A 110,428-nucleotide genomic window follows, 5' to 3' on the forward strand; every position below is an offset into this window, starting at 1 on the left:
TTGGCGCACCTGCTCGCTGAACAGGCGGTAGTAGAAGCTGGCGCCGCGGGGATCAAAACCGCTGAGGAAGTAGATCCGCCGCCGCGGTTGGTCCTGGTCGACAATGGCGAGATCCGCCTGGACGCCGTGCTGGTCTTCCGCCTGCTGCAACGACGGAATCTCCCCAAAGTTATTGCCCTAGCGGCAAGTTTACAGGCGCTGCCAGGGGGAGATCCTGCAGCTTTCGCTGCCCCACCTCCGGTACCCGTGCAGCTGGCCGCCGCCAGCTCCGCCCCCGGCCGGGTGAGCCTGCAGGGCAAACAGGGTCGCTACACCGCCTCAGTGCAGGTGCCGGTGTCGGCCCAGAAGGCCTGGAGCGTGCTCACCAACTACGAGTCGATGGCCGGTGTCATGCCGGACATCCAGCAGGCCAAAGTGGTGAGCCGCTCAGGCCGCAACCTGGAGCTAGCCCAGACCTACCAAGCCCCCTACACCTTCGGCCTGAGCATCAAGGCGCGCCTGCGGGTGCAGGAAACGGCCCCCAGCCAGATGAGCTATCAGCTGATCAGCGGCGACCGCATCAAGGAGCTGCAGGGCACCTGGACGATCACCCCGGTCAAGGGCGGTGTGATCGTGAAACACCAGATCGAGGTGGTGCCAGAGATCCCCGGCTTCCTGATCGGTACGTATTACGACCTCAGTGAAGCCAACCTGCGCCAGTCGATGCAGATCCTCGCCAAGCTGATGCTCAAGGGCTGAGCAGCACCACGGTGCGGCCCGACACCCGGTAGTGGACGCCGCGCCACTCCACCCGCCGGGCCAGGGCCGCCCGCAGGGTGGCCAGCCCATACACCCACTGGGTGAGCGGCAACCAGCGCAGCAGCCGCCAGGCATGGGCGAGATCCGGCCGGGGCAGGCGGCCACCCAGGGGCTGCAGGGCCCGGGCCGCCACCGCTTCGATCAGCAGCAGCAGCGCCACACAGCCAAGCTCGTAACCCAGCAGCGCCGCCAGCAGCAGGCCCCCATCGGCCAGCCGGCCCAGCAGCAGCGCCGCCAGCGCCACCAGCAACGCCACCAGCACCAGCAGGGCGCTGCCCAGGCCATGCAGGGCCACCAGGGGCCAGGCCGGGTGGTGCAGGCGGGCGGTGAGCAGTTGGCGGCTGATCCAACGCCGCAACGACCGCAGGGCGATGCCGTCGTCGCGGTCGAGGGCGATCAACTCCGGCCGGAATTCGTAGCGCCAGCCGCAGCGGGCCAGCGGGGCCGGCAGGGCCGTGTCCTCGCAGAGGCTGGTGGCGAGCACCGCCCGCCAGCCGCTCGGCTCGATCAGGCTGCGGCGCACCGCCAACGAGCCCCCCCAGGGGATGACCAACAGGGTCATCATCACCAGGGCGCCGCTGTTCCAGATCGCCCGCACCAGCCCAGGGCCGCTGCCCTGCTCCGGCGCATACCAACGGTTGCCCGACACCGCCCCGACGCCGTTCTGGCCGCAGCCCGCCGCCAGGGCCGCCAGCCAACCGGGCGCCACCACCGCATCGGCATCCACCAGGGCCACCAGCTCGGTGGCCGCATCCAGCTCGCCGAAGGCCTGGCGCAACGAGGCGCTCTTGAGCGAACCCTGGGCCTGCCGGGCCGCCAGGGGGGTGAGCCGGGCCGCCTGCCAGCGAGCGTGGCCCTCAGCCTCCAGCCGGGCGATCGTGTGCTCGGCCAGGGGCCAGGCCGGATCCTGGCGGGAATCCACCACCACCAGCAGGCGCCAGGGGCCCGGGTAGGTCTGCTCCGCCAGGGCCGCCAGGGCCGCGGGCAGGCTGGGGTCGGCGCCCCGCAGGCACAACACCACCTCGGCCGCCGGTGCTGGCTGGGCCAGGCCGGGGGGCCGCCGCAACCGCCGCCGCACCACCATCGCGAAGGCGAGGGTGAGCAGCAGCTGCAAGCCGAGGGTGGCCAGCAGGGCGCCGGCTAGAAGAGAGGCGATCAAAGCGAGGCGACGCCGGTGATCAGGCTGCGGGCGTAGGGGCCGATCAGTTCCTCGAAGCCCGGGCAGCGCACGCCATGGGCCGCCAGGGACGCCACGGTGGCCAGGCAGCTGGGCCGCGCCCGCACCCCGGCCTTATTGAGCTCGGGGTAGGTGAGCTGCTCGTCGCCCCAGCGCCGCACGAAGAAGGCGCGAATGCCGTGCAGGGGGTTGGCCGGATCAGCATCGATCGCTTCGAGCCAGCGCTCCATCGACACCAGCTCCAGCGGCGCCCCCCGCTCGATCAGGTTGCCAAGCAGATCGGCCAGCAGCATCGGCTGGGGGTGTTGCAAGTGCACGTTGCGGCCCACCGCTTCCGGCGTCCAAGCCAGAGCCGTAACCGCATCGGCCACGTAGTCCACCGGCACCAGATCCAGCTCCCAGGGCAGATCGGGCGCCATGCCCAGAGCTAGGCAACCCCGCAGCAGCCGGTGCAGCAGGTCGTCCTGGTGCCAAGCGCCTGTCTGGGAATGACCCCCAATTAGGGGCGGGCGATACACCGTGACCGGCAACCCGGCAGCCCCAGCGGCCAGAACCCGCCGCTCACTCACCCACTTGGTTTGGGAGTAGCCCACGTGGATGCCACGCCACTCGGCCACGTCGTCGCTTTCCAGTACCGCCCGGTTGCGATAGGCGGCCGCCTCAAAGGCCGCCACGCTGGAGATCAGCTGCACCGGCAGGGGCCCGGCGGCCGCCGGATGCACCGCCAGGTCGAGCACGGTTTGGGTGCCGCCCACATTGGCGGTCTCCAGCTGGCTGTAGGGCGCCATCTGGCTGAGCTGGGCGCCGTTGTGCAGGATTCCACCAATGCCCGCGGCCAGTTCGGCAAAAACCTGGTACGACAAGCCAAAGCGGGGTTGGGCCAGATCACCGGGCACCGCCACCAACCTCTCGCCCCAGCTCTGCTGCCAGAGGCCGTAGTGCTCGAGGTTGGCGCGCACCCGCGCCACACCGCTGGCGGCATCAGCGGCGCGCACCAGGCAGCGCACCTGCAGCCCATCCCAGCGCTGCAGCTGGCCCGCCAGCAGGTAGGCCCCCAGAAAGCCGGAGGCGCCGGTGAGCAGGATCGCCTCGCCGGGGGGCGTTGGCGCCGCTGAGCTGGTGGTAGCTGGGGTGGCGGGCAGGCTCCAGCTGGCAGGCAACTGGGCTTCCTGGCCCAGATCGAGCACCCGATCGGCACTGCCGGCCGGGTCCACCAGGGTTTCCAGCAGCACCGCCGCCAGGGCCTCGATCGTGGGATCCCCCGCCAGCGATTCGAGCTCAAGCTTGACGCCCAGGTCGCGCTGGATGCCGGCTGCCAGTTCCACGGCCATCAGCGAATCGAGGCCGATATGGAACAGCGAATCGCCCGGATCGAGGCTGGAGGCGTCCTCCAGGCCCATCACCGTGGCCAGGCGCTGTTGCAGCAGCTCCACCACCAGGCTGGAGCGTTGCTCGTCGTCGGCCGCGGCCAGCTGGCGGCGCAGGGCCGCTCCCTCCCCTCCCTCCTGGCCGGTGGCGCCGGCATCCAAGAGAGGTTGCAGCACCGCCGCCTGACGACTGCCCAATTGGCCGGCCAGCCGGGGCCAGTCGTTGTGGAGCACCGCCACGCAGCCGGGCCGGCCCCGCTCGAGCAGCAAACCCAGGGCCTCAAAGGCCTGCTGGGGCGGCAGCAAGCCCACCCCGAGGGCCTGGAAGCGCCGCTCCAGGCCCTCGGCCATGCCGGCGCCGGCCCAGGGGCCCCACTGCACCGACAGCAGGGGGAAGCCAGCCTGCCCAGAAACCTGGGGTCCGGCGGCGGCCAGGCCATCGAGGGCCCCATTGGCGATGGCGTAGCTGGTTTGCCCGGGCGAACCCAGCAGGGCCGCCATCGAGGAGAAAGCCACCCCAAACGCCGGCCGACAGCCCGCCAGCTGGCAGGCCTGCTCCAACCGTTGCCACCCGCCCCATTTCGGGCCGATCACCGCCGCCTGCCGCGCGGGGCTCTGCCCCTCCAGCAGACCGTCGTCGAGTTGGCCCGCCGCATGGAACAGGCCCGCCAGGGGCTGGCCCCGCAACACGGCAGCCAGCTGCTCCGGCGAATCAGCCGCCAGGTCGAAAGCCACCGCCACGCAGGTAACGCCCTGGCTGCGCAGCTGCTCCACCAGCTGGGAATCGGGCCGCCGGCCCACCAGCACCAGGGAGCGGGCGCCGCGGGCCGCCAGCCAGCGGCAGAGCTGCTGGCCGATGCCGCCAAAGGCACCGGTCACCAGGTAGGTGGCATCCGGGCCAATCAGCCAGGGAGCCGGCCGCTCGCCCTGGCTGATCACCACCTTGCCCACGTGGCGGGCCTGGGCCATCAGCCGGAAGGCCTCAACGCTGCGTTCGATCGGGAAGGTCTGCATCGGGATCGGCGCGTAGTGGCCGGCTTCGAGGTCGGCCAGCAAGTCCAGCAGCAAGCCCCGCACCAGGGCCGGATCCGCCGCCGCCACCTCCAGCAGGTCGAAGGGCAGGTAGCGGGCATCAGGGCGGCGCTGAACCGCCTCCTGGCGGCTCCAGATCTCGATCTTGCCGAGCTCCACAAAGCGACCGCCTTCGACCAGGGCATCAAAACTCGCGTCTACCCAGTCGCCCTTGAGGCTGTTGAGCACCACATCCACGCCGCGGCCGCCGGTGGCATCCAGCACCTGATCGCGGAAGTCGAGGCTGCGGGAATCGAACACCGCCTCCACCCCCTGGGCCAGCAAGCCAGCCTGCTTGGCCGCACTGGCGGTGGCCAACACCCAAGCACCACAGCGTAGGGCCACCTGCAGGGCCGCCTGGCCCACGCCGCCCGCGGCCGCGTGGATCAGCACGGTTTCCCCCGGGCGCAGCTGGGCCAGGTTCTGCAGGCCGTAGATGGCGGTGAGGAAGGCGGTGCTGACGCTCGCCCCGAGGGCCGGATCAAGGGTCGCTGGCAGCGGCACGCACAGTGCAGCGCGGCAGACCACGTGGCTGGCCAGGCTGCCCACCGCCAGGGCCGCCAGCAACCGCTGACCCACCAGGGCCGGATCCACACCAGCACCCACCGCCACCACCCGGCCCACACATTCGCCGCCATAGGGCATGCGGGCGCCGGCATCCATGCCCAGCTGACGGCTGTAGCCCGCCAGCAACCCCAGGGCATTCAAGACATCGCGGAAGTTGAGGCCCGTGGCCTCCACCGCCAGCTCCAGTTCCCCCGCACCGGGGGGCTGGCGCCTAAGGGGCAGCGGCCGCAAGGTTTCCAGGCTGCCCAGGGAGCCGCTCTCCAGCCGGAATGGCCGATCCGCCAGGGGTTGCAGCCGCTGCACCCAGGCCCGGCCGTCACGCCAGGCCAGCAGGGGCTCCCGCTCGCCCAGGCCCAGCAGGGCGGGCCAATCGGCCGGAGCCGGCGGGTCCCCATCGGCGAGATGCAACACCGTCCAGCCCAGGGCTGGCTGCTCCAGGGCCGCCGAGCGGGCGAAGCCTGCCAGGCCCGAGGCCAAAGCCCCACCGCCCTCGAGCACCAGCCACACCGGCCGGGCCGCAGCTGCGGCCAGCTGCTGGGCCTGCAGCAGCAACTCGGCTGCCAGTGCCTCCAAGCTGACGCCGTCCTGGCCGAGGTCGGGCCAAAGCAGCAGCGGTTCGGGGCCGGCATCCGGCGACAACTCCAAAAGTGGCGCCTCCAGCGGTGGCGCCTCCTGCCAGTGGCTGGCCAGCAGCCAATCCTGGGGACCCGCCTCGAGATCCTCGGCCGGCAGCGGGAACAACCACTCCAGCGCCTGGCGCGGCAACCGCCGCAGGCGGAACCCGCGGATCCAACCCAGGGGCGCAGCGCCATCGTGCAGCAGCAGATCGGCCCGCACAAAGGCGGGTTCCTCACTGGGCTGGAGCCGCACCTGGCAGTGCAGCCGATCGGGCAGGGGCAAGGCCGCCAGCCACAGGGCGTCCAGCCCCACCGGCAACAACAGCTGCCCCTGCCGCACCGCGGGATCGAGCAGCACCGCCACCGCCTGGAAACAGCTGTCGATCAGGCCCCGGTCGAGGCCGCCGACCGGCCGCTCCAGCACAGCCCAGGCCTGGTCCTCAGCCACCTGCAGCTGGCTCAGGCCCCGGTAGCTGGGGCCATAGGCCAAGCCCGCCGCGGCCAGGGAGTCGTAGAGGCCAGCCAGATCCACCGGCGTGGCCGTTGCTGGCGAGGGCGCCACATCCAGGGGCGCGTCCGCGGCGGATGCACCCCCCACCGCCACCTCGCCATGGCCCAGCCAGGGGGCCACCGCCGGGCTGTCGGGGCGGCTGTGGAAGCTGATGCTGCTGGCTCGCCAGTGGCACTGCAGGCGCTGATCAGCCGGCTCGCCAACCAACTTCAGCGGTTGGTCGAGCTGCAAGGGCCCGAGCGCCAACGGCTCACCCGCCTGCTTCAGCAGGCCCAGTGCCGCCGTGATGAAGCCCGCCGCCGGAAACACGGCCTGGCCGCGGATGCGGTGATCACCGAGGTCGCTGCCCGCAGTGCGCAACAGGGCCTGATATACGGCCCCATCCCCGGGGAGGTCGAGCCGCACCATGGGCTCGGATTGGGGGGACGTGGGCGTAGCTACCGGGCTGGCGGAGGCAGTTAAAGCGGCAGTCACGGGGGCCGTGATGCCCAGGTGGTCGAGCCAGAAGCTGGCGGGGGCAGCGGCCTCGCCCTGGCGACTCCACCAGTAGCGCTGCTTCTCGAAGGGATAGCCCGGCAGGGTGACCCGCCGGTAGGGGAAGGGGCGGTGGAAGCCCTGCCAGTCGACCGTGAAGCCACTGCGCCAGAGCCCCCCAAGGCTGGTGAAGATCGCGTCCCAATCCGACTGACCGGGCACCAGGGAGGGCCAGTAGCTGAGCGCCGGATCGTCGCTGCACTGGCGCGCCATGCCAATCAATGTGGGGCGGGCGCCAATTTCCAGGAACACCTGGGCTCCCTGGGACACCAGGGTGTCCACCCCCTCGGCGAATCGCACCGGACTGAGCACCTGGTCGCACCAGTAATCCGGCTGGGCCATTTCGGCACCAGCCAACTGGCCGGTGAGCGTGCTCACCAAGGAGCGGTTGGGCGGCGAGAAGCTGAGCTGGCGCAGCTCCCGCTCGAAGGCCTCCAGCATCGGTGCCATCGCCTGGGTGTGGAAGGCGTGGGACACCGCCAGCTGGCGGGCCTGCAGACCGGTGGTTTCGGCATCGGCCAGCAGCCGCCGCAGCGCCGCCGTGGGCCCGGCCACCACCGTGTTCAAGGGGCCGTTGTAGGCCGCCACGCTCACCTCGCAATGGCGGGCAAGCAGGGCCCGTACCCGGTCGTGGGGGGCCAGCAGCGCCGCCATGCCACCGGCTGCCGGCAGGGCCTGCATCAGCCGGCCGCGGGCAGCCACCAGCCGGCAGGCGTCCTCCAGGGAGAAAAGCCCGGCCAGGTGGGCCGCCAGCACCTCGCCGATGCTGTGGCCCATTAACAGATCCGGCCGCACCCCCCAGCTACGCCACAGCTGGCTGAGGGCGTAACCCAGCACAAACAGGGCTGGCTGGGTGGCGCCAGTTTGGTTCAGCCGGGCCGCCGCCTGGGCCTCATCGCCACTGCGGGGCTTCAGCAAATCGCGCAACGGCTGGTCCAGCTGGGGATCCAGCAGGGCCGCCACCCGCTCAAAGGCCTCCCGGAAGGAGGGGTGCTCAAGCAGCTCCTGGCCCATCGCCAGGGCCTGGGACCCTTGACCGGTGAACAGCCAGGCCAGCTTGCCGGGCCGCCGCGAGGCTGTGGCGCGGGCCAGCCCCTCCGGCAGGGGGCGCTGGTCGGCCGCTAGGGCCTGGAGCTGGGCGAGCAGCTGGGCGTTGTCGCGCGCCAGGCAGACCGCCCGCTGGCGGAATCCGGTGCGGCCCAGGTTGGCGGAGGCGGCCAGGTCAGCCAGTTTCAAGGTGGGCTGGGCCTGCAGCTGCCCGGCCAGATCCCGTGCCACCTGTGCCAGGGCCTCGGGGGTGCGGGCCGACAGGCTGAGCAACTGCAGCGGCATGCGTGCGCCAAAACGCATCGGCGGGCGCTGCTGGGGGGCATCAGCGAGCACCACATGGGCATTGGTGCCGCCGAAGCCAAAGGAACTCACCCCCACCACCGTGGCCCGCTCTGGATAAGGGAAGGGCTCCAGGCTGGTCTGCACCTGCAGCTTCAGGCCTGCGAAATCAATCGACGGATTGGGCCGGCGGCAATGGAGGCTGGGGGGTAACTGCCGTTTGGCCACACACAGGGCCGCCTTGATCAAGCCGGTGATGCCGGCGGCGGTTTCGGAGTGCCCCAGGTTGGTCTTGACCGAGCCCACCCGGCAGGTCTCCCCCTCCGGTCGCCCCTCTCCAAGCACCGTGCCCAAGGCCCGCAGCTCGATCGGGTCGCCCTGACGGGTGCCCGTGCCGTGGGCCTCCACATACTGGGTAGCGGCGGGATCGATGCCGGCACGGGCAAAGGCGGCGCGCACACAGGCGATCTGGGCCCGGGCGTTGGGCGCCACCATGCCGTTGCTGCGGCCATCGGAGTTGACGGCCGAACCGTGAATCACCGCATAGATGGGATCGCCGGCGGCCTGGGCTGCCGCCAGCGGCTTGAGCAACACGGCCCCAGCCCCCTCCGAGCGCACGTAGCCATCGGCACTGGCATCAAAACTCTTGCAGCGGCCATCGGACGCCAGCAGGCCGGTCTTGCAGAAACTCATCTGGATCCCAGGGTGGATCAGGGCCTGCACGCCCCCCGCCAGGGCCGCCTCCGATTCCCCCCGCCAGATGCTTTCGCAGGCCAGATGCACCGCCACCAGGGAGGAGGAGCAGGCCGTATCAACGGTGAAGCTGGGGCCCTTGAAGTCGAAGAAATAGGAGAGCCGGTTGGCGGCGATGCAGCCGGTGTTGCCCGGCAGCACAAAGGGTTCGTTGTCGGGGGTGGTGTAGCGCTCGCGCGACGCCCAGAGCAGGGAGCTGTAATCGGCACTGGAGATGCCCATGAACACCCCGACCCCGGTGCCGCGCACCTGCTCGAGGGGTAGGCCCGCATCCTCGAGAGTTCGCCACGCGACCTCCAGCAACAGGCGCTGCTGGGGATCCATGCACACCGCTTCCCGCGGAGTGATGCCGAAGAAGGCGGCATCAAAGCGGTCGATGTCGTAAACAAAGCCCCCCTGGCGCACGTGCTGGGTGAGCGGATGGGCGGGATCAGGGTTGTAGTGCAGGTCGAGATCCCAGCGTTCCGGCGGCACCTCGCCGATCGCCTCACGGCCATCCCGCAGAAACTTCCAGAACTCCTCTGGAGACTCAATCCCACCCGGCAAGCGGCAGCCCATACCCACGATGGCAATCGGCTCGGGCACAGGATGGTGCAAATTCACATCATTCTCACCCAAGGACACAACCCAAAGGCAACTTGTCAGCAAACGGCTGAATCAAGCGCCCAACAGTTTGAGCAGGATCAGCCATCAAACGCTGCTGTTGATAGCACTGGCGCAGGGCCCCATAACCGGCGGGATCGGCAAGCCACCGGCCCACCAGGGTGGCCAGCTCCTCGGGCCTGCGGATCGAGACCTCTAATCCACGGGCTTGAAAATAGCGGGGAGCCAGTAATTCCTGGGGCATGGTGGTGCCGTAGTGATTGAACACCAGCGGACAGGCCATGAACAGGGCCTCCGTGGCCGTGCGGGCCCCCGGCCGGCTGACAAGCGCCCAGGCCCGCCGGTAGAGGTCGGCCATCGCCGCTGGCCCCTGATAGCCGAGGGCCTCCACCGCCAGGGCCGGATTGTGAGCTGCCCAGGCCTGCACCTGTAGCTGCACCGCATGGCGCCGGCCGCACAGGGCCACCACCGCCAGCTGGCCGGCAAAGGGCAGCAGCTGCTGCAACAGCGGCAGGTGGTTGTTGGCCCCGTTCGATCCTGTGCCCAGCACTAGCAAGGGCAGACCGTCCAGCACCGGGTCCGCCGGGCCAGCCTGGTGATACGCCGGGTAGAGCAGGGGCCCCAGGCACTCCACCGGCAAGCCGGGGCGGCGGCGCTGCACCTCCTGCACCACCTCAGCGGTGAGGGCCCAAAACAGGTCGGTGCGGCGACTGAGCCAGTTGCGGCTGAACCCGAAGCCCCCCTCGAGCTCGGTACAGCAGGTGATGCAGCGCAGCTGGGGACCCAGCACTCGCTTGGCCAGATCGAAGTGCCCCCGGTTGGTGTGGGGATGGGTGGAAATCAGCACGTCGGGGCGAAATGCCCGCAGCTGCCGGATCAGATAGCGGCGCCCAAACAGCACGGTGCCCGGCTTGATCAGGTCTTCCAGCTCCATGGCGCGCCAATACAGCTGGTGCAACCAGGGGCGTCGGCGTTGGATCCAGTTGTAGAGCTCTACGCCACCTCGATAGGTGCTACTCGAGCGCTCCAACACCTGATCGACACGCACTTCGATATTCGGCCGCTCACGCGCCAGCCAATGCCGAATTGCCTCGGCGGCCGAGTCGTGAGCAGTGCCGCCACTGGATGTATAAATCAGAACTTTCATCACTATCTATTTTCATCTAGGTGAAGGCGTCCCAGCGGACCCCAGAGCCGCCAAAGAGGAATCAGCAAAACCCAGCCAAGCAGGCCGATCGCCATCGCCGTCGGACGCCCCGGGCCCCGGCCAAGGGCGTCCAGCAGCCAAGCGGGCCAGAAGCTCCCCCGGATCAGCGGGGCTATCACCCCATCGGCCAGCAAGCTCATCCCCAGCAGAGCTACTAGACGGGAGATCCACTCGAGGCCATAACGGCCGACAAACAGCCGCGGCTGTAAAGCCAACGGCACCCAGCACAACCAAAGACTCTGGAGGGCGCCAAGAGCAACCGGAACCGCAGCAGCAAATAGGGCCACGGCCAAAAACCACACCCCCTGCCAGTGCTGAAAGCACACCAGCCCAGCCCCGGTAAGCAGCACCGCCTGGAGCAGCAACACGATGCGCAGCCAGTCCAGCCAATGGCAGCGAGGCACCCGGGCCCATAGCCAGAGCCCACCGGCATAGCTCAATCCGGCCAGGGCCAGAGCCAGGATCAGACGCTGGGAGCCGCTTGCCGCCACCACCCAGGCAGGAAAAGCGATCTCAATGGCAGCAAACACGCCTACCACCACGCTGTTGATCTGCAACAGGGGGCGCCAGCGCCGATTGCGCCACAACTCGCTCAATGCATGGCGCACCCCTACCTGAGGGGCAGCCTCATTACCAGCAGCCGTAGTGAGCGGGGCTGACAACGACTGCGGCCAGGCCACCAGAAGCGTGCAGGCCGCAGCAATAAGTGACGTAAGGCTGTCAGTGACGAGTACACCCGGCAACCCGGCCGTCGCCGCCAGCACAGCGCCGAGCAGGGGAGCTGCCATCACCACAGCGCCATCCGACCCAGCGAAGAGCCCGCTGGCCGCTCCCAGCTGCTCTGTAGACACAAATCTGGCCAGCTGGCTGGACCAGGTCACCACCAGAGCCGCCTCTGCTGCTGCTGCCAGCCCAATGCAAAGCAACACCGGTGGCAGGGTGGCTGGACGCATCATCAAGGTGAAGGCCAGGCCCAAAGTGCAGGTGCTGCCGAGGCCGTTAGCGGCAAGCATCACCCGTCGCGGGGGCCAACGATCTAGTTGACGGCCAATTAGCGAAAGGGATGCCAACTTGGCCAAGTGCACCACCACCGCCACCGCAGCAAAGGCACTCAGCTGGTCATGCTGCTGGAACAGCCACAGCCCCAAGGCGTAAAGACTCACCTGAGTGCCGAGGTTTGAAAGGAGCTGGCCCGCCCACATGACCAGAAATGGCCTTGGCAGCGACCTAAGTTTTGGGCCAGCCACCGGCACAGTCGGCTCTCCTTTTCCAATACATTCACCCTCCCACAGGAGTTCACACCCCTGACAAACGCCCGGCAGGCAGGCAGGATCGAAGCAGAACTGGCAGCCGGCCTTGATGACCCCAGCCCCTGACCAAGCCGCGATCAGGACCGATGCCAGCCCCAACGGCGCTTCCCTCGCCTGGGTGCCCTGGCTGCAGGCCGGCGTCACGGCAATGCTGGTGGTGCTTTTTTTGGTGATCGTAGGCAAATCCCGCCAGCAGAACGACACGATCCGCCAGCTGCAGGAGCGGGTGCAGGGGTTGGAGAACAGCCGGGCCCTTGATCGCACCACTGGCCTGGAACAGCAGCTGCGCACCACCGTGGAGCGGCTGCAGGCGGTGGAGCGCAACAGCACCCGCATCGATGGGCTGAGCCGCGAAACCGCCAACCTGCGGGCCGAGCTCAGCAAGTTGCGCGCAGCCCGCCCCAGCGAAGCGACTGACCCGAAAACCGATGAGCTGCCTTTGGGAGTGCCGCCCCTGCCGCCTGTGCGCCCCCCTGCAGCTGCCAACTGATCAGGTTTTCAACCTTTGACTGCATCGCCGGCGGCGCTGGGCAGGATGTAGCGCTGCAGGCCGATAAACACCACCAGCACCGGCAGGATCGAAATCACCGAACCCGCCGCCACCAGGCGCCAGTCGAGGGAGAAGCTGCTGGCCAGTTGCTGCAGGCCCAGGGGCAGGGTGTAGAGCTGGGGCTCATCGAGGATCACCAGCGGCCAGAGGAAATCGCTCCAGGTGCCGATAAATACGAACATCGCCAGGGTGATCAAGTCGGCCCGGGCCGCTGGAATCATCACGTTCCACCACTCCCCCAGCGGCGTGCAGCCATCGCAACGGGCCGCATCCTCCAGCTCCACTGGCACCCCCAGGAAGCTCTGCCGCAGCAGGAAAATGCCAAAGGCGGTGGCCGCCTGAGGAATGATCAGGGCCCAAAGGGTATTGCGCAGGCCGATCTGCACCATCAGCAGGTAGAGCGGAATCATCACCACCTGAAAAGGGATCAAAATCGTTGCTACCACTAGGGCCAACACCAAGCCCCGGCCGCGAAAATTCATGCGGGCCAGCGGATAGGCCGCCAGCGAGCAGAAGAGCACGTTGGCCAGCACCGCCAGGCCACTCACAATCGTGCTGTTGAGCAGGTAGGTGCCGATTGGATTGTCGGTAAAAAGGCGCCTGTAGGCCTCAAAGCTGGGCTGACTGGGCCAGAGGGCTGGCGGGCTGGTGAAAATGTTCTCCGCCGGACCCTTGAGCGAGGTGCTCACCAGCCACAGCAGCGGCACCAGCATCGCCAGGGCCACCAGCAACAGCAAAATCAGCTGAGCGGCGGCACTGAGCCGTGAGCGGCGCGGTCCGGAGAGGGGCAGGCTCATGGCGGGGGGAGCTAGAAGGAATCAGATGACTCAGGGGGAGGGGACTGGCTAGGGGGGATGTCATGTTTTGGCGCTTAGCTTAGTCTTGGCTTAGCTAATCAATAAAAACAACAGCAAACCCGGGATGCGAGCCCAAGCTGAAATGTCGCACCCACATGCCTAGAGCCGTGGCCGGTCGGCCAGGGCCAGGTCGCCCACTACGGGCAGCGGCGCCTTCTGGGGGTGCAGCGGCTGGTGGCGACCACCGGCCACCAGCCTATTGAGGGCGTTCACGAAGGCCTGGGCGGCGGCCACCACGATGTCAGTGTCGGCTGAGTGGCCCGAATACAGCACGCCCTCGTGGCGCAGCCGGATCGTCACATCGCCCATGGCGTCGATGCCTTCGGTCACCGATTTCACCGAAAATTCCACCAGCTCATTGGGCACTTGGGCCAGCCGATTGAGCGCCTGACACACCGCATCCACCGGCCCGGTGCCGATCGCCGCCTCGCTGAGCTCGGCGCCATCCGCAGTCACCAGGGTGACGGTGGCGGTGGGCTGCAAGCCGGTGCCACAGCTCACCTGCACGCTCTTGAGGGTGAAGCTGCCGCCATCTTGCTGCTGCACCTGCTCGCTCACGATCGCCTCGAGATCGCGGTCGCTGATTTCCCGCTTGCGATCCGCCAGCTCCTTGAAACGGGCAAAGGCATCGTCGAGATCCTCGCGCTCGAGGGTGTAGCCCAGCTCCTCGAGCCGGGCCCGGAAGGCGCTGCGGCCGCTCAGCTTGCCCAGGGAGATGCGGTTGTCGGCCAGACCGACGGTGCGGGCGTCGATGATTTCGTAGGTGAGGCGGTTTTTGAGCACGCCGTCCTGGTGGATGCCCGATTCATGGGCAAAGGCATTGGCGCCCACGATCGCCTTGTTGGGCTGCACCGCCATGCCGGTGAGGTTGCTCACCAGCCGTGAGGTTTTGGTGATCTCCTCGGTGCGCACGCCGGTGAGCGGCTCAGTGGAGTCGGCCGGCCGGCCCAGGAACGGATTGAAGTAGCTGCGGCGCACGTGCAGCGCCATCACCAGCTCCTCGAGCGAGGCGTTGCCAGCCCGCTCGCCGATGCCGTTGATCGTGCACTCCAGCTGGCGGGCCCCGTTCTTGACGGCCTCAAGGAAGTTGGCCACCGCCAGGCCCAGGTCGTTGTGGCCGTGCACCGAGATCACGGCCTGGTCGATGTTGGGCACGCTGGCGTTGATGCCGGCGATCAGGGCGCCGAATTCCGCGGGCGTGGCGTAGCCCACCGTGTCGGGAATGTTGATCGTGGTGGCACCGGCGTTGATCGCTGCCTCGATCACCTGATGCATGAACTCGGGATCGCTGCGCCCGGCGTCTTCGCAGGAAAACTCGACGTCATCGACCAGCGAGCGGGCGTAGGCCACCATTTCGGCGGTAATTGCCAGCACTTCGGCGCGGCTCTTGCGCAGCTTGTGCTCGAGGTGGATGTCGCTGGTGGCGATGAAGGTGTGGATGCGCTTGTGGGCGGCCGGCGCCACCGCATCGGCACAGGCCTTGATGTCGCCGGCTGCCGCCCGGGCCAGGCCGCAGATGGTGGGGCCATCCGGGGTGCCGACGCTTTCGGCGATGCGCTGCACGGCGTTGAAATCGCCGGGGCTGGCGAAGGGGAAGCCGGCCTCGATGATGTCCACCCCCAGGCGCGCCAGCTGCTGGGCGATCGCCAGCTTCTCTTCCAGGTTGAGGCTGGCGCCGGGCGACTGCTCGCCGTCGCGCAACGTGGTGTCGAAAATCAGAACGCGGCCGGGATCGCGGGCCATCGGGGCTCCTGGGGCGAACCAGCCCTTAAGCGGACTGGCTATGAGTTAGCCCCATTGTAGGGGGCGCCCGAACGTTGCGCCTACAGTGCAACTACCGCGGGAAGGTCATGGCCGCAGGCGATCTGGCCCTCGTCCTCCACGCGCATCTGCCCTACGTGCGCTCGAGCGAGCCCGGATCGCTGGAGGAGGACTGGTATTTCCAGGCGCTGCAGGAGTGCTACCTGCCGCTGCTGGCCGTGCTCGAGGCCGCCGCGGCTGACCGGCGCCAGCACGCCCGGCTCACCCTCGGCCTCTCGCCCACCCTGCTGTCGCTGCTGGCCGACCGCCCCCTCAACGCCCGCTTCCTGCCCTGGATCGCCCTGCGCCAGGAGCTGCTGCAGCAGGCGCCGCAGGAGCTCGGCGAGGCTGCCACCCACCTGGCCAGCCAGCTTGATGCGGTGGTGGAGCAGTGGATCCAGATCGAGGGGGCCCTGATCCCCCGCTTCCGGCGCCTGCAGCAGCAGGGCGTGCTCGACCTGATCACCTGCGGCGCCACCCACGGCTACCTGCCCCTGCTGCGCCAGGTGCCCGAGGCGGTGCGGGCCCAGCTGGTGACAGCCGTGCGCGAGCACGAGCGGCTGCTGGGCGAGCGGCCCCTCGGCATCTGGCTGCCGGAGTGCGCCTACTACGAGGGGCTCGACCAGCAGCTGGTGGCCGCCGGCCTGCGCTACTCGGTGCTCGACGCCCACGGTCTGCTGCACGCCCTGCCCCGGCCCCGCTACGGGGTGTTTGCGCCGATCTGCTCGCCGGTGGGGGTGGCCTTGTTCGGCCGCGACAGCAGCGCCACCCTGCCGGTGTGGAGCGCCCGCGAGGGCTACCCCGGCGACGGCGCCTACCGGGAATTCCACCGCGACATGGGCTGGGACCTGCCCGAGAGCGAACTCACCGACCACGGCATCCACAGCCGCCGGCCCCTGGGCCTGAAACTGCACCGGGTCACGGCCCAGGGCTGCCCGCTCGACCAGAAACAGCCCTACGCCCCGGCCGTCGCCGCTGAGCGGATCGAGCAGCACGCCGCCGCCTACCTGAAGGGCCGCGCCGAAGAGCTGGCCGGCCTGGCCCGCTCGATGGAGCGGCAGCCCCTGCTGGTGGCGCCCTTCGATGCCGAGCTCTTCGGCCACTGGTGGTTTGAGGGCCCCCAGTTCCTAGCGGCGCTGTTCCGCCAGGCCAGCGAGGCCGGCGTGCGGCTGGTCACCCTGCGCGAGACCCTGGCGGGCGGCGATCCGCTGCAGGTGTGCCGCCCCTCCCCCAGCAGCTGGGGCCAGGGCGGCTACCACGACTATTGGCTCAACGAGACCAACGCCTGGGTGGTGGCCGAGTGGCAGCGGGCCTCTCAGGCGATGGTGGGGCGGGTGCAGCGCGGCGTGGCCAGCGAGGCCCAACGCAGCCTGCTCACCCAGGCCGGCCGGGAGCTGCTGCTGGCCCAGAGCTCCGACTGGAGCTTCATCCTGCGGGCCGGCACCACCACCGAACTGGCCAAGGAGCGGATTGAGCGCCACCTCGATCGCTTCTGGCGGCTGCTCGATGCCATCGACCACGGCACCGAGCTGCCGGCCGAATGGCTCAAGGCCGTGGCGATCGAAGACGGCCTGTTTCCGTTGCTCAACGCCGCTGATTGGCTGCCGGCGCCGGTCCAGGCCTAGGCACAAAACTAGGGATCCAGCATGCGCAGGCCCAGCTGCAACTCCCGGCCCCGCATGCCCATCAGTCCCCAGCGCACGCTCCAGGGTGCCGTGGCAAATAGGGCAACCATCGCCGCCAGCAGCTCGCCCAGGCTGAGCGTATTGGTCAAAAAGCCATACCACTGGGCGCTGGGCAGGGAGAAGAAGCTGGCGAAGTGACTGCGCAGCTGGGGCTCGGAGAAGCGCATTAATTTCTCCAGCCCAAATTGGTAGAGGGCGTGTTTACGGCGTAGCTCCGGGGGCCAGAGCGCCTGCCAGCCAGCTGCGGCCAGCTGCAGCGAGTCGGCGGCCGGTTCAGCCCGCAGCCGCGCCGCCACCGCCGCCGCTACCGCCGGCGCCCGGCGCAGCAGCGCCCCCACCATGTAGCCCGAGGCCGGATGCACCATCGCCGCGGCCCCACCGAAGCCCAGCACCGGCTGATCGAGATCCGGCAGGGGCAGGTTCATCGGGAACAGGCAAAACTCCTCGTGCTCCACCTGCTCGATCGCCACGCCGCGATGGGCCAGGCGCCGCTCCAGCCGCTGCTGCAGCACCGCATAGGGCACCGGCGGCGCCAGGGCTAGGGAGGTTTCCTCGACGAAGAAACGACCGCCGCCCAGGTCCATCGCATACAGAAACGTGGGGGGCGCCTGCCGCTCCGCGGCGCTGAGGTGATCGGCGCGGTAATCCATCAGCACGAATTGCCCCGGCTCCACCGGCGGCGCCGTGAAGCGCCCCACCACGCCATAGGCCGCCTGGCCCGCCACTGGCCCCCGCTCAGGCTGCTGCACAAACACCGCCTTGTGGCCGCTGGCATCCACCACCAGCCGCGCCTCGATCAGGGCTAGATCGGCAGCAAGAGCAGGGGCATAGCGCACCTGGCTGCGGCCGCTCCCATGGCTCAGCTCCTGTGCAAGCCCCCGGATCCACTGCACGCCGGCGGCCTCGCAGCGCTCCAGCCAGAACTGCTGCAGCAGGGTTTTGTCGAACAGGCCGTAGTCGCGGCCGTGGCGGGTGGGGCTGTTGGCTGGATCGGCCTGGTCGCTGCTGCCGCTGCCGAAGTAGCTGCAGGTGTGGCTCCAGCGGTGCTCCAGCAGATGGCCCAGGCCGAGGGCATCCACCTCATCGCCCCAGATGCCGTAGGTGTTGGGCCAGGGATCGCGGGGATCAGCCGCCGCCAGCACGGCCACCGCAAGCCCCTGCTCCGCCAGCTCAGCGGCGATGGCCAGGGCCGCCGGGCCGCCACCCACCACCAGCACGTCAGAAACCGGCACGTCAGACATCGGGCAGGTGGATGTCGAGGCTGGCGCGATTGTTGAGCTGGAGAGCGGCCTCCTCCAGGATCTGACCCTCGGGATCGGCGATCACCACGAGGCGATGGGTCCCAGCGGGCAACTGCAGGGGCACGCTGAAGGTTTCGCTGGCACCGGCCGCCAGCCAGGGGAGCCGCAGATAGCGATGGCCGCTGTAGCGGTCGTTGACCACCACGGCAACGCCCACATCGCTCACATCCATGGCACCACGGTTGGCCACGGTGAAGTGGGCGCTGCCATCGCGGAAGTGCAGCGCCTCAATGGCCAGATCACTCACCAGCTGGTGGAGGTGCTGCAGGGGATAGAGCACCAGCCGCTGCAGGGAGGCCAGCCGCGTGCCGGGATGTTCGTGGTGCAGGTGGCCGCCGTAGCGCAGATCGGTGCTGCAGCCGTGCAGATGCAGATGGGCATGGGGGTCGGGGATGGTGACCCGGCCCAAGGCCGGATCGGTATCGAAGAAGCCGCAGCAATCCCACTCCAGGGAGCGGCCCAGAAAGCGGATCGGATCGCTGGGATCCCCAGGATCCTCCGGAGCCAACCGGTAGTGCTGCAGCAGCTGGTAGATGCTGCGCGCTGCGGTGCCGTCGCTGGCCGCACTGCTGGCGATGGCGGTGTTGCGCCGCTGCTGCCCCATGCACAGCTTCGAGGCCACCGTGATCACCAGCGACTCCCACTGCGACACCAGGCGCAGGCCATAAATCGGCGCCTCCGCTAACCGACCCTGGTGCCGCAGCTGGGCAATCGCCTCGGCCACCAGCTCCTGCAACGGCCGGCCCCGCACCTCGCACAGGCTGGCCAGATCCACCGGCGTGCGCACGGCGGTGGCATCACCGCTGAAGCACACGTAGGGGAAGTGGCTGCTGCCATCCCCAGGCCGCAAGGGCCGAATGCCGCCATCGCTGGCCTGGCATTTCCAGATCGTGGTTGCCGCGCCATCGGCATCCTGCAGGAAGGTGAGCTCGCCGTTGTCGATGCTGGTGGTGGTGCCCAGGCCGAGCACGTCACCCTGGAGAGGAATGCGCTCCAGGGGCAGGTGCTCATTCACATCACCCTGAATCAGATCGCGGACGGTGTTAGCGATCCAGAAGTCGGCCATGGGGATAGGCCTGGGACTCAGGCGTCTGGGGCGGTATCGGGGCTGACCGCGGCATCAATCGGGTCCTCGGCCCCCTCCAGAGCGGGCACCTCCAGGGTGGGAGCATCCTCCTCTTCCGGCGCGGGCGGCACCAGCACCACTTCGGTGAGGCGGTCGCCGGAGTCGAGCTTCTGCAGGCGCACACCGGTGGCAGCGCGGGACTGCTGGGGAATGGCATCGGCCTGGGTGCGCACGATCACCCCCTTCTCGCTCACCAGCAGCAGCTCCTCGCCGGCGCCGAGCACCTTGAGGCCCACCAGCACGTCGCCGGCGCGGCGGAACTTCATGCAACGCAGGCCCATGCCGGCCCGCTTCTGCAGCCGGAACTGATTCACCGGCACCCGCTTGCCCAGGCCGCTGGCGCTGGCCACCAGCACCCACGGACCCTCGCTCGGCGCCACTTCGTCGCCCTCGTCTGCGTCAGCGTCGTCGCTGGCGCTGCTGGCCACCTGGTCGGCGAGCTCGGCCGGGATCACATCCATGCTCACCAGCTGATCGCCGGCGCGCAGGTTCATAGCGCGCACCCCGCGGGCGGTGCGGCCCAGGGGGCGCAACTCCTCATCGCTGAGGCGGAAGTGGATGGTCATGGCGTTGCGCGAGCCGATCAGCACGCTGTCGCCGGGCTGGGCCAGCCGCACCCAGGTGAGGGCGTCGCCGTCCTCCAGGGAGATGGCGATCAGGCCGTTGGAGCGGATGTTGGCGAAGGCCGAGAGCCTGGTGCGCTTCACATAGCCACCACTGGTGAGCATCACCAGCACGGCATCTTCGGCGAATTCGCTCACCGCCAGCAGCGAGGTGATCTGCTCCTCGCGGGGAATCGGCAGCATCTGCACGATCGGCGTGCCCTTGGCGGCCCGGCTGCAGATCGGCACCCGGTAGGCCGGCACGGTGTACACCACACCCCGATCCGAGAAGAGCAGCAGGTTGTCGTGGTCGTTGCAGCTGATGAACAGCTTCACGGCCTCCTCACCCTGGCTCTTGGTGCCGGCCTTGCCGCGGGTGCCGCGGCTGGTGGCCTCGAATTCGCTCACCGGCATCCGCTTGAGATAGCCGTTCTCGGTGAGCAGCACCACCGAGCGCTCGTTGGCGATCAGGTCGATGTCTTCAAGGCCGCCCTCCAGATCCAGGATCTCGGTGCGGCGGGGCGAGAGGTAGCGGCTGCGAATCACACCGAGCTCCTCGGTGATGATCGTGAGCACCCGCTCGCGGTTGGCCAGGATGTCCTTGTAGTCGGCGATCTTGATCACGAGGTCTTCGTGCTCGAGCCGGATCTTGTCGGCCTCCAGGGCGGTGAGGCGGCGCAGCTGCATCTGCAGGATGGCGTCGGCCTGGATCTCGCTGAGGCCGTGGCGCTCCTGCAACTGCTGGCGGGCCGTGGCCGCATCCGAGGCGGCCCGGATCAGGGCGATGATCGGATCGAGCTGGTCGAGGGCCAGCAGCAGACCCAGCAGAATGTGGTCACGCTCTTCCGCCTTGCGCAGGAAGTAGCGGGTGCGGCGCTCGATCGTCTCGACGCGGAAGTCGAGAAACACCTGCAGCATTTTGCGCAGGGTGAGCAGCACCGGCTCCGACTTCACCAACGCCAGCATGTAGGCGCTGAAGTTGTTCTGCAGCGGGGTGAGCTTGAACAGGTTGTTCAGCACCACCTGGGGGTAGGCGTCGCGGCGCAGCTCGATCACGATCCGCATGCCGTCGCGGTCGGATTCGTCGCGGATGTCGGCGATGCCCTCGAGCTTCTTGTCGTTCACCAACTCAGCGATCCGCTCAATCAGCGAGGCCTTGTTGGTCTGGAACGGCAGCTCGGTGATGATCACCGCATCGCGATCGGGGCGGCCCTTCACCTCCACCGTTTCGATCGAGGCCACGCCACGCATGGTCACCGAACCACGACCGGTGGTGTAGGTCTCGCGGATGCCGCGGCGGCCCAGGATCTGGCCCCCCGTGGGGAAGTCGGGCCCCGGGATGATCGCCATCAATTGGAGATCGTCGATCTCGGGGTTGGCGATCAGCGCCAGCATCCCGTCGATCAGCTCGGTAAGGTTGTGTGGCGGGATGTTGGTCGCCATCCCCACGGCGATGCCGGTGGAGCCGTTGAGCAGCAGCTGCGGAATCCGCGCTGGCATCACGGTCGGCTCCTGCTGGGAGCCGTCGAAGTTGTCGGCGAAGTCGACCGTCTCGGCTTCGATGTCTTCGAGCAGGCTGTCGGTGGTGAGCGCCTGCAGCCGCGACTCGGTGTAGCGCATGGCGGCCGGGGGGTCGCCGTCCACCGAGCCGAAGTTGCCATGCCCGTTCACCAGGGGCATGCGCATGTTGAAGTCCTGGGCCATCCGCACCAGGGCGTCGTACACCGCCGTGTCGCCGTGAGGGTGGTACTTACCGAGCACCTCACCCACCACACGGGCGCATTTGCGGTAAGGCCGGTCGCTGGTCAGGCCCAGCTCGTACATCGCATAAAGGATGCGCCGGTGCACCGGCTTGAGGCCGTCGCGGGCATCGGGCAGGGCCCGACCCACGATCACGCTCATCGCATACTCCAGATAGGAGCGCGACATCTCGTTGCGCAGATCGGTCTGGATGATCCGCGAATCGCCGTTGCCGCCGGACTCCCCCGGTGAGCCAGCACCGGGTCCGCTGGGGTCCGCCATGGATGACCGTCTTGAGCAAGGGTCAGTTTATCGAAGCCCCTCGGGAAATGCCCAAATCAGCGCCAAGCTCGCGATGAATAGCCGTGAACTGCCGCCACGCCAGGAGGCGGAGCTGCGCCGCAAACAGGAGCAGGGCCAGCTGCAGGTGCGCGCCGCCGCCGAGTTTCGAAGCCTGGTGCAGCAAGCCGGGCTGGCCGAGGCCTACGCCGCCACCGATGTGGTGGTGGCGGCCGATGCGGGCTTCACCGACCAGGCCAGCCTGCTCCTAAGCCTCGGGCCCACGGATCCACCGATCCGCCTGCGCGCTGGACAGCTGGCCGGCGTGCAGGGGCTGGCGGGCTGCGGCAGCGGCGAGCTGGTGCTGCCGATTGGCGGCGGGCTTGGCGATGCCCCTGGGGGCGCTGAGCTGCTGGCCGCCCTGCTGCAGGGCCGGGCGCTGCCGTTCGACGCCAGTGGCGAGGCCACCGCCCTGCACCCCCGCCGCGAGCTGCACACCGAGCTGGGCCTGGAGCAGATCGGCACCGGCCGCCTGCTGCTGCACCGGGCCATCAGTGAAAACGGGGTGGTGGCCCTCAGCCAGGCCGAAGGCCCCTGCCCCAGCCCCTACGGCACCCTGCTGGGGCCAGCCGCCAACGCCCTCTATTCCTGTGGCGGCGCCGGCAGCATCGGCCTCACCATGCCGGGGCTGTCGCTGCTGGGCCCGGGCTCACCGGTGCTGGTGGGCGGCGCCCTCGGCTGGGTGGTGGGGGCCGGCAGCGGTCACCAGCCCGGCTGCCGCCGCCAGGCCAGCGGCCATGCCCGCACCCCGGGGGCCTCCGCTGCGGTGAGCGTGGATCTGCACGACATGCGGCCCGAGTGGGTGCGCCCCTGCTTCTTCGAGGGCCACGGCAGCGCCCTGCTGGTGGCGATCGCGGCGCCGGTGCCGCTGATCAATGGCACGGTGGCGCGCCAGGCCGCCGCCGGTCCAGAGGCGTTGGAGGCACCCGTGCTCGACCTGTCGGTGCCGCGGCGGGTCAAGCCCAGCCTGGGGGCGGCCACCTATGCGGAGCTGCTCAGCGGCACGATCACGGTGCGGGGCCGCCCGGTGGCCTGCGCCCCCTCCCACAGCCCGCGGCTGGCCGCCGCCGCCGCCGCCGCCCTGGCGGAAGCCTTGCGCAGCGGCGCCTTCCCGCTGCGGCTGCCCCTGGTGCCGCTGAGCGCGCGCCCCAGCCTGCTGCCGATCGAGGCCTGAGCTGTTGGTCGGCCGGGTGTTGGTCTGGCTGCCAACCACACGTAAGCTCCCGCCACACCTGTGCACCCGCGGCGCCGCCTGCCATGGCCGACGACACCACCAGCAGCCCCGACCAGAGCGCTACCAACCCGAACACTCCCGAGCCTGCTGAGCAAGCAGTCGAATCGGTGGAGCAGTCGGTGGAGCTGGTTGAGCAGATTGAGCCGATTGGACTTGTTGAACAGGTTGTTGAACAAACCGCTGAAGCAGCGGTGACCGCCCCCCCCGAGCCCAGCGTTGCCACCACGTTGGTGGTGGAGCCCTCACCAGCTCCCCTCGCAACCCAGCCGGGCCCATCAGCCGGCGGCGAGGGCACAGGCGAGGGGGAGGGCGGTGAGTGGGAGCTGCTGCTGCAGAAGCTGGGCCAGTGGCTCAACCAGGGTGAACTGCAGAGCCTCTGGAGCCAGGCCCGCAAACCCGTCACGTTCTTGGCAGCCCTGGTGGGCCTGCTGCTGGTGCTGCGCGTCTACAACGCCGTGCTCGGTGCCCTCGACAGCCTGCCGCTGGTGCCCGGGCTCCTGGAGCTGGCTGGCGTGGTGTGGTCGGTGCGCTACGGCGTGCCCAAGCTGCTGCGCAGCAGCGAGCGGGAACGGCTGTTGAGCGGCCTGGGCAATCGCTGGAAGTCCTTCCGCGGCAAAGGCTGAGCCGACATCGCTCCAAAGGAATCGGGGCGCACCGGTTGATAGCTTGGCCCGAATACGCACAGTTCCGGTGAACATCCAGCTCGGTCGCAATCGCGTCGTCCGCCGCGCCTACGGCATCGACGAGATCGCCCTGGTTCCGGGCGGCCGTACCGTCGACCCCGCCGTCACCGACAGCAGCTGGAGCCTGGGCGGCATCAGCCGCGAGATCCCGATCATCGCCAGCGCCATGGACGGCGTGGTGGATGTGGGCATGTGTGTGGCACTCGCCAAGCAGGGCGCCTTGGGTGTGCTCAACCTGGAGGGCGTCCAGTGCCGCTACGACGACCCCAACCCTGCCCTCGATCGCATCGCCGCCGTCGACCGCGACAGCTTCGTGCCGCTGATGCAGGAGCTCTACAGCCAGCCGGTGCGGGAAGACCTGATCCGCCAGCGCATCGCTGAAATCAAGCAGCAGGGCGGCATCGCCGCGGTGAGCGCCACCCCGGTGGCGGCCCTGAAATTCGGCCGTGCCATTGCTGAAGCGGGCGCCGATCTGTTTTTTGTGCAGGCCACGGTGGTCAGCACTGAGCACATCGGCCCTGAGGGCCAGGAAACCCTCGATCTTGAGGCCCTCTGCCGCGACTTCGGCGTGCCCGTGGTGATCGGCAACTGCGTCACCTACGACGTGGCCCTCAAGCTGATGCGGGCCGGCGCCGCCGGCGTGATGGTGGGCATCGGCCCCGGTGCCGCCTGCACCAGCCGCGGCGTGCTCGGCATCGGCATCCCCCAGGCCACTTCGGTGGCCGACTGCGCTGCCGCCCGCGACGACTACTTCAACGAAAGCGGCCGCTACGTGCCGATCGTGGCCGACGGCGGCATCGTCACCGGCGGCGACATTTGCAAATGCCTGGCCTGCGGCGCCGACGCCGTGATGATCGGCTCACCCATCGCCCGCGCCGCCGAGGCCCCCGGCCGCGGCTTCCACTGGGGCATGGCCACCCCCAGCCCGGTGCTGCCCCGCGGCACCCGCATCAAAGTGGGCACCACCGGCAGCCTTGAAAAAATCCTGCGCGGACCCGCCTCCCTCGACGACGGCACCCAGAACCTGCTCGGCTGCATCCGCACCTCCATGGGCACCCTGGGCGCCCGCACCATTAAGGAGATGCAGCAGGTGGAGGTGGTGGTGGCCCCCTCCCTGCTCACCGAGGGCAAGGTGTATCAAAAGGCCCAGCAGCTGGGCATGGGCAAATAGATCGCGGCGTTAGCGTGAAGGCGTGGGGGCTTCGGCTCACACACTCCTCACACCCTCCGGCCCGGCGCGTCCGGGCCTTTTGTCTTCCCCCGGCACCCAGTCAGCAGCCACCCAGCCAGGCTGATCACGTCCTGCAACGGTCCATGGTTGCCTCGAAATAACCTTGCTAGATTCCCTGAAACCCTGATCCAGCAAGGATGTCCAGCGCTGCCGCTGTCACTGACGCTTCCTTTGAGCAAGATGTGCTCAAGAGTGATCTGCCCGTGCTGATCGACTTCTGGGCCCCCTGGTGCGGCCCCTGCCGCATGGTTGCGCCGATCGTGGACGAGATCGCCGCCGAATTCGAGGGCAAGATCAAGGTGTTCAAGCTCAACACCGACGAAAACCCCAACGTCGCCAGCCAGTACGGGATCCGCAGCATCCCCACCCTGATGATCTTCAAGGGCGGCCAGAAGGTCGACACCGTGGTGGGTGCCGTACCCAAGACCACCCTCTCAGGCACGATCTCCAAGTACCTCTAAGCATCCCTGCTGGTTGAGGGCAGACAGCTGAGCGACCCATCCCGTTTCGGCCAGAGTCCGCTGCAGGTTCTGGCCCAGGAGCTCGAAAACCACCCCCAGCGGCACCTAATCGAGCGATCGCTGGTGTCGCTGTTGCAGGTGAGTCGCCACGAACGCGGCCAAGATGAGTGGCGCCTGATCAGCGGTGCCCTGGCCGATATCAGCGAAGCGCTGGAGGTGTTTCACCCCCATCGCGACACCCGCAAGATCACCGTCTTCGGCTCGGCCCGCACCGTCGCCAGCGACCCCTGCTACGGCCTGGCCGAGCAGCTGGCCCGCTGTGCTGTTGAAGCCGGCTTCGAGGTGATGACCGGAGCCGGCGGCGGCATCATGGAGGCCGCCAACAGCGGTGCCGGCTGCGAAGCCAGCATCGGCCTCAACGTCGATCTGCCGTTCGAGCAGCACGCCAATCGCTTTATGAGCAGCTGCGATGGCCGGCTGCTGCACTTTCGCTATTTCTTCACCCGCAAGCTGTTCTTCCTGCGGGAGAGCGATGCCCTGGTGGTGTTGCCGGGGGGCTTCGGCACCCTCGATGAGCTGTTCGAATCGCTCACCCTGATTCAGACCGGCCGCACCCCACCGATCCCCCTGGTGCTGCTCGCCCCCGAAGACGACAGCTTCTGGAGCGGCTGGCAGCGGGATCTCAACGAAGGGCTGGCCGCCCGCGGCGTGATCTCCCCAGAAGACGGCGACCTGCTGAGCGAAGCCCACACGGGCGAGGAGGCGGTGGCCCGCATCAGCCACTTCTACCGGTTGTTTCACTCGGCGCGGCTCGGCGACGATCGCATCGAGCTGCTGCTCAACGCCGCCCTCCAGAGCGAGCAGCTCAAGGCCCTGAATCTCCAGTTCGACGATCTGGTGGATGAGGGCGTGATCCAGGCCCGCGACACCGTCGACGACCACGGCCTGCTGCGCCCCTGCCTGCACTTCCACTTCGACCGCCGCCGCATCGGCCGCCTCTACCAGCTGCTCGATGTCCTCAACAGCCTGCCCGTTCCGCCCGACCAGGTGCTGGAGCAGCCTGGGCGGCGCCAACCCATCACGCCCCCATGACGCGCCTTGGCCTGATCGACTACGGCATGGGCAATTTGCACTCGGTGCAGCGGGCCTTTGAGCGGCTCGGCGCCGTGGTGCAGCCGGTGTCCAACGCCGCCGAGATGGATGGCTGCACGGCCCTGGTGCTGCCGGGGGTGGGCGCCTTTGATCCGGCGATGCAACGCTTGCGCCAGGGCGGCCTGGCCGAGGCGATCACCCGCTGGTGTGCCGCGGGCAAGCCCCTGCTGGGCATCTGTCTGGGCCTGCAGCTGTTGTTTGAGGCCAGCGACGAGGGCACGGCGGCAGGCCTCGGCCTGCTCAAAGGCCGGGTGCGGGCCCTGCCGCGCTGCCCGGGCCAGCCGATTCCCCACATGGGCTGGGAGCCGCTGATCGCCGCCAACCCCAGCCCGCTGCTACCCGCCGGCGGCCCAGACACCTGGGTGTATTTCGTGCACTCCTACGCCGCCGAACCCAACGATCCGGCCTGCAACACCGCCCTGGTGCGCTTCGGCGACACCGCCGTCACGGCCGCGGTGTGGCAGGGCGCCATCGGGGCGTGCCAGTTTCACCCGGAGAAATCCGGCCCCCACGGGGAGGTGATCCTGCGCCGCTGGCTTGCCTGGCTCGCCGCCCAATGAGCCTGCGGCTGAGCGGTGGCCGGCGCCTGCAGAGCCCGCCTGGCAACACGGCCCGCCCCACCAGCTCCCGGGTGCGGCTGGCGGTGATGAACCTGCTGGCGCCGGAGCTGCCGGGCTGCGCCTGGCTGGATCTGTGCAGCGGCAGCGGCGTGATGGCCTGCGAGGCGCTGCAGCGGGGCGCCCGACGCGTCGTGGCGGTGGAGCAGGACCGGCGGATCGCCGCCGTGGCCAGGGCCAACCTGGATGCGGTGGGCCAGGGGCTTGATCAGGGGCTGGCGCGGGCCGCTGAGGCATCTCCCCACTGGGAGGTGCACTGCCGCGAAGTGAGCCGCTGGCTGGCCCAGCCTGACAGCGAAGGCTTTGATCTGATCTACGCCGATCCGCCCTATGCCGCCGGGCTCTACGTTGCGATCGCCGCTGGCGTGGCCGCAGGCGACTGGCTTAAGCCCGGCGGCACTTTGGTGTGGGAATGCGCCAGCTCAGCGGTGCCACCCAAGCCCAAGGGGTGGCAGCAGCGGGACGAACGGCGCTATGGCAGCACAAGCCTGGTGGTGCTGCAACAGGCCTGATCGCCGCAAAACGACAAGCAAGCCTCAGTCGAGCAGGGTGCCGCGGCGATACTGGTTCCAGGCCGCCACAAACAAGCCGGCCAGGGTCACAGGAATCAGACCGAGCACGATGCCGCAGAGCAGGGGTTCGATCATGGGGCGGTTACGGCATCAATCTGGGCACAATTGTTCCACGTCCATGGCTCTCACCGCGAGCCTGCTGCACCAACTGTGACCGGCCCACCCCTGACCCCCACGGTCTCCCCAGCTCCTGCCTCCCCGGCACCCGTCGCCCCGGCAGCCGTTGCCGCCACCGGCCGCCGCGGCCTGATCGCCGCCCTGGTGGGGATGGCGGCGGCCGCCTGCATCGTGGCGGTGCTGCTGGTGCTGCCAGCAGCCCAGGCCGACCCTTACACGCGCCAGACCCTCGAGCTCAGCGGCTCTAGTGAAAACGGCGGCCGGCTGTTCCGGCTCAACTGCGCCGGTTGCCACGGCATTGCCGGCCAGGGCCTGGTGGGCCCCAACCTGCACGGGGTGGCGGAACGCAAGGCCCCACGCCAACTGATCCAACAAGTTGTGAGCGGCCGCACCCCGCCGATGCCGCGCTTTCAACCCGAGCCCCAGGCCATGGCCGACCTGCTGGCCTATCTCAACGGCCTGGTGTGAGCGCCACACCCCAACCGCCTCCCCCGCTCGCCGTGGTGCTGGTGGAGCCCGCCGGGCCCCTGAACGTCGGCAGCGTCGCCCGGCTCTGCGCCAATTTCGGGGTGGCGGAGCTGCGCCTGGTGGCCCCCCGCTGCGACCACCTGGGCGAGGAGGCCCGCCGCATGGCCGTGCATGGGGCCTGGGTGCTGGACCAGGCCCGCCTGTTCCCCAGCCTCAGCGCCGCCCTGGCCGACTGCCACCGGGTGGTGGCCACCAGCGGCCGGCGCGCCGGTGAACCCCTGCCCCTGCTGGCCCCGGAGCCGGCCCTGCACTGGCTGGCCGAGGGGCCACCAAGCGCCCGGGCCCTGGTGTTCGGGCGGGAAGACCGGGGCCTCAGCAACGACGAGCTGCTCCAGGCGGGTCGGCTGCTGACCCTGGGCAGCGGTAAGGCCTACAGCTCCCTCAACCTCTCCCACGCTGCCGCCCTGGTGCTGCACAGCTGGCACGGCCTCGGAGCTGCTGGCGCCTCTGCGCCGGCCCCAGCCCCAAGCCTGGCCCCCAACCCCGGCGACCGCCGGGCCCTCGAGTCCATGCTCGGCGACGCCGAAGCCCTGCTGCTCGACGTGGGCTTCCTCTATCCCCACACCGCCCACGCCCGCATGGCCAAACTGCGGGCCCTGCTGCAACGGGCCCAGATCTCGGCCGAGGAGGTGGCCCTGGTGCGCGGCATGGTGCGTCAGCTGCGCTGGGCCAGCCAGCGAGGCAGCAAGCCTGGCCAGACCCCTTAGCGTCGGACCACTTCGACTGCAGGGCCCTGTGACTGCTGGCCGTTCGCCCCGCAGCCCCAAAAGCCGCTGGGGCCAGCCCCTGCGGCTGGTGTTGCGCTTGATGGTGATGGGCATCGGTCTGGGGGTGATCACCGGCACCAGCCTCAAGCTGCTGGCCCCCCGCCTGGCCCAGGGCGCCATGGAGGCACCCAGCCTCGACCTCGGGGCCGCCAACACCGGCAAGGGGCTCGACCCCGGCCAGTTCGAACCCCGCACCGAGCTGACAGCCCTGAGCCAGCGCTGGGCCCAGCTCGCCGCCGCCCAGAAAGGCCTGCAGAGCTCGGCCTTCCTGCTGGTGCTCGACGACGGTCGCTTCGCCCAACTGCAGCCCGACCTGGCCCTGCCGGCCGCCAGCTCGATCAAAACGCCGATCCTGCTGGCGGGTCTGGAAGACTTCGACAACGGCAAACTGCGCTGGAACGAGCCGCTGCCCCTCACCAAGGAGGTGGTGGGTGGAGGTGCCGGCTGGATGGCCAGCAAACCAGTCGGCACCCGCTTCCCATTTTTCGAGGCGGCCACCGAGATGATCCGGGTGAGCGACAACAGCGCCACCAACCTGCTGATCAAGCGCCTGGGCGGCAAAACCGCCCTCAACGAGCGCTTCACCGCCATCGGCCTGCCTTCCACAGCGGTGAACAACTGGCTGCCCGACCTTGAAGGCACCAACACCACCAGCAGCCGCGACCTGGCCCGCTCGATCGCTCTGGTGGACACCGGCGAGAAACTCAGTCCCCGGGCCCGCGATCTGTTTCGGGAAATCATGGGCACCTCCCGCACCAACACCCTGATTCCCCTGGGGCTGCTGCTGGGGCTCGGCAAGGATTCCGCCGACCCCGACAGCGAGCTGCTGAGCTTCGGGATCACCGCCTACAACAAAACCGGCGACATCGGCATCGCCTATTCCGATGCGGCCCTGATCCAACTGCCCAATGGCCAGCGGGCCGTGGCGGCGTTCATGGTCAAGGGCCCGTTCAACGACCCCCGTTCCGCCGATCTGATCCGTGCCATGGCCGGCGAAGTGTCCAAAACCCTGGTAGGCCGTAAATGAACTCCACCTCCGGACGGCGGCGCGCCCGCCTACCCCTGCTGCTGCTGGCCGTCCTGGTCGCTCCGACCCCGTCGCTCGCCCAACCAGCTCCCGTGCTGCGCCCTCAAACCGTGGCGCCCCTCAGCGGCGGCCTCGACCGGGTGCTGCTGGTGAACGACAACAACCCTGAGCTGATTCGCGAGCCGGGAATCCTGCTGTCCACCTTCCCCGGCAGCGGCCGCGGCGTGCCGTCGGCCCACCTGGATGTGGTCCTCAACGGCCGCTTCGATCTGTTCAGCCACCACGTGTACGCCGGCAAGCCGGAGAGCCTCGATTCCACCCTGTGGCTGGCGGTGCTGGCGGCTCCCCGCGAGCCGGAGCCGGTGATGCTGAAGCTGCTGAGCGGCTCCACGGCGCTGTCCCAGGCGGTGGAGCCCGGCCAGGCCGGCGCCCCCTTCCTGCCGCTGCCGGCCCTGATGGCCCAGGGCAGCACGCCGGTGTGGGCCGGACCCGGCAGCCGGGTGGCCACCGAACTGCTGGCCCGCCAGCGCAGCCCCCAACTGCCCGCCAGCTGGACCCTGCCGCCCGGCGCCCCCAGCACCCTGGTGGTGCTGCCCCTGCCGGTGCGGGGCCTCGACCCCCTGCTTAATGGCCTCAACCTGCAGATGCGCCTGGAGAGCTCCGGCCCCGTGAGCCTCGCCACCCTGGCCGCCTTCGGCAGCGGCAACCAGCCGCCGCCGGCGAGCACCTGGGCCGCGCTGCTGGAGGGGGGCCTGAGCCCGCGGGAGCACGCCCCCACCCCCCGGGGCAGCAAGGGGGGGATGGTGTATTCGCGGGTGAGTGGGGTGCAGGTGGGCAGCGTCTGGCGCAGCCGCCTCACCGATCCGGGCCAGAATTGGCTGAGCGTGCGCCGGGCGCCGATCTCCTGGCCGATCAGCAGCCTGGAGCGCGGCACCCTGGGCACCGGCCAGGTGCAAACCGCCGAGCTCCAGGCCTTTTACCCCGGCACCGCCTGGGCCGCCCACGGCAACTACGGCGTCGAATACGACCTGAGCATCCCCCTGCGAAACGACACGACCCAGCCAGTGGCGCTGCTGCTGGCGCTGGAATCGCCGATCAAGGGCGATGCTGCCGCCGGGGGCCTGCGCTTCCACAGCACCCCCGGCAGCCGACCGGTGATGTTCCGCGGCACGGTGGAGGTGACGGGGCTGGATGGCACGCCCTCCCCCTCGGGGGCCCCGGGCCGGCCGGCGGGTCGGCGCAGCTTTCACCTGGTGCAGCGGGCCGGCGAGCCGGGGCCCGCCCTGGGCACGGTGAGCCTGGCGCCGGGGGCCAGCCGCCAGCTGCAGGTGCGGCTGATCTATCCGGCCGATGCCACCCCGCCCCAGGTGCTCAGCCTGCTGCCCGTGCCAGAGCCAGCTGTGAAACAATCCAAAACCACTCCAGCCAGCCATCCGTGACGCCAGCCCCCCGCAAGCGCAGGGTCTTCCCCTTCACCGCGATCGTCGGGCAGGAGGAGATGAAGCTGGCCCTGCTGCTCAACGTGATCGATCCGCGCATCGGCGGCGTGATGATCATGGGCGACCGCGGCACGGGCAAATCCACCACGATCCGGGCCCTGGCCGACCTGCTGCCCGAGATCGACGTGGTGGCGGGCGACCCTTACAACAGCTCCCCAGACGACCCCGACCTGCAAAGCGCCGAGGTGCGCGCCCGCGCCGAGCAGGGCGAGGAGCTGCCGGTGGAGCCCCGCCAGGTGCCGATGGTGGACCTGCCCCTGGGCGCCACCGAAGACCGCCTCTGCGGCACCATCGACATCGAAAAAGCCCTGAGCGAAGGCGTGCGTGCCTTTGAGCCGGGCCTGCTGGCCAAGGCCAACCGCGGCCTGCTCTACGTGGACGAGGTGAACCTGCTGGACGACCACCTGGTGGACGTGCTGCTTGATTCGGCTGCCTCCGGCTGGAACACCGTGGAGCGTGAGGGCGTCAGCGTGCGCCACCCGGCCCGCTTCGTGCTGATCGGCTCGGGCAACCCGGAGGAGGGTGAACTGCGGCCCCAGCTGCTCGATCGCTTCGGCATGAGCGTGGAGGTGCGCACCGTGCGCGATCCCGAACTGCGGGTGCAGGTGGTGGACCAGCGCACCAACTTCGACAGCGATCCCGACAGCTTCAACAACGCCGTGCAGACCACCCAGGACGCCCTGCAGGCGCGGGTGGTGGACGCCCAGCAGCGGCTGCCGCACGTGGCCATCGACGACGACCTGCGCATTCGCATTTCGGCGGTGTGTGGCGAGCTGGATGTGGATGGCCTGCGCGGCGACATCGTCACCAACCGCGCCGCCCGCGCCCTGGCAGCCTTTGAGGGCCGTACCGAGGTGAGCGAAGACGACATCGCCCGGGTGGTGGCCTGCTGCCTGCGCCACCGGCTGCGCAAGGACCCCCTCGAGCAGATCGACTCGGGCGACCGGGTGGTCAAGGTGTTCTGCAAGGTGTTCGAGCGCCCCGACAGCAGCGACCGCAGCGCCTTCGAGTTGGCCTTGGCGGCCTGAGCGGCCGCCCATCACAGCGCTGGAAGGACGTCCGAAACCGGCATTGATAACGGCATATGATGTCGATATCAATCTTGACCGCGGGGGCGCGGGCCCGATGCGCACGATCATCGATCTGCCCGATGTTGATCGGGAACGGCTCGACAGCCTCTGCCGCCAGCGCGGTCTGTCCCGCGCCGAAGGCCTGCGCCAGGCCCTGCGCAGCTGGCTGGACCACCAGGGCGTTCAGCACCAGAGCGTCTTTGGCCTGTGGCGCAACCGCCCGGAAGATTCCCTGAGCCTGGAGCGGGCGCTGCGCAGCGAATGGGAGCGCTGACGTGGCCGCTGGGATTGCAGCTGCAGGGCTGCTGCTCGACTCCAACATCCTGATCGATCTCTTACGCGGGGAAGCCCAGGCCCTCGCCTGGATCGAAGCCCACGCCGGGGCTGCCTCGATCAGCGTGATCAGCTGGATGGAAATCCTGGTGGGCTGCCGCGATGACGAATTGGGCGCCGTGGAACCCTGGCTGAGCAGCTTTCCGCGCCTGGAGCTGACCCAGGCCATCGCCCGGGAGGCGGTGGCCTGCCGCCGCAGCCTGGGCCTGAAAATCCCTGACGCCATCATCCTCGCTACGGCGCGCTGCCATCGCCTGCAGCTGGTGACCCGCAACACCCGCGATTTCCCGGAGTCCCTCGGCGATGTGCGGGTTCCGTACCGACTCAGCCCCGAGGACTGAGCCATGCGCATCCTCGGCATCGATCCCGGCCTGGCCCGCGTGGGCTACGGGGTGATCGAGGTGGAGAGCGAGCGGGGCCGCAGCGGCCGCCAAGCACTGCTCGACTGCGGCATCCTGCGCACCGAGCCCGGCCGCAGCGAGGGGGAGCGGATGGTGGAGATCGCCCGCGACCTGCGGGTGCTGATCCGCACCTGGCGGCCCGAGCTGGCGGTGGTGGAGAAGTTTTTCTTCTACCGCTCCAGCACCACCATCGCCGTGGTGCAGGCCCGCGGCGTGCTGATGATGACCCTGGCGCGCTTCAAGGTGCCGGTGGTGGAGTTTCCGCCGATGCAGATCAAGCAGGCCCTCACCGGCCACGGCCATGCCCAGAAAGACGAGGTGCTTGAGGCGGTGATGCGCGAGCTCGACCTCGACACCCCACCCCGGCCCGATGACGCCGCCGACGCCCTCGCCGCCGCCCTGACGGGCTGGTTCCAGCGATGAGCGCCGCGGATGACGCCACCGCCAGCACCAAAGCCACGCTGCGGCGGCAGTTCCGCGCCCAGCGCCAGGCCCTGCTGCCGGCAGCCCAGCCCGCCATCGAGGCCCAAGCGCTACGGCACGTGCCCGGGCTGCTGGCCCCGGGTCAGCTCCTAGGGCTCTACTGGCCCCTACCCGGCGAGGTGGATCTGCGGGTCCTGCGGAGCCTGCTGCCCGGCCGGGTCGCCCTGCCGGCCATCACCCACGCCGCAGGGGATGGTGATTCCCAACTGGTGTACCGGCCCTGGCACGACGCAGAGGCCTTGGCGCCCGATGGCTGTGGCATCCCCGCCCCAGCAGGAGAGCTGAGCGCTGGCGAGCTGGGAGGGGGCGAGCTAGACCCGGAGATGCTGGGCCTGCTGCTGATTCCGGCCCTGGCCTGCGACGCTGCCGGGATTCGGCTCGGTTATGGCGGCGGCTGGTACGACCGGCTGCGGGCCGATCCGGCCTGGGCGCGGGTGCCGGCGCTGGCGGTGCTGCCCCAGGGCTGCCGGCTGGAGCAACTGCCCCGCGACCCCTGGGACGTGCCACTCCACGGCTGGCTGGATGAAAACGGGCCCGGCTGGCTGGATCCCGCGCCTCGGTGTTGAACCGGTGGAACAGGTTGTTGAACAACTTGTTCAACAAAGGCTTCACGAGCGGCGCAGTAGCTGCCCCCGTTTGCCAGGATCAATACCATTCTTCCAGCACCGCTTTGGACCTGTCTGCGTCGCGCATCCCCAGCAGCCACGCCTCAGCCCCTGAGCAGGTGCTGGCCGCCGAACTGCAGGAGCGGGGCCAGAGCCACGACGCCCTCTCGATGATGGTGAGCTCGATGGTGCGGATGGTGCAGGCCGGCAAAAGTAGCGATAGTCGCTGGAAAGCGTCCTGATCCAGCCATGACCCTGCGCCATCCAGTGGTCCGCTTCAGTGCCGCCAGCGGCCTCGCGGCGGTTGCAGCCCTGCTGATTGGGCCAGCCCCGGCCCGCAGCCATGCCCTGGAAAGCAGCCTCGAGCGATTGAGCAGCCTCACCAACCAAGTGGTGCTCGACAGCCGCTTCGGCAACGGCGAACCGGCCGATGATGCGGTGGTGCGGCTAGTGCCACCGGGCGGCACCCCGATCGACGTGGGCCGCACCGACGCCAACGGCCAGCTGCGCTTCCGCCTGCCCCCAGGGGCCACCACCGCCTGGGAAGTGCAGGTGGACAAGGGGCCTGGGCATCGCGACTACCTGGAACTGCCCGGCACCAGCCCCACCACCTCCAGCTCACGCGCCGCTGGCTGGCAGCCGCTGGCCTTCAGCGGCAGCGGTGGTGTCTTGGGCGTTGGAGCCATTGTTGGGACCCTGGGCATAACCATGACCTGGCGCCGCGGCCGGCGCACCGGACGCCGCTGATGGCAGCCGCCCCCACCGGCAGCCCTGCCCTCGACCAGATCGTGGCGCGTCTAGCCGGCACGACCGATCCCAGGCGGCGCTACGAATACGTGCTGTGGCTGGCCAAGAAGCTCGAGCCCCTTCCGGAAGATTTTCGCGACGACGCCTTCAAGGTGAAGGGCTGCGTCTCCCAGGTGTTTGTGGTGGGGGAACTGGTGGACGGCAAGCTCCACTGGCGCGGCGATTCCGATGCGGCGATCACCAAGGGGCTGCTGGCCCTGCTGATCCAAGGACTGGAGGGGCTGACGCCCGCGCAGGCCACCGCCATCGATCCGAGCTTCATCGCGGCCACCGGTCTGCAGGCCAGCCTCACGCCGTCGAGGGCCAACGGCTTCCTCAACATCCTGCGGCTGATGCAGGCCCAGGCCCAGGCGCTGGCGGGCTGATTTCGGCACAGGCGGGCTGATTTCTAGGATCGCCCCACTGCAATCCCCCAGCGCATGACCATCGGCATCGGCTTGCTCGGCCTCGGCACGGTGGGGGCAGGCGTGGCCGGCATTCTGGCGACCCCCTCCGGGCGCCATCCGCTGGTGGCTGAACTGGACCTGCGTCGGGTGGCGGTGCGCGACCTGACCCGGCCGCGGCCCGTGGAGCTGGCCGCTGAGCTGCTCACCACCAATCCGGAGGCGGTGGTGGACGACCCGGCCGTGGACATCGTGGTGGAGGTGATGGGCGGCCTGGAGCCGGCCCGCTCCCTGATCCTGCGGGCGATCGCCGCCGGCAAGCCGGTGGTGACCGCCAACAAGGCCGTGATCGCCCGCTACGGCGAGGAGATCGCTGCGGCCGCCGCCGAGCAGGGCGTGTATGTGCTGATCGAAGCAGCCGTGGGTGGCGGCATTCCGATCATCGAGCCGCTCAAACAGTCCTTGGGTGCCAACCGCATCCAGCGGGTGAGCGGGATCATCAACGGCACCACCAACTACATCCTCAGCCGCATGGCGGCCGAGGGCGCCGCCTACGCCGACGTGCTGGCCGAGGCCCAGCGGCTGGGCTACGCCGAAGCCGATCCCGCCGCCGACGTGCAGGGCGGCGACGCCGCCGACAAGATCGCCATCCTGGCGGGCCTGGCCTACGGCGGCAGCGTGCCCCGGGCCGCCATCCCCACCGAAGGCATCGACAGGCTGGAGGCCCGCGACGTGGCCTACGCCGCCCAGCTGGGCTACGTGGTGAAGCTGTTGGCGGTGGCCCAGGCCATGCCCAACCTGAATCAGGGCGCCGAGCAGCTGCTGGATGTGCGCGTGCATCCCACCCTGCTGCCCAAAGCCCATCCGCTGGCCGGGGTGAACGGGGTGAACAACGCGATCCTGGTGGAGGGGGATCCGGTGGGCCAGGTGATGTTTTACGGCCCGGGAGCTGGCGCTGGCCCCACCGCCTCGGCCGTGGTGGCCGACATCCTCAACATCGCCGGCATCCGCCAGGCCACCGCAGGCTCAGCCAAGCCCCCCCTCGATCCCCTGCTGGCCGCGGGCAGCTGGCGGGCCTGCCGCCTGGTGGACAGCGCCGAGACGACCCACCGCAACTACGTGCGGCTGCGCACCAGCGACGAGGCCGGTGTGATCGGCAAGATCGGCACCTGCTTCGGCGAAGCGGGCGTGTCGATCCAGTCGATCGTGCAGTTCGAAACCCAGAGCGCCGGCGACGCCGAAATCGTGGTGATCACTCACGACGTGTGCGAAGCCAACTTCCGCCAGGCCCTGGCCGCGATCGAAGCCCTGGCTGACGTGCAGGCCGTGGCCGCCTGCCTGCGCACCCTCTAGAGCGCGACTGATCAAGGCCATCAGGTCTGCAAATCGCCACCCGCTGGCCGGAGGGCCCCACGACAGGCCACAGTGGGTGCATCAATCTGAAGCAATCCTTAAGACGCCTTCCGCCCGGTGACTGTGACGATCCCCTCACCAGGCCGGCCTCGGTAACGACACGAACAGTTTCAGCCCTCGTAGGACCTGCAGGATTGCGTTGTGTAAAGGGTCCCTTTGCAACCCTTCACCACTCTGTCCCGATTCCCACCCTCCAGCCCCGTCATCCATCCATCCGGCAGCCATCGCCGCCTTCCCCTATGACCGGTCCCACCTGCTCCACCGCCGCACCCGCCCTTCACCAGGGCGCCTGCGTGCACCTCGGCAGCGATGAGCAGCTCTACCAGGTGATCGGCATCGACGACCATCACGACCGCTGCTGGCTGCGCCGCTGGCCCCTGGACCGCCAGGGTTCGGAGGTGTTTGAAATTTCCCTGCAGCAGGTGCGTCCGGCCCGGCCACATCGGTCTTGAATGGCGAGGCTTTGACGGACGCCCCTTGCCCCGCGCTCCGCGGCTGAACCGCATCCAGGCTGCAGCCCTGCTGATGGCCGGCCTGGGGATGGGTCTCACCCTCGGGGGCTGCCAACCCCGCCAAGGCACCAACGCATCCCACCCGGCCAACAACCGCCTGGTGGTGGCCAGCAAGAACCGCATCGACACGGTCGATCCCGCGGGCGCCTACACCTTTGGCGCCATGCAGCTGCTGAGCGCCATCGGCGATCCGCTGTATGCGATCAACGCCCGAGGCCAGCTGGAGCCGCGGCTCGCGGTGGCCCTGCCCCAGCTCAGCGGAGACGGCCTCACCGCTCGGGTGGAACTACGCCAGGGGGTGCGTTTCCACGACGGCACGCCGTTTGACGCGGCCGCCATGGTGTTCACGCTTGAGCGCTTCCTGGCGATCGGCAAGCTCAGCTACCTGCTCGGCGATCGGGTGAGCGCCGTGCGGGCCGTGGGGCCCTACACGCTCGAGCTGAAGCTCAAACGGCCCTACAGCGCCCTGGCCGAGCTGCTCAGCGCCGTCAACCTGACGCCGCTCTCCCCCAGCGCCTACCGCAAGCACCGCCGCAGCTTCCTCAACGACCGCTTCGTGGGCACGGGGCCTTACCGGCTCAGCTTCTTCACCAACCAGCAGCAGCGGCTGGAGCCCTTCGCCGGCTACTGGGGGCCCAAGCCCGCCAACGGCGGCCTCGATCTGGTGGCCCTGAGCAACTCCACCGCCCTGTTCGGCGCCCTGCAGAGCGGCGAGGTGGATGTGCTGCTCTCCACCAGCCTGGAGATCGACCAGCAGGCGGCCCTGCGGCGGCGGGCGGCGGCGGGGGCGTTGCGGGAGGGCAGCGGACCAGCCCTGGAGATCGGCTACCTCACCCTGCTCACCGACCAGCCACCCCTCAACGATCCGCGCCTGCGCCAGGCGGTGGCCTACAGCCTTGATCGCAGCACGATCAGCCGCAGGGTGACCCTGGGGCTGCGGCCGCCCCTGCACGACCTGGTGCCGCCCAGCCTCAAGGGCGCGGATCCCACCGCCTGGCCGGGGTACAGCCCGGCCAAGGCGCGCCAGCTTTACCGCCAGGCCGGATACTGCAACGGCAAGCGGCTGAGCCTGCCGCTCACCTTCCGCTCCAACGTGCCCGCCGACAAGTTGTTTGCCCTCACCTGGCAGGCCCAGCTGAGGCAGGATCTTGGCGATTGCGTCGCCCTGGAGGTGACTGGCATGGAGGCCACCACCGCCTACCGCCAGCTAGGCGATGGCGCCTTCCCGCTGATCCTGCTGGAGTGGATGGGCGACTTCCCCGACGCCGACAACTACCTGGTACCGCTGCTGGGCTGCGACCAGGCCGAAGGCGAGCGCTGCCGCAAGGGCGCCGCAGCCGCCAGCGGCAGCTTTTGGAGCCAGCCGGGCCTGCAGCAGGAGCTGGAGCGCAGCGCCGCCCTGGCGGGTCCGGCGCGCACAGCCCTGCTGCGCCGCATCCAGCACCAGACCGCTGCCGCCAACCCCTACCTGCCGGTGTGGCTGGTAGCACCGCGGGCCTGGGCCCAGCGCCAGGTGAGCCAACCCCGCTTCGATGGCTCCGGCCGGCTGCTGCTGCAGGAGCTGCACCGCACCCACGCATCAACGGCTGGAGGTGGCGTGCGATGAGCCGCCGACGCACCCTGCTGCGTTATCTGGCGGCCCGGCTGGCCCTGGCGCCGGTGATGCTGTGGCTGATCGCCAGCCTGGTGTTCCTGCTGCTGCGGGTGGCGCCGGGCGATCCGATCGACGCCCTGCTCGGCACCCGCGCCCCCGAGAGTGCCCGGGCTGCCCTGCGGGCCCAGCTCGGGCTGGATCAACCGCTGCTGCAGCAATACGGCACCTTCCTGAGCAAGCTGCTGCACGGCGATCTGGGCGCCTCGCTCACCAACCAGCAACCGGTGACCGACGTGATCCGCCAAAGCCTGCCGGCCTCCCTGGAGCTGGGGGTGGTGGCCCTGCTGCTGGCAGCCGTGGTGGGGCTGGCGGTGGGCTTCTCCGGCATCGCCCGCCCCGAAGGCAAGCTCGACCTGGCCGGCCGGCTCTATGGCATCGGCACCTATGCCCTGCCGCCCTTCTGGGCGGCGATGGTGGTGCAGCTGGTGTTTGCGGTGTGGCTGGGCTGGCTGCCGGTGGGGGGCCGCTTCCCGCCCACGTTGCTGCCGCCCGAGGGCAGCGGCTTCTACCTGTTCGACAGCCTGCGCAGCGGCCTGGCCACGGGCCAGTGGCAGCAGCTGGTGGGCAGCGTGCGGCATCTGGTGCTGCCGGCGGCCACCCTCGGTGTGCTGCTGAGCGGCATCTTCGCCAATGCGCTGCGGCTCAACCTGCGCCGCGCCCTTGGCTCCGACTACGTGGAAGCGGCCCGCAGCCGCGGCCTGGGCGAAGCCCGGGTGGTGCTGCGCCACGCCCTGCCCAATGCCCTGCTGCCGGTGCTGACGATCACGGGCATCACGGTGGCCTCCCTGATCGGCGGCGCCCTGCTGATCGAGGTCACCTACTCCTGGCCGGGCATCGCCTTCCGGCTGCAGGAGGCGATCGCCCAGCGCGACTACCCCCTGGTGCAGGGGATCGTGGTGGTGGTGGCGGGCCTGGTGGTGCTGGTGACGGTGGCGGTGGATGCGCTGGTGGCCCTGCTCGACCCGCGCATCAGCTTCTGAAAGATCAAGGCAATGGAATCTGCTGGCGCCAGCGGCGGGCCTGATTACGGTCGAGCACGTAGGCGCGCACGCCGTCCTGGTCGCGGCGCTGGGGGGAGAGCAGCAAGGGGTGCTCGAGGCCCTGAAGGAATTCGGTGGTGAGGTTGAGCAGCAGAGCCTGCACCTTGAGGGGCTCGATGCCCACCAGCTCATTGCCAAGGCGGAACAACACCTCGCCTCGGTTGTCGATGCGAACCGGAGAAAAGTGGCTGGCGCCCTCCACCAGCACCAGGCGGCTGCGGGGGTGGCGTGCGCCGGCAAACACCGCCAACTGCTCCTGCTCCGGCGGCGTGACCAGATCCAGCCCGCCACCCACCAGCAGCACCGGCACCTTGAGATCCTCCAGGCCCCGATAGGGCCAGAGCAGGCTGCCGAAGCCGTTGAAGGCCACCACCCCCAACAGGGGCGACGACGCGGACATCGCCACCGGCAACGGGCCGGAGCTCGCGGCCCCATCGCCGGTGACCTGGGGCAGCTGGCACTGCAGCAGCCGCGACAGGTTGGTGAGCGGCAGCGACGCCAGGGCGAGTTCGCAGCGGCGGCCCAGGCCCCGCTCCGGCACCAGGCCTGCGCCCATTAACGCCGCAAGCCCACCGAGGGAATGGCCCATCAGCACCACCCCCTGCTCCCCCGCCGGCGCCGGACCAAACGGCGGCAGCCGGCCGTCCCGCTGGGCCTCAAACACAGCCTGCAGATCAGCCAGGCGCTGGGGCAGGGTTTCGGCACCGGGGGGCGGCGCATCACCGAGCAGGGAGGCCTGGAGGGCTTGCTGATCGCTGCCAGGATGATCCACCACCAGCACGGGCCAGCCGCGATCAGCCAGGGCGGCCGCCAGCCAACTGAGCTGGTCGGGGCTTCCGCCGAGGCCAGGCATCAGCAGCACCCAAGGGCCCTGGCGGGCCTGCTGGGCGGGCCAGAGTTCCAGCGGCACGGGCGTCACCCGGTGGGGCACGGCCAACTGCAGCCGCCGGGGCTGGCGCCGCACCACATTGGTGAAAGCCAGGGCCCGGGAGCTGCGCCGGGGCAGGGGCAGCTGGCGCAACTGGGCCAGGGCGCCGTTCTGGCGCTGGAGCTGGCTGCGCCACTGGCTGGCCAGCTCCAGCAGACCGTCGATGCGCAGGGTGACGCTGGGCACCGGCAGGGCCCGCAACAGCTCCAGGCTGGACACGCTGCTTTGACGCTCCAGCAGCTGGCGCAGGCTGCTGAGCAGCAGTGGCGCCGTGCTGCGGCTATTTGAGGTGGTCAGCAGGGTGCCTGCCTCCTTGAGCATCTGCTCGCCGGTCCAGCTGTTGAGCAGCTCCAGGCCGAAGCTGCGATCGCGCAGCAAGGGCGCCTGCAGCAGGCGGATCAGGTCGCGGCGGCTGGTGGGCTCGAGCAGGTTGAGCCACACGGCCAGATCGCCGCCCACGGCTCCGGGCGGGCTGGCCTGGTCGGGCTGGCGGGCCCAGGCCTCGAGCGCCACGAGATCGATCGGCACCTCCAGCCCATCGAGTTGCAGCCTCAGCTCCTCGGCAGCCCGCACCGGCAGCGGGGCCCACACGGCCCACGCCGCCAGAAGGACCGGCAACCCGGCCAGGGCGGCCCGGCGGCAAGGCGGGGGGAGAAGCAAATCAAGCGGCATGGGTGCTCCAGTCTCCTCCCTCCGGGCCGCGGCAGCAGACTGCACCCGAACTGACTGCCCTGTTGCTTGAGCCCACCCCACCGCCTGAGCCCAAGCCTTCGGTCCTGGCTGGCCCAGTTTCCAAAGGCCCTGCGGGAGGTGGCTCTGGTGCGGCTGGTGGCCTCGCTGGGGGCCGGTGGCGTGCTGTATCTCACGCCGATCGTGTTTCACCAGGAGGCCTTCAGCGCCCAGGCGGTAACCCAGGGGCTGGCGCTGGCGGCCCTGGCGGGCACGGTGGGCCGGTTTCTGAGCGGCGCGCTGCTGGACCGGGGGCTGGCCTGCTCGGTCCCGGTGCTGCTGGCGGCCGTCGCGGCGCTGCTGGGCGACGTTCGGCTGCTGGGCACGAGCGCCTTTGGCGGTTATGTGCAGGGCCAACTGCTGCTGGGCATCGCCGCTGGGCTCTACTGGCCAGCGATCGAGCTGGCGGTGCCGCTGGGCTGCCATATGGGGCCCCGGCCAATCCCGTCGGCCCGGGGCTATGCGTTGGCGCGCAGCGCCGATGCGGCCGGCATCGCCGCTGGAGCGCTGCTGGGAGCCCTGCTGGCGGCGGGCGGGCGGCTGCGGGGCATCTATCTGGTGGACATCGCCTGCCTGGTGGCGGTGGTGGTGCTGCTGCTGCGCCAGCCCCTGCCGCGGCCTACCCCCCCCAGCGGCGATCCCGCCGACCAAACACCCTGGCGCCAGTGGCTGCCGCCGCTGCTGCCGGTTCTGGCGATCAGCCTGCTCGCCACCTCCCTGCCGGCGCTGATGCAGAGCGCTCTGCCGCTGGATCTTGTGCGTGGTGGGCTGGAGCGGGCGGCGATGCCCGAGAGCCTGGGGGCGCTGCTGGTCGGCCTGCAGCTGGGGCTGCTGGTGCTGATCCAATGGCCGGTGGGTCAGGCCCTGGCGAAGCGGCCGGTGGCCCATGGGCTGGGGCTCAGCCTGGCCTGCTTTGCGGCGGGCACGGTGCTGCTGGCCTTCTCGGCGCTGAGCAGCCTCGGCCTGTGGCTGGTGCTGCTGGCCCAGCTGCCGCTGGCCCTGGGGGCGGCAGCCTTCCTGCCGATTGCCACCGAAGCGGTGATCGAGCTCAGCCCACGCGAGCACCAGGGGTTAGCCATGGCCCTGTTTTCCCAGTGCTTTGCCCTAAGCGCCCTGGCAGCGCCGCTGCTGGCCGGCCTGGCCCTCGATGCCCAGCGCCACGCCGGCGGCCTCTGGATCGTGATGACCCTGCTCTGCCTGGCGGCGCTCAACCTGGTGAAGCGGCTCAGGCGGCGGCCGGCGGCTCAGGAGACGCCTGGGGGGTCTGCTTAGCCACCCAGGCCTCGTGGGGCAGGGGCTCGGTGCCGTACTCCCAGTCGTCGTAGTCGGGATCGTTGCGGATCTTCTGGTGCAGCTCCTTCTGCACGTCGAAATCGTGCTGCGTCTCGGGGGAGGTGCCGTGGGGAGGTGCGGGTTGCTGGGCCGGATCCGTCATGGCACCACAGAACATCTTTCAGCCATTCTGGAGCACCCCGGAGGCGGGGACTGGAGGGCTGAACCCGAACGGGATGGGACTGGAGCTGTACAGAATCTCCGACGTGAGAAAACCCGCCAGCTCCAGGCACCTCACACGTTGAACAGAAACTCCATCACGTCGCCCTCGGCCACCACATACTCCTTGCCCTCGGCCCGCAGCCAGCCCTTGTTGCGGGCTTCGGCCAGCGAACCGGCCTCCAGCAGCTGCTGGGTGCCGATGGTTTGCGCGCGGATGAAGCCGCGCTCGAAATCGGTGTGAATCACGCCGGCCGCCTGGGGGGCGGTCATGCCGGCCTGAATCGTCCAGGCGCGGGTTTCCTTCTCGCCGGTGGTGAAATAGGTGCGCAGGCCTAGCAGGGCGTAGGTGGCGCGGATCAGGCTCTGCAGGCCGCCCTCCTCCACCCCCAGGCCAGCGAGGAATTCGGCGCGATCCTCCTCCGGCAGCTCGATCAGCTCGGCTTCCACCTGGGCCGAGATGCGCACCGTGCCGGCGCCCTCCTTCACCGCCAGAGCCGCCACCTCCTCGCAGTAGGCATTGCCGCTGGCCAGATCGTCTTCGCTCACGTTGGTGGCGTAGATGATCGGCTTGGCGGTGAGCAGGCCCAGGGGCTTCACCATCAAGGCCTCTTCAGCGCTGAGCGCCACGCTGCGGGCCGCACCGCCGGCCTCGAGTACAGCCTGGATGCGCTCCAGGGCCGCGTCTTCTGCCTGCGCCTCCTTGCTGGTGCGCACCTGCTTCTTGAGGCGCTCGCGCCGCTTCTCCACCTGGGAGAGATCGGCCAGGCCCAGCTCCAGGTTGATCACTTCGGCATCACGGGCCGGGCCCACCGAGCCGCTCACATGGATCACGTCGTCGTTGTCGAAGCAACGCACCACGTGCACAATCGCGTCCACCTCGCGGATGTTGGCCAAAAACTTGTTGCCCAGGCCCTCGCCCTGGCTGGCCCCCTTCACCAGGCCGGCGATATCCACAAACTCCACCTTGGTGGGGATGATCTCTTTGCTGCGGCTCAGATCCGAGAGCTGCTGCAGGCGCGGATCCGGCACCGACACAATGCCCGAGTTGGGCTCGATCGTGCAGAAGGGATAGTTGGCGGCTTCGGCCTGGGCGTTGGCCACCAGGGCGTTGAACAGGGTCGACTTGCCCACGTTGGGCAGGCCGACGATTCCGGCTTTGAGCATGGCTGAAATCTACGGGCCGCAGGTCAAGCCATCCAGCAGCGAAACTGGAGGCCACTGCCCCACAGGCCGATTCCCACCCTCATCCCACCGCCGGCCGTGCCCAGCCAGTCCGTGGTTCCAGGAGCAGCCACCAGCCCCAGCCCCAATCCGCCGCCTCGACCGCGCTGGCAGCGACGGCGCGTTTGGGCGGCTGCGGCCGCGGGGCTGGTGCTGGTCACTGGCCTCGCCGTGGTGCAGCGCCAACGCAGCGCCGGCAACGCCAATCTCGCCCCCTACACCGTGCTGGCCGAATCGGGCAACCTGCCCGGCGTGGTGAGTGCCAGCGGTGAATTGGAGGCGGAAAAGCGGGTGAATGTGAGCCCCAAACGCCAGGGGGTGATCGAGGAGTTGTTTGTGGAGGAGGGCGATCCGGTGCGCCGCGGCCAGGCCCTGGCACGCATGGATCGCGGCGACCTGGGCGAGCGGCTGGCCGAGCTCCAGGCTCAGCTGCGCTCCGCCCAGGCCCAGCTGGTGCGCAGCCGCAGCGAGCTGGAACGCAACGAGCGGCTCTACCGCCAGAACGCCATCAGCCTCAGCGACTACAACAGCGTGCGCAGCACCTTCCTGGTAGAGCAAGCGGCCGAACAGGCCGCCCGCCAGCGTCTGGCCGCCCGCCGGGTGGAGCAGGCCGACCTGATCGTGCGCGCCCCCTTCGATGGGGTGGTGACCCAGCGCTTCGCCGATCCCGGCGCGTTTGTGACCCCCACCACCACCGCCTCGGCCACCGCCGGTGCCACCAGCTCCTCGATCGTGGAGCTGGCCCAGGGCCTCGAGGTGGTGGCCAAGGTGCCCGAAAGCGACATCGGCCGGGTGCGGCTGGGCCAAAGCGCCACGGTGCGGGTGGATGCCTTTCCCGACCAGCGTTTTGAAGCGCGGGTCAAGCGCATCACGCCCCGGGCGGTGAAGCTCAACAACGTCACCTCCTTCGATGTGGTGCTGCGCCTGGTGGGCGACACCGCCCAGCTGCGCATCGGCATGACCGCCGACGTGGGCTTCCAGACCGGCCAGGTGCAGGCCGACACCCTCGTGCCCACCGTGGCGATCGTGACCGAGTCGGGCCGGCCGGGGGTGCTGCTGGTGGGCAAGAACAACCAGCCCAACTTCCAACCGGTGGAGCTCGGCATCAGCAGCGGCAAAAACACCCAGATCCTCTCGGGCCTCAAGAGCGGCACCCGGGTGTTCATCGACCTGCCGCCCTGGGCCAAAAAGCGCCCCTAGCCGGCCAGGAAGGTGCGGGCGGCCTCCACAATTCGCCCCGACGCCTGGCCGTCGCCGAAGGGGTTGTGGGCCCGGGCCATGGCCTCGTAGGCGGCGGGATCATCGAGCAGCCGGCTGGCTTCCGCCACGATGTCGGCGCTGTCGGTGCCGATCAGCCGGGCCGTGCCGGCCTCCACCGCCTCCGGCCGCTCGGTGGTGCGGCGCAGCACCAGCACAGGCTTGCCCAGCGACGGCGCCTCCTCCTGCAACCCGCCCGAATCGCTCAACACCAAGGTGGCGCCACGCATCGCCGCCACCAGCTGGTCGTAGTCGAGCGGCTCCACCAGGAAGGCGCGGGGGTGGTCACCGAGCAGGGCCTGCAGGGGCTCGCGCACGGTGGGGTTGCGGTGCAGCGGCAGCAGCAGGGCCGTGTCGGGGTAGCGGTCGAGCAGCTCGCGGAAGCCGCGGCCGATGTGCTGCAGCCGCTCACCCCAGTTTTCGCGTCGGTGCACCGTCGCCAGGATCACCCGCTGGGTGGCGAAATCAAGGCCGGGCAGCACGTAGGGCGGCGCCTGCTCCGCCATCAGCAGCAGGGCATCGATCACCGTGTTGCCGGTGGTGAGCACCGTGCCCACCACGCCCGAGGCGCGGCAATTGGCCGCCGACAGGGGCGTGGGAGCGAAGTGCAGCTGGGCCAGCTGGGAGATCAACCGACGGTTGGCCTCCTCGGGGAAGGGATCGAGCAGGTTGTCGGTGCGCAGCCCGGCCTCCACATGACCCACCGGGATCTGCTCGTAGAAGGCCGCCAGGGCCGAGGCAAAAGCCGTGGTGGTGTCGCCCTGCACCAGCACCAGATCGGGCCGATGGGCGGTGAACTCCTCCTTCAACCCCTGCAAGGCGCCGCAGGTGATGTGGGTGAGGGTCTGCTTGGGGGCCATCAGGGCCAGGTCGTGGTCGGCCGTCAGGCCGAACAGCCCCATCACCTGGCTCACCATCTCCCGGTGCTGGCCCGTGAGCACCACCCGGGTGCGGAAATCGTCGGCCTGCTGAAACGCCCGGATCACCGGCGCCAGCTTGATGGCCTCCGGACGGGTGCCCAGCACGATCGTGACAAGGGGCTTGGACACCAAAGCGCTGCAGACAGGCGGATCCTACGAACGCTGCTGGGAGGGATCAGGGACTGACAGAAACCGCTGCAGCGGCGAAGCTGGGGCGATCCAGGTGGCCGCCGATGACGACTTCGCCCTTTCCCCCGTCACCCTTCCCTCCCTCTCCGTTTCCCCCGGCCGCGACCCCAGCTGCTGCCAACACCGGCAGCCAACCCGGCGCCCTCGCTGAGATCGTGCGGATCGCCAACGAGAAGGGCTACTCCGACGTGCACCTGGGCGTGGGCGAGGAGCCCCGCTACCGGGCCCGCGGCGAGATAGCGGGCACCGGCTGGCCGATCACCGATGCGGCCACCTTCAACGGCTGGATGCGGGAGATGCTCAGCCCCGCCGAGATCGACGCCTTCCAACGCGACAAGGAATTCGACGGCTCCCACGCCTTTCCCTTCGTGCGGGTGCGCATCAACCTGCTGGATTCGCTGCGGGGCCCAGCGATGGTGCTGCGGCTGATCCCCCAGACGATCGCCAGCCTCGAAGATCTCAACCTGCCGCCGGTGCTCAAGGAGCTGGCAGCGCGGCCCAAGGGAATGGTGCTGGTGACGGGCCCCACCGGCTCCGGCAAGAGCACCACCCTCGCGGCGATGATCGATTGGATCAACCGCAACATGAGCCGCCACATCCTCACGATTGAGGACCCGGTGGAGTTTGTGCACGAGAGCCGCCAGTCGCTGATCCGCCACCGGGAGGTGGGCCAACACACCAAGGTGTTCCAGAACGCTCTACGCGCCGCCCTGCGCGAGGACCCCGACGTGATCCTGATCGGAGAAATCCGCGACCAGGAAACCCTGGCAACCGCCATCGAGGCCTCCCAGACGGGTCACCTGGTGTTCGGCACCCTGCACACCAACTCCGCTGTCAAGACGGTGGAACGGGTGCTCGGCATGGTTCCCCCCAATGAGCAGGACAGCGTGCGGCGGGCCGTATCGGAATCGCTGCTGGGGGTGATTGCCCAGGGGCTGCTGAAAACCACCGATGGCAAGCGGGCCGCCTTCCACGACATCCTGATCAACACCGAAGCCTGCAAGGACTACATCCAGCGAGGCGAGCTCGACGAGATCGAGGAGATCATGAAGCGCAGCGGCTTCGATGGCATGCAGACGGCCAATCAGTCGCTGCAACAACTGGTCGAAGACGGCCGCGTCACCGCCGAAGACGCCATCGCCCAAAGCCTCAAGCCCAATGAACTGGCCCAGGCCCTGCGCGGTCGCACGTAAATGGGGTGCGGTCAGTGGCTCGCCAGCCGGGCCACCAGCAACACCGACAGGCCCACCGACAGGCCCAGCATGGCCAGTCGGCCATTCCAGATCTCCGCCTGGGGCGTGAAGCCTCGCCGCCAGGCGTTGAGCTCGGTCGGCGTCACCCGTTCAACGTCGTGTTCAACAACGGCGTGGGGATCGCGCTCACTGTCGAGGGGGGTCATGGCGCCACACCAATCCCGCAGAGCTCCCAGCCTACGGGCATTAAAAGCAAGGTTGCCGTTCGTACAGCCGATCCGCCTGCTCCAGCGGCAACCGCGCCGCCACACCCAGGTCGAGACAGCTGCTCTGGCCGCCGGCCAGGCGCTGGGCCGCTGCCACGCCGATCATGGCGGCGTTGTCGGTGCAGTAAGCCAGCGGCGCCACCCGCCAGGCCAGGCCATCCCGCTGGCAGCGCGCCTCAAGCAGGGCCCGCAGCCGCCGGTTGGCGGCCACCCCGCCCACCAGCACCAGGGTGGCCAGCCCCTGCTCGCGGGCGCAGCGGCAACTGCGCTCCACCAGCACCTCCGCCACCACCTGCTCAAAGCTGGCCGCCAGGTCGGCCAGGGGCAGGGGCTCAGGCGCGGCGTCCGGGGCGGCATCCCGAACGCCCTCGAGCGCCCGCACCTGGCGCAGCATCGCCGTCTTGAGGCCGCTGAAGCTGAAGTCGTAGGGGTAGTAGCCCCCCTCCGGCCGCGACACCCGGCCCTTGGGCAGGGCAAAGCGGTTGGCGTCGCCGTCACGACCGGCCGCCTCGATCGCAGGACCGCCCGGATAGCCCAGCCGCAGCAGCCGCGCCACCTTGTCGAAGGCCTCCCCAGCCGCGTCGTCGTGGCTGCGGCCCAGGCGCTGGTAGCGGCCCGGCCCATCCACCCGCAACAGCTCGGTGTGACCACCGCTCACCAGCAGCACCAGGTAGGGCCCTGGCGGCAGCGGCTCGCCCAACTGCACCGAGCAGAGGTGACCCTCGAGGTGATGCACCGCCACAAAGGGCTTGGCGTGGAGGCGGGCCAGGGTGCGGCCGGTCACCGAGGCCACCAACAGGGCCCCCACCAACCCGGGCGCAGCGGTGGCGGCGATGCCATCGAGCTCCGCGAGGGCCACACCGCTCTGCCGGCACACCTGCTCGATCAACTGGGGCAGGGCCTCCACATGGCGCCGCGAGGCGATTTCCGGCACCACGCCACCCCAGCGGGCGTGCTCCTCCACCTGGGAGGCCACGGCGCTGGCGAGCACCGTCTGATCGCGCACAATCGCTGCCGCTGACTCGTCACAACTTGTTTCGAGGGCAAGAACCGTGGGCATTGGACCTAAGCAGCTCCCGTACTGTCCGGTGGTGTCATCCTGCCCCGCGGCCTTGCGTCTGATGCGCCGTCTTTTTTCCCGCCGACTGTTCGCAGTTCTGCTCTCCGCCTTCCTGCTCCTCGGCTTCGCTCCCGCGGCCAAGGCCGATGTGGCAGGCCTGACCCCGTGCTCCGAAAACGCCCGCTTCCAGCAGCGTGCCGCCGGAGCCAAAACCGATCAGGCCAAGGCCCGCTTTGCGATGTACAGCCAGGCCGTGTGCGGCACCGATGGCCTGCCCCACCTGATCGTGGACGGTCGCTGGGACCACGCCGGTGACTTCATGATCCCGGGCATCGCCTTCCTCTACATCGCCGGTTGCATCGGCTGGGCTGGGCGCAACTACCTGCGCGCCATCCGCGGTGACAAGGACGCCACCATGAAGGAGATCCAGATCGATCTGCCCCTGGCCTTCAAGAGCACCCTGGCCGCCGCCACCTGGCCCCTGGCCGCCTTCGGTGAGCTCACCAGCGGCAAGCTGCTCGAATCCGACGACAAGGTCACGGTTTCGCCTCGCTGAACGTCGTCACTCGCTGCACGCAGCAAGCCACAGCGCCTCCTCTGGTTTCCTTCCTCCCCAACGTCCAGCCATGAAAAAGTTCCTCACCACCGCTCCGGTGTTCGCAGCCATCTGGTTCACCGTCACCGCTGGGATCGTGATCGAGTTCAACCGCTTCTTCCCCGACCTGCTGTTCCACCCCCTCTGAGAAGGTTCAACCCTGGGGAGTCTTGAACCTTCTGGTTTTTGAACGCTCAGCTTGTTTCACGAGGCGTGAAACACCGCAAAACCCTCAAGCGGCCCCAGGAGGGCCGCTTTTTGCTGTGACATCACCGTGTCCAGCTGCCCGGTGGCTCAGCCCACCAGACCCATCAACCGCTCCAGCTCCGCCAGGGCCGCATCCAGATCGCCGTTGACCAGCACGGCATCAAATTCCGGCGCCGCCGCCAGCTCCACCCGGGCCCGCTCGAGCCGCCGGCCGATGGCCTCCTCGCTGTCGGTGCCGCGGCCGCGGATGCGCCGCTCCAACTCCGCAAAGCTGGGGGGCTCCACAAAGATCTGAAAGCCGGCCGCAAAGCTGCGCCGCACCTGGCGGGCGCCCTCCAGCTCGATCTCCAGCAGCACGGGCCGGCCAGCAGCGAGCTGGGCCTCCACCGGTTGGCGGGGGGTGCCGTAGAGGTTGCCGGCAAATTCAGCCCACTCCAGAAAGCCTTCCTCAGCCACCTGCTGCTCGAAGGCCTCGCGGCTCAGGAAGAAATAGTGCTCGCCTTCCACTTCCCCCGCCCGGGAGGAGCGGGTGGTGGCCGAGATCGACAACCAGATCTGCGGGTGATGCGCCAGCAGCCGCTGCACCAGGGTGCCCTTGCCCACGCCACTGGGGCCGGTGATCAGGGTGAGGCGGCCGGGCGGGGCGCTCATGGCGGGCGTCAGCTCTGGCCTGCAGAGTAGAAGCCAGCCTCGAAGCCCATGGCCTGCTCCCGCCTTCAGGCACTAGACGTGACGACCCTGCGGGCGGTGCTGGCTGAATGGCGGTCCTTGCTGCTGCCCAGCCGCTTCGAGAAGGCCCAGCAGGCCAGCCCCCACGCCCTGCAGATCGGCCTGCGCAGCCTCAGCGGCATCCACTGGCTCGAGCTCAGCTGGCAGGCGGACGCAGCGCGGCTGCACACGATTCCACCGCCGCCGCGCCAGGGCGATGGCAGCACCCTGGCCCAACAGCTCCAGCACGGCCTGCGGGGCCTCGCCCTGGTGGAGATCCGCCAGCAGGGCTGGGAGCGGGTGGTGGAGCTGGGCTTTGCCCGGCGTCCCGGCGACCCGGTGCAGCGCTGGTTGGTGGCCGAACTGATGGGGCGCTTCAGCAACCTGCTGCTGCTTGATGGCGATCGCCAGGTGGTGGCCCTGGCGCGCCAGGTGAAGCCGCAGCAGTCGCGGCTGCGGCCGATCGGCACCGGCGACCCCTACCAACCGCCCCCGCCCCTGGCGGGCGAGCCGCCTCGGCTGGAGGAAGGTTTCGAGAGCTGGCAGCGGCGGCTCAAGCTGCTGCCTGTGCCCCTGGCGCAGGCCCTGCGCGGCGCCTACCAGGGCATCAGCCCGGCCCTGCTGCGCCAACTGCTGCCGACCGGCTGGGGGGAGCGGCCCGTGGACACGCTGAGCCCGCCCGAGTGGCAGCAGCTCTGGCAGGCCTGGCGCGGCTGGCTGGAGGCCGTCGAGAGCGAGCGCTTCGACTGGAAGCTCGAGCCCGAGGGCTTCCGCTGCTGGTGGGCACCTAAAGCTGGCGCGATAGAGCCCACGGTGACGGTCAACCAGGGCCTCGCGGCCTATATCGACGAGCACCTCACGGCCCAGGTGCTGCTGCAACGGCGCCAGCAGCTGGGCCGCCGGCTCGAGGCCGCCGCCGAGCGAGAACACCGCCAGGCCGCGGAGCAGCAAGCCCTGCTGGCGGCCGTGCCCGAAAGCGAGGCGCTGCAGCGGCGTGCCGATGCCCTGCTCAGCCAACGGCAGCCGGGCCGGGCGTGCATCGAGGAGGCCCAGAAGCTGTACAAAACCGCCCGCAAACGCCGCCGCTCCGTGGCGGCGATCACCCCGCGTCTCGAGTTGCACCAGCAGCGGCTGACCTGGCTGGAAGCGAGCCTCACCTACCTCGAGCAGGCCGATAGCCTCGAGCAGGTGGAGCAGCTGGCCGGTGAACTCGAAGCCCTGCTGGCGGAGCGCAGTCGGGGGAGCCAGGGGGGCGGAGTCCAGACAGGCAACCGCCAGGCGCGGCGCAGCCCCGCAACCGAAGGGGTACCCCAGCCCCTGGAGCTCCACACCGCCTCGGGCCTGCCGCTGCACGTGGGGCGCAACCACCGCCAGAACGAGTGGATCGCTTTTCGCCAGGCCCGCCGCGGCGATCTCTGGTTCCACGCCCAGGAACTGCCGGGCAGCCACGTGGTGCTGAAAAGCTCGCAGCAGGAGGCCAGTGAGGGCGATCTGCAGGCGGCTGCCGATCTGGCGGCCCACTTCAGCCGCGGCCGGGGCAACCGGCGCGTGCCGGTGGTGATGGTGCCCACCGAGGAGCTGCAACGCATTCCAGGCGCCGCTCCCGGTACGGTGCGACATCGCGGCGGCACCGTGCTCTGGGGCGAGCCGCAACGCGCTCTTAGCCTTTTGCCAGAGCAGCGACCATGAGCGCCGAACCCGACTCCACCACCACCGAGCCACCCCTGGCGCCACCGCCCCTTGCGCCGCCACCGCCGATCCGGGTGCCTGCCCCCTCCGGTGCTGGAGACAAACCCGACAACGACTTCCCTGACGAAGTCGAGATGAGCCTGGTGGACCACCTCGAGGAGCTGCGCCGGCGGGTGCTGCGCAGCCTGCTGGCGGTGGTGGTGGCGGCGGCGGTCTGCCTGGCGGCGGTGAAGCCGCTGGTGCGCCTGCTGGAGATGCCGGCCGAGGGCATTCGCTTCCTGCAGCTGGCCCCCGGGGAGTTTTTGTTTGTGTCGCTGAAGGTGGCGGGCTACGCCGGCCTCACCCTGGCCCTGCCCTATGTGCTCTACGAAGGGCTCTGCTTCGTGCTGCCGGGCCTCACCCGCCGCGAACGGCGCCTGGTGGCTCCCGCGGTGGCGGGCTCGGCGGTGCTGTTCGCCGCCGGGCTGGCCTTCGCCTGGTGGGCCCTGGTGCCAGCGGCCCTGCGCTTTCTGGTCAGCTACGGCGCCGATGTGGTGGAGCCGAGCTGGTCGATCGAGCGCTACCTCGACTTCGTGCTGCTGCTGATGGTGGCCACCGCCCTGGCCTTCCAGCTGCCGGTGCTGCAGCTGCTGCTCGGCGCCCTTGGGCTGGTGAAGGCCAAGCCGATGCTGGCCGGCTGGCGCTGGGTGGTGCTGGCCAGCGCCCTGGCCGGCGCCGTGCTCACCCCGTCCACCGACCCGGTGACGATGCTGCTGCTCTCCGGGGCCATCACGGCCCTCTACCTGGTGGGCGTGGCGCTGGTGGCCTTCACCGAGCGGCTGCGTCCAGCCTGAAGCGGCCCGCCTAAAGCAGGAATTCACTGGCCCGGCCAGCGGGAATCTCCAGGGCCAGCCCCATGGCCTTGCCCAGCCGCGGCTTGTCGCTGGTGGTGCGGAGCCAGCTGCGCACCTGGGCCGCCACCCCCAGCCCGTTGAGCAACCCCACCAGCTCCTCCAGCTTGTTGCGGTAGCCCTCCTCACTGAGGGGAAAGGATTGCTGCTCCAGGTAGGCCCACATCACCTGCAGATACATCCGGCCGCGGCGCTGCACCAGTTGCAGGTCGTAGGAGGCCTGCCAGCGCTCCTGCAGCAGGTCCCAGAGCTCCTGGGCCAACAGGGGTGCGCCGTCATCGGCGGAGGGTGGCAGGGCGCTGGAGGGCAGGGACACGCCGGGGCGCACACGACGGATTGCACAACAGCATGTTGCAGGCCCAGGCGCACCCTGGCGAGCGGGCCCCGGGGCCGCGCAGGCAAGGTTCATAATGGGCGCCACATTGTCCCGGCGCGTCTTCATGACCCAGATGCCAGCGAGCGCTTCCACTGGAGACGTGCCCGGAATGGGTCGTCGGCAATTCATGAACCTGCTGACCTTCGGGTCGGTGACTGGCGTCGCCCTGGGTGCCCTCTATCCCGTGGCCCGCTACTTCATCCCCCCCAAGGCAGCCGGCGGCGGCGGTGGCACCACCGCCAAGGATGAACTGGGCAACACCGTCACCGCCAGCGGCTGGCTCAGCACCCACAAGGAAGGCGATCGCAGCCTGGTGCAGGGCCTCAAGGGCGACCCCACCTATCTGATCGTCGAAGGCAGCGACGCCATCGGCAGCTACGGCATCAACGCCATCTGCACCCACCTGGGCTGCGTGGTGCCCTGGAACAGCGGCGCCAACAAGTTCATGTGCCCCTGCCACGGCTCGCAGTACGACGCCACCGGCAAGGTGGTGCGCGGCCCCGCCCCGCTCTCCCTGGCCCTGGCCCACGTGTCGGTTGAGAACGACACCGTGTTCTTGAGCCAGTGGACCGAAACGGACTTCCGCAACGGCGACAAGCCCTGGTGGGCCTGATCCCCCGCCCGATCCCCGCGTTTTCCCTCCCCGTCTGTCGCCTGATCCCGTGATGCGTCGCTCCCTCTCCCTCCTGCTCGGCACCCTGATCGGCACCTCCCTGAGCCTGGCCGTGCTGCTCAGCGGCGCCAGCCCCAGCTGGGCCTATCCCTTCTGGGCCCAGCAGAACTACGCCAGCCCCCGGGAAGCCACCGGCAAGATCGTCTGCGCCAACTGCCACCTGGCCAAGAAGGCCACCCGGGTGGAGGTGCCCCAGGCCGTCTTCCCCGACACGGTGTTCAAGGCGGTGGTCGAAATCCCCTACGACACCAGCGTCCAGCAGGTGTCGGGCGACGGCAGCCCCACCGGCCTCAACGTGGGTGCGGTGGTGATGCTGCCCGACGGCTTCACCCTGGCTCCCCAGGACCGTCTCAGCGACGAACTCAAGGAAGAGACCGCCGGCGTCTACTACACCCAGTACTCCGACGACCAGCCCAACATCCTGCTGGTGGGTCCTCTCCCCGGTGACCAGCATCAGGAGATCGTCTTCCCGATCCTCTCGCCCGACCCCGCCACCGACAGCAGCATCCACTTCGGCAAGACCCAGATCCACGTGGGCGGCAACCGCGGTCGCGGCCAGGTGTATCCCACCGGTGAGAAGAGCAACAACGGCGTCTTCAACGCACCGGTCGCCGGCACCATCTCCGCGATCACCCCTGGCGACAATGGCGCCACGGTGGTGGAAATCACCGCTGAAGACGGCAGCAAGGCCACGGAAACCGTGCCCGCCGGCCCCACCCTCACCGCTGCCGTGGGCGATGCCGTGGTGGCTGGTGCGGCTCTCACCAACGATCCCAACGTCGGCGGCTTTGGCCAGATCGACGCCGAGATCGTGCTGCAGAACCCCGTTCGGATCTACGGCCTGCTGGCCTTCTTCGCCGCCATCGCCCTGGCCCAGATCATGCTGGTGCTCAAGAAGCGTCAGGTGGAGAAAGTTCAGGCAGCAGAAGGCCTCGTCTGAGCAGCGTGCTGGCCACCTTCACCTCACCGGGGCCCCTGGTTTTCCAGCTGGGCCCCTTTGCTTTGCGCTGGTATGGCCTGCTGATCGCCGTGGCCGCGCTGCTCGGCCTTAGCCTGGCAACTCGCCTGGGCCGGGCTCGGGGCATCGAACCCGCCCTGATCGCCGACCTGCTGCCCGTGCTGGTGCTGGGTGCGGTGATCGGCGCCCGTCTCTATTACGTCGCCCTGGAGTGGCGCCAATACTCGGGCAACTGGCTGGATGCCTTCGCCATCTGGCGCGGCGGCATCGCCATCCACGGCGCCCTGCTGGGGGGCAGCCTGGCCACGGTGCTCTACTGCCGCTGGCGCAAGCAGCCCTTCTGGTCGCTGCTCGATGTGCTGGTGCCGGCGGTGGCCCTGGGCCAGGCGATCGGCCGCTGGGGCAACTTCTTCAATTCCGAGGCCTTTGGGCTACCCACCGATCTGCCCTGGAAACTGAAGATTCCGGCCGACAGCCGCCCGGCCGAATTTCTCGAGCAGCTCTACTTTCACCCCACCTTCCTCTACGAATCCATCTGGAATCTGGGGGTTTGCATCCTGTTGCTGTGGCTATTCCGCGCCGCCAGCCGAGGCCGCATCCAGCTGCTGCCCGGAGCCCTGAGCTGCGTTTATCTGATGGCCTACAGCAGCGGCCGGGTGTGGATTGAGGGTCTGCGGCTCGATCCGCTCTGCCTGCTCTCCAATCCCCCCTTCTGTGAGGGTGGTCTGCGCATGGCCCAACTGGTGAGCCTGCTGCTGATCGCCCTGGGTGGCGTGGGCCTCTGGTGGCTCTACCGCCGCCGCCGTCCCCTTCCCGACCCCAGTGGAGTGTCCGTTTGACCCCAACCGATGCAGCTGAGCTGAGCTCCAAACCCGTGTGGATCGTCGGGGCTGGCCCCGGCGCCCCCGACCTGCTCACCCGGCGCGCCGCCAAGGTGCTGGAGCAGGCGGAGGTGCTGGTGTGGACCGACTCCCTCGTTAATCCCCAGGTTGCAGCCCTGGCACCCGAGGGCTGTGAGCAGGTGCGCACCAGCACCCTCACCCTGGAGCAGGTGATGGAGGTGGTGCTGGATCGGGCCCGCGCCGGCAAAACCGTGGTGCGACTCCACGACGGCGATCCCTGCCTCTACGGCGCCATCGCCGAGCAGATCTGCCGTTTGGCCGATGCCGGCATCGGCGTGGAGGTGGTACCCGGCCTCAGTGCCTACCAGGCCGCCGCCTCAGCGCTGCAGAGCGAACTGACCATTCCCGGCCTGGTGCAGACGATCGTGCTCGGCCGCGCCGGCGGCCGCACCGGTGTACCAGAGCGCGAGAGCCTGGAGCGGCTGGCTGCCCTGCGGGCCTCCCTGTGCCTTTACCTGAGCGCCCGCCACGTGGAGGAGGTGCAGAGCGAGCTGCTGCGCCACTACCCCGCCGACACACCCGTGGCGATTGCCTACCGGGTGAGCTGGCCCGACGAGTGGATCCAGGTGGTGCCGCTGGCTGAAATGGCCCGGGTGAGCCAGGAGCGGCAGCTGATCCGCACCACCCTCTATGTGGTGAGTCCGGCCCTGGCGGCGCCGGCAGAAGCCCGCTCCAAGCTCTACTCAGCCAGCCACAACCACCTGTTCCGCGGCGGCATCTGAGGCCCTCTCGCCGTAGAGCTCCTGGGCCAGGCGGTGGCGATCAAACCTGCAGCCCAGCCGCTCGGCGATCGCCTCCACATCGCGGGCGGCATTGCCGAGGCAGCACGTGCCCCCCGGTGACGGGGTGACGTTGAACACCAGACCCAGCCGGGCCGGGATGCTGGCCTCACCCAGCATCAGCTTGCGGTTCACCTTGTCGATCAACTGGGGACGCACGCCGCCATAGCCCTCGGCAAAGGTGAGATCGCTGAGCTGCATGCCGGGCACGATCTTGCGGGCATCGGCCAGGAACAGGCGCCGCCGCAGCCAGGGCACCTCAAACAGCAGATTTTTGAAGATGTAGTTGCGGATGTCGGCGATGCGGAACAGCTGCCAGAACACCGCCAGCACGGCCCAATCCAGCCGCAGCACCTGCAGAAACTCCCAGAAGGACGCCGGCTTGTAGCGCTCCAGCAGCGGCAGCAGCAGGGCCGTGGGGCCGAAGCGGGTCTTGCCGGGGGCGCGCACATCCGGGTCGCCGTGGATGGCGGCGAAGGGCAGCTTGTCGTTCTGCACCGTGTACACCTTGCCCTGAAGCAGGTCGGGCGTGAAGTAGAAGCTGCCCGCCACCGGCAGGCAGGAATACTCCAGGCCGTAGCCCATCCGCTGGGCCATCAGCAAGCTGTGGGCGCCGGCATTCACCACCACGTGCCGGGCCCACACCGAGCGTGGAGCCAGGCCGGCGCTGCAGCCGGGGGTGGGGGCCAGCTCCACCCGATAGCCGTCGCCCTCAGCGGTGATCGTGCCCACGCTGGTGCCGAGCTGCACCGTGAGCTGGCGAGCTGTGCCGGCCACGCCCTTCTTGGCCTGGGCCACAAATGAGGCCGAGAGCTCCTCGTAATCGACGGCGGTGTAGGTGCGACGGATGCCGATCGCCACAAGCTCCTCCGGCCGCAGCGCACCGTCCACCAAACCCACCTGGGGCTCCCACGCTGCAATCTGCTCCTTGTCGAGCAGTTCCATCGCCGGGAAGTGGGGCGAAAAACGCGCAAAGCGCTCCCGCAGAAAGGCGCATTCCGTCTCGCCCACGCCCAGCACCATCTTCGGGGTACGAAACACACAGCGCTCGCGGGTGGCCGGATCGAGCAGCTCGGCGTAGTGCACGATCATCTCGGCGGTGCGCTTGACCTTCACCGCCTTCTCGAGGGTGTAGTTGGTCTCGATGTCGCCGCAGTGGATCGTCTGGCTGTTGTTGGTGGCCTTGGAATTCACCCGGGCCAGTTGGTCGTAGCGCTCCACCAGCAGGATCCGCTCCACATCGGTGTAGCGAGCCAACTCAAACAGCAGGGCCGTGCCACACACCCCACCGCCCACGATCAACACATCGACGTCTGCCTCCCCCTGTGCCGCAGGGGCTGGCTGTTCAGCAGGAGCCGGGGTAGAGATGGGGGTGGCGCTCACGCGAGACGGCTGGTTCTGAACCCATGCTCGCCGATGAGGTGCCGGTGGTGTTTTAAGCTCTGTGTGTGCGGGCGATTAGCACAGCGGTAGCGCACTTCCTTCACACGGAAGGGGTCACTGGTTCGAATCCAGTATCGCCCATTTGACCTGGTAATTCGGGCCCAAGCCCCTCCGGCAAAGCCCCCCGACCAAGCTCTGGCGCGCCCGGATCAACTGCTTGCGCGCCCAGCTCGACTCGGCAGAATAATTCAAATTTGTATCCGGCTTGACCCATTTGGCGTCTGACTCCTCTCGCCACGAGCCCATCGCTGCCCTGCAGGCCCTAGGCCAAGCACTGCGCCAAGGCCGTGAGGGGCAGGGGCTCGCGATCGCCGAGCTGGCCCAACGGCTCAACATGGGCCAAGAACAGCTGCAAGCCCTGGAAGATGGCGATGCCGACCGGCTCCCCGAGCCTGTGTTCGTGATCGCCCAGGCCCGCCGGGTGGCCAACACCCTGGCCATCAACGTTGACGCCCCCCTGCAGACCCTGCGGGAGAGCGGCGGGTTCCAACCCAGGCCGGTGAAGGTGGCCGAACTCGCCCCTCGGGGAGAGGCCCCTGGAGCCGGTCGGCCGTCGCCCGTACAGGCCGTCGGTCGACTGGCCCTGGCCGCTGGGCTTGTGGCGGCCCTCGGCGCCGGTGGCACAGCGGGCTGGCAGCAGTGGCAGCGCCTTCAGGCGTCCCGTCCAGCCGAACCGGAACCGGCCAACGCACCACAATCAGCCCCACCACAAACCACTGCACCGCAAGCCACTGCACCGCAAGCCACTGCACCGCAAGTCTCAGCTCCAGAAACCCCAAGCAGCTCTGAGCTGCTGCTGATCAGCAGCCAGCCCAGCTGGCTGGAGGTGAAGCAGCAGGGTGGCGAGAGCCTGTTCCGAGGCACCTTCGAAGGCGAGCGGCGCTTCCCCCTCGGCGGCGGGCTGAGCGTGCTGGCCGGACGGCCCGACCTGGTGAAGGCCCAGCTGGGCAGCGGACCGGCCAAACCCCTAGGCCGGATCGATCAGGTGCGCTGGCAGCAGTTCAAGGCTCCGGCACCCTGAGGTCGAGCCCGCAGGCCTCCTGCACCACATCGACGCAGGAGCGCAAGCTCCAGCGCTCCAGGCTCAGATCCACCGGCTGCTCGCCCGGGGCTGCCACCAGTGGCTCGAGGCCGATGCTCACGGCGCCAGCGAGGGGCAGCACCTGCAGCGCTCCGATCACCGCGGCAGGGCGACGATCCAGAGCGGCAGCCAGGCGCAGCAGCAACGCCATCGACGTCACCGTGCGGCGCTGGTCGCGGTCTTCGATCAGCTGCCACGACTCATGGCGCTTCTTCGGCAGGCTGCGGCGGTGGTAACGACCAATGGCCGCCACCATCAGGTGCTCCGCCTCGGAATAGCCAAGGAGCTCACCGTGGCGGATCAGATACCAGCTGTGCTTGTGATAGGCGGAAATGTTGATGCTTTTGCCGCAGGTGTGCAGCTGGGCGGCAGCCCACAGCAACTCCCGACCCGGGCCGTCGTCGTGGTGCAACAGGCCGCGGGACTGGTCGTAAAGGCTGAGGGCATGGGCCGCCACCCGATCGGCCCTGGCCCGGTCCACACCGAAGCGCTGGGCCAGATGCAGCACCGTGCGCTCGCGGATCGTGCTCTGGAAGGCAAAGCGATCCCCCAGTAGCCCATTGCGCAGCATCCAGTCGACGATCAAACCCTCCCGCAGGGCCCGATCACACACCACCAGCTCCCGCACCTGGAGCATGGCCATCGCCGTCTGCAGGATCATGGCTCCAGGCACGATGATCTCGGCCCGCCGGTCGTTGATGGCGGGCAGGGCGCGGCGTTGCTCCGGCGACATCGCCAACAACCGAGCGGTGAGCTGGTCGATGCGCTCACGGCTGAGCCGGTAGCCCTGCAGCTTCAGCGGCGGCTTGGGATCCTCCGATGCCGCCAGAGCCGCCAGGGCCATTGCCGTGCCACTGGTGCCCACCATCAACGGTTGCTCACTGCGCTGCAGGGCCGCCTTCACCTCCGCCACGGCCGGATCGAGAGCGCCCTGGATGTAGGCCTGCAGAAAGGAGCGTCGGTCTGCTGATAGGGGGTCTTGTTGGCAGAACTCCCGCTGCAGCCGCACCGCCCCAATCCTGGTGCTGCTGAGGCTGCGGGCATCCCGGCCGTCGGCCAGGACCAGTTCGGTGGAGCCGCCGCCGATGTCGATGATCAGGTGGGGCTGGTTGCCGAAGGCCATGCCCGAGAGCACCCCCAGGTAGATCAGCCGAGCCTCCTCCGGGCCGCTGACCAGATCCACCTCCAGCCCCAGCTGCTCCTGAAGCGCCACCAGGAAGTCGCGGCCGTTGGGGGCCTCCCGCACGGCGCTGGTGGCCGCCGTAACGATCTGCTCGACGCCATGGCTCAGGGCCAGGTCGCGATCGTGGCGCAAGGTGCGAAAGGCGCGCTCGATCGACTCGGCACTGAGGTCGCCGGTGTGGGGGTCGCGCTCCCCGAGCCGGGTGGTGGCTTTTTCGGCCAGCACCACGCTGAAGCTGCACAGCTCCGGATCCACCTCCGCCACGAGCAGGTGGATCGAATTGGTGCCGATATCGATGGCGGCCACCCGGCGACGCCCGGCTTGCTTGAGGTTGGGGGCCTGAACCATGGGGTTCGGCAGCAGCCGCAGGGGCGCCACTTTGCCACCCATGGCCCCCTCTGCCGGCACAACTAGGGTGCCTCGCAACGGAAATGGGGCATGGCCAACTCCGCAAGCGGCACCAGGCTGGGGGCCTGGCTGGAGCTGGTGCGCTGGCACAAGCCGAGTGGCCGCCTGATTTTGTTGATCCCCGCAGGCTGGAGCCTCTGGCTTACCCCCAACGCCCCACCGGCGCCGCTGCTGGTGGGGCTGATCGTGCTGGGGGGGCTGGCGGTGAGCGCCGCCGGCTGCATCGCCAACGACCTTTGGGACCGCCGCATCGACCCCCTGGTGGAGCGCACCCGCAACCGCCCTCTGGCCGATGGCCGGGTGGGGGTGCGGGAGGCCTTGGCGCTGCTGCTGCTCGCCCTGGTGGTGGCCCTGACGGTGCTGCTGGTGCTGATGCTGGGTCTGCCGGCTAGCGGCCGCAGCCTCTGCCTGCTGCTGGCGCTGGCGGCGCTGCCGCCGGTGCTGCTCTACCCCTCGGCCAAGCGCTGGTTTGGGTATCCCCAGCTGGTGCTTGCCCTCTGCTGGGGCTTTGCCGTCCTGATCCCCTGGGCGGCCCGCACGGGTTCCCTAGCGGGCGGTTGGCCTCTGGCCCTGGTGTGGCTGGCCACCCTGCTGTGGACCTTCGGCTTCGACACCGTGTACGCCATGGCCGACCGCGACGACGACCGGGCCATCGGCGTGCGCAGCAGCGCCCTCAGCCTCGGGCCGCAGGCTCCCCTGGCGGTGGCGGTGAGCTATGGCCTGGCCGCCGCCGCCCTGGCGCTGGCCGCTGGGCTGCAGGGTGTCGGGCTGCAGGGCAGTGGCTGGATCGTCTGGCCCCTCTGGCTGCTGGCGGCCTTCGGCATGCAGCGCGAAGCCGCCCTGCTGCGTCGCCCCGCGTTGCCCCGCTCGGCCTACGGCCGTCACTTCAGCCGCCAGGTGCAGCTCGGCGGGCTGCTGTTGCTGGCCCTGGTGCTGGGGCAGCTGCCATGAGCGTGGCCATGCACCAGCCGGCGCCGCTCCAGCACGGCGATCGGGTGCAGCTGGTGGCGGCCAGCTCAGCCCTGCTGGGCGACGACGCCCTGGCGCGGCTGCAGGCCGGCATTGCCGTGCTCGAGGGCTGGGGGCTGCAGGTGGAGCGGAACCCGCTGCACGGGCGCCAGTGGGGCTACCTGGCCGGCCGCGACCCGGAACGGCGCGGCGACCTGGAGGCGGCGGCCCGGCGGGGGGCGGAGCTGCTGGCCTGCGTGCGCGGCGGCTGGGGGGCGGCCCGACTGCTGGAGCAGCCCCTGGACCTACCGCCCCGCTGGCTGCTGGGCTTCTCCGACGTCACCTCCCTGCTCTGGGCCCAGCTGGCCCAGGGCCAGGGCGGCGCCATCCACGGGCCCCTGGTAACCACCCTGGCGGCCGAGCCGGCCTGGAGCCAGGAGCGGCTGCGGGCCCTGCTGTTCGGCGAGTCCCTGGCCGATCTCCACGGCGAGGGCTGGTGTGGCGGCCAGGCCGAAGGCCCGCTGCTGGCCGGCAATCTCACCGTGGCCACCCACCTGCTCGGCACCCCCCACCTGCCCGATCTACGCGGCGCGATCCTGGTGCTCGAAGACGTGAGCGAAGCCCCCTACCGCATCGAGCGGATGCTCACCCACTGGCGCCTCAGCGGCGCCCTGCAGCAGCTGGCCGGCATCGGTCTGGGCCAGTTCACCGACTGCGACGACGTGGTGGCTGCTGACGCGAGGCCCACCGACGAAACCAGTCCCCAACCGCCGGATTCGGTTTGTGAAACAGCCTGTGAAACACAGCCGGATCGCTTCAGCCTCGAGCAGGTGCTGCGGGAGCGCACCGCCGATCTCGGCATTCCCGTGGTGAGCAACCTGCCCGTGGGTCATGGGGTCGGCAATGCAGCCCTGCCCCTGGGGACCTGGGCGCGGCTGGATGCTGGCAGCGGCCGGCTGCACATTCCGCCGACCTAGCCCTTCAGCACCGAGCCGCCAGCACGGCCGCCGCCACGGTGAGATCGAAAGGGGTGGTGAGCTTGATGTTGGAGGGGGGCGCCTCCAGCACCTGCACCGGCAGGCCCAGCCGTTCAAACAGGGCCGCATCGTCGGTGACGCTCCAGCCTTCGGCGATGGCGGTGGCGTGGGCATTCCGCAGCTGGGCCACGGGAAACCCCTGGGGGGTCTGGGCGGCCCAGAGCACTCGGCGATCCGGGGTGGCGGTGATGGTGCCCGCCCCATCCACCTGCTTGATCGTGTCGGTCACGGGGGTAGCGGCAATCACAGCCGCGCCCTGGAGCATGGCGGCGGCACAGCGCGCCAGCAGGTCGGGCTCCACCAGGCAGCGGGCGCCGTCGTGGATCAGCACCCCTTCGGCATCGGTCGGCAGGGCGGCCAGCCCGCAGCGCACCGAGTCCTGACGGGTCTCGCCACCAAGAATCCACTCCACCGGCCGGTCGGGGCGCACGCCCGCCACGATCGCGGCGATCGCCTCCGCATCCACCGGCTGGCCGACGATGCCGATCCAGTGGATCGCCGGACAGGCCAGGGCCGCCTCCAGGGTCCAGGCGAGCACGGGCCGGCCGGCCACCGGCAGCAACAACTTGTTGCCCTCGGCCCCCATGCGGCGGCCACTGCCGGCGGCGGCGATCAGCAAATGCACAAGCAACTCCCTCGAATCAGGCCAATCCGAATCCGATCCATACAATCAGGCCGCCGAACCGTGCCTTTTCGATGCGCGCCCTGTTTCTGATTCCGGGCGGCAGCAGCCAACAGCTGCAGAGCTTTGCCGCCGTGGCGGCGGTGGCCGAGCAGCTCAAGGCTGAGGTGCAGGTGGTTTGTCCGGTCGCTGCTGTGCCCCTCTGGAGCCTGCACCCCGCCGTCAGCCGCGCCCTTCCCTTCGCCTACGACCAGGCCACCCTGGCCGACTGGGCCAACCTGCTTGGCACCGTGCGGGAGCCCGATTTCCAGGTGTGCCTCAACCTGGCGCCCAGCCGCCAGATGGACCTGATGCTGTCGATGAGCCACATCCCTACCCGGGTGGCTACCGGCGGGTTCTCCACCACCGAACGGATCAGCCCTGGGGCGGGCGGCTGGCCCAACCAGGCCCTGGAGGCCTTCCTGCGGCCGATCGGCGTAGAGCTTGATGCCAACGCCTTCCGATTGCCGGTGGCCCCCAGCGATCTGGAGGCTGCTGCTGCCGCCCTGCCCGCCGGGGACGGCCCGGCCCTGCTGTTGGCCCCCTCCGGCAGCGCCGGCGACTGGGGCGCCTCCCAATGGCAAGCCCTACCCGCTGCCATCCAGGCCAAGCTGCCCAACCTGCGGGCCGTGGCTGCCCTGCGGGGCGAGGGGGCCAAGCCCTTGCGCCAGCGGGCCGCCCAGATCGCCAGCGCCGATGTGGTGCTGGCCAGTGATTCAGTCGCCATCGAACTGGCCCTGTTGCTCGGCCTGCCTCTGGTGGCCTTAGGCCGGGAGGCCTCCAGCCTGCCCAACCGTGGCGGCGTGCAGGGGCTGGGTGCCAGCGGCTCCCTGGAGCAACTGAGCGCAGCCGACGTGCTGGCGGCCCTGGGGCTGGGGTAGCCGGAGCTGGAGTAGCCGGGCCATACGATCGGCGCCACTGGATGCCTTGCGCCGTGATGACGAGCTCAGCCCCCCTGGCCGCGCAAGTGGCCCTCGTGACCGGCGCCAGCCGGGGCATCGGCCGCGCCATCGCCCTCGAACTGGCTGCCGCCGGCGCCCAGGTGGTGGTCAACTACGCCAGCTCGCCGGAGGCTGCCGAAGCCGTGGTGGCCGAAATCATTGCGGCCGGGGGCCAGGCCTGGAGCCACCGGGCCAACGTTGCCGACGAAGAGCAGGTTGACGCCATGGTCAAGGCCGTGCTCGAGAAGGCCGGCCGGCTCGATGTGCTAGTCAACAACGCCGGCATCACCCGCGATGGCCTGCTGATGCGGATGAAAACAGCCGACTGGCAGAGCGTCATCGACCTCAACCTCACCGGCGTGTTCCTCTGCACCCGCGCCGTCAGCCGCGCGATGCTCAAGGCCCGCATCGGCCGCATCATCAACATCACCTCGGTGGTGGCCCTAATGGGCAACCCCGGCCAGGCCAACTACAGCGCCGCCAAGGCCGGTGTGATCGGCCTCACCCGCAGCAACGCCGCTGAATTCGCCGCCCGTGGCGTCACCGTCAATGCGGTGGCCCCCGGCTTCATCGAAAGCGACATGACCGCCGAGCTCGACAAGGAGCCGATCCTGGCCGCCATTCCCATGAGCCGGATGGGCAGCGCCGCCGAGGTGGCCGGCGCTGTGCGCTTCCTGGCCGCCGATCCCGCCGCCGCCTACATCACCGGCCAGGTGCTGCAGGTGGATGGCGGCATGGTGATGCGGTAGTTCCCCAAGCAGGAGCCCTCAGGGGTTGGTGATCGGCTGGCCCAGCTCCTCGCGCAGGCGGCGAATCCGCTGCAGCAGCCTCAGACGTCGGCTGCGGGCCGTGATCGTGAGAAACAACCGCACCGGCACGTACACCAGCGCCATCACGACGCCAAACGCCGCCACCAGCACGAAGATCATGGCGTTGGCACTGGAGGCCGGATCCAGCGAAATCGCTTCGTCGGCGCTCTCCAGGGCCGTTTGGAGCAGATCTTCCATCGCCTGACCCTATCGAGCCTGGAGCCGTTCAGCAGCCTGGGGCTGCAGGCGATTCGGCTTTCCCCACCGTGGTCCGCTACCACGTCGGCCAGCCGCTGTGGGACCCTGATCACCATTGAAATCGTTCCGTTGTCATGGCCAAGCTGATCAGCTTCTCGGATGCCTCCCGCGGCGCCCTGGAGCGGGGTGTCAACGCCTTGGCCGACGCGGTGAAGGTGACCATCGGCCCCCGTGGCCGCAACGTGGTGCTGGAGAAGAAATTCGGCGCTCCCGAGATCGTCAATGACGGCGTCACCATCGCCAAGGACATCGAACTCGAGGATCCCTTCGAAAACGTCGGCGCCAAGCTGATGCAGCAGGTGGCCAGCAAAACCAAGGACACCGCCGGCGATGGCACCACCACCGCCACCCTGCTGGCCCAGGCCCTGGTGCGCGAAGGTCTGAAAAACGTGGCGGCCGGAGCCAACCCCGTCGGCCTGCGCCGCGGCATGGAACAAGCGACGGCCCACATCGTCACTGGGATCGCTGAGCGCTCCCAGGCGGTGAGTGGCGATGCCATCCGTCAGGTGGCGGCCGTGAGCTCCGGCAACGACGACGAGATCGGCCTGATGATCGCCGAGGCCATGGCCAAGGTGAGCGCCGATGGGGTGATCACGGTGGAGGAGTCGACCTCCCTGGCCACTGAGCTGGAAATCACCGAGGGGATGGCCTTTGACCGGGGCTACAGCTCCCCCTATTTCGTCACCGATCAGGAGCGCCGGGAGTGCGTCTTTGAAAACGCCCTGATCCTGATCACCGACCGCAAGATCAGCACCATCACTGACCTGGTGCCCGTGCTGGAGGCGGTGTCGAAGAGCGGCCGACCGCTGCTGATCCTGGCTGAGGAGGTGGACGGCGAAGCCCTGGCCACCCTGGTGGTCAACAAGAACCGCGGCGTGCTGCAGGTGGCCGCCGTGCGGGCTCCGGGCTTCGGCGATCGGCGCAAGGCCATGCTGGGCGACATCGCCATCCTCACCGGTGCCACCGTGGTGAGCGAAGAGCGGTCCATGAGCCTGGAGAAAACCGGACTCGCCGAGCTGGGCCAGGCCCGCCGCATCACGATTACCAAGGACACCACCACCATCGTGGCCAGCGGCGACCACCAGGCCGCCGTGGCCGACCGGGTGGCCTCAATCAAGCGTGAGCTCGACAACACCGACTCCGACTACGACCGCGAGAAGCTGCAGGAGCGGATCGCCAAGCTGGCCGGTGGTGTAGCCGTGATCAAGGTGGGGGCCCCCACCGAAACCGAGCTCAAAAACCGCAAGCTGCGCATTGAGGATGCCCTCAACGCCACCCGCGCCGCCGTCGAGGAAGGAATCATCGCCGGCGGCGGCTGCACCCTGCTGGAGCTGGCCGAAGGTCTCAGCGGCCTGGCGGCGTCCTGTCAGGGGGATGAGCGCACCGGTGTGCAGATCGTGCAACGCGCCCTGGCGGAGCCGGTGCGGCAGATCGCCTACAACTCCGGTGCTGATGGCGCTGTGGTGGCGGCCGAGATCCTGCGGCTGGGCAAGGGCTACAACGCCCTCACCGGCGTCTACGAAGACCTGCTCGCCGCCGGCATCCTCGATGCCGCCAAGGTGGTGCGTCTGGCACTTCAGGATGCAGTGTCGATCGCCTCAATGCTGATCACCACCGAGGTGGTGATCGCCGACAAACCCGAACCCGAAGCGGCCCCCGGCGGCGACATGGGCGGGATGGGCGGTATGGGTGGCATGGGCGGCATGGGCGGCATGGGCATGCCCGGCATGATGTGAGGCCCAGCCGCTCGGCAGCCCCTCAGCAGGCCTTCACGTAGGCCGCCACCTGCAGGTCCACCCCGGTGATAGCCGTGCCCACCACCACCGCATCCGCGCCGGCATCGAGGGCACCACGGGTCTGCTGGGGGCTGGCGATGCCGCCCTCACAGATCAAGCTCACCGCTGCGGGCAGCTGCTGCTTCAGCTGGGGCAAGAGCTCCCAGGCAGGCGGCTGGCAAGCAGCCGTGGCCTCGGTGTAGCCATACAGGGTGGTGCCCACCCAGTCGCAGCCGAGGGCGGCGGCCCGCAAGCCGTTGGCCAGCGAGTCGACATCGGCCATCAGCAGGGCACCCAACTCCCGCCGCGCGCGGCTGATCAGCTGCTCGAGAGTCTCTCCACCGGGCCGGTGGCGTTCGGTGGCATCGAGGGCCACCACATCGGCGCCTGCCCCCCACACGGCGCGGATCTCCTCCCAGCCCGGGGTGATGTACACGGAGCTGCCGGGGTAGGTGCGCTTCCACAGCCCCACGATCAAGGCGTCGGGGCAACGGCTCCGCACGGCTCCGATGTGCTCCGGACTCTCCAGCCGCACGCCACTGGCGCCATTGCGAAGGCTGGCCTCCGCCATCGCCGCGATCACATCGGGATCGCGCAGGGGTGAGCCTTCGGGGGCCTGCACCGACACGATCAGTCCAGAAGCTTTCACTCAGCTGGCTAAGGGAAGGGAGTCGGCATCGGGAAGCCAGGCCCGCAGGGGCGCCAGGGCACGGGGTGCGGGCGCCGGCTCCCCGTCGGGCACCACGGCCAGTTGGGACCAGGAACGGGAGAGAACCGCCGCGGGGATGGGTTCAACAACGGGTTCAACAACCTGTTCAACAGACTCTGAAAGCCATTCCGGCTCGGGCTGCAGCACCGCAGGCACCAACCCAAGGGGAGCTCCGCCGCCAGCCCGTTCCTGCAACCACTGGGCGGCTTCAGCCCCCTGACTGGCCAGCAGCGGCCCCGCCACCAAAGCGTCCAGGGCCGCGAGGCCGCGGCGGTGCACCCACTGCTGCACCAGGCGCTCGGCCATGGGCTGGTCCCGTTCGGCCACCGCCGCCAGCAGACGATCCGCCAGGTCGGGGCGGGCTGGCGGTGGAAAGCTGGGGGGCTGGGTCACGGGAGGGGTGGCTAGGTGAGCTTGCGATCCAGCAGCGGCCGAATCAGCAGGAACATCCCGGCGGCCAACACGGCGAGCACCCCGAGGCAGGTGGCGCTGCTGAGCTGGCCGTAGGGGGCCTCCAGCACCACGGCGGTGAGGGAGACCTGTCCTGCGTAGGCGGCACGGATCGGTTCAATCGCGAAGGTAAGGGGATTTAGGGCCGCTAGCCAGCCCAGCCAGGCCGGCATGAAGGACAGCGGTGCCAACGCGGTGCTGGCAAACAGCAGCGGCAGGTTGGCCACGAAGATCACCGCGATCAACTCGATATGCCCCGGCAGGGCGAAGGCCAAGCCCAAACTCAGGGCCGTGACGGCAAACACCAGAAGCAGCAGCGTCACTAGCACCAACAACAATCCGGCGCCCCCCGGCCAGCCGTAGCCGAGCAGGGCAGCGGTGCCCATGATCGCCAGGCTCTGCACCAGGCTCAGGGAGGTGATGTAGAGCACCGAAGCCAACACAATCGAGCTGCGCGAGCGCAGGGGCGCCACCAGCAAGCGGTTGAGGAAGCCGAATTCCCGATCAAACATCACCGGCAACCCGGCATTGAGGGCCGCACTGAAGGCGGTGAACACGATCACGCCGGCACCCAGAAAGCGGCCGTAGCTGATGCCGCCGGGCAGCAGGCCCTCCGGGGCCTTGGCGAACAGAGCGCCGAACAGCACCAGCCAGATCAGCGGTTGCAGAACCCCCGCCACCAGGGTGGAAGGCCGCCGCTGCAGCTGCACAAACAAACGCCGGGTTAGGGCCAGGGTTTCCTGGCTGATCTCAGCCAGGGCGGAAGCCTCGGGCTGTGAACCCGGGGCGGGATCGCGGGTCGGGACGGGAACGGGAAGGGTGGTGGTCATCACATGCTCGCTTTGCGTTCGGCCTTGGGATCGCGACTGCCGGCCACGGCCAGCTCCGCATCCATCAAGGTGCGGCCCGTGGCCTGGAGGTAGACATCATCGAGGCTGGGGCGGCTCTGGGCCAGGGCAAACACCGGCAGGTCGGCCTCGGCCAGCTGACGGCGCAGCTGCTCGATCACGCCGTCGTGCTCGATCACCAGGTTGAGGGAGAAGCCCTGGGCCTGGTTCACCACCACCTGGCGCACACCGGCACAAGCGTGCAGCAGGCTGCGCACCCGCTCAGCCTCGTCGGCGTCGCTGAATTCCCGCACCCGCAGGGTCACCCGATCGCCGCCGAGGGCCGCCTTGAGCACCGAGGGCGCCCCTTCGGCGATCACCCGACCGGCTTCGATGATGGCCAGGTGGTCGGCCAGGGCATCCACCTCCTCGAGGTAGTGGCTGCTGAGCAGCACAGTGGTGCCGCCATCCCGCAGCTGGCGCAGCACACCCCAGATGGCCGCCCGGCTCTCGATGTCGAGGCCGACGGTGGGCTCATCGAGCACCAGCACCTGGGGGCGATGCAGCAGACCCGCCGCCAGATCCAGCCGGCGCCGCATGCCGCCTGAATAGCCGCCGCAGCGGCGATCGATCCAGTCGGCCATGCCCAGCAGCTCGATCAACTCGCCGATCCGCTGGTTCCGCGCGGAGGTCTGCAGGTGATACAGATCGCCCTGGAGCTGCAGCAGTTCGCGGCCCGTGAGGATCTTGTCGATCGCCACCTCCTGGGCCACGTAGCCCAGCAGGCGCCGCACCGCCCGCGGCTCGGACAGGGCATCAACCCCGCCCACCCGCACGCTGCCGCTGTCGGGGGCCAGCAGAGTGCAGAGGATGCGCAGGGCAGTGGTCTTGCCGGCGCCATTGGGCCCCAGCAGGCCGTAAAGGCTGCCGGCCGGCACCTGCAGCGTCAGCCCATCGAGGGCCAGCACGCCACCGGCCAAGTTGCCACCTCTGGCTTTGCCACCTCTGGCTTTGCCACCGCCGTAGCACTTTCGGAGCTGCTGCAGTTCGATCACCGACTCAGACCGCCCAATCAGCCGACCAATGTAGGCAGCGCAAACAGCGAGACGCTGAACAGATCAGGGCCCATCAGCGCCGCCTGGGGCAGCCGGGCCAGCAGCAGCAGCAGGCAGATGCCAAACAGGTAAAAGATGGACCAGCGGAACAGGGCGCGGGCGCGCTGGGGATCATCGGGCTGGGCGCGCAAGCGGCCGCTGAGCTGGAGCAGACGGGCGTTGAAGGGCAGCACCATCAGGCCGTAGAGCAGGCCGCCAGTGGGCAAGGCCAGCGCACCGAGCAGGCTAAAGGCCACCGTGGCCCAGGCGTAATGGCTGATCGCCCGGGTGGTGACCACCACGCCCTTCACCACCGGCAGCATCGGAATCCCCACCGATCGGTAGTCGTCCTTGAGCAGCAGGGCCAGGGCCCAGAAGTGGGCGGGCGTCCACAGCATCACCAGCGAGAACAGCCACCACGACGACCAACCCAGGCCACCGGTGGCCGCCGCCGCCCCCACCAGGGGCGGGATCGCACCGGCCACCCCGCCGATGACGATGTTCTGGGTGGTGCGAGGCTTGAGGAAGGCGGTGTAGAGCAGCACATAGCTGCACAGGCCCAGCAGCGACAAGCTGGCGGCCAGCGGGTTCACACCGATCACCAACACCGCCACCGAGAGGGCCGTGAGGCCGATGGCCAGGGCGAAGGCCTGGCGCTGGGCGAGGCGCCCCGAGGGCAGGGCCCGGCGACTGGTGCGTTGCATGCGCCCATCGAGCTCCTGCTCCCACAGGCAATTGAGCACCCCGGCCGCCGCCGAAGCCAGGCTGCCCCCCACCAGGGTGCAGGCGATGGTGGCGCCGCTGGGGGGGCCACCGGCACTGAGGGCCATGCCGCCCAGGGTGGTAGCCAGCAGCAGGGGGATCAGGCGGGGCTTGGCCACCTCCAACCAGGCGGGCAGCTTCACCGAAGGACGGATCGCTGAGGCCGCAGTTGGGGCATTCGCCACCGAAGCAGCGGCCGTTGCAGGCACTGCTGCACTAACCATGAACCACCTCGGAGGGGACCTCAGACGTCAACAGGGATCGGGCCGAGCGACGCCCCAAACAGCGGGCGACCACGGCGGCCAGCAAGCCCACGAGCAGGGCAGCGGTGAGCTGGTGAGCAATCGTCACCAGGGGCGCCTCAAGCTGGAGACGCAGGGTCAAGACCCCGAGGGCAACCTGGGCCACCACCAACGCTGCGGAGCCAAGAGCCAGCGCTGGCAACTGTCCGAGCCCCGCCGGCAGCAGCGGGGTTGATGCCGCCAGAGCCAGCACGGCCAGGGCCGCGGGCATCGCCACCTGGCGGTGGGCCAGCAACCACCGGCAACCCTCTCCTGAACTGAAGCATTGGTCGGCGGCCCATTGACTGGCCATGGAACCGCCCAGCAAGCACTGGGCCAGCACCAGCACCAGGGCCGTCGACGCCAGCAGCCCCCACCAGAGCGGCGGCACCACGAGGCCACGACCAGCCATAGCGATGCGCTGGTAGAGGGCACTGGTGAGGGCCACCAACACCAGGGCGGTGGTGAGATGGACCGTCACCAAGGGAGCCGCCAGCAGCTGGGTGACGGTGAGGGCCCCCAGCCCACCCTGCACAGCCACCAGCAACAAGGCTGCGCCGGCTATCCAGGGGAGCCACGCCGGCAGCCGGCGGCGCCAGAGAATGCTGGCGCCAGTCAGCACCAGCAGGGCTACGCCCACGACGAAGGCATCGAGCCGATGGAACCACTCCAGGAACACCTGGAGGTTCATCTGGCGCCCCGGCAGCAGGCGCCCGTAACAAAGCGGCCAATCCGGGCAAGCCAGGCCGGCCTCCATCACCCGGGTGGCACCGCCGATGCCCACCAGGGCCACCAGGGCCACCACCAGGTGGGACGCCAGCAAGCCGAGGCGGTGACGCAGCGCCAGGTCGGGAGCTGGACCTGGTTGGGAGTGGAGATCCGCCGCCATGGCCAGGCCATTCCCGGAAGTGGGGTCAAGTTAGCCAGCTTGACCAGAAGCAGGGATCAGGATTCCCGCACATCTCAAGACTGAAACCTTGCCCCAGAAACCCACTGCCATCGCGTTGTTTTGCCAACCAAATCAACGTTGTCCCCGCAGCCGAAGGCAGCGCCCCATAGGCTGGCTTAAGGGGCAAAGCGCACCGTGCCGATTCGTACCGTCCTCACTATTATTGCGGCCACCACAGCGCTTGTGCTGACAGGCCTTTGGGTGGGCAACAACGTCAACATGTTGCCGCTGGATGCCAGCAGCAACGCTCCCACCTATGACGCCCTCTTTAAGGTTTTGTTCAGCATTGGCACGGTGCTGTTTCTCGGCATCGTGATCCTGCTGGTTTACAGCTTGTTTCGATTCCGCCGCCCCAGCGGCGACCTCAGCGATGGCCTCGCCATTGAGGGGAATTTGCCGCTGGAAATCGTCTGGACGGCCATTCCCGCGATCGTGGTTTTATTCGTTGGGATCTACAGCTACGACATCTACGAACGCATGGGCGGCATGGTGAACCTCAACGACCACTCCGCCATGGCCCACGCGGCGATGGAGCCCCAGGCCAGGGTGTGGGGGGGGATCGGTGGGGCCGGCATGGATGCCGCACCCACCGGCGCCGTGCTGCCGGTTGAGGTGACGGCGATGCAATTTGCGTTCATCTTCCATTACCCCGACGCCAACATCACCAGTGGCGAGCTGCACGTGCCGACCGGCCAACCCGTGGAGCTGCATATGGAAGCCCGCGACGTGATCCACGCCTTCTGGGTGCCCCAGTTCCGCCTCAAGCAGGACGTGATCCCCGGCCAGCCCACCGTGCTCTCCTTCACCGCCACCAAGGCCGGCAGCTACCCGATCGTGTGCGCCGAACTGTGCGGCCCGTACCACGGCGGCATGCGCTCCACCGTTGTGGTGCACGAACCCGAGGCCTACGCCACCTGGCTGCAGCAGAACAGCCCCGCCAGCACCACCACCTGAAACGCCATGACCCTCGCCAATCCGAGCGACTTCAACGGCAGCCTGCAACCCCAGGGCTGGTTGCGGTACTTCAGCTTCAGCCTCGATCACAAGGTGATCGGGCTGCAATATCTGGTGTGCGGCTTTGTCTTCTATCTGATCGGCGGAGCCCTGGCTGGCGCCATTCGCACCGAGCTGGCCACGCCGCTCTCCGATTTCATGCCGCGCGACACCTACAACGAGGTGCTCACCCTGCACGGCACGGTGATGATTTTCCTCTGGATCGTGCCGGTGGTGAACGGCGCCTTCGGCAACTACCTGATTCCCTTCTATGTGGGGGCCCGCGACATGGCCTTCCCGCGGCTCAATGCCGTGGCCTTCTGGCTGATTCCCCCCGCCGGCATCCTGCTGATCAGCAGCTACTTCATCGCAGGAGCTGCGGCCCAATCCGGCTGGACCGCCTATCCCCCGCTGAGCCTCACCACCCCGGCAGCAGGTCAGGTGGTGTGGATCCTGAGTGTGCTGCTGCTGGGCGGTAGCTCGATCTTCGGCGGCATCAACTTCATCGCCACCATCCTCAAGCTGCGCCGGCCTGGCCTCAAGCTGATGCAGCTGCCGATGTACTGCTGGGCCATGCTCGGCACCAGCATCCTGGTGGTGCTCTCCACGCCAGTGCTGGCCGGCACCTTGATCCTGCTGAGCTTTGACATCATTGCCCACACGGGCTTCTTCAACCCTGCCCTGGGGGGCAATGTGGTGGTTTATCAGCACCTCTTCTGGTTCTATTCCCACCCGGCGGTGTACATCATGGTGCTGCCGGCCTTCGGCCTGGTGAGTGAGATCCTGCCGGTGCACGCCCGCAAGCCCCTGTTTGGCTACACCACGATGGTGTACTCGATCATGGCGATTGTGTTTCTGGGCTTGATCGTCTGGGCCCACCACATGTTCACCAGTGGCACGCCGCCCTGGATGCGCCTGTTCTTCACGATCGCCACATCATTCATCGCCGTGCCCACCGGCATCAAATTCTTCAACTGGCTGGCCACCCTCTGGGGCGGCAAGATTGCGCTCAACTCGGCGATGCTGTTTTCCTGCGCCTTCATCGTGAATTTCGTGTTCGGCGGCATCACCGGCGTGGCCCTGGCCCAGGTGCCCTTCGACATCCACGTGCATGACACCTACTTCGTGGTGGGCCATTTCCACTACATCGTCTACGGCGGCACGGTGTTTGTGATCTTCGGCTCGCTCTATCACTGGTATCCGAAGTTCACCGGGCGACTCCTCAATGAAGACCTGGGCCGGCTGCACTTCCTGCTCACCTTCATCGGCTTCAACCTCTGCTTCGCCCCCCAGCACTGGCTGGGTCTCAACGGCATGCCCCGCCGGGTGGCGGAATACGACCCCACCTTCACCACCCTCAACCAGGTGAGCAGCGTCGGCGCCCTGCTGATGGCGATCAGCACCCTGCCGCTGCTGATCAACGTGGTGGTGACGGCCATCAACGGCAAGGTTGCCGGTGACAACCCCTGGAACGCCCTCACCCCCGAGTGGCTGACCAGCTCGCCGCCCCCAGTGGAAAACTGGATTGGCGAAGCGCCGCTGGTCACCGAGCCCTACGGCTACGGCCAGCATCAGGAAGTACCCCAGGAGGTCCAGGCATGACCAGCACCGCCCCCCTGCAGGATCCCGGCAGCCTCGCAGCCGACCAAGCCACAGACCACGCAGCCGATCACGCCACTGAGGGCCATGGCGACTTCCGTCTGTTTGGCCTGGCCACCTTCCTGGTGGCCGACGGCATGACCTTCGCGGGCTTCTTCGCCGCCTACCTCACCTTCCGGGCCGTCAATCCCCTCCAGGAGGGCAGCACCTACGAACTCGAACTACTGCTCCCCACAATCAACACCGTTGTCCTGATCATCAGCAGCTTCACCTTCCACCGGGCCGGCAAGGAATGCCGCGGTGGCAACCTCGCTGCCAGCCGCCTCTGGCTGGCGATCACCGGCGGGCTGGGTGCAATCTTCCTGGCCGGGCAGATGGTCGAATACTTCAACCTGCCCTTCGGCCTCACCGACAACCTGTTCGCCAGCACCTTCTATGCCCTCACCGGCTTCCATGGCCTGCACGTCACCCTTGGCGTGATCTGCATTGCCATCGTGGCCCTGCAAACCCGCCAGGGCGGCCGCAACACCGCCAGCGATCACTTCGGCCTGGAAGCGGCCGAGCTCTACTGGCACTTTGTGGACGGCATCTGGGTAGTGCTCTACGGGATTCTTTATCTGCTCTGATCGTCTTCAGGCGCTGGGATGGTGTTCAAGCGCTGGCAGCGTTGGCGAATTGGAAGCACACTCGGCACAATCGACCCATCACTCTGTCGAGGGCAGGCAACACCCATGGCTGGCAGGACGGACGACGGTCCCCCCGAAATGCTGGAGGGGAAGGCGCTGCTCGATCGGGCCCGGGCCCTGAGCAACCGCCCCGAAGATGAGATTGCCCGGGCATGTGGCTACGTGGGCCCTAGCGGTCGAGTGCTCAAAAAGAGTTTCTACCGGGCCCTGGTGGCGGCGAAGGGCTATTCCATGCCCAACAACGGTGGCGGCAGGACCAGCGCTAGTCGCTCCAGCGGTCAGGGCAAGGGGCGGCAGGCAGAGTTCCGCACGCGGGTGCACGGCAACGGCAACCTGCTGATCGGCCACGCCTACACCCGGCGACTGGGGCTGGAGCCGGGCCAGGAATTCCGCATCGAAATTCACCAGGAAACCGGCTCCATCTGGCTGCTGCCCCTGGAGGAGTAGGGCAAGCCAGGCCCTCTTCAGTCGTCGCGCTCAGTCATCGCCCTTCTTCAGTCATCACCATGAAAGCTGGCGCTGAAGGCCAGCAGGTCGATGCCGCTGAATAGGAAGCTGATGCCCACCAGCACACCGATCACCCACAGCAGGCCCCAGCCCTGCATGGTCACAATCAGCACGCCCAGGATCAGGGTGACGATGCCATTGAGCAGGCCCCAACCCCAACCCCTCACCTGGGTGTGGCCAAGCGACACCAGCACCGACACCACGCCCTCCAGGATGAAGACGAGGCCGATGGCGAAGGCCAGGCTGGCCACCACAACACCACCCTCCAGCGGCCCGCCGCGGAACTGCTGAATCATCCAGGCCCCCACGACGATGAACAGGGTGGAGATCACCAGGCGCCAGAAGCAATACCAGCGGCCCAACTGACGGGAGCGGGCCAGATTGCTCACCCAACCCACGATGCCGCCCACCAGAAAGGCAACCGCCACGATCACGGTGATCCAGGCTGAGGCCACCACCGGAAAGATCAGAGCCAGCACCCCCAGCACCAGCATCAACACCCCCTCAAACAGGGTGAAGGCTTTGAGTCCCGCGCCATTGGGGGACAACAGACTTGAACCCATCAGTGTTCCATCGATATCACTCGGACCGTAATCACGGTGGGCGGCCCTGGCCACACGCGGCTCAGACCCAGCCGTGATCAGCCAACCAGGCGGCATCGACGCCAGCTCCGGAGCTCCCCTGCTCGTTGTTTCTCTGTTCAGCTCCGTTGAACGTTTTGTTCAACAAACCCAAATCGCCATTCCAGGAGTCCCCGCCCCCCCCTCCTCGGCCCGCCAGCAACCGCTCGGTGTACTTGGCCAGCAGATCGGCCTCCAGATTCACCCCATGGCCGACGGCCAGCTGGGCGAGGGTCGTGCTGGCCCAGGTGTGGGGGATCACAGCGATCCAGAAGCCCCCGCCATCCGCGTCGCAACCCGCCACGGTGAGGCTGATGCCATCAACCGCCACGCTGGCCTTTTCGCAGATGTAGCGGCCGTAGGCGGGGTCGTTCCAGGCCAGCTCGAGGCGCCAGGAGGCCGGCTGACGCGCAATCGCCCGCACCACCCCCAACCCGTCCACATGGCCGCTCACCAAGTGGCCACCGAGGCGATCCGCCAGCCGCAGGGCCGGCTCCAGATTCACCGCCCCGCCCCGGTCCGCCTTGGCCGCCAGGGTGGTGCGTCCAAGCGTCTCTTCGCTCACGTCCGCACGAAACCCATCGGCCAGGCGCTCGGCCACGGTGAGACACACCCCATCCACCGCCACGCTGTCGCCCAGGGCCAGCTGGGCTGGCCCCCAAGCCGCACCCGCCGGCGGATGCCACTGCACCTGCACCCCCTTGGAACTGCGCCGGATTGCACCGATTGCCTGCACCAGCCCGGTAAACATCCGCTATCAAGCCCAGGGCGAACCAATCTGGCCATAATCGTGCAAAGGGTGGACCAGGCAAGCCATGGTCGAGATGCGCGTTGCCGGAATTGCCCTGGATGCGGCCAGCCGCAGTCCGATTGTGTTGCTGCGCGATCCCGCGGGCCGGCGCCAGGTGCCGATCTGGATCGACCAGGCCCAGGCCCAAAACATCCTGGCCGGCCTCAGCGACGAGGCGCCGCCGCGGCCCCTCAGCCACGACCTGATGGCCTCCCTGATCGACGCGGGGGGGCTGCAGCTCGACCGGGTGGTGATCCACACGATCGAAGACAGCACCTTCCGCGCCGTGCTGAAACTGAGCCCTGCCGAGCCTGAGCACGCCAATCTCGACGCTCAAGCAGCCGAAACCCAGACAGCCGAAGCCCAAACAGCCGAGGCGGCCGTGCAGGCCCCGGCTGGCCTCGAACTCGATGCCCGCCCCAGCGACGCGATCGCCCTGGCCCTGCGCACCGGCAGCCCGATCTGGATGCTGGAGGAGGTGGTGGCCGATGCCTCGATCCCGGTGGACGCGGAGGCCGATGCAGAAGACCAGGACAATTTCCGCCGCTTCCTGGACAGCACCAGCCCCGCCGACCTGGTGCGCCACCTCAAGCAAGCCCACCCAGAGACCGAGCCGCCGGACACACCCGCGCCATGACAGCCCCGGCCCTGCGCCCCTTCGGCGATGGCCCTCCGGTGTCCCCCTTCAGCCTTGGCACGATGCGGGCCCTGGGCAGCCCGGCGCAGATGGAGGCCGTGCTGCGCGCCGCCCTGGCCGCCGGCATCAACCACCTGGAAACAGCCCCCGCCTACGGCCCCGCCGAAAGCTTCCTGGGCCAGGCCCTCGCCGCCCTGGCCGCAGAGGGCCTGGCCCCGGAGGGCGGCTGGCGGATCACCAGCAAGCTCCTGCCAGTCTCGGACCTCGCCACCGCCCAGCAGCAGCTGCGGGCGATCCTGGCGCGCCTCGGCGTGGCGCAGCTCACCACCCTGGCCGTCCACGGCCTCAACACGCCGGAGCACCTGGAGTGGGCCCTGCACGGCCCCGGCGGCGACCTGCTGGCCTGGGCCCGCGGCGAAGGGCTGGTGGGCCAGGTGGGCTTCAGCAGCCACGGCAGCCCCGAGCTGATCGAGGCCGCCCTCGCCTCCGGGGCTTTCCGGGTGTGCAGCCTGCACCTGCACCTCTTCGACCAAACCCGCCTGCCCCTGGCCCGCACCGCCCTGGCCGGCGGCATCGGCGTGCTGGCCATCTCCCCGGCCGACAAAGGGGGCCGCCTCTACGACCCGCCGCCGGAGCTGCTGGCCGACTGCGCCCCGTTTCACCCCCTCGAGCTGGCCTACCGCTTTCTGTTGGATGAGGGGGTCTCCACCCTGAGCCTGGGGGCCGAGCAGCCGGGCGATCTGGCCTGGGCCACTGCCATTCAAGGGCCCTCGCCCTGGCTGAGTGCCGCGCAACTCGCAGCCCTGGAGCGCCTGAGTGCCGCGGGCCGGGAGCGCCTGGGGGCCGAGCGCTGCGGTCAGTGCCGCGCCTGCCTGCCCTGCCCCAACGGCGTGCCGATCCCTGAGCTGCTGCGCCTGCGCAACCTGGCCGTCGGCCACGGCATGGAGGCGTTCGCGGGCGAGCGCTACAACCTGATCGGCCGCGCCGGCCACTGGTGGGAGGAGCGCAATGCCGAGGCCTGCCAAAGCTGTGGCGCCTGCCTGCCCCGCTGCCCCCACCAGTTGCCCATCCCCGCGCTGCTGGCCGACACCCACCGGCGTCTGGCCGCCGCACCGAGACGGCGCCTCTGGGGCTGAATCTCAGGATCTGGGCGCGGCCGCATCCCAGAGGTTCTGCTGGGCGAGCTGCTGGGCCAGGCTGAGCGGCGGCAGGCTCCAGCAGCGCTGCAGCAGGGCATCGCCGGGCAGCAGCAGCGCGGCCATCGCCGCCGGAAAGCGCCGGGCCATCGGCGCCAGCTGCGCCTGGGGCAGGGGCGGCACCCAACCCCGGGCCAGCAGTTGCTCCAGCAGGGGCGGCTCCAGCACGGCCCCCAGCCACTCCAAGGGGGGCTGCTGGGGTGGGCTCGCCGCCGGCCGCAGCAGCAGCTGCCAGCTGAGCGGCGCCCCCGACTCCGGCCAGATCACCGCCAGGCGCTGGTCGCGGCGCAGCAGGGGGATCAGGCGCTGCAGGGGCAGCACCGCCGCGTCGGCTTTGCCGCTGAGCAGCAGATTGAGCCCATCGCGCTCGTCGTAGGCCAGGGCCTGGGCCCGCAATCGCTCGAGCTGGGCGAAATCGCCTTTGACGATCTCCAGGCTGATGCGGGGGCTGGAGGGCAGCACCAGCCGGCCCCGCAGGCTGGGATCGAGCAGCAGCGCCCAGCCCTCCTGCCGCCGGGCCAGCAGGTCGGAGCGGCTGCGCAGGGCGATCACCCAGGGGCTGTAGGCCCAGGGAAAGGCCAGTTCGCCGGCGCCGACCGAGCCAAACAGCCGCGCCACCTCGGCACTGAAGGGCGCCAAGCGGGCCCACAGCCGCGGCGCCCCAAACGGCTGCAGCACCTTGGGGCCCAGACCGCTGGCCAGACCGCTGCCCAGACCGCTGGCCCAGCCGTCGCTGAGGGCGACCAAACCAGGCTGCGCGCCGGGCTGCACTCTGGGCTGCGCGGTGTGTTGCACACCCTGTTGCACAACCACCTGAAGCTGTTGTTGCACCGCAGCGGGGTCCGCCAGTTGCTGGGAGCGCCAGGGATCCGGCAGTTGCTTCAGCCAGGCGGCCGGCAGTTCGCCCTCAGCCAGCAGCAACTGGGGGCCCTCAGCGGGGCGGCAGGCGGCCAGCAGGCCGGCGCCCAGCCCCAGCTGCAGCAGCCGGCGACGGGAGAGCGGGGCAGACAACAGAGCCATGGCTGCGACCCTAGACACCGAGCTCAAGCCGGCAGGCCTGGTCGCAGGCGGCCGCCAGGGCCGCAGGGGGCAGGCCAGCCAGCTCCCAGAGCAGGGCCAGGCCGCCGGCCCCCACCCCCTCCTTGACGTAGCCGCGCTCGTAGTCGCGCAGGGCTGCGCTGCTGCAGCCGTGGAAGCGCAGGGCCGCCACCTCCAGCCGCGGCTGCACCTGCCACTGGGCACCGATGCGCGCCAGCAGCAGGGCCAGATCGCTGCCGGGCTCCTCGGCCACCCAGGCCGTGGTGGCAAGCCCCACCTGGCTCACCAGCGCCTGGCGCCCTTCGGGCTCCGCCAGGGCCAGGGCCAGGGCGAGCACCGCCGCCATCTGGCTGCCGCCGGCCAGCAGCACGGGGGTGCCCCGCGCCGCGGCCGCCGCCACCAAACCAGCCGCCAACGCCTGCATCGGATCGCCCACCGCCGCCAGCACGGCCATGGGACTGGGCTCGGCGCCGCCCCCAGGCACAACCCCAGCCACGGCTGCCTCTAGGCCCCGCCGCACCAACGCCGCCTTGAGGCCATGGGCCGGTTGGCGCAGGCTGCCGCTCACCAGCCCGGCCGCCTCCACCCCCAACCCCTGCAGCACCGCCAGAGCGGTTGTGGTGCCCCCCGGCACACACTCCGCCAGCAGCAGCGGCTCGGCGGGGTTCCAGCGCTCTCCCCAGGAGCGGCCGCGCTGCAGCAGGGCCTTCACCCGGGCCGGATCGAGGGCCCGGCCAGTGCTGAGGCAGCAGGCCGGGCCGGCGCTCTCGAGCGCGGGCAGGCGCAGGTGCGGCACCGATGGGGCGATGGCACAGCCCAGATCCACCACCCGGGTGCGCTCCAGCAACCCCAACTCCCGCAGCACCACATGGCTGATCAAGGCTGGGCTCACCCCAGCCGGCAGGGGCGGCAGGGCATGAACTCGCCCAGCGCCGGGCCCCTGCAGCAGCAGCTCGGCGTCGGCGGCTGCCGTGCCCAGGCGGGCCTCGGGGGTGGCCCCGGCGGCGGAAATTCCCGGCACCGCTGCCGTGTCGGTGGCGGCCAGCAGCAGCAGGGTGCGACTGACCGGCCAGCCCTGCTGCAGCGCTGCTCGCCAGCGATCAGGGGCCATCGCCGGGCTCAGAGGGGATCGAGGGCCACCAGGGCGCGAAGGGCCCGGGGGGGCTCGGGGATCGGGGAGCGCAGGCGCGGAAAGATCCAGTAGGCCACCGCATGCAGGGCCAGCACCACGATTCCGTTCTGCACCCACACCAGGGCGACGGCGGCCAGCTGCACCTGGGCCAGGTCGATGCTGGCGGCCAGGCCCACCCAGCCGGCCAGCCTCTCCAGCAAACCAGCGGCCGCGCTGGTGAGCACCACCCAGAGGTTTTCCCCCACCAGCAGCGACAACACCGCCACCCGCACCAGAAAGCCTGCCGCACCGATCAGGCTGCCGAGGCCCCAGCTCACCCACCAGCTGGCCCGCCAGCCGCCGGTGCCGCGCCAGCACCAGCCCAGCCACAGCGCCAGGAAGCCGTAGGGGAAGAGCACCAGGGGGCCGCGGATCGGCCCCATCAGGGCCACCAGCAGCAGGGCCGTCACCACCAGGCCCTCCACGGCACAGCGCCAGCCGTGGCGGAGCTGCAACAGGGCCAGGGGCAGGGGCAGGGCTAGCCGAAACAGAGGGCTGCCCACCGGCAGGTAATACAGCGCCACCCACAGCAGGGCAGTGGCGGACGCCAGATAGGCCGTGTCCATCAACTGGCGGGCCTGTCCGCGCGTGAGCTGGCGGCGGGATGGCATCAACGCGGTGCCGGGGCCGGCGTGACCGTGGGTGCCGGCGTGACGGTGGGCGCTGGCTTCGGCGTGGACGCGCCGATGCGCTCGATCATCTCCACTTCGAAGCTCACGCCCGCCGCCCGCAGGGCCTCAGTAACGGCCTCGGCGGGGGCGGCCGGATCGGCCGCAGGCAACTGAATTGTGATCCGGTAGGGGGCCGGCTTGGTGGGTGAAGCCACCGAAGGAAGCGGCGGGGCGAGCGGGGGCTTGGGGCTCGCCCCATTCGGGGCTGCCGTAGTGGGGGCTGCCGTAGTGGGGGCTGCCGGAGTGGGGGCTGCCGGAGTGAGGGCCACGGGCTGGGCTGGGGGCGCCGAGAAACTGCGGGAGAGCTGGTCGCCCAAACGGGTGCCGCTGCAGCCAGCCAGAGCCAGGCCGCAAACCGCCAATGCCAACCGCATCTGCAACCGCAGGCGACCCCAGGCCATGGCGGCCATCAGCTGTCAGCCGCCCGGATCACGCGCACCGCACTGGCCCGCAGGCGGCCTGTTTTGGTGGTGGTGGGGGCCTTCGGGGCAGCTGTTTTGGCGGCGGGCTTTTTGGCAGCAGGCTTCTTGGCGGCGCCGGCAGCTGGCTTGCGGCCCTTGGCCTTGCCGGTGGCGGCCTTGGCGGCGAGCAGCTCCACGGCCAGCTCCAGGGTGATGGTGTCGGCGGTGGTGCCCTCCGGCAACGACGCATTCACCTTTCCTTGCTTCACGTAGAGGCCATAGGGGCCATCGAACAATTGGATCGCCTCATCGCCCCCCTCAGGAGTGCCGAGATCCTTCAGGGCGGTGCGGCCGCCACGGCCCTTCTTGGGCATGGCCAGCAATTCCACGGCGCGGCTCAGCCCCACCATCAGCACATCGTCTTCGGCCTTGAGGGAGCGGTAGTCCTTCTCGCCCTTGCCCTTGTGGTGCACCACGTAGGGCCCGAAGCGGCCCAGGCCCGCCTCGATCTTGCCGCCATCGGGGTGCTCCCCGAGCTGCCGCGGCAGCCGCAGCAGGCCTAGGGCATCCTCGAGGCTGAGCTCCTCCGGCTTGACGCCCTTCGGCAGCGAAGCCCGCTTGGGCTTGGGATTCTCATCGCTCACCTGGCCCCGCTGCACGTAGGGCCCGTACTGGCCAAACAGCAGATACACCAGATCGCCCGTTTCCGGATCCTCGCCTAGGGATTCGGGGCCATCGGCCTTCTGCTTGAGAATCAGCTCGGCCTTGTCGGCATCGAGATCGGCCGGGGTGATCTCCTGGGGCAGGGTGGCCTTGAGCAGCTCTTCGCTGCCGTCGTCGGCCACGCGCTTGGTTTCCAGGTAGGCACCGAAGCGGCCGATGCGCACCACGCAAGGCAGGCCCTCGAGCTCCACCGTGCGCGACACCCCCGGATCGATGTCGCCTTCGCGCTGGGCCACCTGGGTTTCCAGGCCCTGCTCGCCCTTGTAGAAGCTCTGCAGGTAGGGCAGCCACTGCACCTGGCCGTGGGAGATCTCATCGAGGGTGTTCTCCATCCGGGCGGTGAAGCTGGTGTCCACCAGGTCCGGGAAGTGCTCCTCCAGCAGGGCCGTGACCGCAAAGGCCGTGAAGCTTGGGGTGAGGGCGTTGCCCGCCAGGGTGGCGTAACCCCGGTCGACGATCGTGCCAATGATCGAGGCGTAGGTGGAGGGGCGGCCGATCCCCTCTTTTTCCAGCATCTTCACCAGGGCCGCTTCGCTGTAGCGGGCGGGGGGCTGGGTTTGGTGGCCGAGGGCCTCCACCGCCTTGCAGGCCGGGCGATCGCCCACTTTCAGGGCCGGCAGCAGCACCTCCTGGCCCTCCAGGGCGGCATCGGGATCATCGGAGCCCTCCACGTAGGCGCGGAAGAAGCCGGCGAAGTCGATGCGCTTGCCGGAGGCGCGGAAGCTGGCAGGGCCCAGAGCGCCGCCGTCGGCCTGCAGTTCCACCGCCAGCATGGTGAGCCGGGCGTCAGCCATCTGGCTGGCCACCGTGCGCTTCCAGATCAGCTCGTAGAGGGCCAGATCGCGGCCATCGAGGCCGGTGGCGGCGGGATCGCGGAAACTCTCACCGGCGGGGCGGATCGCTTCGTGGGCCTCCTGGGCGTTGCGGGCTTTGGTGGAAAACTGGCGGGGAGACGGGCTCAGATAGTCCTTGCCGTATTTGGCGCCCACGCAGCTGCGGGCGGCGTTGATCGCCTGGTCGCTGAGGTGCACCGAATCGGTGCGCATGTAGGTGATGAAGCCGCGCTCGTACAGCCCTTGGGCGGTGCGCATGGTTTCGCGGGCCGAGAGCCGCAGCTTGCGGTTGGCCTCCTGCTGCAGGGTGCTGGTGGTGAAGGGGGGCACGGGCTTGCGCACCGTGGGCTTCTCCTCCACCTCCGCCACGGTCCAGGCGGCGCCCTGCACCTGGGCCTGAAGGGCTTTGGCCTCGGCCTCGCTCAGCAGTCGCACCTTGCTGCCGGCCTTGAGGGCTCCGGTGCTCTCATCAAAATCGGAGCCACCGGCGATCTTCACGCCGCCCAGCTGGCTCAGCTTGGCCTCAAAGCCAGCGCCGGCCTGCTCCAGCCGGGCCTTGAGGTCCCAGTAGCTGCCGCTCCTGAAGGCCCGGCGGGCCCGCTCGCGCTGCACGAGCAGGCGCACCGCCACCGACTGGACGCGGCCGGCGCTCAGCCCCCACGCCACCTTTTTCCACAGCAGCGGCGAGAGGGTGTAGCCCACCAACCGATCGAGAATGCGGCGGGTTTCCTGGGCGTGCACCAGCTCCATGTCGAGCTCGCGGGTCTGCTCCAGGGCCCGACCGATGGCTTCTTTGGTGATCTCGTGGAACACCATGCGCTTCACCGGCACCTTGGGGCTGAGCAGCTGCAGCAGGTGCCAGCTGATCGATTCGCCTTCCCGGTCTTCGTCGGTGGCTAGCAGCAGCTGGTCGGCGCCCTTGAGGGCATCCTTGAGCTCCTTCACCACTATCTTCTTGTCCTTCGGCACCACGTAGAGGGGCTCGAAGTTGTTGGCGGTGTTCACGCCGAGGTTGGCCCACTTCTCACCCTTGTGGGCCGCCGGGATCTCACTGGCGTTGTTGGGCAGGTCGCGCACGTGCCCCATCGAGGCTTCCACCTTGAAGTCCTTGGGAAGGAAGCCGCGAATGGTGCGGGCCTTCGTGGGACTTTCGACAATGACCAGGGTGTGACCCACAGACCAGCGCATAACCGCTCCCCTCTTTATCGCATCCAGGGACCGGGTTGGCTGCGAAGCGCGGCTACAGTCCTCGAGATCACAGATCCCACCTCGCCGCCGTCTCCCTGATGTTTCTGCTTGGCGCCCTCTCCACCGTGGCCGATGCCATCGGCAGTGGTGCCGGAACCGGGGCGCTGAATCTGCAGCTCAACGCCGGCGCAATCGCCCCGGAAGCAGCGGTGCTGATCGCCCTGCTCACCTGCCTGCTGGTGGACTTGGCCGGCGAAAAGGCCGCCAGCCGCTGGGTGCCACCGATCTGCTACGCCGGCCTGGGAAGTGCCCTGGTGCTGCTGGCGCTGCAGTGGAACACGCCGGATCTGCAGCCCTCCTTCGTGGGCTCCTTCCTGGCCGACAACCTCGCCATCGCCTTCAGGGCGGTGGTGGCGGCCTCCACCTTGATCTCCCTGATGCTGAGCTGGCGCTACGTGGAGCGCAGCGGCACCCCGGTGGGCGAATTCGCCGGCATCCTGCTGGCCGCCACCCTCGGGGCGATGTTCCTGTGCGGCGCCACCGACCTGGTGAGTATCTTCGTGTCGCTCGAAACCCTCTCGGTGTCGAGCTACCTGCTGGCGGGCTACATGAAGCGAGACGCCCGCAGCTCCGAGGCGGCGTTGAAATATCTCCTGGTGGGCTCGGCGGCGGCGGCGGTGTTTCTCTACGGCGCCTCCCTGCTCTACGGACTCACCGGTGGCGCCACGGGCCTCGATGCGGTGGCGGTGGCCCTGCGCACCAGTGCCTCGCCCGTGACCGCCCTGGCCCTGGTGTTTGTGCTGGCCACGGTGGCCTTCAAGATCGCGGCGGTGCCCTTCCACCAGTGGACCCCCGACGTCTACGAGGGCTCGCCCACCCCGGTGGTGGCGTTTCTGTCGGTGGGATCCAAGGCGGCTGGCTTCGCCCTGGCCCTGCGCATCCTGGTGGGCTGCTTCGAGAGCTTCGATGCCCAGTGGAAGCTGCTGTTCACCGTGTTGGCGGTGCTGAGCATGGTGCTGGGCAACGTGGTGGCCCTGGCCCAAACCTCGATGAAGCGGATGCTGGCCTACAGCTCCATCGGCCAGGCCGGCTTCGTGATGATCGGCCTGGTGTGCGGCACCGAGGACGGCTTCGCCGCGATGGTGCTCTACATGGCGGCCTACCTGTTCATGAACCTGGGCGCCTTTGCCTGCATCATCCTGTTTTCGCTGCGCACCGGCAGCGACCGGATCGCCGACTACGCCGGCCTTTACCAGAAGGATCCACTGATCACCCTGGGGCTGAGCCTCTGCCTGCTGTCGCTCGGTGGGATTCCGCCGATGCTGGGCTTCTTCGGCAAGATCTACCTCTTCTTCGCCGGCTGGGCCGACCACCAATACCTGCTGGTGGTGGTGGGCTTGGTCACCTCGGTGGTGTCGATCTACTACTACATCTCGGTGATCAAGATGATGGTGGTGAAGGAGCCCCAGGACGCCTCCGAGGTGGTGAAGGCCTATCCGGAGATCAGCTGGAGCGTGGCCGGCCTGCCCGCCCTGCGCACCGCCCTGGTGGGCTGCGTGATCGTCACCGCCGTGGGCGGCATCCTATCCAACCCGCTGTTCGTCTGGGCCAGCGAAGCCGTCACCGGCACGCCGATGCTGGTGCAGGCGATTGGCTGACCGGCCAAACAAAGCGGTCAAGGCTCAGTACAATGTCATTACAACCACTGGGGCGCGATGGGCAGGGATCAGGTGCTGCAGCTTCGGGCCAGCAGTGAACAGCGGCAGCTGATTGATCAGGCCGCTGCTGCCGAAGGCGTCAGTCGCACCGAGTTCATGCTGCGCTGCTGCCAGGAGCGTGCCCGCGACGTGCTGCTCGAGCGCACGGTGTTCTCTTTGGGTGATGAACAAAGCACCGCGCTGCTCAACGACCTCAACGATCCGGCCTTGAAGGCACAAGACCAGGCCGCCATCCAACAACTGCTCGCTGCCCCACGCCCCTGGCATGCAGGCTCCTGAATCCCTGGGGGATCAGCATCAACTCGGAGACTTTGATTGCGGCGATGCCCCGCTCAACCGCTGGCTGACTCACCGCGCCCGCCAAAACGAGCGGGAGGGGGTGTCTCGAACGGTGGTGGTTTGCCTGGAGGACAGCAAGGTCGTGATTGCTTACAGCTGCCTTTCGGCTGGCGCGATCCTGCTCTCTGACGTACCGAACCGGCTGAGGCGCAACATGCCCAATCCTTTACCCGTGCTGGTGATGGGCAGGCTGGCGGTGGACCAGCGTTATCAAGGGAAAGGCCTGGGCAGGGCCCTGGTGGCGGATGCGCTGAGCCGAAGTCTGAAGGCGCGCCAACTGATCGGTGCCAAAGCACTGCTGGTGCACGCTCTGGATGATCGGGCTGCAGGGTTCTACCGATCGCTGGGGTTTCGCCCTTCTCCCATCGACGTCCTAACCCTGATGATCCAATTGGATCCGGTGTGAGTCTCAAGCTCACGCCATGCTGGTGTCATTGAGCCAGGCAAGGCAATGGCGCCGATAGCCTTCTCCAACTCGTTGTTTAGCCCTTGCCCAAACCGGTCGCCGAACTGATCAGCGTGGACAAGATCTATGGCAGCGGCGAGATGGCCGTCAGAGCCCTCGACCACGTGGACCTCACCGTGAACCGGGGCGACTACCTGGCCGTGATGGGAGCCTCCGGCTCGGGCAAAAGCACCGCCATGAACATCCTCGGCTGCCTCGACCGACCCACCGCTGGCAGCTACCGCCTCAATGACACCCCGGTGGATGGGCTCAGCGACGACCAGCTGGCCGACCTGCGCAACCGAGATCTGGGCTTTGTGTTTCAGCAGTTCCACCTGCTGCCCCAGCTGAGCGCCCTCGACAACGTGATGCTGCCGATGGTGTACGCAGGGGTGCCCGCCGCCGAACGGCTGCGACGGGCCCAGGCAGCGCTCGAGCGGGTGGGGCTGGCCCAACGGCTGCACAACAAACCCAACCAGCTCTCCGGGGGCCAACAGCAACGGGTGGCCATCGCCCGGGCGATCATCAACCAGCCGGCGCTGCTGCTGGCTGACGAGCCCACCGGCGCCCTCGATTCCCAGACCACCGCCGAAGTGCTGGACATCTTTGATGCCCTGCATCGCGGCGGCATGACCGTGGTGATCGTGACCCACGAAGACGACGTGGCAGCCCGGGCAGAAAAGATCGTGCGCTTCCGCGACGGGCGGATCCTCAGCTGAAGGGGCGGCCAGCGGGTGGAAGCCAACTCCAAAACCGATCTTGGGTTTGTTGCACAACGTGTTCAACAAACCTGATCCGCCCAACTGGCAGGCCGCAGCCGTCCGCCCGCCAGCCAGCCGTTGTGATCAACCCTGATTCGCCGGGTTGGCGGCGGGCCGCTCCAGGCTCTGGAGCAGCTGGCCCATCAACAGGGCGATGGCATCACTGCCGGCGGCGCCTTGGCCGGGGTCGAGATCGCCGGGATCCACGGCCATCCAGCCGCCATCGCTAGGCAGCCGCAATTCGAAGTGCAGATGCGGACCGGTGCTCAGGCCCGTGCTGCCCACCCGGCCGATCACCTCGCCCTGGCGCACCCGATCGCCCTCCTTCACATAAAGCTCGCTGAGGTGGCCATACAAAGTGCGCCGCCGCGGCCGGTCGTGCTCCACCTCTATGGCGAGGCCATAGCCACCCGCCAGCCCGCTGCTCACCACCCGGCCGCCCAGGGCAGCCACCACCGGCGTGCCCTCCGGGGCCGCCAAATCCCGGCCGGCATGCATCAACCAGCTGCCCAGGATGGGGTGCAGCCGGTAGCCGAAATTGCTGCTGGTTACGGCCGAGCCGATCAGGGGGAACAGCAATTTCCGGTTGCCATTGCCGCCGATCGGTGCCGGCCGGGGCGTCACGCCGAACACGTCGGCTAGCCGGAAGCTGCCGCCGGACCCCGCCAGCAGGGCCGACACCGGCACTGTGAGCGGCGGCAGGGGGCGTCCATCCAGGCCGAGGCGGACTGACTCCCCAGCCCCGGCTTCGTTGTTGAGGCGCCCGCGCCAGCGCACCACCACACCACTGCTGCACTCCTGCTGGGACAGGGCACCGCTGCGGCAGGCCTGCTGGTGGGCCGGCACGTTGAAGGGGGTCATCCCGCCACCGGAGCGGATCCGAGCCCGCTCCGCCGGACTCACCACCCCATCGCGCACCAGGGCGTCGAGGGAGGCATCAAAGCGGGCAGGGGGGCGAGCAGGCGCCAACTGGCTGGCATCGGGCCGCAGCGGCAGGGCCACGGGCACCGGCGGCGGCAGCTCCGGACTGATCGGCGCCGGGGTGAGCTGGTCCTGACCCCAGGCCAACCCCACCCCCAGTAAGGGTACCGTCACCACAGGCAGCAGCGCCAACATCGCCTTGGCGCGGGAGGATTGGCGCTGGCTGATCGGATCACTCATGGGGCCCAGTGTAAAAATCTCCGCCGATCGGCCAGATCCGGCGGCAACAGCCCCCTGAGGAATGGCGCCTCAGAAGTGGCGCTGCAGGGTCAGCTCCTGGTCACCGCGGACCAGGCGCAGGCGTCCATCGGTGGTCAAGCCGCACACCTGCCAGAGCTGGCCGTCGTGCCACCAGCCCGCTGCCGGCCGCCACAGCCGGGCCTCGGCGGCACGCCGCACGGGCTCGGGTTGGTGGGCGTGGGCGACGGCCCAATCGAGGCCGGCGAGCACCAGGCCCAGCAGGCGCTGCGGCCGGGCCCAAGGATGGTGGCGTCGAAAGCCGAGGGCCTGGGCCACCGAGATGGCCCCAGCTGGCACCCGGTTGCAGCCGTTGAGTCCCACCCCCACCTGGGCCCAGCGGATCTGCTGGCCCCGCAACCGCAGCCGCGGCAACAGGCCGGCGAGCTTGCGCTCCTGCACCAGCAGGTCGTTGGGCCACTTGAGCTGCACCGGCAGCCCCAGGGCCTCCAACTGCTGGGCCAACCCCACCGCCACCGCCAGCCCCAGGGCCGCCGAGCCCGGCAGCGCCTCGGCCCAGGGGAAGGCCGCACTGAGCCAGAGCCCGCCAGCTGGAGACACCCAAGGGCGGCCCTGCTGGCCATGGCCAAAACGCTGCCGCCGGGCTTGCACCGCCAAGCGGGCGTCCTGGGCCTGCCGCTGCGCCAACCAACGGTCCAGCTCGATCTCGGTGCTGGCACACACCGGCAGGCGCCGGAGCTGCCAGCCCAGGCCTGGCGGCACGGTCAAAGGCTGGCCAGCCAGGCGCCGATGCGGGCCGCACCGGCTTCCAGCTCCTCCACCGGGTGCACCAGCGCCAGGCGCAGCCAGCCCTCGCCACCGGGGCCAAAGCCATTGCCAGGAGTGAGGGCCACACCGGTGGCCTCCAGCAGGGCCGCCGCGACAGCTTCGCTGTCCCAGCCGCGGGACTGGGCCTGAGGCGGCAACGCCAACCACAGGTAGAGCGCCATCGACGGCCGCCGCACCGGCCAGCCCACCGCCTCCAAGGCCGCAGCCATGCGATCGCGCCGCTCCCGGTACACCGCCTGGAGCTGGTGGGGCCAGTCGGGCGCCTGCTCCAGGGCGGCGATGGCACCGGCCTGCAGGGCCAGCGACTGGTTGAAATCCACCACGCCCTTGAGCTGGCGTAGGGCAGTGATCAACCACTCCGCGCCAATGGCAAAAGCCAGGCGGTAACCGCCGAGGCACCAGCTCTTCGAGAGGGAGAAAAATTCGATGCCGCACTCTCGCCAGTGGGGCGAGCGCAGCAGGGCCGGGGCTTCGCCATCGAGGGCCAGATCCACGTAGGGGTTGTCGTGGGCGAACACCAGCCCATGGCGCACCGCCCGCTCGGCAGCTTCATCGACCCAGGCCTGCTCACCGGTGGTGGCCGTGGGGTTGTGGGGAAACCCCAGCACCATCAGCTTGAGGGCATCCCACTGCTCGGTGCTGAGGGCCTCGAAATCAGGCCGCCAGCCCGCCGCCGGATCCAGCGGCAGCAGCACCGGCTCGGCCGAAGCCAGGTGCAGCCCCCCCATGTGAGAGGGGTAGTAGGGATCGAGCAACAGGGCCCGATCACCGGGATTGAGCACCGCCAGGGGCAGATGGGCCGTGCCCTCCTGGGATCCCACCAGCAGCAGCACCTCGGTGCCTGGATCCACGGCCACCCCGAAGCGCCGCAGGGCCCAGGCCGCTACAGCCTGACGAAACGGCAGGGTGGCTCCGTGCAGGCAATAGGCAGCGCTGGCGGGCTGGCCGAGCTGGGCGGCGATGGCCTGGATCGCCGCCGCAGGAGGTTGGAGGTCGGTGGACCCCAGCGAGAGATCGAGCAGGGGCGGCAGGCCCTGGGTGGCAGCCCGGGCCGAGTAGGCCGATTTGCGCTGGTCGTTGCGGGCGAAAACGCCGCTGCCGAGCCGCGACAGCCGCTCAGAGATGGGCATCCACAAAGGCCTTCAGCTGTGGTTTCGCCATGGCGCCCTCATGGCGAGCCAGCTCTTGACCATCCCGAAGCAGGATCAGGGCGGGCAGGCCCTGGATCTGCAGCCCATCGCGGCTGATGGGGTTGCCGTCAGCTTCCAGCTTGCCAACGGTCAAACGGCCGGCGTATTCCGCCGCCATTGCGTCCATCATCGGGGCCATCAGCCGGCAGGGGCCGCACCATTCGGCCCACACATCCACCAGCACCGGGGTGGCCGACTCATGCACTTCGGCTTGGAAGTTGGCATCGGTGAGATGAACAACAGTCACGGCAGGGCCTGAATCGACGGGTGCATAGGGCGATTGTATGGAAGGGATCCTCTGGGCGGAGCGCCCAGCCTGGACGGAACCTCCCAGACGAACCTCAGAGTTTGTCGATCGAGCGCTTGAGCTCCTCAAGCTCCGGATCCAGCTCACTCACCTTGACGGGCTCGAGTTGCGGCGCGGTCACGCCACCAGCCAGGCGGTTCTTCATCGCCGCCAGCTCGTCATCCACCTCGGGCGCCCCTTCCAGAGCCGCAAACTGGCTTTCGAGATCGGCGCCGGCCAGCTCGGCAGCCGCCTGGCTGCGGGCCTCCAGGGTCTGCACCTTTTCCTCCATGCGCTCGAAGGCGGCCATGGAGCTGTTGGTGCCGAGGCTGCCAACGGCGCTCTGCAGCTGCTCCTGGGCCTGGGCTGCCTGGGCCCGGGCCTTGAGCATGTCCTTTTTGGTTTTGGCCTCGGCGATCTTGCTTTCCAGAGCCACCAGGCTCTTCTTGAGCTGCTCCACCTGACCCGCCTGGCTCTGCAGCTGGGTGTTCAGGGCCGTGGCGGTGTCCTGGCAGGTTTTGCGACGCCCGAGGGCCTCGCGGGCCAGGTCTTCCTCGCCCTTCTGGAGAGCCAGCTCGGCCCGTTCGTACCAGGTTTTGGCCTGGGCTTCAGCCTGCTCGGCCTGATTTTGAATGCGCTTCTGGCTGGCAATGGCCGTGGCCACCGCCTGGCGCAGCTTCACCAGGTCCGACTGCATGTCGGCCACCGACTGGTCGAGGATCTTGGCGGGATCCTCCATGGCTCCGACAACCGCGTTGGCGTTGGAACGGATCAGGCGGCTGAGGCGATCGAAAAAGCCCATCGGAGTCGGCGGGGGCGAGGCTTGAGGGTAGCCAGGCCCGGCTGCAGTTCACCAGCGGGATTGCCGCACCCCGAATAACCTCGGCCCATGGCCAAGGCCTCCCGTCAGCAAACCCGCCAGATCGGCAACCTCAGCCTGCTGGTGCCGGCGCCGCGGCCGCCCGCCAGCGGCCTGGGCAGTTGCCTGCGGGAGCTGGAGCAGCGCTGGCAGCAGGGTGGCCATCTGGCGGCCCTGTGGCGGGCCTGGCCGCGCATCGCCGGCGCCCAGCTGGCGCCCCACTGCCGGCCCCTGCGGCTGCACAGCGGCCTGCTCACCGTGGGGGCAGCCCCCGGCCCCTGGCTGCAGGCCCTGCAATACAACCGCCACCAGCTGCTGGGAGCCCTGCGCGCCCAGGGCTTCACGGTGCGCGACCTGCGCCTGGAGCAGCACCACGCCAGTGCCGCCGTTGCGCCGGGCGGCCTGCAGGAAGCGGAGGTGTGGGCCGCCCACCCCAGCCGGGTGGACGTGCATGGCATGGCCACCTGCCCAAACTGCGCCAGCCCGGCACCTGCCGGCGAGATGGCCCGCTGGGGCCACTGCAGCTTCTGCCGCCAACGGGACCTGGGCCCAACCCCAACCACCTGACACCCACAAACGCCAGCTCCACAAAGAGCAGATCAGGATCAGTAGCGCTCCGGCCTGGGCTCCTCCCAGGTGGCGACCACACCCAGACGACGCAGGGCTGCGGCGCGCCGCTCCAGGCTGGAGCGCTCCAGCCGCCAGAGGGCGTAGGGGCCGCGGGCATCGAGGCGCTGGGGGTTGAGCTGCTGCCAGTAGGGCAGCTCAGCGGTGCCGTGATCGATGACCAGCAGCAGGCTGCGGCCGGCGGCGGGTGGCTGGGGATTGAGGCCGGGGCGGTGCTCGCGGGCCAGGCGATCGGCCAGGTTCACGAGATCGGCGGGCTCGGCACCCTCGTAGAGCACAACCTGGCGGCTGTAGTAGTGCAGCGAGGGCTTGAGCAAGCCCACCATCGCCAGGGGTTCGCCTGGCCTGCTGGCCGCGCGGGCCGCCGTGGCCGCTGCCGCCAGCTCGCGCACGGGCTGGGCCCGCAGCCGATCGCCCAGCCCCACCAGCGGCAACAGCACCACCGGCACAAACGCCACCAGCGGCAACTGCAACGCCAGCAGACCCACCAGAGCGCCCCGGCGCCAGCCGGCCCAGGCCCCCAGCAGCAGCGCCAGGGCCCAAAACGCAGCCCCCAACGGCACCCAGGGGGCAGCCAGCAGCTCAGCCACCAGGGAGGGCATCTCTGGAGCATCAATCAGCGGCAGCCACAGCGGCCCGGCCGCCAATCCCCCCGCCACCACTCCCGTGAGCACAAGGCTCAACCCCCAGGCCCAGCGACCGCCCCGCTGGGCGGCCAGCGCCACCAGCAGGCCCGCCGCCGGGGTGGCCGGCAGCCAGTAGCTGGGCAACTTGGTGGCCGCAGCGCTGAAAAACAGCAGCACCGCCAGCAGCCAGCAGGCGGCGAAGCGCTGCAGGGATTGCTCGGGCGGCAGGGGCTCAGCCGGCAGCCAGCGCCAGCGCAGGCGGCCGATGCCCTGGGCCAGCCCCAGCAGCAGCACGGGGGTGAGCGGCAGGCTGGCGATCACCAGCACCGGGCCAAAAAACCACCAAGGCGCCAGGTGGTTGTTCACCACCGCCGTGAAGCGCTGCAGGTTGTGGTAGCCGAAAAAGCTGCGTGAGAAGGGCTCCCCCTCCACCAGCAGCGCCGCGCCATACCAAGGCAACGCCACCAGTGCCGTGAGCGCCAGCCCCGGCAGGGGCCGCAGCCGCCGCCAGAGCCCGGCCAGATCCGCCTGCAACCAGCCAAACAAAAGGAGCGTGAGCCCCAGCAGCACCACCGCCACCGGCCCCTTGGCCAGCACCGCCAGCCCCAGCACCAGCCAGGGCTGCCCCCAATGGCGCCCTCCTGTGCTCTCGCCAGCGGCGTAGCAGCGCCAGCTGAGCAAAAGGCTGAAGCCAAGGCAGCCCGCCAGCAGGGCATCGCTCACCGCGATCCGGCCCCAAACCAAGGCCAGCGGCGAGAGGCCGTAGGCCAGGGCCGCCGCCAGGGCTGTGGCCGCTTGGCCTGCGGAGCGCTGGGGCCAGCGCAGCAGGGTATGAGCCAGGCCGAGCATCAGCGCCACGCTGGCGAGGGCCGAGGGCAGCCGCGCCGCCCAGGTGCCCAGCGGGTTCCATGCCTCCTGGCCGGGCAGGGCGTAGAGGGCCCCCATCAGCCAGTACACCAGCGGCGGCTTGTCGTAGCGGGGCAGGCCGTTGACGCGGGGGATCAGCCAATCGCCGGTGTCGGCCATGGCCCGGGCTGAAGCGGCAAATAGCGGCGGCGTTTCATCCACCAGGCCGGTGCTGCCCAGCTGCCACACAAACAGCACCAGGCCGATCGCCAGGGTGAGCAGCAACACCCAGCGCCGTTTAGTTGACGTTGCGCGCTGTGGCAGAGGGCGTTTCGCCGAAGTGCTCAAAGTACTGAAGGGAGGTGCGCCCGGTGGTGGGGGGGGCAGGCCGGAGCTGATCCTGCATGCTGCTCAGACTGACCTGACAGCCTCGGGAACATTCAGCCCATCAGTCGCACCGGCCCCGGATAGGCCGCCAGTTGCTGATCGGCCGTAATCAACAGCAGGCCATCGGCGCTGGCCTGAGAGAGCAACAGCCGATCAAAGGGATCGCGATGCAGGGGCGGCAGTGCGGCCATCACCAGGGTGTGATGGGCCTGGATCGGCAGTTCCTGCCAGCCGCCATCAAGCAGGGCTCGGCGCAGCACGGCAGGCTCCACGTGGAAATCGGGCCGCCCGAGCGCCTGTTTGATCACCAGCTCCCACAGGCTGGCCACACTGAACACCGGCGTGTTGGCAGGATCCTGCAGCATCGCCGAGAGGGCCGCTGGCAGCCGTTCGGGCGAGCCCATCGCCCACACCAACAGATGCGTGTCGAGCAGCAAGCGCATCTGCTGGCCTCAGGCCCCTTCAAACAGATCGGCGATCTCGGCAGCACCCAGCTGATCAAAGTCGTCGGGCACCTGGCACTGACCGGCCAGCAAGCCCAGGCGCCGCAGCGGTGCCGCAGCAGCGCCCGCTTCGCTGAGGGGGGTGACGCGGACCATTGGACGGCCGGCCTTGCAGATCACAAACGGCTCCCCTGCTGCTGCCTCATCCACCAGCCGCGAGAGGTGCGTTTTGGCCTCGTGCATGTTCACCTGCCGCATGGCTGTGATCAACTTCACTCAGTCAACCAACTTAGTCGACCAAGCATCCAGACCGGCGTTTCAGGCTTGCACGGCCAGGGCAAGGAGGCATCAACATTTCGGCCCCAGCGTGCGTTGAACAAACCGTTTCACAAACCCAAACCCGCCAGCAACCACGCCTCCACCCGCTCAGCCAGCACCGCCCGCGAGGCATGGGCCTCCACCCACTGCCGGCAGGCGCGCCGATCGATCGCGCCCACCTCAGCCGCCGCCGCTGCCAAGGCCACCACGTTGTCGGGCTCCACCAACAGCCCATTCACCCTCGGCTGCACCAGCTCGCCGGGCCCGCCGCGTCGGTAGGCCACCACCGGCACCCCGCAGGCCATCGCCTCCACCACCACGTTGCCGTAGGCCTCGTTCCACTTGGGGGTGTTGAGCAGGGCCCGGCAGCGGCCCAGCTGCTGCTGCAACTGCACGGTGGGCAGGAAGCCCCGCCATTGCAGCGTGCCGGCCGGCACCGACGCCTCCACCGCCGCCGCATAGGCCTCATCTTCCACCAGGCCCCACACCGCCAGGGGCAAGCCCAGCTGCGCCGCCGCCGCCGCCGCATCCTCCAAGCCCTTCTCCGGCGCCACGCGCCCAGCCCAGCCCAGCAGCGGCTCTGGCTCGGCGCAAAACCCATAGGCACTCAAATCGAAACCATTGCCCACCAGCACCGGCGGGGCAGGCAGGGCGAAATCGGCGGCCTGTGCAGCGGTGTGGAAGGCCAGGCGGCGCTGATCCCAGGCGGCGATCTCGGCGATCACCGCATCCATCGCGTCGTTCACCGAGCCCATGCTCACCAGGTGAAAGATCGGCAGCTCCGCCAGCGGCGTCAGCCAGAAGGGCAACCAGTCGTAGGCCAGGTTGAGCACCGCATCGAATCCCGCCGCCGGCGCCTCGGCCAGAACCCGGCGCCAGAAGCGGGGCAGCAGGCCGTCGGCCGGCATCGTGATCGGCGCGGCCCGTTCTTGATGCTGGGCACTGGGCTGGGAGCTGCCGCTGCAGGTCCACAGCGCGGCGGCGGCACAGGCAGGGGGCAACACCGAGCCCTCCGCCGCCAGCACCGTGAGCCGGTGGCCCAGCTCCAGCAGCCCTGCCACCAGGCTGGCCAGGGTGAGCTCCACGCCGCCACCACGGCCACTGCCCAGGGCCCCCACCGGGGTGCTCACCACCAGGAGCCGCATCAGGACTGCTCCAAAAGGGGCGTGCCCTGCCAGAGCTGCTGGCGCCGGTTGATCAACAGCACCGAGGCCAGGGCCAGCACCGCCCCCAGCCACTGCAGCGGCCGCAACTGCTCATCCAGCAGCAGCACGCCACAGAGCAGGGCAAACACCGGCGTTAAGAAGGTGAGGGCCGTGAAGCCGGTGAGATCGCCGCTGCTGGCAAACCAGAAAAACAACCCGTAGGCCAAAGCACTGCCCAACACGGTGGCGTAGGCCATCAGAGCCCAGTCAGTCGGGCTCCAGGCCGGCAGCAGCGGCCCCTGCAGGGCAACCCCGCCTAGCAGCGGCAGGCCGCCCAGCAGCAAATGCCAACCGGTGATCGCCACCGGATCACTCTCGCGGCTGGCATAGCGGCTCAGCACCGTGCCGAGGGCCATGGCCGCCGCCGCCGCCAGCATCCACAACTCCCCATGGCTCCAGGCCCGCTCCCCCAGGGCGGCTGGGCCATCCAGCCACCAGTGGCGCAGCACCGGCGCTGGCAGGCCAAGGCAACAAATCCCCAGCAGGCCCACCAGCAGGCCCACCCAGCCCACCGGGTTGATCGCCTCGCCAAACAGGCTGCGGGCCAGCAGAGCCACCAGCAGGGGCTGGGAATCGATCAGCACCGACCCCAAACCCGCTCCGGTCTGACCGAGCCCCTGAGCCAACAAGGCCTGAAACAAGCTGCCGTCCACCAGGGCGAAGGCGAGCAGCCAGGGCCAGTCGGCGGCGGCAATGCGCAGGGGCCGCCCCAGCAGCACCGCGGCCAGCAGCACCAGGGCACCGGCGGGCAGCAGGCGCAAGCTGGCCACCTGCAGGGGAGTGCCGCCCTCCAGCAGGGGCCGCATCGCTGCCATGGCCGTGCCCCAGAGCGCAAAGGGCAGCAGCATCAGGGGCCAACGCAGGGCCTGGGGCATGGTGCTTCCGGGCCGGTGAAGGCTTTCTTTTTAAGATCCAACCACTTCACACCGCCGAAATGCCCTGGCCCTGGCGCCGTAAGACCCGTCGCACCCTGGCGCGCATCGCCATCGAAGGCCCGATTGCCGGCCCCACCCGCCAGCGGGTGCTCAAGGCCCTGCGTCAGGTGGAGCAGCGGGAGTGCCCCGCCCTGCTGCTGCGCATCGACAGCCCCGGTGGCACCGTGGGCGACAGCCAGGAAATCCACAGCGCCCTGTTGCGCCTGCGGGAGAAGGGCTGCCGGGTGGTGGCCAGCTTCGGCAACATCTCCGCCTCGGGCGGGGTGTACATCGGCGTGGCCGCCGAACAAATCGTGGCCAACCCCGGCACGATCACCGGCTCCATCGGCGTGATCCTGCGGGGCAACAACCTCTCCAAGCTGCTGGAGCGGGTGGGGGTGAGCTTCGAAACCGTCAAGAGCGGCCTCTACAAAGACATCCTCTCCCCCGATCGCGCCCTCACCGACGGCGAACGGGAGCTGCTGCAAAGCCTGATTGATTCCAGCTACGACCAGTTTGTGGATGCGGTGGCCACCGGACGGGGGCTCAGCCAGGAGGCGGTGCGCGGTTTTGCCGATGGCCGTGTGTTCAGTGGTGTCCAGGGCAAGGAGCTGGGCCTGGTGGATGTGCTTGGCGACGAGGAGGCAGCACGGCGGCTGGCAGCTGAGCTGGCGGAGCTCGACCCGGAGAAAACCCGCCCGATCACCTTCGGCAGCCCGCCGAAGCGCTTTGGCGGCCTGATTCCCGGGCGCAGCCAGCTGCGGGGCCTGCTGGCGGCCCTCAGCCTGGAGCTGGCCTGGAGCGGCCAACCCCTGTGGCTCTACCGGCCATGAGTGTGGGGCTTGTCCTACGGGCCCTGCGCGGGGCCACCACTGCCGACGCCAACTCCGCCGAGGCGATCGAGGTGGCGGTGGCCGAACTGGTGGATGCGCTGGTGGCACGCAACGGCCTGGCAGGAGCGCAGGTGGTGTCGGTCACCTTTTCGGTGACCCGCGACCTCGATGCCTGCTTCCCGGCCGCCATCGCCCGACGCCAGGCCGGCTGGGAGCAGGTGGCCCTGCTCGATTGCCAGCAGATGGTGGTGGCGGGCGATCTGCCCCGCTGCATCCGGCTGCTGGCCCATGCCTGGCTGCACCCGGAGCGGACGCCCGTGCACCCCTACCTGCGGGAGGCCGCCCGCCTGCGCCCCGACCGGGTCCAACACTGACCCCGCCACCTGTGGGTCCGGCCACCACAGCCACCTGGGTCGCTGCCAGCTGACGAGAATTGTGGTCTTGATCGGTATCGCCCTGATGGGTTTCCCTTCCCTGCGCCCCCTGCTGAGCCTTGCCGCCCTGGCCGGAGCCGGCGCCGTCGCCCTCAGCACCCAGCCCGCAGGAGTGCTGGCCCAGGGCACACCGAGCTTGATGGAGTTCCGCTGGGACAACACCAAGGATTACCGCAAGCTCTACTACTTCATGACCGATACCCAGCGCCTCAAGCGCTCGGAGTACTACCTGATCCTCAAACCGAAGGATCGCAAAACCGCCATCCTCAAGCTGAGCATCACCATCCCCAGCTACTTCGACGCCAAAATCGATCCCAAGCGGGTCAAGCTTTGCAAGATGAGTGAAGGCGGCATGATGTCGCGCACCAGGTGCCAGGAAACGATCCCGGCCACCATTGAGATCGCCGAGAACGGCAGGGCTATCGAGATCTTCCCCGACACCCCCGTGCCCGACACCGGCACGATCGGGGTGTACATGAACATCTTCAACCCGTTCAACATCGGCATGTATCAGTTGAATGCCCTGGCCCAGGCCCCTGGCGACGTGCCGATGGCCGGCTACCTGGGCAGCTGGCTGATCCAGATCGATCCGCCCAACAACTGAGCCTGCCTCCCGCTTAGTCCGCCAACCCCGCCTGATAGGTTGGCCCCAACGCCCACTACCGACGCGACGAGCGCAGCGAGCAGCCAGTCATGACCAAGCGCACCCTGGAAGGAACGAGCCGTAAGCGCAAGCGTGTGTCTGGCTTCCGCGTGCGCATGCGCACCCACACCGGCCGTCGCGTGATCCGCACCCGCCGTCGCCGCGGCCGGGCCCGCCTCGCCGTTTAAGGCCCTTGGCCCTGCCCCAGTGCCACCGGTTGAAGGGGCAAAGGGTGTTTGACCGGATGTATCAAAAGGGCCGTCGCTTCCACGGCCCTTTTGTGCTGCTCCGGATTCTGGAGGCCCAGCCCCAGTTGCTTCCCGTCGAGCAGCAAACCTGCCCGCCCAGTCCCTGGCGTTGTGGTGTGGTGGTCAGCAGCAAGGTGCACAAGCGGGCCGTGCGCCGCAACCGCCTGCGCCGTCTGCTCCACGCCCACCTGCTGGCCCAGCCACCCGCTGTCTCCGAACGCTGCCTGTGGCTGCTGCTGAGCCTCAAACCCGGCAGCGCCGATCTCACCCCAGAGGCCCTGCTGGGAGAATGCAGCCAACTCCTCCAGCAAGCAGGTCTGACGCCATGAGCACGGGCACCGGCGCCACCATCCAGGAAACCGTGTTCTACGAGGGCGGGCCCGCCAAGGGAGATCTGGTGTTCAACCTGCTCCTGGGGCTCACGCTGATCGGCATCCCCTTCGCCGTGGGCGCGATTGTGCGGGCCCTGTGGCTGCGTTTCCGGATCACCAGCCGCCGCATCGAAGTGAATGGCGGCTGGCTGGGCCGCGACCGCACCCAGGTGGTGTACAGCCAGATCCGCGAGGTGCGCAGCGTGCCGCGGGGCTTCGGCCTCTGGGGCGACATGGTGCTGGTGCTCACCGACGGCTCCAAGCTGGAGATGCGGGCGGTGCCGCGGTTCCGCGAGCTGGAGACCTACATCGAGGAGCGCCGCCAGGCCAAGGCCTCCACACCCAAGGGCATGGCCGCCTAGACCATCAGTCACACTGAGCCCATGCTCCCTCCCCCTACCCCCAGAGCCCCTCTGCCGTGATCGGCTACATCTCCGACAACCTGCTTCTCCCGATCCTCGATTTCTTCTATGGATTGGTGCCCAGCTACGGGCTGGCGATCATTGCGCTCACGGTGGTGATCCGCCTGGCGCTGTTTCCCTTGAGCGCCGGTTCAATCCGCAACGCCCGTCGGATGCGGATTGCCCAGCCCGCCATGCAGAAGCGGCAAGCCGAGATCAAGGCCAAATACGCCAACAACCCCCAGAAGCAGCAGGAGGAACTGGGGCAGTTGATGAAGGAGTTCGGCAGCCCCCTGGCGGGCTGCCTGCCCCTGCTGGTGCAGATGCCGATCCTGTTCGCCCTGTTCGCCACCCTGCGGGGCTCACCGTTTGCCGATGTGCCTTACACCCTCAACCTCAAGGTGCTGCCGGCCGAGCAGATCGCGGCGGTGGAACCCAAGCCGTTCAACAGCGCCAGCCATTCCATCTTCATCACCGAAACCAGCCATGTGCCGGTGATCGCCAGCCTTGAGGGCGGCACCAAGCTCGGCGTGGGTGATGCGGCCCAGGTGAAGCTGCACACCAAAGACGGTGAGAGCTTCGCTGCGGTGTTGGGCGACGTCGACAACGGCGATGCCTTCACCCCCACCTGGAGCGTCACCAAGGGTGAGGGCGTGGTGAGCGTGGCCGCCGATGGCACCATCACCGCCCTGACCACCGGCGACGCCACTGTGGAGGCCAAGATCCCCGGCCTGGCGGCCCGCAGCGGCTTCCTGTTCATCAAGGCCCTGGGCCAGGTGGGCTTCTACACCGACGGCGCGGTCAACTGGGACATCGCCATCCTGGTGGCGGGCTTCGGCGCCAGCCTGTTCGCCTCCCAGATCCTCTCGGGCATGGGCATGCCGGCCAACCCCCAGCAGTCCACGGCCAACAAGATCACCCCGGTGATGATCACCGGCATGTTCCTGTTCTTCCCCCTGCCGGCCGGGGTGCTGCTCTACATGGTGGTGGCCAACATCTTCCAGGCCTTGCAGACCTTCCTGCTCAGCCGTGAGGCCCTGCCCGACAACCTGCAGGCCATCCTTGATCAACAGATGGCCCAACAGACGGTCACCGTCAGTGCCAGTGGCGGCCGCCTGCCCTTCGAACCGAAGGGCAAGAAGTAACCCGCAGCACCCCGATTGCCGTGTCCAGCGTGCCCGACCTGCCCCTGCATCCCGTTCCCCTGCGGGAGCTCAAGCACCTCGACGCCGGACGCCACTGGTTGATCAACCAGCCGATTGCCGGCCTGGACAGCCTCACCCCGGTGCGCGGCCAGCTGCACGCCACCCATCGCGGCACCGTGCTGGAGGTGGAAGGCGAAGTGGACACGATCGTGACCCTCTGCTGCGACCGCTGCCTGCAGCACTTCAACCGGCCGCTGCGGGCCTCCGGTAAGGAGCTGCTCTGGATCGGCGAACCTGCCACCAGCGATCCGGTGGCCTTGGAGGGCGAGGGCGATGACGGCGGCCTGATGGAGCAGCTCGATCCCCGTGGCAGCTTCGATCCAGAGCACTGGATCTTTGAGCAGCTCAACCTGCAGCTGCCGATCGTCAACCACTGCGGCAGCGACTGCCCCGGGCCGGCCACCTGGACCAGCGACAGCTCCGGCATCGATCCCCGCTGGCAGGCCCTGCAGGGCCTGCGCTCCTAGGCCTGCCGCCGTGAACGAAAGCTGGGCCGACCAACTCGATCTGCTGATCCGCGCCCGCACGCCGATCCTGTGGATCCGCAGCCTTGAAGAGGAACGGGTCGACAGCCTGCTGGAGCAGGCCGCCCAGAGGCTGGGGGGCCGCACCCTGCTGCGCTGGGACTTCATCGACGGCCTCAGCGGCGCCCCCAACCGCAGCGGGGAAGGGGCCCGCAACCCGATGGCGGCGCTGGCCTGCCTCGATCCCCTGCCTCCAGAGCAGGGCGCCCTGCTGGTGCTACGCGACTTCCATCGCTACTGCGACGACGCTGGCGTCTGCCGCCGGCTGCGCAACCTCGCCTCCAGCCTGCGCCAGGCCCCCCGCACCCTGGTGATCACGGCCCCCGACTGGGCGGTGCCGCGGGAGCTGGAAGACAGCATCACCCTGCTGGATCTGCCCTTGCCGGATGCCGAGGAGATCCGCCAACTGCTGAGCACGATCGCCCGCGCCAGTGGCCTGCCCCTCGATCCGGTTGTGGCGGCCCAACTCACCGCCGCCTGCCATGGCCTCAGCGAACAGCGGGTGCGGCAGCTGGCCGCCCGGGCCCTGGCGCGCCGTGGCCAGCTCGGGGAGGAGGATCTGGCGGAGGTGCTGGAGGAAAAGCGTCAGGCGATCGCCAAGAGCGAACTGCTGGAGTACTGCCCCAGCGAGGCCACCCCTGCCGACATCGGCGGCCTTGATGCCCTCAAGCACTGGTTGGAGCAGCGCCACATGGCCTTCAGCGAGGAGGCGATGCGCTACGGCCTGCCGCTACCCCGAGGCGTGCTGCTGGTGGGGCCCCAGGGCACGGGCAAATCGCTCACGGCCAAGGCGATCGCCCACAGCTGGAGCATGCCGCTGCTGCGCCTCGATGTGGGCCGCCTGTTCGCCGGCTTGGTGGGGGCGTCGGAGGCCCGCACCCGCGACATGATTCAGCGCGCTGAGGCGATGGCCCCCTGCGTGCTCTGGATCGATGAGATCGACAAGGGCTTTGGCGGCGATTCGCGCAGCGACGGCGGCACCAGCCAACGGGTGCTGGGCACAGTGCTCACCTGGATGGCGGAGAAAACCAGCGCCGTGTTCGTGGTGGCCACCGCCAATGGCGTCGACAAACTGCCGGCCGAGCTGCTGCGCAAGGGCCGCTTTGACGAGATCTTTCTGCTGGATCTGCCCAGCCCCGCCGAGCGCCGCGCCATCCTGGATCTGCAGTTGCGCCGGCGCCGGCCCGCCCACGCCATTCCCTTGGATGTGCTGGTGGACCGCACTGTGGGCTTCTCGGGCGCCGAACTGGAGCAGACGGTGATCGAGGCCATGCACCTGGCCTTCGCGCAGCAGCGGGAGTTTGGCGAAGCCGACCTGATCGCTGCCGCCAGCCAGGTGGTGCCCCTCTCGCGCACCGCGCGGGAGCAACTCGAGGCCCTGCAGATCTGGGCCAGCAGCGGCCGTGCCCGTCCGGCGAGCCTGGCTCAAGCCGCTGCAGATTGCGGCCCGTAACGAACTCCGACGCCAGGTAACAAGGCGTGGGCCCAACCGGGTCGAGCCGAAACGATCGGCCTACGGTCGCCAACAGCCGAGATCCCTGCCGTGCTGCCCAATCCCGCCCCCCGCGATCGCGGCGAACTCGCCAGCCAGCTGGCCGTGGCCTGCATCGGTGCTGGCCTGATCACCAGCCTGGCGGTAGCCCAGGGCCAGAACCCCCTCACCGCCCTCGGCATCACCCTGTTTTCGGCCGTGGCGGCCGTGATGGTGGGCCAGGTGCTCTGATCCATTGATAACCCAACCGGATTGACGGCCCAACCGATCGGCCTGGCCTTGCGGGCGCTCATGCCTGCCCTGGCCAACAAGACCTACTTCAATTACGGCGGCCAGGGCCCCCTGCCAACCCCATCGCTGCAGGCGATCACCGCCAGTTGGCAGACGATTCAGGAGCTGGGCCCCTTCACCAAGGCCGTGTGGCCTGCGATCGAAGCCACCACTGCCGGCTTGCGCCAGCGGCTCGCCCAGTGGCTAAGGGTACCGGCCCAGCGGCTGGCCTTCACCGAAAACGTCACCTCCGGGTGCGTGCTGCCGCTCTGGGGCCTGCCCTGGCAGGCGGGAGAGAGCCTGCTGATCAGTGACTGCGAGCATCCCGGGGTGGTGGCCGCCTGCCGGGAGCTGGCCCGGCGGCACCAGCTGACGATCGAGTCGTTGACGGTGAGCGATCTCACCGGCAGCCCCGAGCAAGCGGCTACCTCGGTGCAGGAACGCCTGGCGGCGGCCCTCACGCCCCGCACCCGGCTGGTGGTGCTGTCGCACCTGCTCTGGAACACCGGCCAGCGGATGCCGATTGCGGCAGTCGCCGCCCAGCTCAACCGCCACACCAACCAGCCCTGGCTGCTCGTTGACGCTGCGCAGAGCCTGGGGGCGATCCCGGTGGCGGAAGCGGCGGCCGCCGCCGACATCTACGCCTGCACCGGCCACAAGTGGTGTTGCGGCCCCGAGGGTCTCGGCGTCACGGCCCTCTCGGCGCGGCTACTGGCGCAGAGCCAGCCCACCCTGATCGGCTGGCGCAGCCTCAGCCACGAAGGCGATGGCTCCAGCGGCTTCCACGCCGATGCCCGCCGCTTTGAGGTGGCCACCTCCTGCATCCCCCTGCTTGCAGGGTTGGATCAGTCCCTTCAACTGCTGGAAGCCGAAGGCACGGAGGGGCAACGCCTTGAGCGGATTCGCGAGCTGGCTGGCCTGCTCTGGCGAGGATTGCAGCAGCTGCCAGAGGTGGAAACCCTGCTGCAGGAGCCCCCGCCAGCCGGCCTGGTGAGCTTCCGGCTGCGCCGAGGGGGTGGTGCTGGCCGCACCGTGCAGCACCTGGGTGAGCAGGGGCTGTGGATTCGCAGCCTCGACACTCCACCGTGCCTGCGGGCGTGCACCCACATCACCACCACCGCAGCCGAGATCGATCAGTTGCTGGCCGCCTTGGCCCTAGTGTAGCCGATCAAGCCCCGCGCCAGACAAGCGCACAAAAAAATGGGCTTACGCCCCTTCTGATCTTGCCTTGATGCTCCACCCATCAAAGTGGAGCCCGCGGCTTAGGAAACCTCCTCGCTGAAGACGTTGCGGTAGACCCAGCCGGCCAGAAGCGCGCCCACAATCGGGGCCAACCAGAACAGCCACAGCTGACCAACCGCCTCACCGCCAACCCACAGGGCCACTCCGGTGCTGCGGGCGGGGTTCACTGAGGTATTGGTGACAGGGATGCTGATCATGTGGATCAGGGCCAGGGTGAGGCCGATGGCGGCACCCGCGAAGCCGACAGGTGCCAGACGATCGGTGGCCCCAATGATCACCAGCAGGAAGAAGAAGGTGAGCACCAGCTCCACAATCAGAGCAGCCCAGAAGCCGTAGCCACCGGGGGAGTGGGCGCCCCAGCCGTTGGTGGCCAGCGGGTTGCTGCCCGCCATCACCAGATCAAAGGCCGGGCCACCGGCCACCACCAACTTGATGAACCCGCCAGCCAGGACACCGCCGATCACCTGGGCCACGATGTAAGGCAGCAGTTCAGCGCCCTTCATGCGACCACTGGCCCAGAGGCCGAAGCTCACCGCGGGATTCAAATGGCATCCGGAGATATGGCCGATCGCGTAGGCCATGGTCACCACCGTGAGACCGAAGGCCAGTGACACACCCAGAAAGCCCAGGCCAAAGGGGTTTCCTGGAGCGATATCCGCACCGGTCAAATAGGGAAAATTGGCAGCGATTGCAGCGCTACCGCAACCACCAAGCACCAGCCAAAACGTACCAAAAGCTTCCGCGAGAAGCTTTTTACTCATGGGGACTGAAGACGCCACAGAGTCTCAATAAACAGCCCTCGAAAGCTATCTCCATCTGCCAGACAAGCCAGGATTCGCAACGGTTTCGACGCACTGTTCAACACAGGATGTCCGATCTACGCAGAGGTGTGCAATAAGCGCTGCAGCCTGCGGCGGATCGAGCGGATCTAACCGTTTCGCCGCGCCCTCAGGGCCTTTTCGGCCTCCTCCCGGTCGTCAAAGTGCACCTTGGTGGTGCCGAGGATCTGGTAGTCCTCATGGCCCTTGCCGGCGATCAGCACCAGGTCTCCCGCTGTAGCGCCGGCAATGGCGGCCGCGATCGCGGTGGCCCGATCCCCTTCGACGTCGTGGGGGCTGCCGGCAGGAATGCCGGCCACCACATCGGCCAGGATCTGCGAGGGGTCTTCGGTGCGGGGGTTGTCGGAGGTGACCACCACCTGATCGGCCAGCCGCGCCGCGATCGCGCCCATCTGGGGGCGCTTGCTGCGGTCGCGGTCGCCGCCGCAGCCAAACACGCAGATCAACCGGCCGCGGGTGAAGGGGCGGCAGGCCGCCAGGGCATTGTCCAGGCCGTCGGGGGTGTGGGCGTAATCCACCAGCACCGCCGGGGAGCCATCACCATCACCCACCACCACCCGCTCCATGCGACCGGGCACGCCGCGGAAGCTGGCCAGGCCCTGGAGCAGCAACTCCAGCGGCAGCTGCTGCTGGAGTAACACCCCCACGGCCTGCAACAGGTTCATCAGGTTGAAGCGGCCCACCAGGGGCGAGTGAAAGGCCCCTTCCCCGGCCGGGCTCACCAGCAGCCCGCGCACGCCATCGGCCCCCAGCTCCAGATCCCGAATCGTGAGCTCGGCGCCACTGTCTTGTAGGGAACTGCGCCAGCAACGCTCGCCCAGCTGGCCGCGGAGGCGCTGGGCCAGCTGGACGCCCCAGGGATCATCGCCATTCACCACCGCCCCGCCCGCCAGCAGCGGCTCGGCAAACAGCTGCGCCTTGGCCTCGAAGTAGGCCTGCATCGAGGGGTGGTAATCGAGGTGGTCCTGGGTGAGGTTGGTGAACACCGCCCCGGCGAAGCGGCAGCCCGCCACCCGCTGCTGGTCGAGGGCGTGGGAACTCACCTCCATCGCCCCGATCTGGGCACCGGCCTCCACCGCCTGGGCCAGCTGGGCCTGCAGCAGATCGGCAAAGGCGGTGGTGTGCTGGGCGGTCACGCTCTGACCGGGCCAGCGGTTGACCAGGGTGCCGAACAGGGCCGCCGGCCGGCCGGCATGGGCGGACAGATGCTCGATCAGGTGGGTGGTGGTGGTTTTGCCGTTGGTGCCGGTGACTCCGATCAGGGCCAGGCGCCGACTCGGCTGAGCCCAGAACGCCGCCGCCAGCAGGCCGGCCCAGCGCGCCAACGGCTCCGGGGCGATCAGCACTGCGTCGTCGGACCCCGGGGGCTGGGCCGCCGCCGCCGCTGCACTGATCACAGCCGCCGCCGCCCCCGCCTGCAGCGCCTGGGGCCAGAAGCAGCCCCCATCCACCTGGGTGCCCGGCAGCCCCACAAACAAGGTGCCCCGGCCCACGCGGCGGGAATCACAACTGATGCCGCTCACCTCCCGATTGGGCACCCCCGCTGGCAGCTCCAAACCCACCTCCCGCAGGACCGGATGGAGCAGCTGGGTCATGGCACCGGATCAGCGAATGGCGCCTTTCTAAGCGTCCTGATCCGAAAAGCCGTGCTTCTGCAACCAAACCCGCAGGCTGGTGCCGGCCAGCCGTGGTGGCACCCGCGGCAGCACCTGCTCCCCGTTGGGCGAGCGCAGCAGCAACAGCGGCACCTCCAGGCCAAAGCGGGCCTGCAAAGCGGGATCGCCATCGACATCGATCAGCTCGATCGCCAGGGGCGGCTCGAGGGCCCGCAACTTCTCGGCCAGGCCCTCACACAGACAGCAGCCCTGACGGGTCATCAACACCAGAGCGGGCATCAGTCGGGAACGGGATCGCAGCCGCAGGGGGTGAAGGGGTGGCAGCGCAGCAACCGGCGCAGGGTGAGCCAGCTGCCCCGCCAGGGGCCATGGCGGCTGATGGCCTCGAGGCCATAGGCGCTGCAGCTGGGGATGAAGCGGCAGCGGGGGCCCAGCAGCGGCGAGATCCACTGGCGATACACCCCTATCAAGGCCAGCAACAGCATCGCCAGCCATCGCTCCAATGGCCCAGCCGCGCCGGCACCAACCGAGGCGAGACCCGGCTCGGGCTGCAAGCCGAGCTGGTGCGGCCCAACCGATAAGATCGACCGTTGGCGCGGCAAAGCTCAGGCCTGCGGGACTCTCCCAGCATGCTCGATGCCGCAGCGTCATGGGGCCATCCCGGCTCCCCCCGTCCTTCGAACTCGTTTCATGTCTCGCTACCGCGGCCCTCGCCTGAGGATTACGCGGCGCTTGGGAGACCTTCCCGGTCTCACCCGTAAGTCCGCCAAGCGGTCTTATCCCCCCGGTCAGCACGGCCAAGCCCGTCGCAAGCGCTCCGAATACGCCATCCGCCTCGAAGAGAAGCAGAAGCTTCGCTTCAACTACGGCATCTCCGAGCGACAGCTCGTGCGCTACGTGAAGAAAGCGCGCGCCCAAGAGGGTTCCACCGGAACCAACCTGCTGAAACTGCTCGAGAACCGCCTCGACAACATTTGCTTCCGCCTGGGTTTCGGCCCCACCGTGCCCGGCGCGCGCCAGCTGGTGAACCATGGCCACGTGACCGTGAACGGCCGCGTTGTGGACATCCCCAGCTTCCAGTGCAAGGCCGGCGACGTCGTCGCCATCCGCGAGCGCAAGCAGAGCAAGAAATTGGCTGAAGGCAACCTGGAATTCCCAGGCTTGGCCAACATCCCGCCCCACCTCGAGCTTGACAAGAACAAG

The 110,428-nt window shown here is 69.0% G+C and carries 116 protein-coding genes and 1 tRNA gene (2 of these 117 running past the window's edge); 67 read left to right on the top strand and 50 right to left on the bottom strand.

The window, feature by feature from the left end:
• Positions 1-150 carry the beginning of a hypothetical protein gene (locus KBY70_RS03870; RefSeq protein WP_254987462.1) on the bottom strand. 1,035 nt of this gene lie to the left of the window's left edge, so the window shows 150 of its 1,185 coding nt (coding positions 1-150); the start codon lies at positions 148-150; its stop codon lies off the left edge, out of view.
• A gap of 96 nt (positions 151-246) precedes the next feature.
• Between KBY70_RS03870 and KBY70_RS03875 the strand changes: the two genes are divergently transcribed.
• Entirely contained in the window at positions 247-738 is a 492-nt protein-coding gene (locus tag KBY70_RS03875) for an SRPBCC family protein (RefSeq protein ID WP_254987463.1), read from the top strand.
• On the opposite strand, the gene KBY70_RS03880 is transcribed toward KBY70_RS03875, so the two are convergent.
• From KBY70_RS03880 to KBY70_RS03895, 4 genes are read right to left on the bottom strand one after another with little or no spacing between them, the layout of a single operon-like run.
• The gene (locus KBY70_RS03880; RefSeq protein WP_254987464.1) at positions 728-1,957 is read right to left on the bottom strand and encodes a glycosyltransferase; all 1,230 of its coding nucleotides are present in this window, start codon (positions 1,955-1,957) and stop codon (positions 728-730) included. The genes KBY70_RS03875 and KBY70_RS03880 overlap by 11 nt on opposite strands.
• A complete protein-coding gene (locus tag KBY70_RS03885) occupies positions 1,954-9,309 on the bottom strand; it encodes a type I polyketide synthase (RefSeq protein WP_254987465.1) in 7,356 nt (2,451 codons plus the stop codon). The genes KBY70_RS03880 and KBY70_RS03885 overlap by 4 nt, the downstream gene beginning before the upstream one ends.
• 25 nt (positions 9,310-9,334) lie before the next feature.
• On the bottom strand, positions 9,335-10,474 hold the full coding sequence (locus KBY70_RS03890; RefSeq protein WP_254987466.1) for an MGDG synthase family glycosyltransferase: 1,140 nt from the start codon (positions 10,472-10,474) through the stop codon (positions 9,335-9,337).
• A gap of 2 nt (positions 10,475-10,476) precedes the next feature.
• Positions 10,477-11,736, bottom strand: a complete 1,260-nt coding sequence (locus KBY70_RS03895; protein ID WP_254987467.1) for an MFS transporter — start codon at positions 11,734-11,736, stop codon at positions 10,477-10,479.
• A 157-nt stretch (positions 11,737-11,893) separates the two neighbouring features.
• On the opposite strand from KBY70_RS03895, the gene KBY70_RS03900 reads away from it, so the two are divergent.
• Complete coding sequence (locus tag KBY70_RS03900) at positions 11,894-12,334, top strand: hypothetical protein (RefSeq protein WP_254987468.1); 441 nt, start codon at positions 11,894-11,896, stop codon at positions 12,332-12,334.
• Positions 12,335-12,342: 8 nt separating this feature from the next.
• Here KBY70_RS03900 and KBY70_RS03905 read toward each other — a convergent pair whose 3' ends face one another.
• Together KBY70_RS03905 and KBY70_RS03910 are read right to left on the bottom strand one after the other, a co-directional pair.
• Entirely contained in the window at positions 12,343-13,191 is an 849-nt protein-coding gene (locus KBY70_RS03905) for a carbohydrate ABC transporter permease (protein WP_254987469.1), read from the bottom strand.
• Positions 13,192-13,350: 159 nt separating this feature from the next.
• Positions 13,351-14,994 carry a 2-isopropylmalate synthase gene (locus KBY70_RS03910; protein ID WP_254987470.1) on the bottom strand — a complete coding sequence of 548 codons (1,644 nt, stop codon included), beginning with the start codon at positions 14,992-14,994 and terminating at the stop codon, positions 13,351-13,353.
• 107 nt (positions 14,995-15,101) lie between these two features.
• Between KBY70_RS03910 and KBY70_RS03915 the strand changes: the two genes are divergently transcribed.
• Positions 15,102-16,676, top strand: a complete 1,575-nt coding sequence (locus KBY70_RS03915) for a glycoside hydrolase family 57 protein (RefSeq protein WP_254987471.1) — start codon at positions 15,102-15,104, stop codon at positions 16,674-16,676.
• A gap of 8 nt (positions 16,677-16,684) precedes the next feature.
• Here the strand turns inward: KBY70_RS03915 and crtL are convergent, their stop codons facing one another.
• The 3 genes from crtL to gyrA are packed head-to-tail and all read right to left on the bottom strand — an operon-like array spanning position 16,685 to position 21,787.
• Positions 16,685-17,977 carry a lycopene beta cyclase gene (gene crtL / locus KBY70_RS03920; protein WP_254987472.1) on the bottom strand — a complete coding sequence of 431 codons (1,293 nt, stop codon included), beginning with the start codon at positions 17,975-17,977 and terminating at the stop codon, positions 16,685-16,687.
• A complete protein-coding gene (locus tag KBY70_RS03925; protein ID WP_094559765.1) occupies positions 17,970-19,103 on the bottom strand; it encodes a CARDB domain-containing protein in 1,134 nt (377 codons plus the stop codon). The genes crtL and KBY70_RS03925 overlap by 8 nt, the downstream gene beginning before the upstream one ends.
• 17 nt (positions 19,104-19,120) lie before the next feature.
• A complete protein-coding gene (gyrA, locus tag KBY70_RS03930) occupies positions 19,121-21,787 on the bottom strand; it encodes a DNA gyrase subunit A (protein ID WP_254987473.1) in 2,667 nt (888 codons plus the stop codon).
• Positions 21,788-21,860: 73 nt separating this feature from the next.
• On the opposite strand from gyrA, the gene KBY70_RS03935 reads away from it, so the two are divergent.
• From KBY70_RS03935 to rsmD, 7 genes are all read left to right on the top strand, one after another.
• On the top strand, positions 21,861-23,018 hold the full coding sequence (locus KBY70_RS03935; protein WP_254987474.1) for a homocysteine biosynthesis protein: 1,158 nt from the start codon (positions 21,861-21,863) through the stop codon (positions 23,016-23,018).
• 83 nt (positions 23,019-23,101) lie between these two features.
• Positions 23,102-23,701: a CAAD domain-containing protein gene (locus KBY70_RS03940; protein ID WP_254987475.1), complete on the top strand. Its 600-nt coding sequence runs from the start codon at positions 23,102-23,104 to the stop codon at positions 23,699-23,701.
• 67 nt (positions 23,702-23,768) lie between these two features.
• The gene (locus KBY70_RS03945) at positions 23,769-24,932 is read left to right on the top strand and encodes a GuaB3 family IMP dehydrogenase-related protein (protein ID WP_094559761.1); all 1,164 of its coding nucleotides are present in this window, start codon (positions 23,769-23,771) and stop codon (positions 24,930-24,932) included.
• A 197-nt stretch (positions 24,933-25,129) separates the two neighbouring features.
• Positions 25,130-25,453, top strand: a complete 324-nt coding sequence (gene trxA, locus KBY70_RS03950; protein ID WP_094559760.1) for a thioredoxin — start codon at positions 25,130-25,132, stop codon at positions 25,451-25,453.
• Positions 25,454-25,576: 123 nt separating this feature from the next.
• Positions 25,577-26,545, top strand: a complete 969-nt coding sequence (locus tag KBY70_RS03955) for a TIGR00730 family Rossman fold protein (RefSeq protein ID WP_254987477.1) — start codon at positions 25,577-25,579, stop codon at positions 26,543-26,545.
• Positions 26,542-27,165, top strand: a complete 624-nt coding sequence (gene hisH / locus KBY70_RS03960; RefSeq protein WP_254987479.1) for an imidazole glycerol phosphate synthase subunit HisH — start codon at positions 26,542-26,544, stop codon at positions 27,163-27,165. The genes KBY70_RS03955 and hisH overlap by 4 nt, the downstream gene beginning before the upstream one ends.
• Positions 27,162-27,734 carry a 16S rRNA (guanine(966)-N(2))-methyltransferase RsmD gene (gene rsmD / locus KBY70_RS03965; protein WP_254987482.1) on the top strand — a complete coding sequence of 191 codons (573 nt, stop codon included), beginning with the start codon at positions 27,162-27,164 and terminating at the stop codon, positions 27,732-27,734. The genes hisH and rsmD overlap by 4 nt, the downstream gene beginning before the upstream one ends.
• A gap of 24 nt (positions 27,735-27,758) precedes the next feature.
• Here the strand turns inward: rsmD and petG are convergent, their stop codons facing one another.
• Positions 27,759-27,869, bottom strand: a complete 111-nt coding sequence (gene petG / locus KBY70_RS03970; protein ID WP_094559756.1) for a cytochrome b6-f complex subunit V — start codon at positions 27,867-27,869, stop codon at positions 27,759-27,761.
• A 192-nt stretch (positions 27,870-28,061) separates the two neighbouring features.
• On the opposite strand from petG, the gene KBY70_RS03975 reads away from it, so the two are divergent.
• The 16 genes from KBY70_RS03975 to KBY70_RS04050 all read left to right on the top strand — a co-directional run bounded on the left by KBY70_RS03975 (position 28,062) and on the right by KBY70_RS04050 (position 40,373).
• Entirely contained in the window at positions 28,062-28,379 is a 318-nt protein-coding gene (locus KBY70_RS03975; RefSeq protein WP_094559844.1) for a c-type cytochrome, read from the top strand.
• A complete protein-coding gene (locus tag KBY70_RS03980; RefSeq protein ID WP_254987484.1) occupies positions 28,376-29,146 on the top strand; it encodes an RNA methyltransferase in 771 nt (256 codons plus the stop codon). The genes KBY70_RS03975 and KBY70_RS03980 overlap by 4 nt, the downstream gene beginning before the upstream one ends.
• Before the next feature lie 28 nt (positions 29,147-29,174).
• Entirely contained in the window at positions 29,175-30,233 is a 1,059-nt protein-coding gene (locus KBY70_RS03985; protein WP_233128497.1) for a serine hydrolase, read from the top strand.
• The gene (locus tag KBY70_RS03990; RefSeq protein ID WP_254987485.1) at positions 30,230-31,672 is read left to right on the top strand and encodes a DUF3370 domain-containing protein; all 1,443 of its coding nucleotides are present in this window, start codon (positions 30,230-30,232) and stop codon (positions 31,670-31,672) included. The genes KBY70_RS03985 and KBY70_RS03990 overlap by 4 nt, the downstream gene beginning before the upstream one ends.
• Entirely contained in the window at positions 31,669-32,760 is a 1,092-nt protein-coding gene (gene bchI, locus KBY70_RS03995; protein WP_254987486.1) for a magnesium chelatase ATPase subunit I, read from the top strand. The genes KBY70_RS03990 and bchI overlap by 4 nt, the downstream gene beginning before the upstream one ends.
• A 97-nt stretch (positions 32,761-32,857) precedes the next feature.
• Positions 32,858-33,076: a CopG family transcriptional regulator gene (locus tag KBY70_RS04000; protein WP_254987487.1), complete on the top strand. Its 219-nt coding sequence runs from the start codon at positions 32,858-32,860 to the stop codon at positions 33,074-33,076.
• A gap of 1 nt (position 33,077) precedes the next feature.
• Positions 33,078-33,476 (top strand): type II toxin-antitoxin system VapC family toxin, encoded by a 399-nt coding sequence (locus KBY70_RS04005; protein WP_254987488.1) that lies wholly within the window; start codon positions 33,078-33,080, stop codon positions 33,474-33,476.
• Positions 33,477-33,479: 3 nt separating this feature from the next.
• Positions 33,480-33,959 carry a crossover junction endodeoxyribonuclease RuvC gene (gene ruvC, locus KBY70_RS04010; protein WP_254987489.1) on the top strand — a complete coding sequence of 160 codons (480 nt, stop codon included), beginning with the start codon at positions 33,480-33,482 and terminating at the stop codon, positions 33,957-33,959.
• Positions 33,956-34,585 (top strand): 5-formyltetrahydrofolate cyclo-ligase, encoded by a 630-nt coding sequence (locus KBY70_RS04015; RefSeq protein WP_254987490.1) that lies wholly within the window; start codon positions 33,956-33,958, stop codon positions 34,583-34,585. Before ruvC ends, KBY70_RS04015 begins: the two co-directional genes overlap by 4 nt.
• A 104-nt stretch (positions 34,586-34,689) precedes the next feature.
• Entirely contained in the window at positions 34,690-34,866 is a 177-nt protein-coding gene (locus KBY70_RS04020) for a hypothetical protein (RefSeq protein WP_254987491.1), read from the top strand.
• A gap of 7 nt (positions 34,867-34,873) precedes the next feature.
• Entirely contained in the window at positions 34,874-35,371 is a 498-nt protein-coding gene (locus KBY70_RS04025; protein WP_254987492.1) for a hypothetical protein, read from the top strand.
• Positions 35,371-35,796, top strand: coding sequence for a SufE family protein (locus tag KBY70_RS04030; RefSeq protein WP_094559748.1), 426 nt, complete (start codon positions 35,371-35,373; stop codon positions 35,794-35,796). Before KBY70_RS04025 ends, KBY70_RS04030 begins: the two co-directional genes overlap by 1 nt.
• A gap of 54 nt (positions 35,797-35,850) precedes the next feature.
• Positions 35,851-37,167, top strand: coding sequence for a homoserine dehydrogenase (locus tag KBY70_RS04035; protein ID WP_254987493.1), 1,317 nt, complete (start codon positions 35,851-35,853; stop codon positions 37,165-37,167).
• Positions 37,168-37,466: 299 nt separating this feature from the next.
• Positions 37,467-37,679 carry a hypothetical protein gene (locus KBY70_RS04040; RefSeq protein ID WP_094559746.1) on the top strand — a complete coding sequence of 71 codons (213 nt, stop codon included), beginning with the start codon at positions 37,467-37,469 and terminating at the stop codon, positions 37,677-37,679.
• 73 nt (positions 37,680-37,752) lie between these two features.
• Positions 37,753-39,345: an ABC transporter substrate-binding protein gene (locus KBY70_RS04045; RefSeq protein WP_409996019.1), complete on the top strand. Its 1,593-nt coding sequence runs from the start codon at positions 37,753-37,755 to the stop codon at positions 39,343-39,345.
• Positions 39,342-40,373: an ABC transporter permease gene (locus KBY70_RS04050; protein ID WP_254987494.1), complete on the top strand. Its 1,032-nt coding sequence runs from the start codon at positions 39,342-39,344 to the stop codon at positions 40,371-40,373. The genes KBY70_RS04045 and KBY70_RS04050 overlap by 4 nt, the downstream gene beginning before the upstream one ends.
• 4 nt (positions 40,374-40,377) lie before the next feature.
• On the opposite strand, the gene KBY70_RS04055 is transcribed toward KBY70_RS04050, so the two are convergent.
• A complete protein-coding gene (locus tag KBY70_RS04055) occupies positions 40,378-42,033 on the bottom strand; it encodes an alpha/beta hydrolase (protein WP_254987495.1) in 1,656 nt (551 codons plus the stop codon).
• A gap of 66 nt (positions 42,034-42,099) precedes the next feature.
• On the opposite strand from KBY70_RS04055, the gene KBY70_RS04060 reads away from it, so the two are divergent.
• A complete protein-coding gene (locus KBY70_RS04060; RefSeq protein ID WP_261355932.1) occupies positions 42,100-43,362 on the top strand; it encodes an MFS transporter in 1,263 nt (420 codons plus the stop codon).
• Here the strand turns inward: KBY70_RS04060 and KBY70_RS04065 are convergent.
• On the bottom strand, positions 43,316-43,525 hold the full coding sequence (locus tag KBY70_RS04065; protein WP_254987497.1) for a hypothetical protein: 210 nt from the start codon (positions 43,523-43,525) through the stop codon (positions 43,316-43,318). The genes KBY70_RS04060 and KBY70_RS04065 overlap by 47 nt on opposite strands.
• A gap of 131 nt (positions 43,526-43,656) precedes the next feature.
• Entirely contained in the window at positions 43,657-44,748 is a 1,092-nt protein-coding gene (gene ychF, locus KBY70_RS04070) for a redox-regulated ATPase YchF (RefSeq protein ID WP_254987498.1), read from the bottom strand.
• Positions 44,749-44,844: 96 nt separating this feature from the next.
• Here ychF and KBY70_RS04075 point away from each other — a divergent pair, with 96 nt between their 5' ends.
• Positions 44,845-46,005 (top strand): efflux RND transporter periplasmic adaptor subunit, encoded by a 1,161-nt coding sequence (locus KBY70_RS04075; RefSeq protein WP_254987499.1) that lies wholly within the window; start codon positions 44,845-44,847, stop codon positions 46,003-46,005.
• On the opposite strand, the gene wecB is transcribed toward KBY70_RS04075, so the two are convergent.
• Positions 46,002-47,114 carry a non-hydrolyzing UDP-N-acetylglucosamine 2-epimerase gene (wecB, locus tag KBY70_RS04080; RefSeq protein WP_254987500.1) on the bottom strand — a complete coding sequence of 371 codons (1,113 nt, stop codon included), beginning with the start codon at positions 47,112-47,114 and terminating at the stop codon, positions 46,002-46,004. The two genes, KBY70_RS04075 and wecB, sit on opposite strands and share 4 nt — an antisense overlap.
• Before the next feature lie 101 nt (positions 47,115-47,215).
• On the opposite strand from wecB, the gene KBY70_RS04085 reads away from it, so the two are divergent.
• A complete protein-coding gene (locus KBY70_RS04085; RefSeq protein ID WP_254987501.1) occupies positions 47,216-48,364 on the top strand; it encodes a type IV pilus twitching motility protein PilT in 1,149 nt (382 codons plus the stop codon).
• Positions 48,365-48,375: 11 nt separating this feature from the next.
• Here KBY70_RS04085 and KBY70_RS04090 read toward each other — a convergent pair whose 3' ends face one another.
• Together KBY70_RS04090 and tsaD are read right to left on the bottom strand one after the other, a co-directional pair.
• On the bottom strand, positions 48,376-48,570 hold the full coding sequence (locus KBY70_RS04090; protein ID WP_094559740.1) for a high light inducible protein: 195 nt from the start codon (positions 48,568-48,570) through the stop codon (positions 48,376-48,378).
• Between the two features lie 40 nt (positions 48,571-48,610).
• The gene (gene tsaD, locus KBY70_RS04095) at positions 48,611-49,690 is read right to left on the bottom strand and encodes a tRNA (adenosine(37)-N6)-threonylcarbamoyltransferase complex transferase subunit TsaD (protein ID WP_254987502.1); all 1,080 of its coding nucleotides are present in this window, start codon (positions 49,688-49,690) and stop codon (positions 48,611-48,613) included.
• A 61-nt stretch (positions 49,691-49,751) separates the two neighbouring features.
• Between tsaD and KBY70_RS04100 the strand changes: the two genes are divergently transcribed.
• The gene (locus KBY70_RS04100; RefSeq protein ID WP_094559738.1) at positions 49,752-50,246 is read left to right on the top strand and encodes a Photosystem I reaction center subunit III; all 495 of its coding nucleotides are present in this window, start codon (positions 49,752-49,754) and stop codon (positions 50,244-50,246) included.
• A gap of 70 nt (positions 50,247-50,316) precedes the next feature.
• The gene (gene psaJ, locus KBY70_RS04105) at positions 50,317-50,433 is read left to right on the top strand and encodes a photosystem I reaction center subunit IX (protein ID WP_094559737.1); all 117 of its coding nucleotides are present in this window, start codon (positions 50,317-50,319) and stop codon (positions 50,431-50,433) included.
• A 146-nt stretch (positions 50,434-50,579) separates the two neighbouring features.
• On the opposite strand, the gene gmk is transcribed toward psaJ, so the two are convergent.
• Positions 50,580-51,143, bottom strand: coding sequence for a guanylate kinase (gmk, locus tag KBY70_RS04110; RefSeq protein ID WP_254987504.1), 564 nt, complete (start codon positions 51,141-51,143; stop codon positions 50,580-50,582).
• 48 nt (positions 51,144-51,191) lie between these two features.
• Between gmk and KBY70_RS04115 the strand changes: the two genes are divergently transcribed.
• On the top strand, positions 51,192-52,889 hold the full coding sequence (locus tag KBY70_RS04115) for an NFACT family protein (protein WP_254987505.1): 1,698 nt from the start codon (positions 51,192-51,194) through the stop codon (positions 52,887-52,889).
• Entirely contained in the window at positions 52,886-53,722 is an 837-nt protein-coding gene (gene tatC, locus KBY70_RS04120) for a twin-arginine translocase subunit TatC (protein WP_094559734.1), read from the top strand. The genes KBY70_RS04115 and tatC overlap by 4 nt, the downstream gene beginning before the upstream one ends.
• A gap of 10 nt (positions 53,723-53,732) precedes the next feature.
• Here tatC and KBY70_RS04125 read toward each other — a convergent pair whose 3' ends face one another.
• Positions 53,733-54,089: a DUF3067 family protein gene (locus tag KBY70_RS04125; RefSeq protein ID WP_233128511.1), complete on the bottom strand. Its 357-nt coding sequence runs from the start codon at positions 54,087-54,089 to the stop codon at positions 53,733-53,735.
• Positions 54,090-54,219: 130 nt separating this feature from the next.
• On the opposite strand from KBY70_RS04125, the gene petC reads away from it, so the two are divergent.
• Genes petC through cobM form a run of 4 tightly spaced genes read left to right on the top strand, consistent with a single transcriptional unit; the run spans position 54,220 to position 57,410 of the window.
• Positions 54,220-54,768 (top strand): cytochrome b6-f complex iron-sulfur subunit, encoded by a 549-nt coding sequence (gene petC / locus KBY70_RS04130; protein WP_094559732.1) that lies wholly within the window; start codon positions 54,220-54,222, stop codon positions 54,766-54,768.
• A gap of 52 nt (positions 54,769-54,820) precedes the next feature.
• Positions 54,821-55,768 carry a cytochrome f gene (petA, locus tag KBY70_RS04135; protein ID WP_094559731.1) on the top strand — a complete coding sequence of 316 codons (948 nt, stop codon included), beginning with the start codon at positions 54,821-54,823 and terminating at the stop codon, positions 55,766-55,768.
• Positions 55,765-56,625 carry a prolipoprotein diacylglyceryl transferase gene (gene lgt / locus KBY70_RS04140; RefSeq protein ID WP_254987610.1) on the top strand — a complete coding sequence of 287 codons (861 nt, stop codon included), beginning with the start codon at positions 55,765-55,767 and terminating at the stop codon, positions 56,623-56,625. Before petA ends, lgt begins: the two co-directional genes overlap by 4 nt.
• The gene (gene cobM, locus KBY70_RS04145) at positions 56,622-57,410 is read left to right on the top strand and encodes a precorrin-4 C(11)-methyltransferase (protein ID WP_254987506.1); all 789 of its coding nucleotides are present in this window, start codon (positions 56,622-56,624) and stop codon (positions 57,408-57,410) included. Before lgt ends, cobM begins: the two co-directional genes overlap by 4 nt.
• Here cobM and KBY70_RS04150 read toward each other — a convergent pair.
• Positions 57,372-58,850 carry an FAD-dependent oxidoreductase gene (locus KBY70_RS04150; protein ID WP_254987507.1) on the bottom strand — a complete coding sequence of 493 codons (1,479 nt, stop codon included), beginning with the start codon at positions 58,848-58,850 and terminating at the stop codon, positions 57,372-57,374. The genes cobM and KBY70_RS04150 overlap by 39 nt on opposite strands.
• Positions 58,851-58,919: 69 nt before the next feature.
• Here KBY70_RS04150 and KBY70_RS04155 point away from each other — a divergent pair.
• Both KBY70_RS04155 and KBY70_RS04160 read left to right on the top strand, forming a co-directional pair.
• Positions 58,920-58,991 (top strand) — tRNA-Val (locus tag KBY70_RS04155).
• A gap of 124 nt (positions 58,992-59,115) precedes the next feature.
• Entirely contained in the window at positions 59,116-59,931 is an 816-nt protein-coding gene (locus KBY70_RS04160; RefSeq protein WP_254987508.1) for a helix-turn-helix domain-containing protein, read from the top strand.
• Here the strand turns inward: KBY70_RS04160 and KBY70_RS04165 are convergent.
• Complete coding sequence (locus KBY70_RS04165) at positions 59,912-61,522, bottom strand: Ppx/GppA phosphatase family protein (RefSeq protein WP_254987509.1); 1,611 nt, start codon at positions 61,520-61,522, stop codon at positions 59,912-59,914. The genes KBY70_RS04160 and KBY70_RS04165 overlap by 20 nt on opposite strands.
• 90 nt (positions 61,523-61,612) lie before the next feature.
• Between KBY70_RS04165 and KBY70_RS04170 the strand changes: the two genes are divergently transcribed.
• A complete protein-coding gene (locus KBY70_RS04170) occupies positions 61,613-62,533 on the top strand; it encodes a 4-hydroxybenzoate polyprenyltransferase (protein ID WP_254987511.1) in 921 nt (306 codons plus the stop codon).
• Positions 62,530-63,507: an LD-carboxypeptidase gene (locus KBY70_RS04175; protein ID WP_094559727.1), complete on the top strand. Its 978-nt coding sequence runs from the start codon at positions 62,530-62,532 to the stop codon at positions 63,505-63,507. Before KBY70_RS04170 ends, KBY70_RS04175 begins: the two co-directional genes overlap by 4 nt.
• A gap of 4 nt (positions 63,508-63,511) precedes the next feature.
• Here the strand turns inward: KBY70_RS04175 and ispD are convergent, their stop codons facing one another.
• The gene (gene ispD, locus KBY70_RS04180) at positions 63,512-64,192 is read right to left on the bottom strand and encodes a 2-C-methyl-D-erythritol 4-phosphate cytidylyltransferase (RefSeq protein WP_254987611.1); all 681 of its coding nucleotides are present in this window, start codon (positions 64,190-64,192) and stop codon (positions 63,512-63,514) included.
• Positions 64,193-64,263: 71 nt separating this feature from the next.
• On the opposite strand from ispD, the gene KBY70_RS04185 reads away from it, so the two are divergent.
• The gene (locus KBY70_RS04185) at positions 64,264-65,109 is read left to right on the top strand and encodes a lipopolysaccharide heptosyltransferase family protein (protein WP_254987512.1); all 846 of its coding nucleotides are present in this window, start codon (positions 64,264-64,266) and stop codon (positions 65,107-65,109) included.
• Between the two features lie 56 nt (positions 65,110-65,165).
• Positions 65,166-65,918 (top strand): 3-oxoacyl-[acyl-carrier-protein] reductase, encoded by a 753-nt coding sequence (fabG, locus tag KBY70_RS04190; protein WP_254987513.1) that lies wholly within the window; start codon positions 65,166-65,168, stop codon positions 65,916-65,918.
• Positions 65,919-65,936: 18 nt separating this feature from the next.
• Here the strand turns inward: fabG and KBY70_RS04195 are convergent, their stop codons facing one another.
• A complete protein-coding gene (locus KBY70_RS04195; protein WP_254987623.1) occupies positions 65,937-66,176 on the bottom strand; it encodes a hypothetical protein in 240 nt (79 codons plus the stop codon).
• Positions 66,177-66,310: 134 nt separating this feature from the next.
• Between KBY70_RS04195 and groL the strand changes: the two genes are divergently transcribed.
• Positions 66,311-67,972 carry a chaperonin GroEL gene (groL, locus tag KBY70_RS04200; protein WP_254987515.1) on the top strand — a complete coding sequence of 554 codons (1,662 nt, stop codon included), beginning with the start codon at positions 66,311-66,313 and terminating at the stop codon, positions 67,970-67,972.
• A 22-nt stretch (positions 67,973-67,994) separates the two neighbouring features.
• Here groL and KBY70_RS04205 read toward each other — a convergent pair whose 3' ends face one another.
• From KBY70_RS04205 to KBY70_RS04230, 6 genes are read right to left on the bottom strand one after another with little or no spacing between them, the layout of a single operon-like run.
• Positions 67,995-68,660 carry an N-acetylmannosamine-6-phosphate 2-epimerase gene (locus KBY70_RS04205; RefSeq protein WP_254987516.1) on the bottom strand — a complete coding sequence of 222 codons (666 nt, stop codon included), beginning with the start codon at positions 68,658-68,660 and terminating at the stop codon, positions 67,995-67,997.
• Entirely contained in the window at positions 68,661-69,113 is a 453-nt protein-coding gene (locus tag KBY70_RS04210) for a hypothetical protein (RefSeq protein WP_254987518.1), read from the bottom strand.
• 11 nt (positions 69,114-69,124) lie between these two features.
• Positions 69,125-70,000, bottom strand: coding sequence for an ABC transporter permease (locus KBY70_RS04215; protein WP_254987520.1), 876 nt, complete (start codon positions 69,998-70,000; stop codon positions 69,125-69,127).
• A complete protein-coding gene (locus KBY70_RS04220; protein WP_409996016.1) occupies positions 70,000-71,052 on the bottom strand; it encodes an ATP-binding cassette domain-containing protein in 1,053 nt (350 codons plus the stop codon). Before KBY70_RS04220 ends, KBY70_RS04215 begins: the two co-directional genes overlap by 1 nt.
• Before the next feature lie 17 nt (positions 71,053-71,069).
• Positions 71,070-72,077, bottom strand: coding sequence for a heme o synthase (locus KBY70_RS04225; protein WP_261355933.1), 1,008 nt, complete (start codon positions 72,075-72,077; stop codon positions 71,070-71,072).
• Entirely contained in the window at positions 72,070-73,023 is a 954-nt protein-coding gene (locus tag KBY70_RS04230) for a COX15/CtaA family protein (RefSeq protein WP_254987523.1), read from the bottom strand. Before KBY70_RS04230 ends, KBY70_RS04225 begins: the two co-directional genes overlap by 8 nt.
• A 195-nt stretch (positions 73,024-73,218) precedes the next feature.
• Between KBY70_RS04230 and KBY70_RS04235 the strand changes: the two genes are divergently transcribed.
• From KBY70_RS04235 to KBY70_RS04250, 4 genes are all read left to right on the top strand, one after another.
• Positions 73,219-74,037 (top strand): cytochrome c oxidase subunit II, encoded by an 819-nt coding sequence (locus tag KBY70_RS04235; protein ID WP_409996017.1) that lies wholly within the window; start codon positions 73,219-73,221, stop codon positions 74,035-74,037.
• 6 nt (positions 74,038-74,043) lie between these two features.
• Entirely contained in the window at positions 74,044-75,678 is a 1,635-nt protein-coding gene (ctaD, locus tag KBY70_RS04240; RefSeq protein WP_094559717.1) for a cytochrome c oxidase subunit I, read from the top strand.
• Positions 75,675-76,301: a heme-copper oxidase subunit III gene (locus KBY70_RS04245; protein WP_094559716.1), complete on the top strand. Its 627-nt coding sequence runs from the start codon at positions 75,675-75,677 to the stop codon at positions 76,299-76,301. Before ctaD ends, KBY70_RS04245 begins: the two co-directional genes overlap by 4 nt.
• Positions 76,302-76,439: 138 nt before the next feature.
• On the top strand, positions 76,440-76,808 hold the full coding sequence (locus KBY70_RS04250; protein WP_254987613.1) for an AbrB family transcriptional regulator: 369 nt from the start codon (positions 76,440-76,442) through the stop codon (positions 76,806-76,808).
• Positions 76,809-76,855: 47 nt separating this feature from the next.
• Here the strand turns inward: KBY70_RS04250 and KBY70_RS04255 are convergent, their stop codons facing one another.
• Positions 76,856-77,431, bottom strand: coding sequence for an HdeD family acid-resistance protein (locus KBY70_RS04255; RefSeq protein ID WP_254987525.1), 576 nt, complete (start codon positions 77,429-77,431; stop codon positions 76,856-76,858).
• Positions 77,432-77,492: 61 nt separating this feature from the next.
• The gene (locus tag KBY70_RS04260) at positions 77,493-78,239 is read right to left on the bottom strand and encodes a riboflavin synthase (protein WP_094559713.1); all 747 of its coding nucleotides are present in this window, start codon (positions 78,237-78,239) and stop codon (positions 77,493-77,495) included.
• A gap of 64 nt (positions 78,240-78,303) precedes the next feature.
• Between KBY70_RS04260 and KBY70_RS04265 the strand changes: the two genes are divergently transcribed.
• Both KBY70_RS04265 and KBY70_RS04270 read left to right on the top strand, forming a co-directional pair.
• Positions 78,304-78,915 carry a bifunctional nuclease family protein gene (locus KBY70_RS04265; RefSeq protein WP_254987526.1) on the top strand — a complete coding sequence of 204 codons (612 nt, stop codon included), beginning with the start codon at positions 78,304-78,306 and terminating at the stop codon, positions 78,913-78,915.
• On the top strand, positions 78,912-80,051 hold the full coding sequence (locus tag KBY70_RS04270; protein WP_254987527.1) for an aldo/keto reductase: 1,140 nt from the start codon (positions 78,912-78,914) through the stop codon (positions 80,049-80,051). The genes KBY70_RS04265 and KBY70_RS04270 overlap by 4 nt, the downstream gene beginning before the upstream one ends.
• Before the next feature lie 3 nt (positions 80,052-80,054).
• Here the strand turns inward: KBY70_RS04270 and KBY70_RS04275 are convergent, their stop codons facing one another.
• Genes KBY70_RS04275 through topA form a run of 5 tightly spaced genes read right to left on the bottom strand, consistent with a single transcriptional unit; the run spans position 80,055 to position 86,124 of the window.
• A complete protein-coding gene (locus KBY70_RS04275; protein WP_254987528.1) occupies positions 80,055-81,131 on the bottom strand; it encodes a twin-arginine translocation pathway signal in 1,077 nt (358 codons plus the stop codon).
• A gap of 10 nt (positions 81,132-81,141) precedes the next feature.
• Positions 81,142-82,260 (bottom strand): nicotinate-nucleotide--dimethylbenzimidazole phosphoribosyltransferase, encoded by a 1,119-nt coding sequence (locus KBY70_RS04280; RefSeq protein ID WP_254987529.1) that lies wholly within the window; start codon positions 82,258-82,260, stop codon positions 81,142-81,144.
• Positions 82,261-82,268: 8 nt separating this feature from the next.
• A complete protein-coding gene (locus KBY70_RS04285) occupies positions 82,269-82,931 on the bottom strand; it encodes a DUF2232 domain-containing protein (RefSeq protein WP_254987531.1) in 663 nt (220 codons plus the stop codon).
• Positions 82,931-83,392 (bottom strand): hypothetical protein, encoded by a 462-nt coding sequence (locus KBY70_RS04290; RefSeq protein WP_254987532.1) that lies wholly within the window; start codon positions 83,390-83,392, stop codon positions 82,931-82,933. The genes KBY70_RS04285 and KBY70_RS04290 overlap by 1 nt, the downstream gene beginning before the upstream one ends.
• An 8-nt stretch (positions 83,393-83,400) precedes the next feature.
• The gene (topA, locus tag KBY70_RS04295) at positions 83,401-86,124 is read right to left on the bottom strand and encodes a type I DNA topoisomerase (protein WP_254987614.1); all 2,724 of its coding nucleotides are present in this window, start codon (positions 86,122-86,124) and stop codon (positions 83,401-83,403) included.
• A 110-nt stretch (positions 86,125-86,234) separates the two neighbouring features.
• Here topA and KBY70_RS04300 point away from each other — a divergent pair, with 110 nt between their 5' ends.
• The 4 genes from KBY70_RS04300 to KBY70_RS04315 all read left to right on the top strand — a co-directional run bounded on the left by KBY70_RS04300 (position 86,235) and on the right by KBY70_RS04315 (position 89,357).
• Entirely contained in the window at positions 86,235-87,794 is a 1,560-nt protein-coding gene (locus KBY70_RS04300) for an NAD(P)H-quinone oxidoreductase subunit N (protein ID WP_254987534.1), read from the top strand.
• A gap of 57 nt (positions 87,795-87,851) precedes the next feature.
• Entirely contained in the window at positions 87,852-88,133 is a 282-nt protein-coding gene (locus tag KBY70_RS04305) for a DUF1778 domain-containing protein (protein ID WP_094559708.1), read from the top strand.
• Positions 88,120-88,599, top strand: a complete 480-nt coding sequence (locus KBY70_RS04310; RefSeq protein WP_254987536.1) for a GNAT family N-acetyltransferase — start codon at positions 88,120-88,122, stop codon at positions 88,597-88,599. The genes KBY70_RS04305 and KBY70_RS04310 overlap by 14 nt, the downstream gene beginning before the upstream one ends.
• A gap of 140 nt (positions 88,600-88,739) precedes the next feature.
• Entirely contained in the window at positions 88,740-89,357 is a 618-nt protein-coding gene (locus KBY70_RS04315; protein ID WP_094559827.1) for an ABC transporter ATP-binding protein, read from the top strand.
• A 126-nt stretch (positions 89,358-89,483) separates the two neighbouring features.
• Here the strand turns inward: KBY70_RS04315 and KBY70_RS04320 are convergent, their stop codons facing one another.
• The 5 genes from KBY70_RS04320 to KBY70_RS04340 form a co-directional block, all read right to left on the bottom strand.
• A complete protein-coding gene (locus KBY70_RS04320) occupies positions 89,484-90,560 on the bottom strand; it encodes a M23 family metallopeptidase (RefSeq protein WP_254987537.1) in 1,077 nt (358 codons plus the stop codon).
• Between the two features lie 69 nt (positions 90,561-90,629).
• Positions 90,630-91,340 (bottom strand): biotin--[acetyl-CoA-carboxylase] ligase, encoded by a 711-nt coding sequence (locus tag KBY70_RS04325; RefSeq protein ID WP_254987615.1) that lies wholly within the window; start codon positions 91,338-91,340, stop codon positions 90,630-90,632.
• Positions 91,341-91,342: 2 nt separating this feature from the next.
• Complete coding sequence (locus KBY70_RS04330; protein WP_254987538.1) at positions 91,343-92,536, bottom strand: aminotransferase class I/II-fold pyridoxal phosphate-dependent enzyme; 1,194 nt, start codon at positions 92,534-92,536, stop codon at positions 91,343-91,345.
• Positions 92,523-92,843 carry a thioredoxin family protein gene (locus KBY70_RS04335; RefSeq protein ID WP_094559705.1) on the bottom strand — a complete coding sequence of 107 codons (321 nt, stop codon included), beginning with the start codon at positions 92,841-92,843 and terminating at the stop codon, positions 92,523-92,525. The genes KBY70_RS04330 and KBY70_RS04335 overlap by 14 nt, the downstream gene beginning before the upstream one ends.
• A 94-nt stretch (positions 92,844-92,937) precedes the next feature.
• Positions 92,938-93,684 (bottom strand): PspA/IM30 family protein, encoded by a 747-nt coding sequence (locus KBY70_RS04340; RefSeq protein WP_254987539.1) that lies wholly within the window; start codon positions 93,682-93,684, stop codon positions 92,938-92,940.
• An 87-nt stretch (positions 93,685-93,771) separates the two neighbouring features.
• On the opposite strand from KBY70_RS04340, the gene KBY70_RS04345 reads away from it, so the two are divergent.
• The gene (locus KBY70_RS04345; RefSeq protein WP_254987540.1) at positions 93,772-94,308 is read left to right on the top strand and encodes a DUF721 domain-containing protein; all 537 of its coding nucleotides are present in this window, start codon (positions 93,772-93,774) and stop codon (positions 94,306-94,308) included.
• A 38-nt stretch (positions 94,309-94,346) separates the two neighbouring features.
• Here the strand turns inward: KBY70_RS04345 and KBY70_RS04350 are convergent, their stop codons facing one another.
• The 5 genes from KBY70_RS04350 to KBY70_RS04370 form a co-directional block, all read right to left on the bottom strand.
• Positions 94,347-96,128: an ArnT family glycosyltransferase gene (locus KBY70_RS04350; RefSeq protein ID WP_254987541.1), complete on the bottom strand. Its 1,782-nt coding sequence runs from the start codon at positions 96,126-96,128 to the stop codon at positions 94,347-94,349.
• 152 nt (positions 96,129-96,280) lie between these two features.
• On the bottom strand, positions 96,281-96,670 hold the full coding sequence (locus tag KBY70_RS04355) for a type II toxin-antitoxin system VapC family toxin (RefSeq protein ID WP_254987542.1): 390 nt from the start codon (positions 96,668-96,670) through the stop codon (positions 96,281-96,283).
• A 9-nt stretch (positions 96,671-96,679) separates the two neighbouring features.
• Positions 96,680-96,928 carry a type II toxin-antitoxin system Phd/YefM family antitoxin gene (locus KBY70_RS04360; protein WP_094559700.1) on the bottom strand — a complete coding sequence of 83 codons (249 nt, stop codon included), beginning with the start codon at positions 96,926-96,928 and terminating at the stop codon, positions 96,680-96,682.
• A gap of 128 nt (positions 96,929-97,056) precedes the next feature.
• Positions 97,057-98,133 (bottom strand): glycosyltransferase, encoded by a 1,077-nt coding sequence (locus KBY70_RS04365; RefSeq protein ID WP_254987543.1) that lies wholly within the window; start codon positions 98,131-98,133, stop codon positions 97,057-97,059.
• Positions 98,133-99,068, bottom strand: a complete 936-nt coding sequence (locus tag KBY70_RS04370) for a DMT family transporter (RefSeq protein ID WP_094559698.1) — start codon at positions 99,066-99,068, stop codon at positions 98,133-98,135. Before KBY70_RS04370 ends, KBY70_RS04365 begins: the two co-directional genes overlap by 1 nt.
• Before the next feature lie 59 nt (positions 99,069-99,127).
• Between KBY70_RS04370 and sppA the strand changes: the two genes are divergently transcribed.
• The 11 genes from sppA (at position 99,128) to KBY70_RS04425 (ending at position 106,692) form a co-directional block, all read left to right on the top strand.
• Positions 99,128-99,940, top strand: coding sequence for a signal peptide peptidase SppA (sppA, locus tag KBY70_RS04375; protein ID WP_094559697.1), 813 nt, complete (start codon positions 99,128-99,130; stop codon positions 99,938-99,940).
• Entirely contained in the window at positions 99,937-100,314 is a 378-nt protein-coding gene (aroH, locus tag KBY70_RS04380) for a chorismate mutase (RefSeq protein ID WP_254987544.1), read from the top strand. Before sppA ends, aroH begins: the two co-directional genes overlap by 4 nt.
• An 85-nt stretch (positions 100,315-100,399) precedes the next feature.
• Positions 100,400-100,978, top strand: coding sequence for a DUF2808 domain-containing protein (locus KBY70_RS04385; protein WP_409996018.1), 579 nt, complete (start codon positions 100,400-100,402; stop codon positions 100,976-100,978).
• Between the two features lie 89 nt (positions 100,979-101,067).
• Entirely contained in the window at positions 101,068-101,205 is a 138-nt protein-coding gene (gene rpmH / locus KBY70_RS04390; RefSeq protein ID WP_015108935.1) for a 50S ribosomal protein L34, read from the top strand.
• 5 nt (positions 101,206-101,210) lie between these two features.
• Entirely contained in the window at positions 101,211-101,594 is a 384-nt protein-coding gene (rnpA, locus tag KBY70_RS04395) for a ribonuclease P protein component (protein WP_094559695.1), read from the top strand.
• Entirely contained in the window at positions 101,591-101,998 is a 408-nt protein-coding gene (locus KBY70_RS04400; protein ID WP_094559694.1) for a PH domain-containing protein, read from the top strand. The genes rnpA and KBY70_RS04400 overlap by 4 nt, the downstream gene beginning before the upstream one ends.
• A gap of 56 nt (positions 101,999-102,054) precedes the next feature.
• The gene (gene yidC, locus KBY70_RS04405) at positions 102,055-103,182 is read left to right on the top strand and encodes a membrane protein insertase YidC (protein ID WP_094559693.1); all 1,128 of its coding nucleotides are present in this window, start codon (positions 102,055-102,057) and stop codon (positions 103,180-103,182) included.
• Between the two features lie 20 nt (positions 103,183-103,202).
• Entirely contained in the window at positions 103,203-103,709 is a 507-nt protein-coding gene (locus KBY70_RS04410; RefSeq protein ID WP_254987546.1) for a YceD family protein, read from the top strand.
• A 10-nt stretch (positions 103,710-103,719) separates the two neighbouring features.
• Entirely contained in the window at positions 103,720-105,219 is a 1,500-nt protein-coding gene (locus KBY70_RS04415; protein ID WP_094559692.1) for an AAA family ATPase, read from the top strand.
• Positions 105,220-105,309: 90 nt separating this feature from the next.
• Positions 105,310-105,489 carry a hypothetical protein gene (locus KBY70_RS04420; RefSeq protein ID WP_254987547.1) on the top strand — a complete coding sequence of 60 codons (180 nt, stop codon included), beginning with the start codon at positions 105,310-105,312 and terminating at the stop codon, positions 105,487-105,489.
• A 60-nt stretch (positions 105,490-105,549) separates the two neighbouring features.
• Complete coding sequence (locus KBY70_RS04425; protein WP_254987617.1) at positions 105,550-106,692, top strand: aminotransferase class V-fold PLP-dependent enzyme; 1,143 nt, start codon at positions 105,550-105,552, stop codon at positions 106,690-106,692.
• 98 nt (positions 106,693-106,790) lie between these two features.
• Here KBY70_RS04425 and aqpZ read toward each other — a convergent pair whose 3' ends face one another.
• From aqpZ to yidD, 4 genes are all read right to left on the bottom strand, one after another.
• Positions 106,791-107,531 (bottom strand): aquaporin Z, encoded by a 741-nt coding sequence (gene aqpZ, locus KBY70_RS04430; protein ID WP_254987548.1) that lies wholly within the window; start codon positions 107,529-107,531, stop codon positions 106,791-106,793.
• A 167-nt stretch (positions 107,532-107,698) separates the two neighbouring features.
• Positions 107,699-109,204: a UDP-N-acetylmuramoyl-L-alanyl-D-glutamate--2,6-diaminopimelate ligase gene (locus KBY70_RS04435; RefSeq protein ID WP_254987549.1), complete on the bottom strand. Its 1,506-nt coding sequence runs from the start codon at positions 109,202-109,204 to the stop codon at positions 107,699-107,701.
• 27 nt (positions 109,205-109,231) lie between these two features.
• Positions 109,232-109,504, bottom strand: coding sequence for a glutaredoxin family protein (locus tag KBY70_RS04440; RefSeq protein WP_254987550.1), 273 nt, complete (start codon positions 109,502-109,504; stop codon positions 109,232-109,234).
• On the bottom strand, positions 109,504-109,710 hold the full coding sequence (yidD, locus tag KBY70_RS04445) for a membrane protein insertion efficiency factor YidD (protein ID WP_094559821.1): 207 nt from the start codon (positions 109,708-109,710) through the stop codon (positions 109,504-109,506). The genes KBY70_RS04440 and yidD overlap by 1 nt, the downstream gene beginning before the upstream one ends.
• 205 nt (positions 109,711-109,915) lie before the next feature.
• On the opposite strand from yidD, the gene rpsD reads away from it, so the two are divergent.
• Positions 109,916-110,428, top strand: the 5' portion of a protein-coding gene (gene rpsD, locus KBY70_RS04450; RefSeq protein ID WP_094559687.1) for a 30S ribosomal protein S4. It continues 96 nt past the right edge of the window; 513 of the gene's 609 nt are visible here — the first part of the coding sequence; the start codon lies at positions 109,916-109,918; its stop codon lies off the right edge, out of view.

The organism is Cyanobium sp. ATX 6E8, assembly GCF_024346335.1.
Classification (GTDB): domain Bacteria; phylum Cyanobacteriota; class Cyanobacteriia; order PCC-6307; family Cyanobiaceae; genus Cyanobium_A.

Coding starts and splice junctions, on each gene's coding strand:
- KBY70_RS03890 (WP_254987466.1), bottom strand. CDS start 10,474: ATGAAAGTTCTGATTTATACATCCAGTGGCGGCACTGCTCACGACTCG.
- KBY70_RS03895 (WP_254987467.1), bottom strand. CDS start 11,736: ATGTGGGCGGGCCAGCTCCTTTCAAACCTCGGCACTCAGGTGAGTCTT.
- KBY70_RS03900 (WP_254987468.1), top strand. CDS start 11,894: ATGACCCCAGCCCCTGACCAAGCCGCGATCAGGACCGATGCCAGCCCC.
- KBY70_RS03905 (WP_254987469.1), bottom strand. CDS start 13,191: ATGAGCCTGCCCCTCTCCGGACCGCGCCGCTCACGGCTCAGTGCCGCC.
- KBY70_RS03910 (WP_254987470.1), bottom strand. CDS start 14,994: ATGGCCCGCGATCCCGGCCGCGTTCTGATTTTCGACACCACGTTGCGC.
- KBY70_RS03915 (WP_254987471.1), top strand. CDS start 15,102: ATGGCCGCAGGCGATCTGGCCCTCGTCCTCCACGCGCATCTGCCCTAC.
- crtL (WP_254987472.1), bottom strand. CDS start 17,977: ATGTCTGACGTGCCGGTTTCTGACGTGCTGGTGGTGGGTGGCGGCCCG.
- KBY70_RS03925 (WP_094559765.1), bottom strand. CDS start 19,103: ATGGCCGACTTCTGGATCGCTAACACCGTCCGCGATCTGATTCAGGGT.
- gyrA (WP_254987473.1), bottom strand. CDS start 21,787: ATGGCGGACCCCAGCGGACCCGGTGCTGGCTCACCGGGGGAGTCCGGC.
- KBY70_RS03935 (WP_254987474.1), top strand. CDS start 21,861: ATGAATAGCCGTGAACTGCCGCCACGCCAGGAGGCGGAGCTGCGCCGC.
- KBY70_RS03940 (WP_254987475.1), top strand. CDS start 23,102: ATGGCCGACGACACCACCAGCAGCCCCGACCAGAGCGCTACCAACCCG.
- trxA (WP_094559760.1), top strand. CDS start 25,130: ATGTCCAGCGCTGCCGCTGTCACTGACGCTTCCTTTGAGCAAGATGTG.
- hisH (WP_254987479.1), top strand. CDS start 26,542: ATGACGCGCCTTGGCCTGATCGACTACGGCATGGGCAATTTGCACTCG.
- rsmD (WP_254987482.1), top strand. CDS start 27,162: ATGAGCCTGCGGCTGAGCGGTGGCCGGCGCCTGCAGAGCCCGCCTGGC.
- petG (WP_094559756.1), bottom strand. CDS start 27,869: ATGATCGAACCCCTGCTCTGCGGCATCGTGCTCGGTCTGATTCCTGTG.
- KBY70_RS03975 (WP_094559844.1), top strand. CDS start 28,062: ATGGCGGCGGCCGCCTGCATCGTGGCGGTGCTGCTGGTGCTGCCAGCA.
- KBY70_RS03990 (WP_254987485.1), top strand. CDS start 30,230: ATGAACTCCACCTCCGGACGGCGGCGCGCCCGCCTACCCCTGCTGCTG.
- KBY70_RS04000 (WP_254987487.1), top strand. CDS start 32,858: ATGCGCACGATCATCGATCTGCCCGATGTTGATCGGGAACGGCTCGAC.
- ruvC (WP_254987489.1), top strand. CDS start 33,480: ATGCGCATCCTCGGCATCGATCCCGGCCTGGCCCGCGTGGGCTACGGG.
- KBY70_RS04015 (WP_254987490.1), top strand. CDS start 33,956: ATGAGCGCCGCGGATGACGCCACCGCCAGCACCAAAGCCACGCTGCGG.
- KBY70_RS04025 (WP_254987492.1), top strand. CDS start 34,874: ATGACCCTGCGCCATCCAGTGGTCCGCTTCAGTGCCGCCAGCGGCCTC.
- KBY70_RS04030 (WP_094559748.1), top strand. CDS start 35,371: ATGGCAGCCGCCCCCACCGGCAGCCCTGCCCTCGACCAGATCGTGGCG.
- KBY70_RS04035 (WP_254987493.1), top strand. CDS start 35,851: ATGACCATCGGCATCGGCTTGCTCGGCCTCGGCACGGTGGGGGCAGGC.
- KBY70_RS04040 (WP_094559746.1), top strand. CDS start 37,467: ATGACCGGTCCCACCTGCTCCACCGCCGCACCCGCCCTTCACCAGGGC.
- KBY70_RS04045 (WP_409996019.1), top strand. CDS start 37,753: ATGGCCGGCCTGGGGATGGGTCTCACCCTCGGGGGCTGCCAACCCCGC.
- KBY70_RS04050 (WP_254987494.1), top strand. CDS start 39,342: ATGAGCCGCCGACGCACCCTGCTGCGTTATCTGGCGGCCCGGCTGGCC.
- KBY70_RS04055 (WP_254987495.1), bottom strand. CDS start 42,033: ATGCCGCTTGATTTGCTTCTCCCCCCGCCTTGCCGCCGGGCCGCCCTG.
- KBY70_RS04065 (WP_254987497.1), bottom strand. CDS start 43,525: ATGACGGATCCGGCCCAGCAACCCGCACCTCCCCACGGCACCTCCCCC.
- ychF (WP_254987498.1), bottom strand. CDS start 44,748: ATGCTCAAAGCCGGAATCGTCGGCCTGCCCAACGTGGGCAAGTCGACC.
- KBY70_RS04085 (WP_254987501.1), top strand. CDS start 47,216: ATGACGACTTCGCCCTTTCCCCCGTCACCCTTCCCTCCCTCTCCGTTT.
- KBY70_RS04090 (WP_094559740.1), bottom strand. CDS start 48,570: ATGACCCCCCTCGACAGTGAGCGCGATCCCCACGCCGTTGTTGAACAC.
- tsaD (WP_254987502.1), bottom strand. CDS start 49,690: ATGCCCACGGTTCTTGCCCTCGAAACAAGTTGTGACGAGTCAGCGGCA.
- KBY70_RS04100 (WP_094559738.1), top strand. CDS start 49,752: ATGCGCCGTCTTTTTTCCCGCCGACTGTTCGCAGTTCTGCTCTCCGCC.
- psaJ (WP_094559737.1), top strand. CDS start 50,317: ATGAAAAAGTTCCTCACCACCGCTCCGGTGTTCGCAGCCATCTGGTTC.
- gmk (WP_254987504.1), bottom strand. CDS start 51,143: ATGAGCGCCCCGCCCGGCCGCCTCACCCTGATCACCGGCCCCAGTGGC.
- KBY70_RS04115 (WP_254987505.1), top strand. CDS start 51,192: ATGGCCTGCTCCCGCCTTCAGGCACTAGACGTGACGACCCTGCGGGCG.
- tatC (WP_094559734.1), top strand. CDS start 52,886: ATGAGCGCCGAACCCGACTCCACCACCACCGAGCCACCCCTGGCGCCA.
- petC (WP_094559732.1), top strand. CDS start 54,220: ATGACCCAGATGCCAGCGAGCGCTTCCACTGGAGACGTGCCCGGAATG.
- petA (WP_094559731.1), top strand. CDS start 54,821: ATGCGTCGCTCCCTCTCCCTCCTGCTCGGCACCCTGATCGGCACCTCC.
- KBY70_RS04165 (WP_254987509.1), bottom strand. CDS start 61,522: ATGGTTCAGGCCCCCAACCTCAAGCAAGCCGGGCGTCGCCGGGTGGCC.
- KBY70_RS04170 (WP_254987511.1), top strand. CDS start 61,613: ATGGCCAACTCCGCAAGCGGCACCAGGCTGGGGGCCTGGCTGGAGCTG.
- KBY70_RS04175 (WP_094559727.1), top strand. CDS start 62,530: ATGAGCGTGGCCATGCACCAGCCGGCGCCGCTCCAGCACGGCGATCGG.
- KBY70_RS04185 (WP_254987512.1), top strand. CDS start 64,264: ATGCGCGCCCTGTTTCTGATTCCGGGCGGCAGCAGCCAACAGCTGCAG.
- fabG (WP_254987513.1), top strand. CDS start 65,166: ATGACGAGCTCAGCCCCCCTGGCCGCGCAAGTGGCCCTCGTGACCGGC.
- KBY70_RS04195 (WP_254987623.1), bottom strand. CDS start 66,176: ATGGAAGATCTGCTCCAAACGGCCCTGGAGAGCGCCGACGAAGCGATT.
- groL (WP_254987515.1), top strand. CDS start 66,311: ATGGCCAAGCTGATCAGCTTCTCGGATGCCTCCCGCGGCGCCCTGGAG.
- KBY70_RS04215 (WP_254987520.1), bottom strand. CDS start 70,000: ATGACCACCACCCTTCCCGTTCCCGTCCCGACCCGCGATCCCGCCCCG.
- KBY70_RS04225 (WP_261355933.1), bottom strand. CDS start 72,077: ATGGTTAGTGCAGCAGTGCCTGCAACGGCCGCTGCTTCGGTGGCGAAT.
- KBY70_RS04230 (WP_254987523.1), bottom strand. CDS start 73,023: ATGGCGGCGGATCTCCACTCCCAACCAGGTCCAGCTCCCGACCTGGCG.
- ctaD (WP_094559717.1), top strand. CDS start 74,044: ATGACCCTCGCCAATCCGAGCGACTTCAACGGCAGCCTGCAACCCCAG.
- KBY70_RS04245 (WP_094559716.1), top strand. CDS start 75,675: ATGACCAGCACCGCCCCCCTGCAGGATCCCGGCAGCCTCGCAGCCGAC.
- KBY70_RS04250 (WP_254987613.1), top strand. CDS start 76,440: ATGCTGGAGGGGAAGGCGCTGCTCGATCGGGCCCGGGCCCTGAGCAAC.
- KBY70_RS04255 (WP_254987525.1), bottom strand. CDS start 77,431: ATGGGTTCAAGTCTGTTGTCCCCCAATGGCGCGGGACTCAAAGCCTTC.
- KBY70_RS04260 (WP_094559713.1), bottom strand. CDS start 78,239: ATGTTTACCGGGCTGGTGCAGGCAATCGGTGCAATCCGGCGCAGTTCC.
- KBY70_RS04265 (WP_254987526.1), top strand. CDS start 78,304: ATGGTCGAGATGCGCGTTGCCGGAATTGCCCTGGATGCGGCCAGCCGC.
- KBY70_RS04270 (WP_254987527.1), top strand. CDS start 78,912: ATGACAGCCCCGGCCCTGCGCCCCTTCGGCGATGGCCCTCCGGTGTCC.
- KBY70_RS04275 (WP_254987528.1), bottom strand. CDS start 81,131: ATGGCTCTGTTGTCTGCCCCGCTCTCCCGTCGCCGGCTGCTGCAGCTG.
- KBY70_RS04280 (WP_254987529.1), bottom strand. CDS start 82,260: ATGGCCCCTGATCGCTGGCGAGCAGCGCTGCAGCAGGGCTGGCCGGTC.
- KBY70_RS04285 (WP_254987531.1), bottom strand. CDS start 82,931: ATGCCATCCCGCCGCCAGCTCACGCGCGGACAGGCCCGCCAGTTGATG.
- KBY70_RS04290 (WP_254987532.1), bottom strand. CDS start 83,392: ATGGCCTGGGGTCGCCTGCGGTTGCAGATGCGGTTGGCATTGGCGGTT.
- KBY70_RS04300 (WP_254987534.1), top strand. CDS start 86,235: ATGTTTCTGCTTGGCGCCCTCTCCACCGTGGCCGATGCCATCGGCAGT.
- KBY70_RS04305 (WP_094559708.1), top strand. CDS start 87,852: ATGGGCAGGGATCAGGTGCTGCAGCTTCGGGCCAGCAGTGAACAGCGG.
- KBY70_RS04310 (WP_254987536.1), top strand. CDS start 88,120: ATGCAGGCTCCTGAATCCCTGGGGGATCAGCATCAACTCGGAGACTTT.
- KBY70_RS04315 (WP_094559827.1), top strand. CDS start 88,740: ATGGCCGTCAGAGCCCTCGACCACGTGGACCTCACCGTGAACCGGGGC.
- KBY70_RS04320 (WP_254987537.1), bottom strand. CDS start 90,560: ATGAGTGATCCGATCAGCCAGCGCCAATCCTCCCGCGCCAAGGCGATG.
- KBY70_RS04330 (WP_254987538.1), bottom strand. CDS start 92,536: ATGCCCATCTCTGAGCGGCTGTCGCGGCTCGGCAGCGGCGTTTTCGCC.
- KBY70_RS04340 (WP_254987539.1), bottom strand. CDS start 93,684: ATGGGCTTTTTCGATCGCCTCAGCCGCCTGATCCGTTCCAACGCCAAC.
- KBY70_RS04345 (WP_254987540.1), top strand. CDS start 93,772: ATGGCCAAGGCCTCCCGTCAGCAAACCCGCCAGATCGGCAACCTCAGC.
- KBY70_RS04355 (WP_254987542.1), bottom strand. CDS start 96,670: ATGCGCTTGCTGCTCGACACGCATCTGTTGGTGTGGGCGATGGGCTCG.
- KBY70_RS04360 (WP_094559700.1), bottom strand. CDS start 96,928: ATGCGGCAGGTGAACATGCACGAGGCCAAAACGCACCTCTCGCGGCTG.
- KBY70_RS04365 (WP_254987543.1), bottom strand. CDS start 98,133: ATGCGGCTCCTGGTGGTGAGCACCCCGGTGGGGGCCCTGGGCAGTGGC.
- KBY70_RS04370 (WP_094559698.1), bottom strand. CDS start 99,068: ATGCCCCAGGCCCTGCGTTGGCCCCTGATGCTGCTGCCCTTTGCGCTC.
- sppA (WP_094559697.1), top strand. CDS start 99,128: ATGCCCTGGCCCTGGCGCCGTAAGACCCGTCGCACCCTGGCGCGCATC.
- aroH (WP_254987544.1), top strand. CDS start 99,937: ATGAGTGTGGGGCTTGTCCTACGGGCCCTGCGCGGGGCCACCACTGCC.
- KBY70_RS04385 (WP_409996018.1), top strand. CDS start 100,400: ATGGGTTTCCCTTCCCTGCGCCCCCTGCTGAGCCTTGCCGCCCTGGCC.
- rpmH (WP_015108935.1), top strand. CDS start 101,068: ATGACCAAGCGCACCCTGGAAGGAACGAGCCGTAAGCGCAAGCGTGTG.
- KBY70_RS04400 (WP_094559694.1), top strand. CDS start 101,591: ATGAGCACGGGCACCGGCGCCACCATCCAGGAAACCGTGTTCTACGAG.
- KBY70_RS04425 (WP_254987617.1), top strand. CDS start 105,550: ATGCCTGCCCTGGCCAACAAGACCTACTTCAATTACGGCGGCCAGGGC.
- aqpZ (WP_254987548.1), bottom strand. CDS start 107,531: ATGAGTAAAAAGCTTCTCGCGGAAGCTTTTGGTACGTTTTGGCTGGTG.
- KBY70_RS04435 (WP_254987549.1), bottom strand. CDS start 109,204: ATGACCCAGCTGCTCCATCCGGTCCTGCGGGAGGTGGGTTTGGAGCTG.
- KBY70_RS04440 (WP_254987550.1), bottom strand. CDS start 109,504: ATGCCCGCTCTGGTGTTGATGACCCGTCAGGGCTGCTGTCTGTGTGAG.
- yidD (WP_094559821.1), bottom strand. CDS start 109,710: ATGCTGTTGCTGGCCTTGATAGGGGTGTATCGCCAGTGGATCTCGCCG.